Genomic DNA, 115,343 nt, shown 5'->3' on the forward strand with positions numbered 1-115,343 from the left:
TGTAAGTTTAACGCTATTAGGTGGCGTTAGTGAACCGTTGGTCGACTGCATACCGAGAACAAATGTTGCAGAGTCTGCAGATGTGATAAAGAAAGATGCGATTAAAAGAATTGCAAATAGAGAAATGATTAAAGAGAATGGCATTGTATTAAACATTTCAAAAATAGTCAATTCTGTCGGAAGACTTGCTAAATCTGCAAGGCCTTTCTTTTGTAAATCAATCGCTGTTGTACCAAAAGATGAGAACCAAATGGCGCTCAAAAGAGTGGGTACGACTAGTACTCCGAGCATAAATTCACGAATGGTTCTTCCTTTAGAAACGCGGGCAATGAACATACTAACAAATGGTGCCCACGAAATCCACCAAGCCCAGTAGAATATTGTCCACATATCTAACCATTCTCGGTTGGAAGAATCTAGTGGAGCAGTACTGAAGCTCATTTGAACAATATTTGATAAGTAACCACCAAATGAATCCGTGAACATGTTCAAGATTAGTAAGGTTGGTCCTAAAACAATTACAAAAACTAAAAGAGCAATAGCTAGGACTAAGTTAAGATTGGAAAGATATTTAATGCCCTTACTTAGGCCAGACCATGCAGATCCTATGAATAAGACAGTAACAACCGCAATAATGACAAATTGTGAGAAGATGCCCATTTCAACACCAAATAAATAGTTAAGACCTCCGTTAATTTGAACAGCGCCGAAGCCAAGGGAAGTTGCTACTCCAAATGCTGTAGCAAAAACAGCTAGCACATCGACAAGGACGCCCCAAGGACCTTCCATTTTTTTGCCGAAGATTGGCTTCAGCGTTGATGAAATTAATCCCGGTTCCCCTTTGCGGAACTGGAAGTAAGCAAGAGATAAGGCAACTACTCCATACATAGCCCATACATGGAATCCCCAATGGAAAAAGGATTGTCGTAAGGCTTCTTTAAATGCAGCATTCGTATTAGGGTCTTCAGTGGCAGGACTAGTTGCGAAGTGAGATAGAGGTTCAGCGGCTCCGTAGAAGACAAGTCCGATTCCCATACCTGCTGAAAATAGCATGGCAAGCCAAGATATTAAACTGAAATCTGGTCGATCGGTATCCTTCCCTAATCGTATTTTCCCGTAGGGACTGAAGATAAAAAAGATGCTAATTAATACCATAACGGACATGAGTAGCATGTAATACCAACCAAATGTTGTGGAAACAAATGTTTTAGCACGAGTAGTAATAGCCTCAAAACTCTCGGGAGCTAGGGCTCCATACCCGACGGCCAAAATGATAAGGCCTATTGTAATATAAAATACTTTTGAAATATTCTTCATGTTTCCTCCTTTTAAAATCAACTAAGTTAAGTGTAATACTATACTAAGATAAAGTTGTTTAATCAACCCATATACCCAAAATCATCGTATTGTTTATATTTATAGCCATTTTTTAATATAATTAAACATTTAAACTAGTTATTTTGTATGAAATATAAAAAGTTTAAATTATTTGAATAAAATAACTATTTTATTGACAGCTTAACTGATTAAATTTAATCTAATTTTAACCAATATATATTAATAGTTATAAAAAGCCTACATATTGCTAAATTCTAGGGGTCATAGGTCTTAAAGAAGAAGCGAGATTATAACATGGATGTGTAAACCTCTTCTTATTTAAATAGGGGTGTAGTTTTGTTTCAACAATCTTACATAAAGGAGAAATGAACAAATGTCATTAGAACTGCTGCAGGCTTTAAAAGTATTAAAAGAAAAACAATGGGTAGATCTTACACATACTTTCGGTCCCAACTCCCCACATTTTTCAGCATTTGATGCTGCAGAAATAAAAACATTGTTTAACCATGATGACGGTTTTTTTGCCCAAGCTTTTACATTTGCAGGTCAGTATGGAACACATATTGATGCTCCAATTCACTTTGTAAGAGACACTCGTTATTTAGAGGAACTAGAATTAAAAGAACTGGTCCTTCCTTTAGTGGTAATTGACAAGTCTAAGGAAGCGAAGGAGGACAATAATTATACTTTAACAAAAGAAGATATTATATCGTTTGAAGAAGAGCATGGGGAAATTGAAGAGGGTGCGTTTGTAGCGCTTAGAACAGATTGGAGCAAGCGCTGGCCAGATGTAGAAGCGTTTAATAATAAGGATATGGAGGGGAATAATCGAGCTCCAGGATGGGGAATAGAAGCATTAAAATTTTTGTTTGAGCAAAGAAAAATTAAAGCTATTGGTCATGAAACATTTGACACTGACTCGGCAATTGATTATCAAAGAAACGGAACATTACTAGGAGAATACTACGTGCTAGAAAGGGATACATATCAAATCGAACTGTTAACGAACTTGGATAAGATCCCTGCCAAAGGTTCAGTGATTTTTAATATAGTACCAAAACCTGAAAAAGCATCTGGATTTCCCGTAAGGTCCTTTGCCATTTTACCTTAAGCATAGTAAAAAAAGAATGTCTTTAAAAAAAGGCATTCTTTTTTTATTGGGCATTGAGGTGTTTGTCTAGGTTGTCTGCCACTTTCTTGCATCTATTAGTATAAGTGCAAGAGGAGGTGAAAATAATGAATAATCACCATATGTGTCATTCGTGCGGCCAAACAAAAGGTTGGGGTCAATCATGTGGTTGCCGACGACAATTACCAGCAGCGGAACCGATTGTTTGTCCACCACAATATCGTGTTAGTGACTCTTTCGTACCAAGAATGCAGCCAGTCATTCAACCAATTGTAAATGTCAATAGAGAGCACATCGTAAATGTTCCTCAATATTTCGTTACAGAGTCAAATGAAACCGTAGTAGTACCAGGAGTTCAACAAGCATACCCTGTTAACAACCCATCCCAAGGGGGATCCCATCGAGGATTTTTCTCTAGATTCCGTTAAAAGCTATAGAAGTGTAGCGTCGACTTAACCAGCTTAGTGTCTATATTTATCGAATATTGCAAATGCCCTTAATATGAGGTGCATTTGCTTTTTTATTTTATATAAATCCGCCAATTGATAGCAAAAACGAGATATTGTAATTTTCCGTATATTTTGATAAAGTGATGTTTACCAATAGAAAAATAGAGTTGAAGGTTGGGGGAAGAAGAGATGAAGTTATTTATATCAGTTGATATGGAGGGCATAACAGGCCTGCCGGATTACACATTTGTGGAATCGAACAAGCATAATTACGAAAGAGCGAGACGAATAATGACACAGGAAGCCAATGCAATTGTAGAAGGGGCTCTTTCTACAGGTGTTAAAGACGTACTGGTTAATGATAGTCATTCCAAAATGAATAATCTTTTAGTGGAGGAGTTACATCCAGAGGCATCTTTGATAACCGGAGATTTAAAGCCATATTCTATGGTTCAATCTTTAGATGAAAGCTACATAGGAGCAGTTTTTGCTGGATACCATTCTAGAGCTGGACAACCAGGAGTCATGAGTCATTCTATGATTTTTGGAGTTCGAAATATGTACATCAATGATGTAGTGATAGGAGAGCTTGGTCTTAATGCATACGTGGCTGGTTATTATGGAGTTCCTGTCATTATGGTTGCTGGAGATGACGGAGCTTGTAGAGAGGCGGAGGCTCTCATTCCAGGTATTATAACAGCTGCGGTAAAACAATCTATATCTAGGTCTGCTGTTAAAACCCTACACCCTCAAAAGTCGCAAGCTCTTCTTAAAGAAAAAGTGGCAGAGGCTATTAAGAAAAGAGATGAAATACTACCACTTATACCACCAGAACAACCTGTTTTAAAAATTGAATTTACTAATTATGGACAAGCGGAGTGGGCAGCACTAATGCCAGGATGTGAAATCATAGAAGGAACAACAATTGTAAAATTTGAAGCAAAAGACATTCTAGAAGCATATCGTGCAATGCTTGTCATGGTAGAGCTAGCAATGCAAACCAAATTCTGTTAGGAGGAAGCCTTCCGTGACAAAGTATATTATTAAGCGTTTTTTAATGATGATTGCAACAATCCTCATCATTGCAACTCTAACATTTGCATTAATGCACACGATACCGGGCTCTCCATTTGATGGAGAAAGAACTTCTAATCCTACTATTCAAGCAAACTTAGAAAAGTTTTATAAGCTAGATCAACCGATGTATGTGCAGTATTTAAACTATTTAAAATCGATTGTAACGTTTGATTTTGGACCATCCATTAAGAAACCAAATGAATCGGTAAACGAACTGTTGGCAAGGGGATTTCCAATTTCCTTTGAACTGGGTATGTCGACTATTTTAGTTGCATTATTGTCAGGTGTTCTTTTAGGTACATTGGCAGCCCTCCGGCATAACGGTATTATTGATTATTTAGCAATGACCTTTGCTGTTATTGGTATATCAGTTCCTAACTTTGTTTTGGCCACTTTGTTGATTCAACAGGTGGCGGTAAATTGGGAACTGTTGCCTCCAGCTACTTGGAGTAGTCCGTTGCATATGATTCTTCCAACTCTAGCCTTAGCCACAGGTCCTACAGCAATTATTGCTCGTTTAACGCGTTCCAGCATGCTAGAAGTGTTAACACAGGATTATATCAAAATGGCTAGAGCTAAAGGACTTTCACCAGCTAGAATTGTTTTTCGACATTCCTTAAGGAACGCCTTAATGCCTGTTGTAACAATTATGGGTACAATGCTGGCAGGTATTTTGACAGGTACCTTTGTAATCGAACGCATTTTTGCTATTCCGGGAATGGGAAAATATTTTGTGGAAAGCATTAACAATCGAGACTATCCCGTAATTATGGGAACTACAGTATTTTATAGCGCATTCTTAGTATTTATGCTCTTTTTAGTAGATATTGTTTACGGAGTACTAGATCCACGTATTAAATTACATCGTAAAGAGGGGGATGCATAATGACTAAAACGCAAGAGATAGTATCCCCGGTGGAAATAAAGGATGAATGGTTCCGTCCTAAAGAAAAGTCAGACGGAGAGGCGGAATTCGTTGTAAGGCCTTCCTTATCCTATTGGAAGGATGCTTGGAGAAGGTTAAAGAAAAATAAGCTGGCAATGGGTGGTCTTTTCTTTTTAATCCTTTTAACTCTGTTTGCTATTTTTGGACCAATTTTTTCCCCATATTCTATGGATGAGATGAATTATCCAATGCAAAATCAAGGACCATCGGCAGAGCACTGGTTTGGAACAGATGAAGCAGGACGAGATGTTTTTACAAGGACATGGTATGGTGCACGAGTTTCCTTATTTGTAGGGGTAATGGCTGCATTGATCGACTTCTTTATAGGTGTAATTTATGGTGGTTTTAGTGGTTATAAGGGTGGAAGAGCCGATGCGATAATGATGCGCATCATTGAAGTACTTTATGGTCTACCGCATTTATTGGTAGTTATTTTATTGATGGTAGTTATGGGGCCAAGCCTTACGACTATTATCGTTGCGTTAACTGTAACCGGCTGGGTAGGTATGGCCAGGATCGTACGGGGCCAAGTTTTACAGATTAAAAACTACGAATTTGTAACTGCATCCAAATCCTTTGGTGCAAAAAGCTCTAGAATCATTCGTAAAAATTTGTTACCAAACACAATGGGGCCGATTATAGTACAAATGACTCTTACGGTTCCGAGTGCTATATTCGCCGAAGCATTTCTTAGCTTTTTAGGGTTAGGCGTATCTGCACCAGCTGCCAGTTGGGGGGTAATGGCAAACGATGCACTACCTGTAATTTTATCTGGTCATTGGTGGAGACTGTTTTTCCCTGCATTCTTTATCTCTGTGACGATGTTTGCATTTAACGTATTAGGGGACGGCTTACAAGATGCCCTTGATCCAAAGCTTAGGAGGTAAGAATGGATGAATGAACATCAATTAGATCATGCAAAGGAACTTGCTCGAGGGAAAGTGGATGAGGTAGCAGTATCTTTACAATCTGATGACTCACTAGTGAGTCGGAATGGTAAAAAAGAAAGAAAAAAAATTACAGACGAGAAAATTTTACAGGTTAATAACCTACAAGTTTCCTTTAAAACATATGGTGGAGAAGTAGAAGCAGTAAGAGGGGTCAATTTTGATCTTTACAAGGGTGAGACGTTGGCAATCGTAGGCGAATCTGGCTGTGGGAAAAGTGTCACCTCTAATGCAATTATGGGATTGATACCTGAACCAGCCGGCAGGATTAAGAATGGTAGTATTTTGTTTAAAGGGAAGGCATTAACAAAGCTCAGCAAATCTGAACTAAGAAAAATCCAAGGTATTGACATATCTATGATTTTTCAAGACCCTATGACTGCGTTAAACCCAACGCTCACTATTGGTGAGCAGTTAACGGAAGGTTTGCGCACCCATAAAAAAATTGGGAAGCATGAAGCAAAATTAAAGGCAATTGAAATGCTTAACCTAGTAGGCATACCAAATCCAATAGAACGGTTAAAGCAATATCCTCATCAATTTTCAGGAGGGATGAGGCAGCGTATTGTTATTGCAATTGCTTTGATTTGTGATCCAGAACTCCTTATAGCAGATGAGCCAACGACCGCTTTAGACGTAACTATACAAGCACAAATATTGGAACTTTTTGAGGAAATTCAAAGGAAAACGGATATTTCCATTATTTTAATCACACATGATTTAGGTGTTGTGGCTAAAATTGCAGACCGCATTGCGGTAATGTACGCTGGTAAAATTGTGGAGATAGGTGATAAAAGAGAAATTTTTTACACTCCACAGCACCCCTATACACAAGGGCTTCTCAATTCTGTTCCACGGTTAGATTTAATGGAGGAGGAGCTACAACCAATAGATGGAACACCACCGGATCTTTTCGCTCCACCGACTGGCTGTCCGTTTACTGCTCGTTGCAAATTTGCAATGGAAGTGTGTGATCATGTTTATCCATACACTAGTAAGCTATCAGATGCTCATGCAGTAGATTGTTGGCTTCAGGATGAGAGAGCAAAAGTATTACAAGTACAAAAGTAAAACAGGATGAGGGCGCGCAAGTGCATTCACATATAGAAAACAAAGGGGGAAAATAGGATGAAGAAATGGCTTTCATTATTAATTATGGCTTTGTTTGTTCTTGTGTTAAGCGCGTGTACAGCCAATGAAGAGGCTGGGAAAACACCGACTGAGACAGAGCCGACTACAAAGACAGAAGGTGAAGGAAAAGAAGAACCTGTTGTGGAAACGGAAAAAGTGCTTAAGCTAAACAACGGAAACGAACCTACGTCATTTGATCCATCAGTAGGGTTTGATGCGGTATCTTGGAGCGCATTAAACAATTTGATGGAAGGCCTTGTAAGACTAAATAAGGACCATCAAGCAGAAGAAGCTACTGCTGAAAAGATTGACGTATCAGAGGATGGTTTAACATATACATTTACAATTCGTGAGAATGCAAAATGGTCAAATGGAGATCCTGTCGTAGCAGGTGATTTTGTTTATGGCTGGTTGCATATGTTAAATCCAGAAACTGCTTCTCCAGCAGCATTCTTAGCTTACTTCATTGAAGGGGCAGAAGCTTACAATAATGGAGAAGGAGCAGCTGACGCGGTTGCTATTAAAGCAGTTAGCGAGAAAGTATTTGAAGTTAAACTTGCTGCGCCAACAGAGGCATTCTTAAATATTATTACAAATCCAAGCTTCTTCCCTGTAAATGAGAAGGCAGCTACAGAAAACCCAGAATGGTTTACAGAAGCAGAATCATTTGTAGGAAATGGTCCATTTAAATTAGCTAGCTGGGATCACGATGTAAGCTTTACTTTTGAGAAAAACGAGAACTATTGGGATGCAGATACTGTTAAGCTAGACAAGGTTGAGTGGGCAATGATTGATGATTCTAATACGGAGTATCAAATGTATAAAACTGGTGATTTAGACGTTTCAGGTGTACCATCTGAACTTGCAGATCAATTGTTGAACGATCCGGAGTTAAAAAATGAAGACCAAGCAGGTCTGTATTTCTATCGTTTCAACGTTTCTATGGAGCCTTTTACAAACAAAAAAATTCGCCAGGCGTTCGGTATGGCTGTTGACCAACAAGAAATAGTAGAATTCGTAACAAAAAATGGTGAAAAAGCAGCAGAAGGATTTGTTCCTTACGGATTTATTGGTCCAGATGGCAAGGAATTTAGAGAGACTGCTGGAAAGCTCATTCAACATGATGCTGAAAAAGCAAAAGCACTTTTAGAAGAAGGTATGAAAGAGGAAGGATACAATGAACTTCCAACAGTAACCTTAACTTATTCAACTAGTGATACTCATAAGAAAATTGCAGAAGCACTTCAAAGTAAGTTCAAAGAAGTTCTTGGAGTTGAAATAGCCCTACAAAATGTAGAGGCAAGCGTGTTTGCTTCAGAACAAAAAGAGTTTAAATATATGTTATCACGCTCTTCGTTCTTATTTGACTATGCAGACCCTGTTAATGCATTAGAAAGCTTTATTACTGGTTCTTCTATGAACCGTACTACTTGGTCTAACCCAGAATTTGATAAATTAATAGCAGATATCAAAAATGAAACAGACCCGCAAAAACGTTGGGATATGCTGATTCAAGCTGATAAATTCCTTATAGAAGAAATGCCGGTTGTACCTATTCACTATTACAACCAAGTTACGCTTGAGAAGTCCAATGTCAAAGGAATTGTTAGACATCCAGTTGGATACATGGATTTAAAATGGGCAGATAAAGAATAAATAAAGATTTATTCCCTAAAAAAAGATGCGGCACTTTTACGAGTGCCGCCCCTTTTCTTTAAAAACAAAGGAGATTATACATATGAAAATAAGACCAAAACGATTAAAAAAAGGGGACACAATTGGGATTATTGCTCCAGCTAGTCCACCTAATATAGATCAACTGAACCGCTCCCTATCGTTTTTAGAGGAATTAGGATTATCTTATAGGATGGGAAAAAGTGTACAACAAGTTAATGGGTATCTAGCGGGCACAGACGAAGAGCGACTAGAAGATTTACATGAGATGTTCGCGGACCCAAATATAGACGGTATTATATGTGCTTGTGGAGGCTATGGTACGGCAAGGTATGCTGACCAAATAGATTATCAACTAATGAATGAAAATCCTAAAGTTTTCTGGGGTTACTCAGACATTACATATTTACATACTAGCATGAATTTATACTCTGATATCGTTACATTTCATGGCCCTATGTTAGCGTCAGACGTTGGAAAAAGTACATTTAGTGATTTATCTAAAAAAATGTTTCTTCAATTATTCCAGCCAATGGAGCTACATTATACAGAGGATATATCTCCTCTATCAGTAGTTTCGCCTGGAGTCGCTAGAGGAGAACTTGTAGGCGGTAATTTATCACTTCTTGCAAGTGGGATAGGGACTAAATATGAAGTTGATACTCAAGGGAAGCTGTTATTAATAGAGGATATTGGAGAAGAGCCTTACAAGGTTGACGGTATGCTCAATCAATTAAGGTTAGCGGGTAAGCTAAACGCGGCAGCTGGGTTTGTCATTGGAGATTTCTGTGATGCGGAGCCTAAGAGAGGAAAAAAATCATTAACGATGGATGAAGTTTTTAATCATTATTTAGGGGATTTAGGGAAGCCAGCATTAAAAGGTTTTCTGATTGGTCATTGTCAGCCGCACTTTGCAATTCCTTTAGGAGTGGAAGCGGTACTGAATACGGAGAATTTGACGCTAGCAATATTACCTGGAGTTGAGTAAGGGGGAGTCACGAGTGAAAATACAATCTATTGAGACATTTTATGTGGCAGTGCCACTGACAAAACCTTTTAAAACCGCACTTCGTACGGTCACTACTGCTTATTCCATAGTCGTGAAGGTAACTACCGAGGAAGGAATAGTGGGCTTTGGGGAGGCTCCTCCAACACATGTAATTACTGGTGATTCCTTGGAAAGTATTCGTTACGCTATAAACGAAGTAATATCCCCACAAGTAATTGGGCTTTCTTTATTAGAGAAAGAGTTAATCTTTCAAAGAATTCATAAAGCTATTGTCAGAAATTCGAGTGCTAAAGCTGCTGTTGATATGGCTATCTTTGATCTCTTAGGTCAATATGCGAAACTACCACTATACCAGTACTTAGGAGGATATCGAAACAAGCTGATTACTGATTTTACAGTAAGCGTTAATGATCCTATTGAGATGGCAGAGGATGCCTATCGTTATGTTGGTCAAGGTTTTCAAACGTTAAAGGTGAAAGTTGGAATAGGTACAATTCAAGAAGACATTAATCGTATTCAGGCTATTAGGAAGCGGGTAGGGAAAGAAATTAAAATTAGATTAGATGCCAATCAGGGCTGGAATGCAAAAGAAGCAGTCCGTGCTATCGGAACAATGGAAGACGCAGGGCTAAATATTGAATTTGTTGAGCAACCAGTATCTTCAGATGATATAGAGGGCTTAAAATACGTAACTGAAAGAACAATCACTCCTATTATGGCGGATGAAAGTGTTTTCTCTGTATATGATGCCAAACGTGTGTTAGACATGCGTGCTGCTGACATGATTAATATTAAATTAATGAAATCTGGCGGTATTCATCAAGCTATAAAGATTAACGCATTAGCAGAGGCAAGTGGAGTTATATGTATGGTGGGCAGCATGATCGAAACTAAATTAGGCATAACAGCAGCTGCTCATTTCGCAGCAAGCCAACCAAATGTTCAATTCTATGATTTCGATGCTCCTTTAATGCTTGCAGAGGACATAGTCACTGGTGGTGTAATCTATGAAGCTAGCAGCATGACATTTTCAGAAGGCTATGGGTTAGGGATTGAGAGCATAAAAACGGAGGGGGAGAAGCAATGACGTTAGTGAGTAATCATTGGATTTGTGCAGTAAAGGTCGCAACTGTTTGGACAGAGCCTGCTTCTGCTAGAGAAGTAGACAGTCCAGGAATTTCAAATCCTGTTCAGTTAGGAGAGTGGCTAGAAGCTCTTCCATACAAGGAACGTCTTGCTTTATGTGATGAAAATCGTGTTCAAACCCAACTCCTCTATGGTGAGCCGGTTATGGTGGATGAGATAAGTGATGGTTGGGCTAAAATTATCGCAGTGTGGCAACCATCTAAAAAAGATGTAAGAGGATATCCTGGTTGGGTGCCGTTAGTCCAATTAAAAGAAGTGACTGAGGTCGAAAATAAAGGCATTGTCCGAGTGAAGGATAGTAAAACTCAGCTATGGGATATGGAAGAGAAACCCCTACTTGTTCTACCATTTAATGCAATCCTTCCTGTTATATCGGAAACAAGTAGCTATTATAAGGTTCAAGCTCCAAATGGAGAGACATTGATCCGAAAAGAAAATGTACAATTTGCAGAGTCTATTGAGCAACTACCAAAACTTCCACCAGAGGAAGCGGTGAAGCTGGGAGAATTATATTTAGATTTACCTTATTTATGGGGAGGAATGTCCCCATACGGCTATGATTGCTCTGGTTTTTCATACAATATGTTAAAGGCGTGTGGCTATTTGATCCCTCGTGACGCAAGTGATCAGGCCATAAAAGGAAAAGAAGTGTCGAAGGATGACCCCTCTTTATGGAAAAGAGGAGATTTGTTGTTTTTTGCAAATGATGAAGGAACTGGACCCGTGCGACATGTTGGGTTTTACTATGGGAACGGCCAATTATTACATTCGCCTTCGACAGGTAAGTCGGTGGAGATTTTAGTGTTAGAAGGCTCAAAATTAGAAAAAGAGATATGTGCAGTAAGAAGATATGACGGTTAGGGGGGAAACATATGACGGAGAATGTTCTATTATCTGTAAAGGATTTAAAACGTCATTTTGAGGTAGGTCAGGGCAGTACATTAAGAGCAGTTGACGGTATTAGCTTTGAAATTTTCAAGGGAGAAACATTTGGTCTAGTTGGGGAATCAGGCTGTGGAAAATCTACTGCTGGTCGCACTATTTTAGGTTTGTATAACCGAACAGAGGGAGATGTGCTGTTCGAAGAGAAAAATGTTCATGAAATGAACGATAAAGAACGCAAAAATTATTTAAAGAAAATGCAAATGATATTCCAAGATCCCTATGCATCCTTAAATCCAAGATCTACTGTTTTAGAAATTATCGCTGAGCCTATGGAAATTCATAAACTATATAATTCTAAAAAAGAGGTAAAAGAAAGGGTTTATGAATTGTTAGAGGATGTTGGTCTTAATCGTGATCATGCCAATCGATATCCCCATGAATTCTCTGGAGGGCAGAGACAACGTATTGGAATTGCTCGAGCCCTTGCTCTAGATCCGGAATTTATCATAGCAGATGAACCAATATCAGCATTGGATGTTTCGGTACAAGCCCAGGTAGTAAAATTATTACAGCGCCTTCAAAAAGAAAAAGGCTTGACCTACTTATTTATAGCGCATGACTTGTCTATGGTTAAATATATTTCTGATCGTATCGGTGTAATGTATTTAGGGCATATGGTTGAGCTGACAACAAGTAGCCAATTATACGATAGCCCATTACATCCTTACACTCAGGCATTGTTGTCCGCTATCCCAATTCCAGATCCGGATATCGAAGAATCTCGTCAACGAATTATCCTTCAAGGTGAGTTGCCAAGTCCGATCAATCCACCGTCAGGCTGTGTATTCCGCACTCGCTGCCCGCATGCTATGGCAATATGTTCAGAGAAAAAGCCGATTTGGCAAGAGCAAGAGCCGGGTCACTTTGTAGCATGTCATCTTTATAATTGATATTTTAAAAACCACCAGTCTAATTAACATTGGATTGGTGTTTTTTTATTTACAGAGAAGTATATAAATTATGTCCCAAAAGCTAAAGACCTTTAAATTTAGCGAAGTTGAGCAGATCAAATAGATCTTTTAAAGAAAAATTTAATTTTATATATAGGAGTTTGTTCTTCCTCCAACATTTATTATGTTGTGGATTGAAGCGACAGGCGGCGACTCCAGCGGGGTAAGGGAGACAGATAAGACATCACAAACGACGCGCTAGCGACGGTGATGGCTTATCGCTTCCGCCGTATAAAGCGGAAATCCACCATACTTGTTCCAAGTTTTACTTTTTTAGAAGTATAAAAAGGTGCTGGAGCTTTTCTGTTTTTTTCAAAGTGGTGATCTAGCTTTACAAACATTATCCCTTGATATCAAATAGAAAGGGTTATGGTGGACGGAATCTGCCTTTCTCATTTTTTCAACCTTTCATCCGTTATTCCCATGAAAGGAATTAAATTGAAAATTTGTTTGACTCTATGTTAAATCCTAGTGTATTATGTAACTAATACACTAGGATGGTGAGGATGAAATATGAGTCAATGGAAAGGCTTGATTTGGAAAGAATGGATGGCGTATAAATCCTTACTTTTAATTGGATTACTTATTAACGTACTGGTAGTACTAATGGGCCCATATTTGTTAAAGGTAATCTTCGGAATAGATTTTAGTTTAGGGAATGTACTGCTTGTTTTATCATCGATTTGGGTTTTGGGGCACATTATAGGAATGCCTATTTTGTTCTTTGCAAGCTTAGAAAAGGATATGAAACGTTCGGACATGTGGTTTCATACAAATGCATCTATGTATAAGCTGCTTGGGGCAAAGCTATTTGCATTTTTTGTATTCACCTTTATATCACTTTTAGTTGTCATAATAACTACAATGATTGGTTATTGGCTTTTCCAACCCTTAGAGGATACTAGTATGCTTTGGATTATGAAATTAGAGGTATATTTTTTATTTACTTCAGCTTTTGCAGCACTTACTTTTACTATCGGAATCTTGGTTACTTGGGTGCTTGGCCGACTTTTAAGACCAATCAATAAAGCGTTATCTAATATAGTATCTATCGTCTTCTTTTTCTTTGCATTCCATAACTACGCAAAATTTACAGAAAGTAAGCTATATGAAACACTAACTAGCTACTGGAAAATAAACCTGCCTGAGATGAATGTAAGAGAAATTAGCTCCAAAGATTTTTATATGTTTTTAGAGGTTACGGATCACTTTTACGTAGGACAAATTATATTGGAATTTGTTGTTTTTACATGCTTATTTATAATCTCAACATTTGTTTTACAAAGGAAAGTGAGAGGATACACCTATGATTGATTTTCTTCCGGATAAGCCCATCTATCAACAAATCATGGAGAAAATTTTTGGGGATTTATTAAAGGGAAACGTGAAGCCTGGGGATCGTTTACCTTCGGTAAGAGAATATGCACTAGAATTCGGTGTTAATGCCAATACAATGCAACGTGTCTATAAAGAGTTGGAGTTGTTGCACCTAACAGAGACCAAACGAGGGCAGGGGACGTTCGTGACTGAGGATATGCAAAGATTAGAAGAGCTAAGAGAAGAGATGAAGCAGACGCTAGTGACTACATTTCTTCATCAAATGGAGTCATTTGGATTTACAGAAGAGGAGATTATTGTCCAGTTATCCTCCCGTAAAAGAGGTGAGTTGAATTGATTGATATAAATGGGTTAACTAAGAGGTATGGAGGCAAGATAGCGGTAAATGATGTAACAATTACTTTTGCTAAAGGTAAAATAATTGGTTTAGTCGGTGAAAATGGAAGTGGGAAATCTACACTTTTAAAGCTGATGGCAGGGGTATTGCTTACTAAAAGTGGGTCCATTCAAATTGATGGAGAGCCTGTGTCATATCTCGTAGCTAAAAAAGTAGCATATTTACCAGACGCGGATGACGTTTTTCCATATTTCACAGTGAAACAGCTATTTCGATTCTAGTTCTCAGTTCGATGATTTTAGTTATGATAAGGCTTGTATCGTAGCTGATTTTTTACAGCTAGATATACATGCCCCTTTAAAAAAATTATCAAAGGGAAATCGAGGGCGAGCAAAAATTGCCGCTACACTAGGTAGAGAGGTAGATTATTATTTGCTAGATGAGCCTCTTTCTGGCTTAGACCCAATGGTAAGACAGTCTATTATAAGAGGATTTATACAGTTTATAGATATAGAGACACAGTCTATAATTTTATCTACTCACGAGCTGAAGGATATGGAACCAATTTTAGATGAAATTGTCGTGATGCGTGAGGGCTCGGTTATTGCTCATGAGTTGGTCGAAGATATAAGAGAATCACAAAGAAAAGATATTACGACTTGGATGACTAACTTATTCCAAGAACAAAGAGAGAACGAGTTAGAAGCAGCAAAGTCATATTAAATTTCCAAGAAAAATAAAAATGGAATTTTATAGAACTTATTTAGTTTATAGACGTATACCTTAATAAGAACAAAATTATTGATAAGGAAGGTGAATTAAATGGAGAGAAAACCAATAGTAAGACTACAAAATCTTACTAAAGTAATCGGGAAAAAGAAAATTATTGATGATCTTACATTAGATTTATATCCTGGGCAAATAACAGGATTTTTAGGGCCGAATGGAGCTGGGAAAACAACCACTATTCGAATGATGACAGGTCTTATGGAACCGACATCAGGAGAGGTATTTATAGAGGGGAAGCCTATTTCAGAGAATTTTGAGGAGTCCATGAGCAAGGTCGGGGTGATTGTAGAAAACCCTGAAATGTATAAATATATGAGTGGGTATAAGAATTTAGTTCATTTTGCACGAATGAATAAGAATATAACCAAGGAACGCATTGACGAAGTGATTGCTCAGGTAGGACTTCAAAAGCGTATTAACGAAAAGGTATCTACTTATTCTCTAGGAATGAGACAGCGTCTAGGTTTAGCACAGGCTATCTTACATAAGCCTAAATTTCTCATTTTAGATGAGCCTACCAATGGACTAGATCCTGCAGGTATTCGTGAATTCCGTATGTATTTAAGAAAAATAGCAGTAGAGCAAGGTGTGTCTATCTTTGTTTCAAGTCATCTGCTCGCTGAGATAGAGTTAATGTGCGATAGAATTGCAGTTATTCAAAATGGGAAGCTCTTATCTATTAAAGAGGTAAATGAACAGCAAAAATCTCATTATTACATTGAAGCATCAAATCAAGAAAAGGTAGTAGATTTCTTTAATTATAAGGAAATCACCTTTGAGTCTTTAGGAACTGGCTATGTAATCCCTCTAAACAAAGAAGAAGTTCCTGCTTTTGTTGCAGAAATGATTACAAATGATTTACAAATCTATTCCGTAACACCACATAGAAAAACATTAGAAGATCAATTCTTAGAAATTACAGGAGGTGGGCAAATTGCTGAATCTCGTACGAAATGAGTGGTTAAAGCTTTGGACTAAAAAATCAACATGGGTAATGACTATATTGCTCGTGTTGTTAATGCTTGCTTCGGCTGGTCTTGTAAAATGGGTATATTCAATAGATATTTCACAGAGTAGTGAAGGAGAAACTATTACTGTAGAAGAGATGACTGCCATTTCTGAGGGTCCTGAACTAACTAAATATAGAACTGATAATAATTTGTCTCCTATCGTTGACGATAGTGCACAAGGGTTTATCAGCGGTCTTCCAAATATGATGTCCGTTGTCACATTATTTACGGTAGTAGTGGCTGGTGGAATAGTAGCTTCTGAATTTTCCCAAGGAACAATTAAAATGTTACTAACTAGACCAATAAAGCGATGGAAAATTCTAACGTCTAAACTAATCACAGTTGGTCTGTTTGCAATTATGATGTCAATAGTTCTTCTTGTTTCGGGGATAATCTTTGGATACATTTTCTTTGATAATGTTCCAGGTACGCAGTTAGAGCTAGTCGATGGCAAGGTAGTGGAGGTTTCATACTGGGGCAGATTATTGCTTTTAACTGCTCTGTCTTTAGTAAATGTATTTGTAATTGGATCCTTAGCTTTTATGATTGGCTCAGTGTTCCGCTCTAGCTCATTAGCAATTGGAATATCTATTTTCCTAATGTTTGCAGGAGTACAAGTAACTCAAATTCTTGCAATGCTGGACTTTGAATTTCCGAAATACATTATATTTGCCAATACAAATTTAAGTCAATTTATCGGAACAAATACACCGCTAATAGAAAGCATGACCTTAAGTTTTTCTATTATAATAATTGTCGTGTATCTGTTAATATTCCTAGTAACAAGCTACTGGTCATTTACAAAACGTGATGTAACGGCGTAATTGCCTATTGCATATTTCAAAAACTTGTAGTATTCTGAATTTAACTTAAGGAAAGGAGTGAGGCATTATGGCTATTGTATATAACACAAAACGAATCAGTAAGTTCATGATGTCCCACTCTGTAATTTTCTAAATGTAGGCTGAATAGGTATTGGTTTGATTGTAAACAGACAATCGAGCTTATTTCTCCATACTTTTTGAAATTTCTTTACTAATGATCGGGAAACCATGATTGCTGATTCGTGCAATCATGGTTTTTTTGTTGCCCAGTATTTCGCCGAATAAAAAATGGCGATTAAAATATTTTTAGGGAAAATTAGGAGGAAATTTAAATTGAATTTAATCGAAAAGTATGGATGGAATAGTAAATGGGAAGAAAAGATGACGAGCAAAGGATTAGTAGGCCGAGTTTTACTCGAGCATAAACATTTATATCGAGTAGTCACAAATGATGGAGAGTGGCTATGCTCCCTTTCAGGTAAGTTTAAATTTGACAACAATCGAGAAGCTTTTCCGGCAGTAGGAGATTGGGTTGTTTTAGAGCAAATGCCAGGAGAAGAGAAAGGGATTATTCAACAGGTTTTACCGAGACAATCGCAATTCTCAAGAAAAGTGGCTGGTACAACTATGGAAATCCAATTGGTTGCAGTGAATGTAGATTATGTGTTTTTAGTGATGTCACTCAACCAAGACTTCAATGTTAGAAGGTTAGAGCGTTACTTACTCGCAGCTTGGGATTCGGGGGCGACACCAGTAGTTGTTCTAACGAAAAAAGATGCTTGTGAGCAATTGGATTATTATATCAATGAAGTCGAATCTATTGCATTTGGCGTCGAAATCTTTGCTGTTTCTAGTGTTACAGGAGAAGGAATAGAAGACTTGGCCGCTCTTCTTGGCGAAGGGAAGACAGGTGCATTACTTGGCTCTTCAGGTGTAGGTAAATCCTCCTTGATAAATGCTCTATCAGGAGAAGAAGTGATGGCGGTTAGTGACATTCGAGAGGATGACAGTAAGGGGCGTCACACAACAACTCATAGAGAGCTTTCTTTGTTACCTGGAGGAGGGCTATTGATAGATACACCAGGGATGAGAGAATTTCAGCTATGGGATTCAAGCGAGGGGATTAGCAACAGCTTCCAAGATATAGAAGAGCTTGCAATGCAGTGTCGATTTAGAGACTGTCAGCATAAAAAAGAGCCTGGCTGTACGATTCAGGAGGCTATTCGTTCTGGTGTACTAAAAGAGGACCGTTATAGGAGCTATGTAAAATTATTACGTGAACTTGCCCATATGGAACGTAAAAACGACTTGGCTGCACAAAAAACAGAGCGAGATAAATGGAAGCAATTATCTAAAGCCCAAAAAAACAATAAAAAAAGAAAAGTTTAAAGAGGTACGCAATGATTTTATTACTTGATCATCACAATCAATCTGTAGCAGAAGAAATGCTTGAAGTACAGCTTCCGGCTTATCGAAAGGAAGTGGAGATTATCGGTTTTGATGGCATTCCGCAGCTTAAGGAAACTACAGAGGATATTAAAGCTTCTAAAGAAATTTATATAGGAAAGTATGAAAAGGAACAACTGCTTGGTTTTATTTCATATGAAATTAATGGAGATGAAATGGATATCTGTAGGTTAGTTGTCCACCCTAATCATTTCAGGAAGGGAATAGCTTCTGAGCTGTTAAAATACGTATTGGACCTCGCTCCTGATAGTGTAAGTGTTATAGTATCTACTGGTGCAAAAAATAAACCGGCGCTTACTTTGTACGAAAGACACAACTTTTCCAAAATAAAGGACATTGAAGTAGAGCCTAATTTTTTTATTACACAACTCAAATACAATTCACAAATATAAGAATATAAGTTTCCATTTTGATACAACCTAAAACTACTGACAATAAATGTTGGTAGTTTTTTTGTTGTTTTTATGTTAGGCATATCAATTGCACATACAAAAATTTCGCTATATAATATAGTCAAATATAGTCAAAGTCAGTTTTAATGAGAAGAGGTGAGAGAAGATGAGAAATATATCTGACATTATTGAAGGTTATTTGAAGTCAATTATCGAAGAAGAAAGTAGAGGGCAGATTGAAATAAAGAGAAGTGAAATCGCTGAAAAATTTCACTGTGTCCCCTCGCAAATAAATTATGTTATAAACACTCGATTTACACAGGACCGTGGTTATTTGGTGGAAAGTAAGCGAGGTGGTGGTGGGTATATTCGAATCCTCCGCGTTCGGGCCCATACAAAAGCTGAATTGATTGAGCATATAATACAAAGTCTGGAAGCCGGGGCGTCTGAGTCCGCGACAGAAGATATTGTATTTAGATTATTGGATGAAGAAGTGATAACTAAGCGAGAAGCAAAAATTATTTTAGCAGCCTTAGCCAGAACGACTTTAGCCATCCCACTGCCTGCAAGAGACGATCTAAGAGCACGAATACTTTGTGCGATGCTATTAACGTTAAAATATGAAAAAAGTGAAAAATGAACGGGGTGTTGAAAAGTGATTTGTGAAAATTGTAAGCAAAGACCGGCCAAAGTGACGGTTACACAGGTGCATAACGGAGAACACTTTGAACGACATTATTGTGAGGTTTGTGCAAATAGCCTACACCCGTTTTATGTTGAATATAAACAAGACCCATTATCTCTCCATCAGCTTCTATCTAATTGGTTTAACCACGCGGATCAGCAGATGGTTCAACAAAAACAACAGAAAACACTTGAATGTAATGAATGTGGCTGGTCTATTGAGAGGTTCTTAGAGGAAGGTAAGTTTGGATGCGCTTCTTGTTATGAAAGCTTTCGTCCTCATTTACCCCAAGTTTTAAAACGTCTGCATAATGGCAATACGACACATATTGGAAAAGCACCAGGGGTACTTGGTGAAAAAATAGCTTTAAAGAAAAGAATTGAAGCGATACGTACACAAATGAAGGATGCTGTCGAGCATGAACAATTTGAGGATGCCGCTAAGCTGAGAGATGAAGTAAAAGAACTAGAAAAACAGCTTGCCGAAGGAGGTGGCGACCACTATGTCGGTTGATAACTTTTTAGATAATTCCAGATCTAGTTGGATGGAAGGGGAAGGAGAGCATTCTGACATTGTGATGAGCACAAGGATCCGATTGGCTAGAAATCTGAATGGATTTCGCTTCCCTCTTGCATTTACAGAGGACGAAGCGCATAAAATTGACCAATCTGTTTCAGCCACTTTGTTGGATGCTGCTGATGAAGCATTGCAAATGAAATTTTCCTCCATTCAGATAAAAGATGTATCTGAGCTCGGACGCCAAGTGTTAGTAGAAAAGCATTTGATCAGTCCCAAATTGGCAAATTCTCCGAATACAGGCTCCGTCCTTTTATCGGAGGATGAATCTGTTAGTCTCATGGTAAATGAAGAGGACCATATTAGGATCCAGTGCCTTTTTCCAGGCCTCCAAATTGAAGAGGCTTATAAACGGGCAGATAATATAGATAGCTTATTGGAAAAAGAATTACCTTACGCATTCGATGAACAGTTTGGATATTTAACAAGTTGCCCTACTAATACGGGCACTGGACTTAGGGCATCAGTTATGATGCATTTACCTGCATTAACGAAAACAAAACAAATGAATCGAATAGTAACCATTATTTCTCGACTTGGAATGGTAGTAAGAGGGATATATGGAGAGGGTAGTGAAGCGCTCGGCAATGTTTATCAGGTATCAAATCAAACGACACTTGGTAAGACTGAGGAGGATATACTTGCTGATCTTCAAAGCATTACGGAACAAATTATTCAAAAAGAAAGAGAAGCACGAGATGCACTATTAAAGCATTCTCCCAATACACTAGAGGATCGTCTTTATCGTTCGTTAGGAACCTTATCCTATGCTCGTCTTATGACAACGGAGGAGGCAGCAAGATGCCTATCCGATGTACGCTTAGGGATAGATATTGGACTTATTCAAGATGTGGATATGTCTATCTTAAATGAATGTATGGTTTTTATGCAGCCAGGATTTTTACAAAAGTATGCTGGTACAACTTTAAATGCTTCGGAGCGTGATATGTTTCGAGCTAAGCTGTTAAGGGAACGTTTGCAAAAAGGAGAAAAAGAGAAAACAAAAGGAGAGGAACCTGCATGATGTTTAATCGATTTACGCAAAGATCGCAAAAAGTTTTACAATTAGCTCAAGAAGAGGCTATTCGCTTAAAGCACGAATCTATAGGAACAGAACATATATTACTTGGACTTATTCGAGAGGGCAGTGGTATTGCGGCAAAAGCTTTAGAAGCAATTGAAGTAGATCCAAAAGTAATAGAAGCAGGTATTGAGGAGCTAGTTGGAACTGGGGCAGAGGAAGTCGGCCCTATTGTTCACTATACGCCTCGCGCTAAGAAAGTGATTGAACTTTCAGTGGATGAGTCTAGAAAGCTTGGTCATTCTTATATTGGAACAGAGCATTTACTTCTCGCGTTAATCCGTGAAGGAGAAGGTGTAGCTGCAAGAGTGTTAAACAATGCAGGTGTAAGCTTAAACAAAGCGCGCCAGCAGGTACTTCAATTATTAGGAAGCTCCGATCAATCTCATAGTAATAGCAATTCCAATGGGGTCGCTCCAGCTAGCACGCCTACGTTAGACGGGTTAGCAAGGGATTTAACTCAAATTGCAAGAGAAGGTACGCTAGATCCAGTCATCGGCCGTAGCAAGGAAATTACACGCGTTATAGAAATTTTGGCTCGTCGTACGAAAAACAATCCAGTTCTTATAGGAGAACCAGGTGTTGGTAAAACTGCAATTGCAGAAGGTCTTGCTCAACAAATTGTACAAAATGAGGTACCGGAAATATTAAGAGATAAACGTGTTATGACTTTAGACATGGGTACGGTTGTTGCTGGTACTAAATATCGGGGAGAATTCGAAGACCGCTTGAAAAAAGTAATGGATGAAATTCGCCAAGCAGGGAATGTCATTCTATTCATCGACGAACTTCATACATTAATTGGTGCTGGTGGAGCAGAAGGTGCGATCGATGCCTCTAATATTTTGAAGCCTGCTCTAGCTCGTGGAGAGATTCAATGTATCGGTGCAACTACTTTAGATGAGTATCGCAAATATATTGAAAAAGATGCTGCACTGGAACGTCGCTTCCAGCCGATTCAAGTTGACGAGCCTTCTGCTGAAGAAGCGATACAAATTATCTATGGATTACGTGACCGCTATGAAGCGCATCACCGAGTGAAAATTACAGATGAGGCAGTAGAAGCAGCTGTTAAAATGTCAGACCGTTACATTTCAGACCGTTTCTTGCCTGATAAAGCGATAGACTTAATCGATGAGGCTGGTTCTAAGGTACGACTTCGTTCCTATACAACTCCTCCTAATTTAAAAGAATTAGAAGCTAAGTTAGAAGCTGTTCGTTCTGAGAAAAATGCAGCTGTTCAAAGCCAGGAATTTGAAAAAGCAGCATCTTTCCGTGATAAAGAACAGAAGATAAAAGATAAATTAGAAACAATGAAAAACACTTGGAAAGAAAAACAAGGCAAAGAAGAATCAGAAGTTACTGTAGAGGATATTGCCTCTGTTGTCTCTATGTGGACGGGAATCCCTGTTTCCAAGCTTGCTCAAACAGAATCTGAGAAATTATTAAAACTAGAAGACAAATTACATGAACGAGTTATAGGTCAAAAAGAAGCTGTAGATGCTATTTCTCGTGCTATCCGTCGTGCTCGCGCAGGGCTAAAAGATCCTAAGCGTCCAATCGGTTCGTTTATCTTCTTAGGTCCTACAGGAGTAGGTAAAACAGAACTAGCTCGCGCGTTGGCAGAGGTAATGTTCGGGGACGAGGATGCAATGATTCGAGTAGACATGTCTGAGTACATGGAAAAACACTCTACTTCTCGTTTAGTAGGTTCACCTCCTGGATATGTAGGTTTCGATGATGGTGGTCAATTAACTGAAAAAGTTCGTCGCAAGCCGTATTCGGTTATTCTTTTAGATGAAATCGAAAAAGCACATCCAGATGTCTTCAACATCCTTCTACAAGTATTAGAAGATGGTCGTTTAACAGATTCTAAAGGACGTACGGTGGACTTCCGTAATACAGTAGTAATTATGACGTCAAATGTTGGAGCTGACGCACTTAAATACAATAAGCATGTAGGATTTAATCTACAAGAGGCTGGGAAAACGGATTACAAAGATATGAAAGGTAAAATGCTTGAAGAATTGAAAAAAGCATTCCGCCCAGAATTCTTAAACCGTTTGGATGAAATGATTGTGTTCCACTCATTAGAAAAAGAACACTTAAAACAAATAGTGACATTAATGACTGAACAGCTAGCGAAGCGTCTAAAAGAACAAGGAATAGAGCTAGTGCTTACGGAAGCTGCCCAAGACAAAATTACTACCGAAGGTTACGATCCAACATACGGAGCACGTCCGTTGCGCCGTGCATTACAAAAACATGTGGAGGATCGCCTTTCAGAGGAATTGTTGAAAGGGGAAGTTTTAACGGGTCAGCGTGTAGTATTTGATGTAGAAAATGACGAATTTGTTGTTCGTACAACAGAACCTGTCACAGAAAGTTAATAATATAGGCATTCCGAGATTACCGGAATGCCTTTTTTACAGGTTAAGAAAGTTTATGATTTTTGTGTAAAGTATTTGTCTAGCTCCAGCACCTAGCCACTCGAGGTCAAATGGAAAAAAGCTGCTCATCCGCTTTTCTCCATTTTGTTGTCGTGGCAGACATAGGCGCTTGTGCTTTTCTTAATAGGAGGTTCATATGGCTAAAAAGAAAACAAAATTTATGTGTAACTCTTGCGGCTACGAGGCTGCCAAATGGATGGGTAGATGTCCGGGGTGTGGAGAATGGAACACTATGGTGGAAGAGGTAGAGGTAGTCTCTAAGGGACCTAGACATTCTTTTCAGCATTCGTCTGGAGTCACTCAAAAAGCAACCCCAATCATATCCATTGAAACAGTCGAGGAACCACGTGTACAAACTGATTTAGTAGAATTGAATCGTGTATTAGGCGGAGGAATTGTGCCAGGCTCCCTAGTTTTAATTGGGGGAGATCCAGGTATAGGTAAATCAACGCTTCTTTTACAAGTTTCTGCTCTTCTTGCGAATAAAGGGGAAAGAGTACTCTATATATCAGGAGAAGAATCAATCCGCCAGACAAAACTCCGAGCGGAACGTCTAGGAGTCACTTCAAATGAACTTTATATTTATTCGGAAACCAATTTAGAATTGATCAATGAAACGATTGATCAAGTAAGCCCACGGTTTGTAATAGTGGATTCTATCCAAACGGTTCATCATCCAGAGGTAACAAGTGCCCCAGGAAGTGTATCCCAAGTGCGTGAAAGTACAGCTGAGCTAATGCGGATTGCGAAAACTAAAAATATTGCCATTTTCTTGGTGGGACATGTAACTAAGGAAGGCCAAATTGCTGGTCCAAGAATACTCGAGCATATGGTAGATACTGTTTTATACTTTGAGGGAGAACGTCATCATAATCATCGCATATTGCGCTCACAAAAAAATAGATTTGGTTCTACCAATGAGATTGCTATTTTTGAGATGGTGCAACAGGGTTTAAGGGAAGTACTTAACCCATCTGAATTATTTTTACAGGAGCGTTCCCAGGGAGCGGCTGGATCTGCCATTGTTGCCTCAATGGAAGGGACAAGACCGATTTTAGTAGAGATTCAAGCGCTTGTGACACAATCGAGCTTTAATTATCCAAAAAGGATGGCCACAGGGATTGATCAAAATCGAATTTCTTTATTAATGGCCGTGCTAGAAAAACGCATGGGACTGCTACTTCAAACGCAGGATGCCTACATAAAAGTTGCCGGTGGAGTAAAATTAGACGAACCTGCCATCGATTTAGCCGTCCTAGTAAGTATCGTATCTAGTTTTAGAGATACGGGTGCTGCTCCAACCGACTGTTTTATAGGTGAGGTAGGATTAACAGGAGAAGTAAGAAGAGTATCTAGGATTGAACAAAGAGTGCAAGAGGCAGCTAAGCTAGGCTTTAAACGAGCAATTATCCCTGCATCTAATATGGGGGGCTGGGATTATCCGAAGGGTCTGCAGGTTATTGGAGTAGAGTCTGTAAACCAGGTGATGAAAGAAGCCTTTTCATAAAAAGAAATAAGATGTTGCGGGGGAATAAAGTATTCAAGTTTAACTCTTGTTTTAACTGGGTGTACTCATAGATTTAAAAGTAACAGATAGGTAATCCTTTGCTTTGGTTGTACACGTTAGAGTGTCAATCTGACATTTTCATGTTAGTTTAGCGGGCAAGGGATAACCTTCTTCCTTGCGACTTATTAGACGTATAGGGAAAACAGGAAGTATAATAAAATTTAAATGGAGGTGGAAAATTTGTTAAAGTGGATTATCCAAATTGCTTTTGTATTGATAGGTGGAACATTAGGGTTGCTATTCTTACCGCACTTATATGAACTAATCAATTTATCCGACAACCCTTTGATTAATAATTTATATGTTTCCGTAATAATCGGAGCAATCATGCTGTATGTGGCTGCCCTATTTTTAACAGATTACTTAATACATTTTATCAAATGGATGGAAGAAAGGCTTTTAAAGGCCCCAATCGGAGATTTGTTATTTGGGACACTAGGGATGGTAATCGGGTTAGTGGTAGCTTTCTTCCTTGGCTCGGCTGTATCAACTATTGAGCTACCAGTCATTCGTTCGGTTGCCCCTGTTCTCTTAACCATTATTTTAGGATATCTAGGTTTCCAGGTAGGATACAAAAAGAGAGACGAATTGCTACATGTGTTCACCCCGTCCTCTAAACTACCTTCTTTGAAGAAAAAAACAGCTGAGGAGGAAGCCAAGGAACTTCCGTTGGGTACCTATAAGCTGCTAGACACGAGTGTCATTATTGATGGAAGAATAGCAGATATATCGGAAACGGGCTTTATGGAAGGTGTGCTAGTAGTTCCTCAATTTGTTTTAACGGAGCTTCAGCATATCGCAGATTCTTCTGATACGTTAAAAAGAACAAGAGGACGAAGAGGTCTAGATGTTTTAAACAAATTGAAGGATGAAAGAAGCACTGCGGTTTTAATAGTGGAGGAAGACTTTGATGATGTTCAAGAGGTCGACTTAAAGCTAATGCGTCTAGCCAAAAAAATGGGTGGCGTAGTAGTAACCAATGATTTTAATCTAAACAAAGTATGTGAATTGCATCAAGTGCGGGTATTGAATATTAATGACTTAGCTAATGCTGTCAAACCCGTAGTTATTCCCGGGGAAATAATGCATGTTGTTGTGATTAAAGATGGAAAAGAGCATAATCAAGGTGTAGCTTATTTAGATGATGGCACGATGATTGTAGTTGAAGGTGGTAAAGCGTTCATCGGACAAGCGATTAATGTGGAAGTGACAAGTGTCCTTCAAACATCGGCAGGACGAATGATCTTTGCGAAACCACAGGAAACGAAATAAGTAGTAAGGGGTGTTTCCTTTTAGGAGCATACCCTTTTTCTTTGTAACGGAGGAGGAAAACGAAATGGCTTACACAGTAATCTTACCAGCTGCGGGAAGTGGCAAAAGAATGGGAGCAGAGCATAACAAGCTTTTTATAGAATTAAAAAATATACCTGTACTAATACATACCCTCCGCGTATTTGAACGAGATCCCCAATGTGCTCATATTGTTTTAGCGGTAAAAAAAGATGAACAATCATATATAGAGCAGCTTCTTCTGCAGTATTCTATTCAAAAGGTTGCGGCAATAACTGAAGGAGGAGCAGAAAGGCAGCACAGTGTGTATGCAGGCTTGAAGGCAAGCCCCTCTAAAGAAGTTGTGTTAGTACATGACGCTGCTAGACCTTTCATCCATCAAGACGTTATCCATCGTCTAGTACAGGCCGCTGAAAAATTTGGAGCCGCTGTAGCAGCAGTTCGTGCCAAAGATACGATGAAAAAAGTTCAAAATGGTATAATACAGGAAACGGTTGAACGAGAGAGCCTATGGATCATCCAGACTCCACAGGCTTTTCAATATAACATATTGGAAAAAGCCGAAAGAATGGCAGAGCTAGAGTCCTTTTTAGGAACAGACGAGGCCATGTTGGTAGAAAGACAAGGTGAAAAGGTTCACATCGTGGAGAGCACCTATGATAACGTAAAGGTTACCACTCAAGAGGATCTACTTTTTGGAGAAGTAATTTTAAATAAACGAAAGCAGGAGGAACAATAAATTGTTAAGAATTGGACAAGGCTTTGACGTACATGAATTTGCAGACAATCGCCCATTAATAATAGGAGGAATCAAGATACCCTATGAAAGAGGGCTAATTGGTCACTCGGATGCGGATGTATTGCTTCATACAATTACAGATGCAGCGCTAGGAGCTATTGGAGAAGGAGATATTGGCAGACATTTCCCTGACACGGATCCCGATTTTAAAGATGCAGATTCCGCTAAATTACTCGAGCATATATGGAAGCTAGTAGATGCGCGAGGCTACAAGCTTGGAAATGTAGATTGCACTATTATTGCTCAGAAGCCTAAAATGGCTCCTTACATTGAGGAAATCCGTGCCAAAGTTGCAGAGCTTTTGCAAGCTGATGTGTCTCAAGTCAACGTGAAGGCAACGACTACTGAAAAGTTAGGATTTACTGGACGAGAGGAAGGAATTGCATCTTTAGCTACCATCCTTTTATTGAAAAAAGACTAACTTTAAAAAAACTACTGGCAGTGGTAGAATAGATAAAGTTTACTACTTTAGCAGACAGGCAAAAGTGAAGATATGCCTTGCCTTAAAAACTGATTGATTCCACTTTCCAGACGAAGGTTTAATTTAAACGCAAGATAACTAGGAGGATTTATAATGACACAAGAAGTTCGCGTACGCTATGCACCAAGTCCTACAGGAAATCTCCATATTGGAGGGGCACGTACAGCATTATTCAATTATTTATTTGCTCGCCACCATAATGGGAAATTTATCGTTCGTATAGAAGACACAGATATTGAGCGTAATATTGAAGGCGGAGAATTATCGCAGCTGGATAACTTAAAGTGGTTAGGAATGGAATACGACGAATCTGTAGATATCGGTGGACCTTATGCGCCTTATCGACAAATGGAGCGTTTAGATATTTACACAAAATATGCGGAAGAAATGCTAGAAAAAGGACATGCTTATAAATGCTTCTGTACTTCAGAGGAATTAGAAGCTGACCGTGAGCAACAAAAAGAAAATGGCGTGGCTGCACCGATGTATAACGGAAAATGCAGACATTTATCTAAAGAAGAAGTGCAAGAGAAGGAAGCGGCTGGAATGCCTTATACTATCCGTATGCGTGTGCCTGAAAATGTAACGTATACGTTTGAAGATTTAGTTCGTGGTTCTGTTTCCTTTGAATCGAAAGACGTTGGAGACTGGGTACTTGTAAAAGCTAACGGCATCCCAACGTATAACTACGCAGTAGTATTAGATGATCACTTAATGGAAATTTCACATGTATTCCGAGGAGAAGAGCATTTATCAAATACTCCAAAACAATTAATGGTGTTTGATGTATTTGGCTGGGAGTATCCACAATATGGTCATATGACTTTAATCATTAATGAGAGTCGTAAAAAATTATCAAAACGTGATGAATCAATTATTCAATTTGTTGCACAATATAAAGACCTGGGTTATCTTCCAGAAGCTATGTTTAACTTCTTTGCTCTATTAGGATGGTCTCCTGAAGGAGAGGAAGAGATTTTCTCTAAGGAAGAATTCATCAAGCTATTTGACGTTACTCGTCTTTCAAAATCACCATCTATGTTTGATAAGCAAAAATTAACATGGATGAATAATCAATATATTAAACAGCTACCACTTGAAAAAGTAGTAGAGCTTGCCTTGCCACATCTGCAAAAAGAGGGTCTTCTTCCTGCAGAATTGTCAGAGGAGCAACAACTATGGGCAACTAATTTAATAGCCCTCTATCACGATCAAATGAGTTTTGGAGCAGAAATTATTGAATTGTCATCATTGTTCTTCAACGACGACGTTGCATATAATGAAGAAGCTCTAGAAGTTTTGACTGGCGAACAAGTTCCGGAAGTCATGACGGCATTTAAAGCACAATTAGAGAGCTTAGATACATTTGAGGCAGCTGAGATTAAAGCGTCTATTAAAGCGGTCCAAAAAGAAACTGGACATAAAGGGAAAAACCTATTTATGCCTATCCGTGTCGTAACAACTGGTCAGACGCATGGTCCAGAATTAGCAGATGCGATCAGCTTAATAGGGAAAGAAAAAGTAATCGCTAGAGTTTCTAAATACGCAAAACAATAAAATTGACTTTTCCACTGCAAGGTGTGAAAATGAGTGTACAATTCATGAACGAAAAAAAGAAAGCTAAGAAGAGGAGAAGTACGTAACGCAAGTTCTTTAGAGAGGACCATCACCGGCTGAAAGTGGTCTGAACCAATGAGTTATGGAAATGCACCTCAGAGCGCCATGCCGAACTATGAGTAGGCTGGACGTATCATCTGCGTTAAAGATGTGAAGCGGGAAAGAGTATGTGTATCTTTCCAATCAGAGTGGAACCGCGCGAATGAGCGTCTCTGTCTATATTTATAGACAGAGACTTTTTTTGTGGAAAAAAGGAGTGATTTTAATGTTTGAGCGTATGAAAGAAGATATAGAAGTGGTATTTGAGCAGGACCCAGCCGCAACCAGCAAGCTAGAGGTTGTTTTAACATATGCCGGTTTACATGCAATCTGGAGTCATCGGATAGCCCATGCCTTTTATAAAAAGAAATGGTACTTTCTTGCAAGGCTAATATCCCAAATAAGCAGATTCTTTACAGGTGTAGAAATCCATCCTGGAGCAGTAATTGGCAGACGTTTCTTTATTGATCATGGTTCAGGTGTTGTTATTGGAGAAACATGTGAAATAGGTGACGATTGTACCATATATCAAGGAGTAACTTTAGGTGGGACGGGAAAAGAAAAAGGAAAAAGACACCCTACACTTAAAAATAATGTCTTAGTAGCTACTGGAGCTAAAGTATTGGGTTCCATTACAATTGGCAACAACAGTAAGGTTGGAGCAGGCTCTGTAGTCTTAAAGGATGTTCCAGAGAACTCGACGGTAGTTGGAATACCAGGGGTAGTCGTTATTCAGGATGGCAAAAAGGTAAAGAGAAACTTAGACCATCAAGATTTACCGGATCCGTTCGCTGATCGCTGTAAGGAGATGGAAGGTAAGATTGTGTTGCTGCAGCAAGAAATTGATCGACTGACAGAGGAAAAGGAGAGAGCTAATCGTCATGACAATTCAAATATTTAATTCATTAAAACGTGAAAAAGAGCCTTTTGTGCCAATAGAAGAAGGAAAGGTAAAAATGTATGTATGTGGTCCAACGGTATATAACTATATTCACATTGGAAATGCTCGACCAGTTATTGTATATGATACTGTACGCAAATATTTACAGTATCGTGGATATGACGTAACATTCGTATCAAACTTTACAGATGTAGATGACAAAATTATTAAAGCTGCAAATGAACTTGGAGAAGATGTATCCGAATTGACAAGTCGCTTTATCGATGCTTATTTTGCAGATGTAGAAGCTTTAGGATGCTCAAAAGCAGATTCCCATCCTCGTGTAACGGATCACATGGTGGAAATCATTGATTTTATAAAGGTATTAGTAGAAAAAGGCTATGCTTATGAATCACAAGGTGATGTCTATTATCGTACAAGAAAGTTCGAGGGCTACGGAAAGCTCTCCCATCAATCGGTGGATGACTTAAAAGTAGGGGCTCGTATTCAGAGAGGTGAAAAGAAAGAGGATGCATTAGATTTTGCCCTTTGGAAAGCTGCAAAGCCGGGTGAGATATTCTGGGAAAGCCCATGGGGTCAAGGTCGTCCGGGATGGCATATCGAATGTTCTGTTATGGCTCGTGAAATTTTAGGAGACACGATTGATATTCACGCAGGAGGCCAGGATCTAACTTTCCCTCACCATGAAAATGAGATTGCTCAATCAGAGGCAAGGACCGGTAAGACATTTGCAAGATATTGGATGCATAACGGTTATATCAATATAGACAACGAAAAAATGTCTAAATCGCTCGGCAACTTCGTATTGGTGAATGATATCCGCAAGCAAATTGACCCACAAATATTGCGTTTCTTTATGCTTAGTGTTCATTATCGTAATCCTATTAATTACTCACAGGAACTTGTGGAGCAAGCGGAGGCAGGTTTGGAACGTATCCGTACCTCGTATGAAAATGTTCTTCATCGCTTAAAAACAACAGCGGATTTAGGTGATCAGCATGACATGTGGATGCACAAAATAGAGGAAGTAAAACAGCAATTTGAAATAGCGATGGATGACGATTTTAATACGGCAAATGGAATAGCTGCATTATTTGAGCTATCTAAATTAGCGAACACATATCTGTTAGAGAAGCAAACATCTGAAGCAGTGCTAAAGCAATTTATTTCGATTTTAGATTCCTTAACAGCAGTTCTTGGAATTACCCTTTCTAAGGAGACAGAAGTCCTGGATGAGGAAATCGATGCTCTTATCGAAGAACGAAATCAAGCGAGAAAAGATCGCAATTTTGTTCGTGCAGATGAAATTAGAGATCAACTAAAAGAAATGAATATTATTTTGGAAGATACTGCCCAAGGTATCCGATGGAAGAGAGGGTGACCTTTTGTTAAACTTTAAAGTATCTGACGTAAAGCAACTTAATTCCTTGGCCTTAGCTTATATGGGAGATGCGGTGTTCGAGCAAGTTGTGCGCGAACACCTCATCCGCTCGGGGCGTGTAAGACCGAATATCCTGCATAAGGAAGGAACAAAGTATGTATCTGCCAAGGCGCAAGCGATGATAGTGAAAGAAATGTTAAACACTAAATTTTTGACAGAGGAAGAGGAGGCTGTTTTAAGAAGAGGCAGAAATGCCAAATCTGGAACTGTCCCTAAAAATACAGACGTTTTAACGTATCATTATAGTACCGCGTTTGAAGCAGTTATTGGAAGCTTATACTTAAGTGAGCAAGCAGAACGCCTGCAAGAGGTCCTGAATTTTTCCATTGACTTTATTGATGGACAGAAAGGAGAGAAAAAATAATGGCTGATCAAACAGAACAAACAGGAGAAATTATTGCTGGTAAAAACCCTGTAGTAGAGGCATTACGTTCAGGAAGAGATATGAACAAAGTGTGGATAGCGGAAGGCATCCAAAAAAGTGGAGTGACGGAAATTATTCAACTGGCAAAGGAGGCTGGCATTATTGTTCAGTTCGTACCAAAGAAAAAACTGGATAATTTAACCGATGCAAATCATCAAGGAATTGTTGCATCTGTTGCTGCCTATAAATATGCGGAATTAGACGATTTGTTTAATCTAGCTGCGAGTAAAAAAGAGGATCCTCTCTTTATTATTTTGGATGAAATTGAAGATCCGCATAACCTAGGGTCCATTATGCGAACTGCAGATGCGGTAGGAGCGCATGGTATTATCATTCCGAAGCGAAGAGCGGTTGGTTTAACTGCAGTCGTAGCAAAAGCATCTACAGGTGCTATTGAGCATATACCGGTTTATCGTGCAGGAAATTTGGCGCAAACAGTGGACGAGCTCAAGGAGCGTGGGGTATGGATTGCAGGTACAGATGCTGCCAAATCTACAGACTATAGAAATATGGATGCCACACTTCCACTAGCTCTAATAATCGGCAGTGAAGGAAAAGGGATGAGCCGATTGTTAAAAGATAAATGCGACTTTCTTTACCATTTGCCGATGGTTGGTCATGTAACTAGCTTGAATGCGTCAGTTGCTGCGTCGATACTTCTTTATGAAGTATTGCGCGTAAGAAACCCGCTCAAAGGATAGGATTATGCAAATTCTACTTGTCGATGGTTATAACATCATCGGCGCATGGAGCGAGTTAAGAAAACTAAAAAAAGATAAATTACTAGATGCTAGAGATAGACTAATCGAGCAAATGGCGGAGTATAAAGCATTTACCGGTATTCGAGTAATAGTTGTGTTTGATGCTCACTTAGTACCGGGTATAGAAAACAAAAAGAAGCAGTATGATGTTGAAATTATCTATACGAGAGAAAATGAAACAGCAGACGAACGGATTGAAAAGCTAACCCGAGAGCTAAGTGGAAGGCGAGTGCAAATCTATGTAGCCACCTCTGATATGACAGAACAAAGGGTCATATTTGGACAAGGTGCGCTAAGAAAATCTGCTAGAGAACTAGAAATTGAAATGCTTTCTATTTCCTCGAATATTACGAAAAAAGTGAAGAATATCCAAGAGAATAAGCCAACTTCGACAATTATTTTATCGGAGGAAGTAGCGGAAATTTTCGAAAAATGGCGAAGAGGAATGAAATGACTCATTGACGCTATAAATTTGCTTCCTGTATACTGATGGTAAATATGTCTAATTTAGCTGAGGTGACTTCATTGGAAAAAACAGAGCTGGATCTACAACAATTGGATAGTTTACTAGATGAAGAGCTTGTAGAGATGGTTCATCAAGGAAACACTGAAGCGCTAGATTATTTGATAACGAAATACCGCTCATTTGTAAGAATGAAAGGTAGATCCTATTTTTTAATAGGTGCTGATAGAGAAGATATTCTTCAAGAAGGAATGATTGGTTTATATAAGGCGATTCGAGATTTTAGAGAAGAGAAACTTTCATCTTTTAGAGCTTTTGCTGAACTCTGTATAACTAGACAGATTATTACTGCTATTAAAACAGCTACTAGGCAAAAACATATCCCGCTTAATTCTTATATTTCCTTGGACAAGCCTATCTATGATGAAGAATCAGATCGAACTCTAATGGATATGATTGCTGGCTCAGTTGTAGACGATCCTGAAGAATTAATCATAAATAGAGAGAATTATGATTACATTGAAGGTAAAATGGGAGAGATATTAAGTGAACTAGAGCAGCAAGTGCTCGCCTTGTATTTAGATGGACAGTCCTACCAAGAAATTTCTGAAGAATTGAATCGTCATGTTAAATCTATAGACAACGCGTTACAGCGAGTAAAACGTAAACTGGAGCGTTATATGGAAATTGGAAGTAATTATGCATAATTTGGGATTTTGTTGACATGGTATGGCGAAGGTGATAATCTTGAAAAAGACTTATACGCCGAAAAGGTGAGAAAATGACTAAGAAAATTGTCTTGAGTTGCGTAGAATGTGGTAACCGCAATTATACAGTCCCTGCATCTAAAGATACCGGTTCTGTTCGCATAGAAAGAAAAAAGTATTGCACGCATTGTAATGCTCATACAGTACACAAACAAACGATATGAGTATAGAAGTAAGATAGATTTTCCATGTGGAGGTTTAGCTAAAATGGCTAATATTGGTGGTTTTTTTAAAAACGTAGTATCAGAAATGAGAAAAGTAAGCTGGCCAAAACGTAAAGAGTTAACACGCTATACAATCATTGTGCTTGCAACAGTAGTGGTTATGGCTGTATTCTTTGCAGTAGTAGACTTAGGAATTTCTGAATTGTTCCGTTGGTACTTGGAGTTATAGGTTTGTAGCATGTAAATATTTGAAAATAGCCCGTCTTAGTCAACGAACGGGTTTTTTCATTTGTCTTAGAAAAGGAGGGAAGGACGCTTAAGTCCCGACACTATGGAAAAAAATTGGTATGTTGTTCATACGTACTCTGGGTATGAAAATAAAGTAAAAGCAAATTTAGAAAAACGCGTAGAAACAATGGGGATGTCTGATAAGATATTCCGAGTGTTCATCCCTGAACAAGAAGAAACAGATTTCAAAGATGGGAAAAAACGTGTAGTAACTAGAAAAACATTCCCAGGATATGTTTTTGTTGAGTTAATCATGACAGACGATGCTTGGTATGTAGTGAGAAACACACCTGGTGTTACTGGCTTCCTTGGTTCATCAGGCGGCGGTACAAAACCAACTCCTCTTGCTCCAGAAGAAGTTCAATCCATGTTAAAACAAATGGGTATGAATGATCGCAAAGTTGAAGTAGACTTCTCCATCGGAGAATTGGTAGAAGTATTAGAAGGACCATTTGCACATTTCCAAGGTAAAGTAGAAGCTATTGAAGCCGAAAAAGGCAAAGTGACTGTTTCTATCGATATGTTTGGTCGCGAAACAAATATGGAACTAGATTTCGAACAAGTAATCAAAGTATAATTTATTACTTGCTAAAAAAATGGATAAGTGGTATCATTTCAAAGGTCAGACTGAAAAAAAGTCTGCATGAATTTTCTAAATGTTATCAGCGCAGAGCTGAGAGACAGATATTTGAGTGGGAGGGGCAACCCAATTACCACATCACGGACTTAAGGAGGTGTGTCTCGTGGCTAAAAAAGTGATTAAAGTTGTAAAATTACAAATTCCTGCTGGTAAAGCAAATCCAGCGCCACCGGTTGGTCCTGCATTAGGACAAGCGGGTGTTAACATCATGGGATTCTGTAAGGAGTTCAACGCACGTACTGCTGATCAAGCAGGTCTAATCATTCCGGTTGAAATTTCTGTATTTGAAGACCGTTCATTTACTTTCATTACAAAAACTCCGCCGGCAGCAGTGTTACTTAAAGTAGCAGCAGGAATTCAATCTGGATCAGGTGAACCAAACCGCGTTAAAGTGGCGACAGTTAAACGTGATAAAGTTCGCGAAATCGCTGAACAAAAAATGCCAGATCTAAACGCTGCATCTGTTGAAACAGCTATGTTGATGGTTGAAGGTACAGCACGTAGCATGGGTATTACGATCGAAGACTAATACTTAATGTGATTTTGATATGACGCAATTGTTTTTTTGGAAGGTTGTAGTTGTTCCCAAGAATAACTGCAACCTTTACACGTGGGAGGTTTATTCCGCTAAAACCACTATCAAGGAGGACATTTTAAATGGCTAACAAAGGTAAAAAGTTACAAGAAGCTGCTAAATTAGTTGACAAAAATACATTGTATTCAGCTAAAGAAGCAATCGAGCTTGCTAAAAAAACTAGCACAGTTAATTTCGACGCAACAGTTGAAGTTGCTTTCCGTCTAGGAATCGATACTCGTAAAAACGACCAACAAATCCGTGGGGCAGTAGTTCTTCCAAACGGAACTGGTAAAACTCAACGCGTATTAGTTTTCGCTAAAGGTGAAAAACTTAAAGAAGCTGAAGCTGCTGGTGCAGACTATGCAGGTGATGTGGAATACATCAACAAAATCCAACAAGGATGGTTTGACTTCGATGTAATCGTAGCTACTCCTGACATGATGGGTGAAGTTGGTAAAATTGGTCGCGTACTTGGACCAAAAGGTTTAATGCCAAACCCTAAAACTGGTACTGTTACATTTGATGTAACTAAAGCTATCGAAGAAATCAAAGCTGGTAAAGTAGAATACCGTGCTGACAAAGCAGGGATCATTCACGCTCCAATCGGAAAAGTTTCTTTCGAAGACGACAAATTAGTAGAAAACTTTATGTCTGTATTTGAAGTAGTTCAAAAAGCTAAGCCTGCTGCTTCAAAAGGTATTTACATGAAGTCTGTAAATGTTACAACTACTATGGGTCCAGCTATTAAAGTTGATGCTTCATCAGTAAAATAATAATTGACAACCTAATAGTCTATCTGTTAAGATGACTTTTGTTGTGAAATATACATTTGTACCGAAGACAGTAGGAGCGACTTGTCGCTTAATATCCTACCGAGGACACGTAAATTCAGATTCTAATTAGATGATGACTTTCTGCCTCTGTGTCTATCCGTAGATCAGAGGCTTTTCTTTTGTCGGTATAAATGGCCCAATTCTTATAGGAGGTGCCAAGATGAGCAAAGCAATTGAAACGAAAAAAGTGATTGTAGACGACATTGCAGAGAAATTTAAAGCTGCTGCTTCAGTAGTTGTAGTAGACTACCGTGGTTTAAATGTTGCTCAAGTTACAGAATTACGTAAACAACTTCGTGAAGCTGGCGTTGAGTTCAAAGTTTATAAAAACTCACTTACACGTCGTGCGACTGAAATCGCTGGAGTTGATGCAATTAACGAATTCTTAGTTGGACCAAATGCTGTTGCATTCTCTAACGAAGACGTAGTTGCTCCTGCAAAAATCATTAATGATTTTGCTAAAAAGAACGAACAATTAGAAATTAAAGCAGGGATCATCGAAGGAAACGTATCTTCAGCAGAAGATGTAAAAGCTTTAGCAGAACTTCCATCACGCGAAGGACTACTATCTATGCTTTTATCTGTACTTCAAGCTCCAGTGCGCAATTTCGCACTTGCAACAAAAGCTGTTGCAGAACAAAAAGAAGAGCAAGGCGCATAATTCCTTATGGAACTTTGCACAAAAATCGGCTAATAGCCTAAAACATATCCAATAATAGGAGGAAAATAAAATGAACAACGAGCAAATCTTAGAAGCTATCAAATCAATGACAGTTCTTGAATTAAACGACTTAGTAAAAGCAATTGAAGAAGAATTTGGTGTTACTGCTGCTGCACCTGTAGCTGTAGCTGCTGGTGGCGGTGCTGCTGCTGCTGAAGAAAAAACTGAATTTGACGTTATCCTTGCATCTGCAGGAGACCAAAAAATTAAAGTAATCAAAGTAGTTCGCGAAATCACTGGTCTTGGCTTGAAAGAAGCTAAAGAAGTAGTTGACAACGCTCCAAAAGCACTTAAAGAAGGCGTATCTAAAGAAGATGCAGAAGCTATGAAAGCACAACTTGAAGAAGTTGGAGCAAACGTAGAAGTTAAGTAATTTTTGGTACAACCCGGGGAAAAAGCTCGTCTTTAAACGACGAGCTTTTCTTCGTATGTATGATGGAGGGTTAAACGGTGTCTGAACATTATTATTCTAGAAAACCTCAAACGGAAAGTAAGCCACAACATTGGAACTTTAAATTGCTAGGCCATAATTTTCGATTTGAAACAGATGCTGGTGTTTTTAGTAAGAGCGAAGTAGATTTTGGCTCCCGTGTATTAATCGATGCTTTCAAAGCGCCAGATCAAGAGGGAGACTTCTTGGATGTTGGTTGTGGCTATGGTCCGATTGGGCTTGCCATTGCAAAAGCAAATGAAGAAAGAACAGTTCATTTAGTAGATGTTAACACGCGTGCAATCCAACTTGCAGTAAAAAATGCGGCTGCTAACGGGGTACAAAATGTGCGAATCTATGAAAGTGATGGGTTGTCCGCAGTGGAAACTGCAAACTTTGCGGCTATTATAACTAATCCACCCATTCGCGCTGGAAAAGAGACTATATTTCGTTTCTATAAAGATTCCTTTGAAAAATTAGTTTCAGGGGGAGAATTGTGGGTTGTCATTCAAAAGAAACAAGGGGCACCATCTACTTTTAGTTTTTTAGAAGAGATTTTTGGTCAAGTGGAAGTTGTGAACAAAGAAAAAGGTTATTGGATTATAAAGGGTACAAAAGATTGACTTGACAAAATCGCTATGATATTATAATAAAATGCAAAAATATTATTTTGAGGACTTATGCCCTTTTGTATAAAGGCTATACTTTATGGGTATACTGGCCGAGAAAAAGTTTGGTGAATCAAAAATGAGCTCTTATTAAGAACTCGTTTTCTTTTTGTCTTTCGATATCATACACCAAAATGTCTATATCGAAAAGACCTATTATCGCTTTATTGAGGGGTGAATGAGTTGACAGGTCAACTAGTTCAGTACGGACAACACCGCCAGCGTAGAAGTTTTGCGCGTATTAGTGAGGTGCTAGAATTACCGAATCTTATTGAGATTCAAACAGCATCTTATGAATGGTTCCTTGAAGAAGGTTTGCGTGAAATGTTTAAGGATATTTCACCTATCGAGGATTTTACAGGCAATCTATCATTGGAGTTTGTCGACTATAGTTTGAATGATCCAAAATATTCAGTCGATGAATCTAAAGAACGTGACGCAACATACGCAGCACCACTTCGCGTAAAAGTACGTCTCCACAACAAAGAAACGGATGAAGTGAAAGAACAAGATGTCTTTATGGGTGATTTCCCACTCATGACAGAAACTGGTACTTTCGTTATTAATGGTGCTGAGCGAGTAATCGTATCTCAGTTAGTCCGTTCACCAAGTGTTTACTTCCATGACAAAACAGACAAAAATGGTAAAAAAGGTTTTGGTGCTACTGTTATTCCAAACCGTGGTGCATGGCTTGAATACGAGATTGATGCAAAGGACGTAGTGTACGTTCGAATTGACAGAACTCGTAAATTACCAGTAACTGTTTTACTTCGCGCTTTAGGATTCGGTTCAGATCAAGAAATCATTGATTTACTCGGTGACAATGAGTATTTACGTAACACGCTAGAAAAGGACAACACAGAAACTACTGAAAAAGCGTTATTAGAAATCTATGAACGCTTACGTCCAGGCGAGCCACCAACTGTGGAAAGTGCAAAGAGCCTGCTATACTCTCGCTTCTTTGACCCAAAACGCTATGATTTAGCAAATGTTGGTCGTTACAAAATGAACAAAAAATTACACATAAAAAATCGTTTGTTTAACCAAACAGTAGCGGAAACGTTAGTGGATCCAGAAACAGGTGAAATTTTAGTTGAAGCTGGTACACTGATCGATCGTCGTGTATTAGACAGACTGATCCCTCATTTGGAAAATGGAATTGGATTTAAAACATTCTCTCAAGTTGGAGGAGTTTTAGAAGACGATATTACGGTTCAATCGATTAAAATTTATGCACCAAATGATGACGAGCAAAAAGAGATAAATGTAATTAGTAATGCGTATGTGGAAACCGAAGTTAAAAACATTACGCCTGCAGATATCGTGTCATCTATTGGTTATTTCTTTAACCTATTATTCAACGTTGGAAACACGGATGATATTGACCATCTAGGAAACCGTCGTTTACGTTCAGTTGGAGAGTTATTACAAAACCAATTCCGTATTGGTCTTTCTCGTATGGAGCGTGTAGTTCGTGAGCGTATGTCAATAAACGATACACAAGCAATTGTTCCACAACAGCTGATAAATATTCGTCCAGTAATTGCATCTATCAAGGAATTCTTTGGTAGTTCTCAATTATCTCAGTTCATGGACCAAACAAATCCACTTGCAGAGTTAACTCATAAACGTCGTCTTTCTGCTTTAGGACCCGGTGGTTTAACGCGTGAGCGTGCAGGCTTCGAGGTTCGTGACGTTCACTACTCTCACTATGGTCGTATGTGTCCAATTGAAACTCCTGAGGGACCTAACATTGGTTTAATTAACTCACTTTCCAGTTTTGCGAAAGTAAATAAATTTGGATTTATCGAAACTCCTTACCGTCGAGTTGACCCTGAAACTGGTCTTGTAACTTCACGTATTGATTACCTAACAGCAGATGAAGAGGACAACTATGTTGTTGCGCAAGCTAACTCTCCACTTTCTGACGACGGTGCATTCGTAAACGAAGAAGTAGTTGGCCGTTTCCGTGGTGACAACACGGTATTTAGAAGAGATCAAATTGACTACATGGACGTATCACCGAAACAAGTAGTTTCTGCTGCTACAGCATGTATTCCATTCTTAGAAAACGATGACTCTAACCGTGCCCTAATGGGAGCGAACATGCAACGTCAAGCTGTTCCTCTTTTAAACCCAGAAGCTCCGTTTGTAGGAACTGGTATGGAGCATGTCAATGCACGTGATTCAGGTGCCGCTGTTATTGCTAAGTATCACGGGATCGTAGAACATGTAGAAGCGAAAGAGATTCGCGTTCGTCGCATTGAAGAAGTGGATGGAAAAGAAGTTAAAGGTGATTTAACAACTTATAAAGTTCACAAATTCGAACGTTCTAACCATGGTACATCTATTAACCAACGTCCAATCGTTAAGGTTGGAGACCGTGTTAAACCTTTAGATATCCTTGCAGACGGTCCATCTATGGAACAAGGAGAGCTTGCGCTAGGACGTAACGTACTAGTTGCCTTCATGACATGGGATGGATATAACTACGAGGATGCTGTAATCATGAGTGAGCGTCTTGTGAAAGATGATGTCTATACTTCTGTGCATATTGAAGAATACGAGTCAGAATCACGTGATACGAAACTTGGGCCAGAGGAAATTACGAGAGACATTCCTAACGTCGGAGAAGATGCTTTACGTAACTTAGATGACCGTGGAATTATCCGTGTCGGTGCTGAAGTTAGAGACGGAGATATTTTAGTAGGTAAAGTAACGCCTAAAGGAGTTACAGAACTTACTGCTGAAGAACGTCTACTTCACGCTATTTTCGGAGAAAAAGCTCGTGAAGTTCGCGATACATCTCTACGTGTACCTCATGGTGCAGGCGGAATTGTATTAGATGTAAAAGTCTTCAATCGTGAAGATGGGGATGAACTATCACCTGGTGTTAACCAACTAGTACGTGCTTATATCGTTCAAAAACGTAAAATCTCTGTAGGGGATAAAATGGCCGGACGACATGGTAACAAAGGGGTAATCTCTCGTATTCTTCCGGAAGAAGATATGCCTTTCCTTCCAGACGGAACACCGGTGGACATTATGTTAAATCCACTAGGGGTACCTTCTCGTATGAATATTGGGCAAGTACTAGAGCTTCACTTAGGTATGGCTTCTAGACTTCTTGGTGTTCACATGGCTTCACCTGTATTTGATGGTGCCAACGAGGAAGATGTATGGAACACGATGGAAGAAGCAGGCTTGAACCGTGATGGTAAAACGACTCTTTATGATGGTCGTTCAGGTGAACCATTTGATAACCGCGTTTCAGTAGGGGTTATGTATATGATCAAACTTGCCCACATGGTTGATGACAAGCTTCATGCTCGTTCAACAGGACCTTATTCTCTTGTTACGCAACAGCCTCTTGGTGGTAAAGCGCAATTCGGTGGACAACGTTTTGGTGAGATGGAAGTATGGGCACTAGAAGCATATGGTGCTGCTTATACATTACAAGAAATCTTAACGGTTAAATCTGATGACGTGGTTGGACGTGTGAAAACATATGAAGCCATCGTTAAAGGTGAAAGTGTTCCTGAGCCAGGCGTTCCTGAATCATTCAAAGTATTGATTAAAGAACTACAAAGTTTAGGTATGGACGTTAAGATGTTAACAATTGACGAAGAAGAAATTGAACTTCGTGATTTAGATGAAGATGACGATATTCCGGCAGCTGATGCACTTGGTTTATTACCACTAGCTAATGAAGAAGAGCCAGTTGGAAACTTAGAGTAAGGTCAAGCAGGAATAATTGATTAGATAAAAAATCGGACAGGTGATGCCTGTCCGTATTTCCGTATTAAATTGCATTATGCAGAGCTACTTGGAAGGTCTTTCTAAAGACTCAAGACTAAAGGGAGGTAGGCTCCTTGATAGACGTTAATAATTTTGAGTATATGAAAATTGGTTTAGCTTCACCAGATAAAATCCGTTCATGGTCTTATGGAGAAGTAAAAAAACCTGAAACAATTAACTATCGTACACTAAAACCTGAAAAAGATGGGTTATTCTGTGAGCGTATTTTCGGTCCTACAAAAGACTGGGAATGTCATTGTGGTAAATACAAACGTGTTCGCTATAAAGGCGTAGTTTGTGATCGATGTGGAGTAGAGGTTACGCGTTCGAAAGTACGTCGTGAGCGTATGGGTCACATTGAATTGGCAGCTCCTGTATCACATATTTGGTATTTCAAAGGTATTCCAAGCCGTATGGGGCTGATTTTGGATATGTCTCCAAGATCACTAGAGGAAGTAATTTATTTTGCTTCTTACGTTGTAATTGAACCAGCGGATACACCTCTTGAAAAGAAACAATTACTTTCTGAAAAAGAATACCGTGCATACCGAGATAAGTTTGGTAGTAAGTTCCAAGCTGCTATGGGTGCAGAGGCTATTAAGCGTCTATTACAAGAGATAGATCTAGAAAGTGAAACTGAGAACTTAAAAGAAGAGTTAAAAACAGCACAAGGTCAACGCCGTACACGCGCTATTAAACGTTTAGAAGTAGTAGAATCTTTCCGTAACTCTGGCAACAAGCCTGATTGGATGATCTTAGATGTACTTCCGGTTATTCCACCAGAATTACGTCCAATGGTTCAATTAGACGGCGGACGCTTTGCTACATCTGATTTAAATGATTTATACCGTCGTGTAATCAACCGTAATAACCGTTTAAAACGTCTATTGGACTTAGGTGCTCCTAGCATCATTGTTCAAAACGAAAAACGTATGCTTCAAGAAGCAGTTGATGCATTGATTGATAATGGTCGTCGTGGCCGTCCAGTAACAGGACCAGGTAACCGTCCATTAAAGTCACTCTCACATATGCTTAAAGGGAAGCAAGGTCGTTTCCGTCAAAACTTACTTGGTAAACGTGTAGACTATTCTGGTCGTTCCGTTATCGTAGTAGGACCAAACCTAAAAATGTACCAATGTGGTCTTCCAAAAGAAATGGCAATTGAATTATTCAAACCATTTGTTATGAAAGAACTAGTTGAACGTGGTTTGGCGCATAACATTAAGAGTGCAAAACGCAAAATTGAACGTATGCATCCAGAAGTTTGGGATGTATTAGAAGATGTAATCAAGGAGCATCCGGTTTTACTAAACCGCGCACCTACTCTTCACCGTTTAGGTATCCAAGCGTTTGAACCAACATTAGTAGAAGGTCGTGCAATTCGTCTTCACCCCCTTGTATGTACAGCATATAACGCTGACTTTGATGGTGACCAAATGGCTGTTCACGTACCTTTATCAGCAGAAGCTCAAGCGGAAGCACGTCTACTAATGCTTGCTGCACAAAACATTTTGAACCCGAAAGATGGAAAACCAGTTGTTACGCCATCTCAAGATATGGTACTAGGTAACTATTACTTAACACTTGAGCGTAAAGGCGCAACGGGAGAAGGTTCTACATTCTACGGTCCAGAAGAAGTGCTAATTGCATATAATACAGGTCATGTACATTTGCATACTCGTATTGCCATAGCTGCATCTTCCTTGAAAAATCCAACATTTACGGAAGAACAAAACAAGATGTTGTTGTTGACTACTGTAGGTAAAGTAATCTTCAACGAAATACTTCCTGAAACGTTCCCGTATATTAACGAACCAACGGATTACAATTTACAAATAGAAACACCTGAAAAATATTTCATCTCTACTACGACAGACGTGAAAAAACATATTGAATCTACGGATCTTGTTCAACCATTCAAGAAGAAAATCCTTGGAAATATCATCGCAGAAGTATTTAAACGTTTCCATATTACAGAAACATCTAAAATGCTTGACCGTATGAAATCACTTGGATTTAAATATTCAACTAAAGCTGGTATTACAATCGGTATCTCTGATATCGTCGTACTTCCAGATAAAGGTGAAATTCTTGAAGAAGCACAAGGTAAAGTAGATAAAGTAATGAAACAATTCCGTCGTGGTCTAATAACAGAGGAAGAACGTTATGCAAGCGTTATTGGACACTGGAGTAGAGCGAAAGAAGTTATTCAAGAAAAACTGATGAGATCACTTGATAACATGAACCCAATCTTCATGATGAGTGACTCTGGGGCCCGTGGTAACGCGTCCAACTTCACTCAGCTTGCAGGTATGCGTGGGCTGATGGCCAATCCGGCTGGTCGAATTATCGAACTTCCGATTAAATCATCGTTCCGTGAAGGGTTAACAGTACTTGAATATTTCATCTCAACGCATGGTGCTCGTAAAGGTCTTGCCGATACAGCTCTTAAAACAGCCGATTCAGGTTACCTGACTCGTCGACTTGTTGACGTAGCTCAAGATGTAATCGTACGTGAGGATGACTGTGGAACAGACCGTGGCTTACTAATAGGCTCTCTTATGGAAGGTACGGAAGTAATTGAAGAGTTTGGCGAACGTATTGTTGGACGTCACACGAAGAAAACAATCTTCCATCCGGAAACAGGAAAAGTAATGTTAGAAAGAGATGGCTTGATTACTCAAGATATCGCACGTCTTATCGAAGAAGCTGGAATTACTCAATTAACTATCCGCTCAGCATTTACTTGTAATACAAAACATGGTGTATGTAAAAAATGTTACGGCTTGAACTTAGCAACTGGAGATACGGTAGAAGTAGGGGAAGCGGTAGGTATTATCGCAGCTCAGTCTATCGGAGAACCTGGTACACAGTTAACGATGCGTACATTCCATACAGGTGGGGTTGCCGGTGATGATATTACACAAGGTCTTCCACGTATTCAAGAGATTTTTGAAGCTCGTAATCCAAAAGGGCAAGCGGTTATTTCTGAGATTTCTGGTACCGTTACTGAAATTGACGAAATTAGAGAAGGACAAAAAGAAATTACAATTCAAGGTAATGTAGAAACACGTAAATATCTAGCTCCATACAATGCACGTCTAAAAGTAATAGTAAATGACGTTATTCAACGTGGTCAGGTATTAACGGAAGGTTCTGTAGACCCTAAAGAATTGTTAAAAGTAAAAGATGTTTCTACTGTTCAAGAGTACTTATTAAAAGAAGTACAAAAAGTTTATCGTATGCAAGGGGTAGAAATTGGGGATAAACATATCGAAGTAATGGTTCGCCAAATGCTTCGCAAAGTGCGCGTAATTGAAGCAGGAGAAACTGACTTGCTACCTGGTTCACTTTTAGATATCCACCAATTTGCTGAAGCGAATAAAGAAGCAGTTTTACAAGGTAAAATCCCTGCAACTTGTCGCCCAGTTATCCTTGGTATCACAAAAGCTTCTCTTGAAACAGAATCATTCTTATCAGCGGCATCTTTCCAAGAAACGACTCGTGTCTTAACTGATGCAGCGATTAAAGGAAAACGTGATGAGCTACTTGGATTGAAAGAAAACGTAATTATTGGTAAACTAGTTCCTGCTGGTACTGGTATGCAACGTTACCGTCAAATTCAAATAACTACAAACGAAGCCGATGCTGAAAAAGAAACAGTAAACGCAGAATAACTTATATTAGGGAGATCTATTTATATTTCTCCCTAATATTTTATTGTTAAGCCTTGACACCTTTTTCAAGGAATGATAATATATTTAAGGTTGATAGTTATCGGACTTGTAGCTTTGGAGGATATGTAAATGTCTTATGAAAAAGTAAAACAAGCAGACAAAACGATCATTGGTACAAAGCAAGCAGTAAAAGCAATGAAAAAAGGGCTTGTCAAAGAATTATATATTGCACTGGATGTAGAATTGAGAATCATTGAATTAGCACGTCAGATAGCACAAGAAAATGATGTTCCAATAACCTATGTCGAGTCTAAATTAGAGCTTGGTAGAGCCTGTGGTTTGCGTTTAAGCGCTGCCGTTGTGGCGATTACTGTGTAACAGTTTTTGTGTAATACACAAAAACTTTGTTTTTACCCAAAAAATGAACCACCTGGATGTGTGGTATTAAAAGAACAAATGAAGGGAGGAATAATCGATGCCTACAATTAACCAATTGGTCCGTAAGCCTCGTAAATCCAACATCACTAAATCTAAGTCTCCAGCATTAGGAAAAGGCTATAACAGCTTTAAAAAATCAGCTACAAATCTTAACTCGCCTCAAAAGCGTGGGGTTTGTACTCGTGTTGGTACTATGACGCCGAAAAAACCAAACTCAGCACTTCGTAAATATGCGCGTGTACGTTTAACAAATACGTTAGAGGTTACTGCTTATATTCCAGGAGAAGGTCACAACCTACAAGAACATAGTGTTGTACTTATCCGCGGAGGACGTGTAAAAGATTTACCAGGGGTACGTTACCATATCGTACGTGGTGCTCTTGATACAGCTGGAGTTAATGGTCGTATGCAAAGCCGTTCATTATACGGTGCAAAACGCCCTAAAGTTAAAAAATAATTTATATTTAATAATTTGACATTCGTCGAAAGGAGGAAAACACATGCCTCGTAAAGGTCCTGTTTCCAAACGTGACGTGTTACCAGATCCAATTTATAATTCGAAACTAGTAACTCGTTTAATCAATAAAATGATGATTGATGGTAAAAGAGGTACTTCTCAAAAAATTCTATACGGAGCGTTTGATCTTGTAAAAGAACGTTCTGGTAAAGATGCATTAGAAGTATTTGAAGCTGCATTAAGCAACATTATGCCAGTTCTTGAAGTTCGTGCTCGTCGTGTTGGTGGTGCTAACTACCAAGTACCGGTTGAAGTACGTCCTGACCGTCGTTATACTTTAGGTCTTCGCTACCTAGTAAACTATTCACGTCTTCGTGGAGAAAAAACTATGGAAGAGCGTTTAGCTAATGAAATTCTTGATGCATCTAACAACACTGGTGCTTCTGTTAAGAAACGTGAAGATATGCATAAAATGGCGGAAGCTAACAAAGCATTTGCTCACTATCGTTGGTAAGATTTTAATACAATCATACTCTAATCCGAAATTGGAAGGAGAAATACAATATGGCTAGAGAGTTCTCCTTAGAAAAAACACGTAATATCGGTATCATGGCTCACATCGATGCTGGTAAAACGACTACTACGGAGCGTATTCTATACTACACTGGTAAAATCCACAAAATTGGGGAAACTCATGAGGGTGCTTCACAAATGGACTGGATGGAGCAAGAGCAAGAACGTGGTATCACTATCACTTCTGCTGCGACAACAGCTGCTTGGGATAATCACCGTGTAAACATTATCGATACACCTGGACACGTAGACTTCACAGTTGAAGTTGAACGTTCACTTCGTGTACTTGATGGTGCGGTTACAGTACTAGATGCTCAATCTGGTGTTGAACCACAAACTGAAACAGTATGGCGTCAAGCTACAACTTATGGCGTACCACGTATTGTTTTTGTAAACAAAATGGATAAAACAGGTGCGGACTTCTTATATTCTGTAGGAACTCTTCGTGACCGTCTACAAGCTAACGCTCATCCAATTCAGTTACCAATTGGTGCTGAAGATGAATTCAGCGGTATCATTGACCTAGTGACAATGAAAGCTACTTTATACGGAAACGACTTAGGTACTGATATCCAAGAAGTTGAAATTCCAGAAGAATATAAAGCACAAGCTGAAGAATACCGTGAAAAATTAGTTGAAGCGGTAGCTGAGCTTGATGAAGATTTAATGGAAAAATATCTTGGTGGAGAAGAAATTACAACTGAAGAATTAGTTGCTGGTATCCGTAAAGGTACCCTTAACGTAGAATTCTATCCAGTAGTATGTGGTACTGCTTTCAAAAACAAAGGTGTTCAAAAAGTTCTTGATGCAGTAGTTGCTTACCTTCCATCACCACTTGATATTCCAGCTATGAAAGGTATCGATCCTGATAGCGAAGAAGAAGTAGAACGTCACTCTGACGATTCTGAACCATTCTCTGCATTAGCGTTTAAAGTTATGACTGACCCTTACGTTGGTAAATTAACTTTCTTCCGCGTGTATTCTGGTACTCTTCAATCTGGTTCATACGTTCAAAACTCTACTAAAGGTAAGCGTGAACGTGTAGGTCGTATCCTACAAATGCATGCTAACTCTCGTGAAGAGATCTCACAAGTTTACGCTGGAGATATCGCTGCAGCAGTAGGCTTAAAAGATACAACAACTGGTGATACATTATGTGATGAAAAATCTCTAGTAATTCTAGAATCTATGGAATTCCCAGAGCCAGTTATCTCACTATCTGTTGAACCAAAAACTAAAGCTGACCAAGATAAAATGGGTCAAGCTCTACAAAAATTAGCTGAAGAAGATCCAACATTCCGCGTACATACTGACCAAGAAACTGGTCAAGTAATCATCGCTGGTATGGGCGAACTTCACCTTGATATTCTAGTAGACCGTATGCGTCGTGAATTCAAAGTAGAAGCTAACGTAGGTGCTCCACAAGTATCTTACCGTGAAACTTTCCGTTCATCGGCACAAGTTGAAGGTAAATTCGTTCGCCAATCTGGTGGACGTGGTCAATTCGGACACGTTTGGATCGAGTTCTCTCCAAACGAAGAAGGAAAAGGCTTTGAGTTTGAAAATGCTATCGTTGGTGGGGTTGTACCACGTGAATATATCCCAGCTGTTGAAGCAGGTCTTCGTGACTCACTTGACAACGGTGTAATCGCTGGATTCCCATTAATCGATATTAAAGCTAAATTATTCGACGGATCATACCATGATGTTGACTCGAATGAGATGGCATTTAAAATCGCAGCATCTATGGCATTGAAAAATGCTGTTTCTAAAGTAAACCCAGCACTTCTTGAACCAATCATGAAGGTAGAAGTTGTTATTCCTGAAGAATATTTAGGAGACATCATGGGTGATATCACATCTCGTCGTGGACGCGTTGAAGGTATGGACGCTCGTGGTAACGCACAGGTAGTACGTGCAATGGTTCCACTTGCTGAAATGTTTGGATATGCAACATCATTACGTTCAAATACACAAGGTCGTGGAGTATTCTCGATGGTATTTGATCACTATGAAGATGTTCCAAAATCAATTGCTGAAGAAATTATCAAAAAACACAAAGGTGAATAATTGAATTTTCATCTTGATTCAAGTATAACTTTCTTGTAGTGTATGAAATATAGGGACTACTTGTCCCTATCTTTTATCATAAAAAAAACAAACAATTACTGAGGAGGATTTCTCTAATGGCTAAAGAAAAATTTGACCGTTCCAAAACACATGCTAACGTTGGTACAATCGGACACGTTGACCATGGTAAAACAACTTTAACTGCTGCAATCGCTACAGTTCTTTCTAAAAAAATGGGTGGAGTAGCTAAATCATACGCTGACATCGATAACGCTCCTGAAGAAAAAGAGCGCGGAATCACAATCAACACTTCTCACGTTGAATATGAAACAGAAACTCGTCACTACGCTCACGTAGACTGCCCAGGACATGCTGACTATGTTAAAAACATGATCACAGGTGCAGCTCAAATGGACGGCGGGATCCTAGTAGTATCTGCTGCTGATGGCCCAATGCCACAAACTCGTGAACACATTCTTTTATCTAAACAAGTAGGTGTTCCATACCTAGTTGTATTCATGAACAAATGTGATATGGTAGACGACGAAGAATTACTTGAATTAGTTGAAATGGAAGTTCGTGACCTTCTTTCTGAATACGATTTCCCAGGCGACGACATTCCAGTAATCAAAGGTTCTGCTCTTAAAGCTCTTGAAGGAGAGCCAGAATGGGAAGAAAAAATCGTTGAATTAATGGACGCTGTAGATAGCTATATCCCAACACCAGAACGTCAAACTGACAAACCATTCATGATGCCAGTTGAGGATGTATTCTCAATCACTGGTCGTGGTACAGTTGCTACAGGACGTGTTGAGCGTGGACAAGTTAAAATCGGTGACGTTGTAGACATCATCGGTATTACTGAAGAAGCAAAATCAACTACTGTAACTGGAGTTGAAATGTTCCGTAAACTTCTTGACTATGCAGAAGCTGGAGACAACATCGGTGCTCTTCTTCGTGGGGTTTCTCGTGAAGAGATCCAACGTGGTCAAGTTTTAGCTAAACCAGGTTCAATCACTCCACACACAGACTTCAAAGCTGAAGTTTATGTTCTTTCTAAAGAAGAGGGTGGACGTCATACTCCATTCTTCTCAAACTACCGTCCTCAGTTCTACTTCCGTACAACTGACGTAACTGGTGTTTGTAACTTACCAGAAGGCGTAGAAATGGTTATGCCTGGAGATAACATCGAAATGACTGTATCTCTAATCTCTCCAATCGCTATCGAAGAAGGTACTAAATTCTCTATCCGTGAGGGTGGACGTACTGTAGGCGCTGGTGTAGTTGCTACTATCACTAAGTAATCTATAATTAAATTATAAAATCCATCTCGTGACGACGAGGTGGATTTTTTTGTGCTTAAAAATGGTAAACTAATTTTAAAGGGGTGGTTCCATTGAGCGTAAAAGTATTTTTAATTGAAGATGACATGTCAATATTCGAGATGATACAGGATCGTTTTAAACAATGGGCATTAGAAGTTATAGGCCCATCAACTTTTCAGCATGTAATGGATGATTTCATACAAGAAGCTCCACAGTTAGTTATAGTAGATATTCAGCTTCCGGCTTATGATGGATTTCATTGGTGTAGGCAAATAAGGGCAGTTTCTAAAGTACCGATTATATTTCTATCTTCTCGGGATCATCCAATGGATATGATCATGGCAATGCAAATTGGTGCAGATGATTTCGTACAAAAACCCTTTCATATGGATGTTTTACTTGCGAAGGTTCAGGCAATACTTCGAAGAACCTATGATTATGGGGAAGAGCAAAATGAAATGACAAGGTGGAACGGAGCGACGGTAGATTTTTCGAAAGGTGTTCTCTTAAGGAACGACCTCTCTGTAGAATTAACTAAAAACGAATTATTTATTTTGCGGGTTTTATTGCAATCTGTAGACAAGATTGTATCGCGCGATGAATTAATGAGAAAACTATGGGATGACGAGAGATTTGTTAATGATAATACTTTATCCGTTAACGTGAATCGTCTGCGTTTAAAATTAGAAGAGATTGGTTTGACTGATGTCATCCAAACCAAAAAAGGATTAGGTTATATGGCCATTTCAAAGGAGGGATAAACATGTTGCTGACATTTCTCAAAGAAAGAATATCGTGGATAATATTCTTTCTTACCCTCCAGGTTTGGTTGAACATTATATTAACCCTTGATGTTGCCTTTAAGGATGTCTCCTTACTTTATATAAATATGATAAATGCAATTGCTTTTTTATTGTTTCTAGTATGGCGATTTAGAAAAGAAACACAGTATATAAAAAGTCTACAAGAGAACCTGGGAGTGGAATCAAGTTTTGATCGACTCCAAGAAGTGTTTCCAGAAGGCAGTTCTAGCTTTGAAAAGAAAGTAACTGAGGTATTAGAGGATTGCTTTAGGATAGGAATAGACGAACTAAACGATTTAAAGGTTAAACACCTAGAGGAAGATGACCAAATTGTTTCATGGATTCATGAAGTGAAAACTCCATTAACAAGTATGAAGCTAATGATTGACTCCTTAGAGGATTCTAAAATGCAAAGAAAGCTAGAATTAGAATGGCTTAGAATTCATCTATTGCTAGATCAGCAGCTGCATCACACGAGACTATCCTCATTGGAAAAGGATTATATTATTGAGCAGGTAAACTTAAAAAAGGTAGTTTATCAGGAGATAAAAGAACTGCAGGGATGGTGTATTCAAAAGAATATTGGTTTTGACATAGATGATCTTCAAAAAACTGTCCTAACTGATCAAAAGTGGTTGGCATTTATACTAAGACAAATAATATCAAATGGTGTTAAGTACAGTAAAGAAAACAGCATTATTCAATTGTTTTTACGTAAAGATTCAGTCGGTCATCAACTTCTAACAATTCAAGATTTTGGTAGTGGTATTAGACAAGCGGATTTACCACGAATATTTAACAGGGCCTTCACAGGTACAACGGGACGTGAAACGAATGCCTCAACAGGAATGGGGCTATACCTAGCCAAAAATGCTGCAGACAAACTAGGTATAAAAATTAGTGTTCAATCTAAGGTTAATGAAGGAACTTCCTTTATACTTCAATTTCCCTTGAAAAATGAAATGTCCAACATCTTAGGTAGGTGACAAAATTGTCATCTACTTTATTTATTCGTCATGTTAATCGAACGATTAAAGGAAGAAAACATTTTAAAATAAGGTTAATAAGGTATAGGAGGAAAATCCATGATCATATTAAGCGGTCGTAAAATAAAAAAAGTATATGGAAAAAAATCTACAGCGCAGGAAGTTTTAAAGGGAATTGATTTAGAGGTTCAAGAAGGTGAGTTTGTAGGAATAATGGGACCATCCGGTTCTGGAAAAACTACGCTTCTTAATGTACTAGCTTCTATAGATCAAGCGACAGAAGGGGTTATTGAAATAGCAGGAAATAACTTGCGTAGAATGAAGGAAAAACAGTTATCTAATTTTAGAAGAGAACAATTAGGTTTCATTTTTCAAGATTATAATTTATTGGATACGCTAACTGTAAAAGAAAATATTCTGCTCCCTTTATCGATTAGTAAGGTAACGAAAAAAGAGGCTGAAGATCGTTTTCAAGAAATTATAAGGACTCTAGGAATAGAAGATATTATTCATAAGTATCCAAATGAGATTTCAGGGGGGCAAAAACAAAGAACTTCTGCGGGAAGAGCTTTAATTGGGAATCCAACCATTGTATTTGCGGATGAACCTACAGGGGCACTAGATTCTAAAGCAGCAAGCGCATTACTTACTAACATGGAAAAAATTAATAAGGATAAGAAAGTTACTATTATGATGGTAACACATGATCCGGTGGCAGCAAGTTTTTGCTCGCGTGTATTGTTTTTAAAGGATGGCCAGCTATATACAGAACTATACAAAGGGGAAAATAATCGCGGACAGTTCTTTCAGGAGATTATGAATACGCAAGGTGTGCTTGGTGGTGATGGTTATGACGCTTAGTCAGCTAGTTTTCCGTAGTATGAAAAAGAATATTAAGCATTACTACTTATACTTCTTTGCTTTAATCTTTAGTGTCACACTTTATTTTTCTTTCGTCACGCTTCAATATAATCCAAGCATAGTGGAAATATCGGTAGGCGTTAAAGTTACTGCAGGTTTAAAGGCCGCTTCTTACTTGTTGTTATTTGTAGTTGTTTTCTTTGTTTTATATGCTAATCGCTTATTTATGAAGAGAAGAAGTAAGGAAATAGGTTTATATCAGCTTATTGGTATGTCGAAAAGTTTAGTAACAAGATTGTTAGCATTGGAAAACACAATACTTTGGATTGGTGCTCTTAGTTTAGGGGTAATCATTGGATTCCTAACGTCTCGGATATTTGCAATGATTTTATTGAAGGTGCTGGAAAAGGATGTTTTAGTAGACCTTACCTTTTCAGTAGAGGCTTTACAAATGACAGTTTTAGTATTTTTAGTGTTGCTCATAGTAGTCCTGATACAAACGACGTTTACTATTAGAAGAGTTTCTTTAATAACGCTTTTCCATTCTACTGCTATTGCAGAGGAGAAAATAAAGAAATTTAGTGGTTTCCAAATGTTCCTTGGACTTTTAGGATTATTAATGATTGGATATGGTTACTACTTATCTACCTCCTTGTTTGAGGTATATTCGGAGAACGCAAATATGCTACTAATTAAAATGCTATCGATCTTAGGTTCGACCATTTTTGGTACATTCTTAGTCTTCCGTTTTTCAGTTGCATTTCTTATGAACTTAGCAAGAAAGCGAAAAAAAGGACATTTATCAATTGAAGATGTTCTTTCATTAACACCAATCATGCACAGAATGAAAGCAAATGCGATGTCCTTAACGACAATTACTGTTATATCGGCAACTGCTTTAGCAATACTTTGTTTATCTTATATCTCCTACTATTCTGCAGGTTCTATGGCAGAACGGAATGTTCCTTTTGATTTTATATTGTTAAATGAACATGGTGAAGCATTTTTAGAGGAACTAGATAACAAGGGAATTAGTTATAATAAAACCGAAATCGATCTACTGAATGCAGAAGTGGAGACTGCTGAGCTCTACGAAGCAGGCATTCCAGCTGGTATGGAGATGAATACCAAAGGATTCTATCAACTGCTGAAACTTAGTGATGCACAAAAAATGTGGCCACAGCTTTCTTTGGAGGAGGGTGAGGGCTATGTGAGTGGCTATAGTAGTATGATGTCTGAAATTGTAAAGATAGAGAGTGATAAACCGGTAAGCATAACGACTTCTGAAGGTGATATCTCTTTACATATAAAAGAAGTCAAGGAAGAGTCACCTCTTGTTTATAAACTTACGGGTGCAGGAGTATCTTTTATAGTAACGGATCAGCAGTTTGAACAGCTCGCTAAGGATAGTATAATTGGTCAAAATACTATTTGGGAAAAACAAGTAGGCATTAATATAAAAGATTCCTCCAATCAAAAAGAAGCACAGTATATTTACGAGTCTACTACGAATGACGGTTATAATGAAGCAGCAAATAGTGATGGTTACAGTGAACACTTTCAGGTTGACTCGCAGGAAATGTATCGCTCTTCTACGCTAGATATGTTTGGTCTAGTTATATTTATTACAGGTTTTCTTGGATTAGCCTTCCTAGTGACTACAGGTAGTATTTTATACTTCAAACAAATGTCGGAGGCCGATGAAGAAAGAGAATCTTATACCATTCTTCGTAAAATCGGATTTACAACAAATGAACTAATGAGAGGAATCTATCGAAAGCAATTATTCAACTTTGGATTTCCATTAATCATTGGTTTAGCGCATAGCTATTTTGCTGTTAAATCGGGCTGGATGTTATTTGGTACAGAACTAGTAGCTCCTTTACTCATAACGATGGGAGTCTATATTATTCTTTACTCTGTATTTGCTGTCCTTACGGTCGGATACTATAAAAAAGTAGTCAATGAATCACTATAGTCTGTATACAGAAAACTCTTTGTTTTACAACAAAGAGTTTTTCTTATTGACTTTTAAATGGATTAACTATAAACTTCTATCATATTAGCAATCTAGTGTGTGAAAGTGAGTGTTTTAAATGAATGCAGTATTGATAGCAGTTGCTGTTATGTTAATTCTGAGTTTACTTCGTATAAATGTAGTGTTCTCATTAATCATAGGTGCATTGGTAGGTGGGCTTACAGCTGGCTTATCGGTCACAGAAACGATAGAAGCGTTTACTGGAGGATTAGGTGCAGGAGCAACAATAGCGCTTAGCTACGGGCTCTTAGGAGGCTTTGCGGTTGCCATATCGAAGACAGGCATACCAGAGTTATTAGTGGCGGCAATTCTCAAGGTTGTCAGAAGGGAAGGGGATTCCCAAAAGACAGGTTTAGCTAAGGTATTAGTATTCTTATTGCTATTGATGATGGCTATTTTCTCGCAGAACTTAATACCGATTCATATCGCATTTATTCCATTATTAGTTCCACCTATTTTAAAAGTATTAAATATGCTCCAAATAGATCGTAGATTGATTGCATGTATTTTGGCATTTGGGTTAATTACCCCTTATATGTTCTTACCATATGGGTTCGGAGCGATTTATCAACAAATTGTGGCAACACAGATGGAGCTATCTGGTCTTACAGTTGCTTTAGAGGATATTCCTCGCGCGATGGCAGTACCAGCCTTAGGAATGGTTGTAGGGCTTGTTATGGCGTTTGTTTTATATAGAAAGCCAAGACAATACCGTCAAGAAGAAGTTAAAGTAGAAGGATTACAACTAAACGTTAAAAAAAGCAGCGTGTTCTTCACAATTATTTCGTTGATTGCGGCTTTGTATGCACAAATCGCAACCGACTCAATGATAGCAGGGGCTCTAGCTGGAATCACAATACTTTATGTAACAGGTGCTTTAAAATGGAAGGAAGCTGACCAGCTATTAACAGAAGGTATGCGTATGATGGCATTCGTAGGGTTTGTTATGATTACAGCAAACGGATTTGCTGCTGTCATCAGTTCAACTGGTCATGTAGAAAGTTTAGTAGAGGCATCTGCAGAATTATTAAAGGGTAATGTCAGCTTGGCTGTGTTAATTATGTTAGTAATTGGTTTAATCGTAACTTTGGGAATTGGCTCTTCCTTTGCCACCATTCCAATAATCGCAGCGATCTTTGTTCCTTTAGCATTAGAGTTAGGATTAAGCCCCTTAGCTACTATAGCTTTAATAGGGACTGCAGGTGCATTGGGGGATGCGGGTTCGCCGGCATCTGATTCCACACTTGGACCAACAGCTGGTTTAAGCGTTGACGGACAACATAATCATATTTGGGATACAGTAGTACCGACATTCATTTGCTACAATATACCGTTAATCATTTTTGGCTGGCTTGCAGTAGTATATGTACTATAAGAGAAAGAGCTCCTCTGGGGCTCTTTTTATATAGGGCAAGATAATAGATGACATTTCCCAATAATTATCGAGGGATACAATAGAGCAATCACTTTTCTTATCCGAGGAATTGCTACCATTCATTTCATTTGTAATTTAAATAAGAATTTTATATACTAGAAAACGGCTAAAAAAACGCATAGTTTAAATGAATATATAAATAGTTGAAGCATATAAAAAGAATTCAAGAAAAAGACTTGCATATTCTTTTTTTATTGTATATAATGTTGAATGTTGGTCTTTGACTGCGATGAAACGAGAGGTTACCGACACACCCGGCCGCTTTGCCATGGCGAGTGTACGGAAAATTTTCGTGGAGAATGTCTAGAAAATAGGCGAAAAGGAGGGAAAATAATGGCAAAACAAAAAATTCGTATTCGTTTAAAAGCGTATGATCACAGAATCCTGGATCAATCTGCTGAGAAAATTGTAGAAACTGCTAAACGTTCAGGTGCAAGTGTATCGGGTCCGATTCCACTTCCGACTGAAAGATCTGTGTATACGATTCTTCGTGCTGTTCATAAGTATAAAGATTCTCGTGAGCAATTCGAAATGCGTACGCATAAACGTCTTATCGATATCGTTAACCCAACACCACAAACTGTTGATGCGTTAATGAAGCTTGATTTACCATCTGGCGTTGATATTGAAATCAAACTTTAATGGTAAAAGATAAAAAACAACTAATTATTATAGGAGGTGTGACGGATGACCAAAGGAATCTTAGGTAGAAAAATCGGTATGACGCAAGTATTTGCTGAGAACGGTGACTTAATCCCTGTAACAGTTATTGAAGCTACTCCAAACGTAGTGCTTCAAAAGAAAACTGCAGAAACAGACGGTTACGAAGCGATTCAGTTAGGTTTTGAAGATAAGCGCGAAAAGCTTTCTAACAAACCTGCTAAAGGACACGTAGCTAAAGCTAGCACCGCTCCTAAGCGCTTCATCCGCGAATTCCGCGGCTTGGATACAGCTAATTACGAGGTTGGTCAAGAAGTCAACGTAGAAAGTTTTGCAGAAGGCGATGTAATTGATGTAACAGGTATTACTAAAGGTAAAGGTTTCCAAGGTGTTATTAAACGCCACGGACAATCTCGTGGACCAATGGCCCATGGATCTCGTTATCACCGTCGTCCAGGTTCAATGGGGCCAGTTGCTCCGAACCGTGTATTCAAACAAAAGAAATTACCTGGTCAAATGGGTGGACACACAGTAACAATCCAAAACTTACAAATCGTAAGAGTGGATGCTGAACGTAACCTATTATTAGTAAAAGGTAATGTTCCTGGTTCTCGTAAATCATTAGTAGTTGTTAAGGCTGCTATTAAATCGAAATAATTCTCTGAAGAAAGGAGGAAACAGGAATGACAAAAGTATCTTTATTCAATCAAGCAGGATCTTCTGTTGGGGAAATCGAGTTAAACGACAAAGTTTTCGGAATTGAACCAAACGAATCTGTGCTATTTGAAGCTATCATTTCTCAACGTGCTTCACTTCGTCAAGGTAATCACAAAGTGAAAAATCGTTCTGAAGTAGCTGGTGGTGGTCGTAAACCATGGAAGCAAAAAGGAACAGGTCGTGCTCGTCAAGGTTCGATCCGCTCTCCACAATGGCGTGGCGGTGGTACTGTATTTGGTCCAGTTCCACGTAGCTATAGCTATAAATTACCTAAGAAAGTACGTCGTTTAGCTCTTCTTTCAGCTCTTTCATCTAAAGTGCGTGAAGAAAGCATCGTAGTACTTGAAGGGTTAGCATTTGATGCTCCAAAAACAAAAGAATTTGTGAAAGTGTTATCTAACCTTTCAATCAATAAAAAAGCGTTAGTAGTAACTGCTGATTTAGATGAAAACGTAGCATTAGCTGCTCGTAACATCCCTGGAATCACAGTTGTGTCTGCAACAGGCATTAACGTATTAGATTTAGTTGGTCACGATAAATTAGTGATGACTAAAGCTGCAGTAGAAAAAGTAGAGGAGGTGCTTGGTTAATGGAAGCACGTGATATTATTAAACGTCCGGTCATTACCGAGCGTTCTTCTGAAGTAATGGCAGATAAAAAGTACACTTTCGAAGTGGACACTCGCGCTAACAAAACACAAGTTAAATATGCAGTTGAAGAAATCTTTGGAGTAGATGTTGAAAAAGTTAACATCATGAACTACAAAGGTAAATTCAAACGCGTAGGTAAATTTGGCGGTTATACTAACAAACGTCGTAAAGCGATTGTTACATTAACTACAGACAGCAAAGAAATCGAGTTATTCGAAATTTAATCCTTTAACAAGGAATTAATAATCAAGAAGGAGGGAATAAAATGGCGATTAGAAAGTATAAACCAACGACAAACGGACGTCGTAACATGACTTCACTTGACTACGCTGAAATCACAACGAACAAGCCTGAGAAATCACTTCTTGCTCCTGTTAAGCGTAAAGGCGGCCGTAACAATCAAGGTAAAATTACTGTTCGTCATCATGGTGGTGGACACAAACGCCAATACCGCGTAATTGATTTCAAACGAAACAAAGACGGTATTCCAGCACGTGTTGCTACTATTGAATATGATCCAAACCGTTCTGCAAACATCGCATTACTAAATTATGCTGATGGGGAAAAACGTTATATCCTAGCTCCTAAAGGCTTAGAAGTTGGAATGACAATCGTGTCAGGTCCAGAAGCTGATATTAAAGTAGGTAACGCACTTCCATTGCAAAACATTCCAATGGGTACTACTATCCATAACATCGAAATGAAACCTGGTAAAGGTGGTCAGTTAGTTCGTTCTGCTGGTACATCTGCTCAATTATTAGGTAAAGAAGGTAAGTACGTTATCGTACGTTTACAATCTGGTGAAGTTCGTTTAATCCTAGGTGTTTGCCGCGCTACTGTTGGTGAAGTAGGAAATGAACAACATGAACTTGTAAACATCGGTAAAGCAGGTCGTAATCGTTGGTTAGGTAAACGCCCAACTGTACGTGGATCTGTAATGAACCCTAACGACCATCCACACGGTGGTGGTGAAGGACGTACTCCAATCGGACGTAAGTCTCCAATGTCTCCATGGGGTAAACCAACTCTTGGATACAAAACTCGTAGCAAGAAAAACAAATCCGACAAACTTATTATTCGTCGTCGTAAAAAATAAAGTGGTTTTACTACGGTTCAAAGAACGAGCCGTGGTGCAATCACAGAGGGAGGTTTCAGCATGGGTCGTAGCTTGAAAAAAGGACCTTTCGCAGACGATCATTTATTGAAAAAGGTCGATGCACAAAAGGACTCTGAGAAAAAACAAGTGATTAAGACTTGGTCTCGCCGTTCAACAATTTTCCCTACTTTTATCGGATTAACAATCGCAGTATATGACGGACGTAAACATGTACCGGTATACGTGACTGAAGATATGGTAGGTCATAAACTAGGCGAGTTTGCACCAACACGCGCTTATAAAAGTCATGGTGCAGATGATAAGAAAACAAGACGCTAATTTGAGAGGAGGTCATTCAAATGTCACAAGCAAAAGCTATTGCTAAAACAGTGCGCATTGCTCCTCGTAAGGTAAGATTAGTCGTTGATTTAATCAGAGGTAAGCAAGTCGGTGAAGCAGTTGCAATTTTACAACTTACTCCTAAAGCAGCATCTCCTGTTGTTGAGAAAGTATTAAAATCTGCTATTGCAAACGCTGAGCACAATTATGATTTAGATATTAACAACCTAGTTGTTTCTGAAGTATTTGTTGATGAAGGTCCAACATTAAAACGTTTCCGTCCACGTGCGATGGGTCGTGCAAGTGCTATCAACAAACGTACAAGCCACATTACTGTAGTGGTATCTGAGAAGAAGGAGGGATAATTCGTGGGTCAAAAAGTTCATCCAATAGGAATGCGAGTTGGGATCATTCGTGACTGGGAGTCAAAATGGTACGCTGGTAAAGACTATGCAAACTTACTTCATGAAGATTTAAAAATTCGTAAGTATATTGAAACTCGTTTAAAAGATGCTTCAGTTTCTACTGTAGAAATCGAACGTGCTGCTAAACGTGTTAACATCACTATTCACACTGCGAAACCAGGAATGGTAATCGGTAAAGGTGGTACTGAAGTCGAAGCACTTCGTAAACACCTGAACGATATCACTGGCAAGCGTGTACACATCAACATCGTAGAAATTAAAAGAGCTGACCTTGATGCTAAATTAGTAGCTGAAAGTATTGCACGCCAATTAGAAGGCCGCGTATCTTTCCGTCGTGCTCAAAAACAAGCAATTCAACGTACAATGCGTGCTGGCGCTAAAGGTATTAAAACTCAAGTATCTGGACGCTTAGGCGGCGCTGACATTGCGCGTGCTGAACATTACAGCGAAGGAACTGTACCACTTCATACATTACGTGCAGATATCGATTATGCACATGCTGAAGCTGACACTACTTACGGTAAGTTAGGCGTTAAAGTATGGATCTATCGTGGTGAAGTCCTTCCAGTTAAGAAGAACTCTGAGGAAGGAGGCAAATAATATGTTAATGCCTAAACGCGTTAAATATCGTCGCGAACACCGTGGGAAAATGCGTGGTGAAGCAAAAGGCGGTAAAGAAATAGCATTCGGTGAGTTTGGTTTACAAGCAACTGAAGCTAGCTGGATTACAAGTCGTCAAATTGAATCAGCTCGTATTGCAATGACACGTTACATGAAACGTGGCGGTAAAGTATGGATTAAAATCTTCCCACATAAACCTTATACGAAAAAGCCTCTAGAGGTTCGTATGGGATCCGGTAAAGGTGCTCCTGAAGGTTGGGTAGCTGTAGTTAAACCAGGGAAAATTATGTTTGAAATTGCTGGCGTATCTGAAGAGGTAGCTCGCGAAGCTTTACGCTTAGCTTCTCATAAGCTTCCTATTAAATGTAAGATAGTTAAACGTCAAGAAATTGGTGGTGAATCTAATGAAAGCTAATGACATCCGTGAACTTACTACTGCAGAAATTGAACAAAAGGTAAAATCACTGAAAGAAGAGCTTTTCAACCTTCGCTTCCAATTGGCGACTGGTCAATTAGAAAACACAGCTCGCATTCGTGAAGTTCGTAAGGCGATTGCACGTATGAAAACTGTGATTCGCGAAAGAGAAATCAGTGCAAACAACTGATAAAGGAGGTTTTCAGGCATGACTGAGCGTAATCAACGCAAAGTATACACTGGCCGTGTAGTTTCTGACAAAATGGAAAAAACTATTACTGTTTTAGTTGAGACTCATAAAAAACACAAATTATACGGTAAGCGTGTAAAATATTCTAAGAAATTTAAGGCTCATGATGAGCAAAACGAAGCCCAAATCGGCGATATCGTCCGTATCATGGAAACTCGTCCGCTATCAGCTACAAAACGTTTCCGTTTACTGGAAGTTGTAGAAAAAGCGGTTATTATCTAATAATAAATTTCGGAAATAATTAATTCCGGAGGGAGGTAACCTAAGTGATCCAACAAGAAACTCGTATGAAAGTTGCAGACAACTCAGGTGCACGTGAAGTTTTAACAATAAAAGTACTTGGTGGTACTGGACGTAAGACTGCTAATATCGGCGATATCGTCGTATGTACAGTTAAGAAAGCAACACCAGGTGGCGTTGTCAAGAAGGGTGACGTAGTTAAAGCAGTTATCGTTCGCACTAAAAGCGGCGTACGCCGTAAAGACGGAACTTATATCAAATTTGATGAGAATGCATGCGTTATTATCAAAGACGATAAAGGACCGCGTGGAACTCGTATTTTCGGACCTGTTGCGCGTGAACTACGTGACAGCAACTTCATGAAAATCGTATCTTTAGCTCCAGAAGTTCTTTAATTATCATGAAAGTGCCAATCAAGGAGGTGCGACAAGAATGCATGTTAAAAAAGGCGACAAAGTAATGGTGATCTCGGGTAAAGACAAAGGGAAAACAGGCGTTATCCTTACAGCTTATCCGAAGAAAGACCGTGTTTTAGTTGAAGGTGTCAACATCATCAAAAAACACATGAAGCCAAACCAAGCTAATCCGCAAGGAGGAATTGAGAGCCGTGAGGCTGCAATTCACGTATCGAATGTTATGTTAATCGACCCAAAAACTGGCGAGCCGACTCGCGTAGGTTATAAAGTAGAAGATGGCAAAAAAGTTCGTGTTGCGAAAAAATCTGGTGAAATTATTAAATAAGTAAAGAGAAAGGAGGTACACACATGAACCGCCTAAAAGAAAAGTATCTTAAGGAAGTTTCTCCTGCTCTAATGAGCAAGTTTGAATATAGTTCAGTAATGCAAGTTCCTAAAGTTGATAAAATTGTTATCAACATGGGTGTGGGTGATGCTGTATCTAATACAAAAGCACTTGATGCTGCTGTTGAAGAATTACAAATTATTTCAGGTCAAAAACCTGTAGTTACGAAAGCTAAAAAATCGATCGCTGGATTCCGTCTACGTGAAGGTATGCCAATCGGTGCAAAAGTTACATTACGCGGAGAGCGTATGTATGACTTTTTGGATAAATTAATCTCTATCTCTCTTCCACGTGTACGTGACTTCCGTGGTGTTTCTAAAAAAGCATTTGACGGTCGCGGTAACTACACTTTAGGAGTAAAAGAGCAATTAATCTTCCCTGAAATCGATTATGATAAAGTTTCGAAAGTACGCGGTATGGACATCGTAATTGTAACAACTGCGAACTCTGACGAAGAAGCTCGTGAGTTATTAACACAGTTCGGTATGCCATTCCAAAAGTAAAATAAGGGAGGCGAAAACGTGGCTAAAAAATCAATGATCGTTAAACAACAACGTACGCCAAAGTTCAAAGTGCAAGAATACACACGCTGTGAGCGTTGTGGACGTCCGCACTCTGTATATCGTAAATTTAAGCTTTGCCGTATTTGTTTCCGTGAACTTGCATACAAGGGACAAATTCCTGGCGTTAAAAAAGCAAGCTGGTAATCCCCTATAACTGGGAAGGAGGTAAATGTAATGACAATGTCAGATCCAATTGCAGATATGCTAACACGCATTCGTAATGCTAACATGGTTCGTCACGAGAAATTAGAAATTCCTGCTTCAAACTTGAAAAAGGAAATCGCTGAAATTTTAAAACGCGAAGGTTTCATCCGTGACGTTGAATATGTAGAAGATAGCAAACAAGGAATCATCCGTATCTTCTTAAAATATGGTCAAAACGACGAGCGCGTTATCACTGGTTTGAAACGTATTTCAAAACCTGGTCTACGCGTTTACGCTAAAACAAACGAAGTGCCTAAAGTATTGAACGGTTTAGGAATTGCTTTAGTTTCTACTTCAAATGGTTTATTAACAGATAAAGAAGCTCGCGCTAAACAAGTTGGCGGAGAAATCGTAGCTTACGTTTGGTAATAATCAACAAACGAATGGAGGTGCAACAAAATGTCTCGAGTAGGTAAAAAACCAATAGAGGTTCCTGCTAACGTTACTGTTACAGTTAGCGCTGATAACTCAGTAGTCGTTAAAGGACCAAAAGGTGAATTAACAAATTCTTTTAACCAAGATATCAAGATTGAACAAGAAGGTAATGTTATTACTTTAGTTCGTCCTTCAGATTCTAAAGAACACCGTACAATCCATGGCACAACTCGTGCTTTATTAGCAAACATGATTACTGGTGTTTCTGAAGGATTTGCACGTGGACTTGAATTAGTTGGGGTTGGTTACCGTGCACAATTACAAGGTAAGAAACTTGTACTTAACGTAGGGTACTCTCATCCAGTTGAATTCACTCCTGAAGATGGACTTGAAGTTGAAGTTCCTTCTAATACAAAAGTTATCGTTCGCGGTATTAACAAAGAACGCGTTGGTGCATTAGCATCTAACATCCGTCAAGTTCGCCCACCTGAGCCTTATAAAGGTAAAGGTATTCGCTATGAAGGTGAAGTTGTACGCCGCAAAGAAGGTAAAACAGGTAAATAATGCATTGCGCATTAGAAAGGAGTGACTACTGTGATTACGAAACAAGACAAAAATCAAGTTCGTAAGAAACGTCATGCACGTGTTCGTACAAAAATCACGGGTACTACTGAACGTCCTCGTTTAAATGTATTCCGTTCTAATAAACACTTATACGCTCAACTTATTGATGATGCACAAGGTGTAACAATCGTAAGTGCATCAACTATGGACAAAGATTTCAATGGCACAGCTGGAAACGTTGAAGCTGCTAAATTGATCGGAGAAACAATCGCTAAACGCGCTACTGAAAAGAACATTAAATCTGTTGTATTCGACCGTGGCGGTTACTTATATCATGGACGTGTTAAAGCGTTAGCTGAAGCTGCACGTGAAAACGGCTTAGAATTTTAAGAAGAAGGAGGGACATATTTCATGCGTGGTATTGACCCAAACAAACTTGAACTTGAAGAACGCGTAGTAACAATTAATCGTGTTGCTAAAGTTGTAAAAGGTGGACGTCGTTTCCGTTTTACTGCATTAGTAGTAGTTGGAGACAAAAACGGACATGTAGGATTTGGTACTGGGAAAGCTCAAGAGGTTCCAGATGCTATCCGTAAAGCAGTTGAAGATGCGAAGAAAAACCTAATTGAAGTACCAAGAGTTGGCGGAACTACTCCTCACCAAGTAATTGGTCGCTTTGGAGCTGGATCTATTCTAGTTAAACCAGCAGCACCAGGTACTGGAGTTATCGCTGGAGGACCGGTTCGTGCGGTTCTTGAATTAGCTGGTATTACTGATATTCTTTCGAAATCACTTGGATCTAACACACCAATTAACATGGTTCGTGCTACAGTACAAGGTTTAAATCAACTAAAACGTGCTGAGGACGTTGCTAAATTACGTGGTAAATCAGTAGAAGAACTGTTAGGATAAGGGGGGAAATTACAATGGCAACTAAATTAGAAATCACCCTTACTAAAAGCTTGATTGGTGCAAAACCAAATCAACGCAAAACAGCAGAAGCTCTTGGATTACGTAAACTTCATCAAACAGTTGAGCACCAAGACAACGCCGCTATCCGCGGAATGGTTGGCAAAGTAGCTCACTTAGTAACTTTGAAAGAAATTTAAGGTTTATTTTAAGAATAAGGAGGTGCCACCATATGAAACTTCATGAGTTAAAACCAGCAGAAGGATCTCGCTCTACACGTAACCGCGTAGGTCGTGGTATCGGTTCTGGTAACGGTAAAACTGCAGGTAGAGGTCATAAAGGTCAGAATTCTCGTTCAGGCGGAGGAGTACGTCCAGGATTTGAAGGGGGTCAAAACCCTTTATTCCGTCGTTTACCAAAACGTGGATTTACTAACATCAACCGTAAAGAATATGCAATTGTGAACCTTGACACATTAAATCGTTTCGAAGAAGGCACAGAAGTTACACCTGCTCTATTAATTGAAACAGGTGTTGTGAGTAGTGAAAAATCTGGTATTAAGATCTTAGGTAATGGAACTCTTGAGAAGAAACTATCAGTAAAAGCTCACAAATTCTCTGCGACAGCAAAAGAAGCAATCGAGAATGCTGGCGGACAAACTGAGGTGGTTTAATGTTTCAGACAATCTCCAACTTTATGCGTGTGAGAGATATTCGAAATAAAATCATTTTTACCTTATTGATGCTAATCGTGTTTCGTATTGGGACATTTGTTCCAGTACCTCACGTTAATGCAGATGCGTTAAAGCAAACCGATGAATTAGGTTTAATTGGTTTCTTAAATACATTTGGTGGTGGAGCACTTGCTAACTTCTCTATTTTAGCAATGGGTATCATGCCATATATTACAGCATCAATCATCGTTCAGTTGTTACAAATGGACGTTGTTCCGAAGTTTACAGAGTGGGCAAAACAAGGTGAAGTCGGAAGACGGAAGCTTGCTCAATTTACTCGTTACTTCACAATTGTTTTAGCTTTTATACAAGCGATTGCTATGTCATATGGTTTTAACCAAATGTATAGCGGTTCTTTGATAAAAGATGAAGGAATCATGACCTACTTAACCATCGCAATCGTATTAACTGCAGGTACTGCATTCTTAATGTGGTTAGGTGAGCAAATCACCTCTAAAGGCGTTGGTAATGGTATTTCTGTGATTATCTTCGCAGGGATTGTTGCAGCTATTCCAAACGGTATAAACCAATTGTATGCTCAACAAATTCAAGATGCTGGTGATGCTTTATTCATCAACATCGTGATTATTATCTTGCTTTTATTGGCAATCATTGCTGTTACAGTAGGAGTTATTTACGTTCAACAAGCGTTGCGTAAAATTCCTATTCAATATGCAAAACGTGTTGCTGGCTCTTCTCAAACTGGAGGTCAACAAACACATTTACCTTTAAAAGTTAATGCTGCGGGAGTTATCCCAGTAATCTTTGCATCTGCGTTCCTTATGGCTCCGCAGTCTATCATTTTGTTCTTTGGTGAGAACAAAACGACAGAATTTATTAGAAATATGTTAGATTACACTCAGCCAGTAGGTATGATCATTTATGTTGCTTTGATAGCTGCCTTTACATATTTCTATGCGTTCATTCAGGTGAACCCGGAAAATGTAGCAGACAACTTGAAAAAGCAAGGTGCGTATATTCCAGGTATCCGTCCGGGGATAAACACACAAAATTACTTAACAAGCGTCTTATACCGTTTAACATTTGTAGGTGCTATTTTCTTAGCAGTAATCTCTATTATGCCATTATTATTTGTAAAGTTTGCTGGTTTACCACAATCTATACAAATTGGCGGAACAAGTCTGCTAATCATTGTTGGGGTAGCCCTTGAAACAATGAAACAATTAGAATCGCAATTAGTTAAACGTCACTATAAAGGCTTTATGAAATAATGTCGGTTTTTAGGAACGGTTAGAGTTCCTAAAAATCAACAAATAGTCCTGGGGGGCATTTCCGTATGAATATCGTTTTAATGGGTCTGCCTGGTGCCGGTAAAGGTACACAAGCAGATAAAATTGTTGAGAAGTACGCAATCCCTCATATTTCTACAGGCGACATGTTTCGTGCAGCTATTAAAGAAGGCACGGAGCTTGGTTTAAAAGCAAAATCGTTTATGGATCATGGTGCATTAGTACCCGATGAAGTTACGATTGGTATTGTTCGTGAAAGATTAAGTAAACCAGATTGCGATCAAGGATTCCTATTAGATGGTTTCCCACGTACAGTTCCTCAAGCTGAAGCTTTAGATGCTTTACTTTCGGATCTAGGGAAATCTATTGAGCATGTGCTTAATATTCAAGTAGAACAAGAAGAATTGATTAAACGTCTAACAGGTCGTCGTATTTGTAAAGAGTGCGGCACTGCTTATCATCTTGTTTTCAACCCACCTGCTAAAGATGGTGTTTGTGACAAAGATGGAGGAGAGCTTTATCAGCGTGCGGACGATAATCCCGAAACGGTGACAAACCGTCTGGAAGTAAATATGAAGCAAACACAACCTTTGCTTGATTTTTATCAGAACAAAGGTGTTTTAAGTAATTTAGATGGCCAGCAAGATATTAAAGTAGTCTTCGCTGACATCGATGCTCTGTTACAGGGCAACCGCATCTAAGAGCCCGGTGCCCGTCGCAGACGACTGAATATCCGGGTAGTATGCAAAGAACGTAAACGTTTTTTTCGAGAGCTGCAAAAGCATATTGCGCCCGGTATACGAACTGGATGAACTTGAAATGTGTTAACAGCGAGGACCCCCTAGTCCACGTGCATTTTGATTTCTGAAAGGGTATAATGGGTTTCGTGGAAAGCATTAATCGAACGGGTACTATGGAACTCATCCAACACATTCGTACGAACATGTTGACATGAGGGAGACAGGTTTCTACCAGTCAGTCTACTCGGTGGATTGCGTTAAAACGAAACCTTACGAGTGTCTTTCGAACATCTCTCATGATTTCCAAACATATGCTTAAAACGAATAGTTTCGTTCATTTTGAGGCTATACTACAGCAAATTACGTTTGAATATTGATGAGAACCTGATTTGTATATAGAAGGGAGACAGGGTTGATGGCGAAAGATGATGTAATTGAAGTCGAAGGAACAGTTGTTGAGACTTTGCCAAACGCGATGTTTAAGGTAGAATTAGAAAACGGTCATACGATACTTGCGCATGTATCGGGTAAAATTCGTATGCACTTTATCCGCATTTTACCTGGAGATAAAGTCACAATTGAACTTTCTCCTTACGATTTAACTCGCGGTCGTATCACGTACCGTTTTAAATAATCTTTTGCACTCCGGACTACTAAGGAGGTTGGGTTAGATGAAAGTGAGACCATCTGTGAAGCCGATCTGCGAAAAATGTAAAGTAATTCGCCGACGCGGTAAAGTAATGGTAATCTGTGAAAATCCTAAACACAAACAAAGACAAGGATAATAAGAAGGAGGTGCACGACACATATGGCACGTATTGCTGGTGTTGACATTCCACGCGATAAACGCGTTGTTATTGCATTAACATACATTTTCGGAATTGGTAAAACTACGTCACAAAAAGTATTAGCGGAAGCTGGTATCTCTGAAGAGACTCGCGTTCGTGATCTTACTGAAGACGAGCTAAACAAAATCCGTGAACAAATCGGTGTATACAAAGTAGAAGGTGACCTTCGTCGTGAAGTATCACTAAACATTAAACGTCTGATGGAAATCGGTTCATTCCGAGGAATCCGTCATCGTCGCGGCTTACCAGTACGCGGACAAAATACGAAGAACAATGCACGTACTCGTAAAGGTCCACGTAAAACAGTAGCTAACAAGAAAAAATAATCGGTAAAGGAGGTTTCTTCTTAACATGGCACGTAAACAACAAACACGTAAGCGTCGTGTGAAAAAGAATATCGAATCCGGTATTGCTCACATTCGCTCAACATTTAACAACACTATTGTGACTATAACAGACATGCAAGGTAACGCACTTTCTTGGTCAAGTGCTGGAGCTCTTGGATTCAGAGGTTCTCGTAAATCTACTCCATTCGCTGCACAAATGGCTGCTGAAACTGCTGCTAAAACTTCAATGGAACATGGTTTAAAAACTTTAGAAGTAACTGTTAAAGGTCCTGGTGCTGGTCGTGAAGCGGCAATCCGCGCACTTCAAGCTGCAGGTCTAGAAGTTACAGCAATTAAAGACGTAACACCAGTACCACATAATGGTTGCCGTCCACCAAAACGTCGTCGCGTTTAATAGGTGATCCTCAATATGTTTGAGAACATCATTTATTGTACAGACTGAGGTTGTGCAACACAGCAATCAGTTAAACGATCGAATTCATGATGGAAAGAACCTATACATTCGATGTTTTGAGGGAGGGTAAATTGGAATGATCGAAATTGAAAAACCAAAGATTGAAAGTGTAGAAATCAGCGAAAATGCCAAGTTTGGTAAATTTGTTGTAGAACCGCTTGAACGTGGCTATGGAAATACTTTGGGCAATTCTTTACGTCGTATCCTTCTGTCTTCTTTACCAGGAGCCGCAGTTACTTCTATTCAAATTGATGGCGTTTTACACGAGTTTTCAACTATTGAAGGCGTAGTGGAAGATGTAGCATCTATTATTATGAATGTGAAAAAACTAGCTCTTAAAATCTACTCTGATGAAGAAAAAGTCATAGAGATAGATGTAAAAGGAGAAGGAACTATTACAGCAGCTGACATTACTCATGACAGTGACGTGGAGATTTTAAATCCGGAGCTTTATATTGCTACAATCGGCAAAAATGGTCATTTCCGTATGCGTATGTACGCAGGGCGAGGCCGTGGCTACACTCCTGCTGATCAAAACAAACGTGAGGATCTTCCTATCGGCGTAATCCCGATCGACTCTATTTATACTCCAGTTTCACGCGTTAATTTTCAAGTGGAAAACACTCGTGTTGGACAAATGTCTAACTACGATAAATTAACTCTTGATGTGTGGACAGATGGCAGCACCGGTCCAAAAGAGGCGATTTCGCTTGGAGCAAAAATACTAACAGAGCACTTGAACATTTTTGTAGGGATGACAGATGAGGCACAAACTGCGGAAATCATGGTCGAAAAAGAAGAAGATCAAAAAGAAAAAGTTTTAGAGATGACTATTGAAGAACTTGATCTTTCTGTTCGTTCTTATAACTGCTTGAAGCGTGCAGGTATTAATACAGTACTTGAACTTGCTAGCAAGTCAGAAGACGATATGATGAAAGTAAGAAACCTTGGACGTAAATCTTTAGAAGAAGTAAGAGCTAAGTTAGATGAGCTTGGCTTAGGATTACGTAAAGAAGACTAAGCGATTTTTGATATAGCTAGATATGAACTATTCACCAAAGGAGGGAAACATCCATGGGTTACAGAAAACTTGGACGTACAAGTTCTCAACGTAAGGCGATGTTACGTGACTTAACAACTGACCTAATTATTCATGAGCGTCTTCAAACAACTGAAGCACGTGCAAAAGAATTACGTTCTGTTGTTGAAAAAATGATCACTTTAGGTAAACGCGGAGACTTGCACGCTCGTCGTCAAGCAGCTGCATACATTCGTCGTGAAGTAGTTACTACTACTGATGAAGAAGGCGAAGAATCAACAACTTTTGCTTTGCAAAAATTGTTTGATGATGTAGCACCACGTTATGCAGATCGTCAAGGCGGTTATACTCGTATTATGAAAGTTGGACCTCGTCGCGGAGACGGAGCACCAGTTGTAGTAATTGAGTTAGTTTAATTTAATGGATCAGTCGTTTATTCGATTGCTAAGTTAAAATTCAAAGCTGAAGAGGGATGTTGGTGTTGCTACCACCCTCTTCTTTTTTCAAACAGATTTATACGACATTATAAAAGCTGAGTGTTATGATGAGCGGACTTTCATTAGTAGCGTCTCGTCTAGCTCTACGCACCTCATTTTCTGACTGGTCTTGAGCAACCAGTCTAGAAATAAGTTATAGAAGAGCGCATTTCTCCAAATGAGGTGCGCGCTTTTTTAATTTGTCTATAAATTTGTTAATATGGAGTTAAGCTGAGCAGAGTTTAGTTAAGGGAGGTTAAGGGCATGAAAGCAGAAATTATTTCCTTACAGGATGTAACATATACCTATTCCGAAGAAAATACTAATATCAAACCCGCAATACATAATGTGTCATTTTCTATAGGTGAAAGCGAATGGGTTGCTATTGTAGGTCACAATGGATCTGGTAAATCCACGTTAGCCCGATTAATGAATGGTCTTCTATTTCCTCAGAAGGGAAAGGTGCGTATTTTTGGTGAGACGTTAACGATGGAAAATCTTTGGGAAACTAGATCGAAAATGGGCATGGTATTTCAAAACCCCGATAACCAATTCGTTGGGGCTACTGTCCAGGACGATGTAGCATTTGCCCTAGAGAATAATGGGATCCCCTTTGAGGAAATGGTAGAACGAGTACGACGATCATTAGCAAAGGTCAATATGCAGGATTTTATGAATAGCGAGCCACATCATCTGTCAGGTGGCCAAAAGCAAAGGGTGGCTATAGCGGGTGCTATTGCGATGCAGCCACGCATTTTATTGTTAGATGAAGCAACCTCCATGCTAGATCCGCAAGGGAAGGAAGAGGTGCTGTCAACGGTTCGTCAGCTAAGAGAAGAAACGGATCTGACGGTTATCTCCATAACGCACGATTTAGAGGAAACCTTGCTTGCAGATAGAGTTATTATGATGAATCAGGGTGAGAAATATGTAGAGGATACTCCAAAAGGAATTTTCGAGCGTGGGCAAGAATTAGTGGACTTAGGTTTAGATTTGCCATTTGCGATGAAAATGTCCAAGCTTATAAAAGCTCAAGGGATATCCCTAATCGCTGAACATATGTCAGAAGAAGAGTTGGTGAACGATTTATGGACATCACACTTCAACAAGTAAGCTATGCTTATGCAAAAGATACCCCTTTTGAAAAAAAGGCCTTGTTTGATGTGGATTTGAATATACCTTCTGGCTCTTATCAAGCTATTATAGGGCACACTGGCTCAGGAAAGTCTACTGTGTTGCAGCATTTGAATGCCTTATTAAAGCCTACGGAAGGTACCGTTAGGATAGGAGACATAGAGGTCCAAGGTAAAAAGAAAAATAAACAATTGCGTGCAGTGCGCCAAAAAGTAGGCATAGTGTTTCAATTTCCAGAGCATCAGTTGTTTGACGAAACAGTACTCAAGGACATTATGTTTGGTCCTATGAACTATGGTGTACCAGAGGCTGAAGCTAAGGCACGTGCAGAAGAATTGGTTAAGCTACTAGGATTACCTGAAGAGGTCATGGACAAATCTCCGTTTGACTTATCTGGTGGCCAAATGAGACGCGTCGCTATAGCAGGAGTTCTAGCTATGAACCCAGAAGTCCTAGTACTGGATGAGCCGACCGCTGGTTTAGATCCAAGGGGTCGCAAGGAAATCATGGACCTCTTTTATCGCATTCATCAAGAGAAGGGAATAACGACTATCCTCGTGACGCACAGCATGGAAGATGCAGCTAGATACGCAGACCGAATAGCAATCATGTATAGAGGGAAATGTGTGTTGCAAGGCACTCCGGAAGAGGTTTTTGAAAATGAAACTCGTTTAAAAGATTATCAGTTGGAGCTGCCACAAACAGTAAAGTTTCAAAGGAAATTAGAACAAATGATGGGCAGAAGGCTACCGATTCTCTGTTTAACAGAGGAAGTATTGGCGAAAGAAATGGCGCACCTGTTAAAAAAGGGGTGTGAGGACGAATGCTAGAAAAGATGATTTTTGGTCGTTACATACCTGGGGATTCATTAATTCACCGCTTAGATGCCAGAGCTAAATTAATCTTTGTTTTCTTATTTATCGCCGTGGTTTTCATCGCGAATAATTGGATCACATATGGAATATTGGTGTTATTTACTTTCTTAATAATCCGTATGTCGAAAATAAGATTATATTTTCTGATCAATGGTTTAAAACCTGTCGTTTTTTTGATAATCTTTACATTCTTATTGCATATGATTTTCACTCGAGAGGGCGCTCTTATTTTTGAATGGAAGTTTATAAAAATTTATGAGGAGGGTTTGAAGCAGGGGATATTCATATCTATCCGTTTCTTCGTACTCGTTATACTAACATCCATTTTAACGCTCACTACAACGCCTATATCGATTACTGATGCTTTAGAGATACTTCTGAACCCCTTGAAGAAATGGAAGCTCCCAGTGCATGAATTAGCGCTTATGATGTCAATCTCCTTAAGGTTCATCCCAACACTTATGGACGAAACTGATAAGATTATGAAAGCGCAGATGGCCAGAGGGTCGGATATGACTTCAGGAAGTATGAAAGAGCGAATGAATGCTATTGTGCCGTTGCTGATTCCGCTATTTGTGAGTGCTTTTAAACGAGCAGAGGATTTGGCGACAGCTATGGAGGTTCGCGGCTATAAAGGTGGCGAAGGTAGAACAAGATATCGCAAGCTAGAGTGGAGGAAAAAGGATACGGCAATTCTAGTTGTACTTGTCCTCTTAGCAGTTATACTTGTTTATTTTAGACAGTAATGGGAGGTAACGGTATGCGTTTAAGAGCTATCATCAGCTATGATGGAAGTCAATTTTCTGGTTATCAGGTTCAACCGGGAAAAAGAACAGTACAGCTAGAGCTTGAACGAGTTCTACAAACAATCCATAAAGGTGAACTAGTGAAGGTAGTAGCAAGTGGTCGTACGGATGCAGGGGTGCATGCGACAGGTCAGGTAATTCATTTTGATAGTCACTTCAACTTACCTATGGATCGCTGGAGAACTGCTTTAAATGTTCAACTTCCAAAGGATATCCGAATACACTCCGTAGAAGAAGTTGCTGCAGACTTTCATGCAAGATATCATGCGGAGGGCAAAACTTATCGATACAAATGGACGCTAAATGAGATTCAGAGCCCGTTTGAGCGTAATTATACTGTCCATGTGGATAGATATAAGCCTAACGTAAATTTGATGAAGGAAGCTTCCGTACATCTTTTAGGGACGCATGATTTCTCCAGCTTCTGTGCATCTAAAACTAGTGTAAAAGACTTTGTCAGAACAGTAAGGTCAATAGATTTTGAATGGAAAGAAGACTCTAACCAGCTGCATATGGTTATCAGCGGTAATGGTTTTTTATATAACATGGTTCGAATTATTGCAGGTACTTTATGGGAAGTTGCAATAGGAAAAAAAAATGTGGACGAGCTACCAGGAATTCTTCAATCTTGCGATAGAAAAAATGCTGGTAAAACCGCGCCAGCACACGGTTTATACCTAGAAAAAGTAGAGTATTCATGATGTAGCAACTTTTCCAGGTGTTTATGGAAAAATACTTGACTATTAACAGTGTGTGGGTTATGATGATGTATGGTATTTTCATTAACCCCACAATATAAGCCCCGAAACTTATTGGTATGAGGATATAGAAAATTATAGATCGATTATGATTGAATTAGGAGGACAAAATACATGCGTACAACATTCATGGCTAAAGGTCACGAAGTAGAACGTAAATGGTTAGTTATCGACGCTGAAGGCCAAACTCTTGGTCGTCTTGCTTCTGAAGTAGCAGCTATTTTACGTGGAAAAAACAAACCAACTTTCACACCGAACGTTGACACTGGTGATCACGTGATCATCATCAATGCAGAAAAAATTCATTTAACTGGGAACAAGTTAAATGACAAAATTTACTACCGTCACACTCAATTTGCTGGTGGACTTAAACAACGTACTGCTTTAGAAATGCGTACTAAGTACCCAACAAAAATGATCGAATTAGCGATCAAAGGAATGCTTCCTAAAAACACTTTAGGTCGTCAAATGTTCGGGAAACTTCACGTTTACGCTGGAGCAGAACATCCACATGCAGCACAACAACCAGAAGCTTTTGAGCTTCGCGGATAATAATTAAGAGGAGGACATACACTTGGCACAAGTTCAATATATCGGCACTGGTCGCCGTAAAAGCTCAGTAGCACGCGTACGTTTAGTACCAGGCGAAGGAAAAATCGTTATCAACAAACGTGACGTAGAAGATTACGTACCATACGAAACTTTACGTGAAATCATTAAACAACCATTAGTAACTACTCAAACTCTAGGTAGCTATGATGTTCATGTAAACGTTAATGGTGGTGGATTCACAGGTCAAGCAGGAGCAATCCGTCACGGTATTGCACGTGCTCTACTTACAGTAGATCCTGATTTCCGTCCAGCTTTAAAATCTGCAGGATTCTTAACACGTGACCCACGTATGAAAGAACGTAAAAAACCAGGACTTAAAGGCGCTCGTCGTGCACCTCAGTTCTCAAAACGTTAATCTTACAAAATTACAAAAACTCTCAACCTATATGGTTGGGAGTTTTTTTATTGTCATTCAAATCATTCACATGGGTTATTACAAGCAAATCTTTTCTAGGTGTCAAAGAAGGGATTCTTTTATTTTAAAAAACTAATTGAAATGCCGTATTTACTAGCGTAACTAACTTAAAAATAGCAGATGGTATTAAAAGGTATTTAAGTTATAATAGTAAAGGAAAAAATAGGGATAGGAGAGTGTCGAGCTTGAAAATAACACAGCAATGGAATCAGGAGGATACTGATTATATTCGCCAAAGGGTTATTGAATATAATATGTCCAAGATACCTGAAGAGGTGAAGCACCCTAAAAAGCAGATCAGCTATGTGCTTCGAGATGGAGAACAAAAAATACTTGGAGGTATTACCGGTGAGATTTTTTGGTATCATCTTCATATTGATTTCCTATGGGTGGATGAGTCTTTGAGAGGTCAAGGTTACGGAAAAGAATTGCTAACTAAAATAGAAGAGTTTGCGATAGAGCATAACTGTAGGCTTATACAATTAGATACCTTTAGCTTTCAAGCACCTGATTTTTATCAAAAGTTTTGTTATGAAGTAATTGGTATCGTCGATGATTTTCCTACGAAGGATAGTAAACAGTATTACTTAGTAAAAAGAATGGGTTAGCTAAAGGTAGATTGGGTCTTAGACTCTAATCTACCTTATTATTTTTTGAAAAAAATAATTACCTAGGACATCTTATTTAATGACAAATTATTAAGAATTATTTATCTTCTGCCGAAAAAGGGATTGTAGCATAAATTGCGTAAGTGTATATTAAGTAAGCAATTATACATAAAGTGGGGTGGGAGAATGTTTTCTTCAGAAAGATTAGATTTTCGTTCCTATACAGAGGCTGACTTAGACTTTTTATATTCCATGCTTTCAGACGAAAGAATGACAGAATTTATAGGGAACGGGAAGACAAGGAATCGTGAGGAAACCTTCAATTTTTTACAGTGGATTTTTCAACATTATGAGCAAAACAATGAGTATGGGTTAAAGTTATTGATACGTAAGGAAGATGGAGTGACAATTGGCCATGCAGGTATTGTTCCACAATTAATTGAGGGGCAAGTGGAATTAGAAATTGGCTATTGGGTTGCTAGAGAGTATTGGGGAAATCGCTATGCGAGTGAGGCTGCGGAGACTTTGTTACAAAGAGGTCTAAACCAGCTAGGAGTGGGAAGGTTTATATCGCTTATTCAAAAGCCAAATTTAGCGTCTAGAAAGGTAGCAAAAAAAATAGGTATGCAGCTAGAAAGAGAAATAATATTAAGCGATAAGCAAGTTTGCTTATATGTATATGAAAAATAGAGAGAAGTAGGGTTGAGATGAGAAAGAAATTTAATGTAGTTACTTCTACCATTTTGGTAAGCATTTTTTTAGCGAGGTTTGGGACGTTTTTGGTAATTCCCTATCTTACTTTGTTTTTGTTAAATGAGTTTGACTATTCGGGTGTGCAGATAGGAGCTATATTATCCACCTTGGCTTTTTCTGGTCTTCTCATGAGTTTTTTTGTAGGTCCCTATATTGATAAATTTCCAAAAAACAAAGTTATCTTAACTGGTTTAAGCGGATATCTAGCCTGCTATATTTACTTTCCATTTATCGATCAATATGCAGGGTTTATTGTTTTTGCGGTTTTACTAGGGATGAGTCAATCAATAGTTGAGCCAACCTATCGTGTACTATTAAGTCTTTACACAGAACCAGAGAATAGAAGATTAATCTTTAATATACGATATTTTTTGATTAATATCTCTGCTGCTGTAGCACCGCTCACTTCCGTCTATTTTCAGCGGTTCGGGCTTGAGAATATATTTTTCGGTGTCGGTTTTATCTTTCTAGTAAATATTATTACGTTTATGGTGTTATTTAAGAAGTATCCGATGGAGAAACCTGCAGCTAGTTCTTCAAAATCATCTATTTTTCAGTCTTTCCATGTATTTAAAAAAGATTATGCTTTCAGTATTTTTGTGCTTGCCTTGATTTTTATAACCTTTGGATATAGTCAGTTTGATTCGACTTTTAGTCAGTACTTAGGTAAGACATTTGACGCGGAGCTTGCAGTTCAATATTTTTCATGGTTGATTACGACAAATGCAATAACGGTTTTAATCATACAATACTTTGTTTATAAGCTAGGAGAGCGGATAAGTACCACTTATTCACTAATGATTGGAAGTGGAATGTTATCTATAGGATTACTAATTTTCGGGCAAAGTCCAAATATTATTGTGTTAATTGTAGCGATGATTATCTTTACAGCAGGAGAAGTACTGGTTTTTACAATGGTAGATATACATATTGATAGTATGTGTGAGGATCATGAAAAAGGGACTTATTTTGCTCTTACAGGTGTAAAATCTGTTGGAAGAATTATAGGTCCTAGTTTGGGAGGAATATTATTAGATAATGTAGGAAGTGGAGCAGCAGTATTCTTTATCATATCTTTCATTACTATTTTATCTGTCCCATCATTTTTTATAAGTTCTAAAATGAAGCCGAGAATCTAATCATACTCTTTGTCCCTCTTACGTATAATGAGTGAAAAAGGAGCGATTAACCTGAAAAAATGGCTAATAATCGGTGTTTTGTTTTTTGTCACTCTACTAGCGGTAACTTACAGCACAAGAGCAAGTGATATTGGTTTTTTCCTGCCAGAACCATTAAGTGGGGTAAAGGTTGTCATCGACCCAGGGCATGGAGGGATAGATGGCGGGGCGAGTTATGGGGAAGTAGTGGAAAGAGATATAACTCTATCTATGTCTCTTAAACTAGAAAAAATTTTAAAGTCTCAAGGGGCAACGGTTGTTATGACACGCACAAAAGAGGGGGATGCTGTGGCAGAGCATTTACCTGATGAGGATTACCCGACAACTCGTGCGAGAAAACGTGCAGATTTATTGCTAAGAGAAGAGATTATGAATAACTCTGAGCCGGATATGGTCATTAGTATGCATGTCAACGCTGTTCCTGAGGAAAGATGGAGAGGCGCTCAAGTTTTTTATCACGCAGAGGGACATGAGGGCGGACAGCTACTAGCTAAATCCATCCAATCATCCATTAAAAGCAATATTGGCAATACTGAAAGAGAGGCACTCGCTATCAAGCAAGTCTATATCTTAAAGAAAGCAAAAGCACCAGCAGTTTTAGTGGAAACTGGTTTCATAAGCAATACAGATGAAAGAGAATTGCTTACATCGGACAAATATCAAAATGATATGGTAAATGCTATCGCAGATGGAATTAGATTATTCGTAGAAGAAAGCGTTTATTGAGCCGATGAAGGGATGGTAGACACTCGTATATGGTATACTATATTGCGAATAGTTAACTAAAGGGGAGTGTCTGCACAATGATTAATGAGAAACAAGTTCGTACATTACTTGGGGAATTAAACGATCCGTTTTTACATAGAACTCTTGAAGAAACGAATGGTATCTCTCAAGTTTCGATAAAGGAAGAGAAAAATCATGTTAGTGTCAAATTGGCAATTGCAAAGATTAACTCAGCGGAGCAAATGCAGTTACAAACTAAAGTAGTGGAAATATTGAAAAATGCTGGTGCCAACACGGTTGGTATTCGTTTTGAAGAGCTTCCTAAGGAAGTATTAGAGCAGTTCCGCGGAAAAGGAAAAGAGAGCGATAGCGAGGATATTCTTTCTCCAAACAGTAAAGTGAAGATTATCTCTATCGCATCTGGTAAGGGAGGCGTAGGTAAATCTACGGTATCCGTGAACTTGGCTGTGGCTCTTGCTCGATTAGGGAAAAAGGTTGCTTTAGTAGACGCAGATATTTACGGCTTTAGCGTACCGGATATGATGGGAGTAAAAGACGTTCCTCAAATCAAAGAAGATCGTATTATTCCAGTAGAGCGCAAAGGCGTCAAAGTAATATCAATGGGATTCTTTGTTGAAAACAACACTCCTGTTGTTTGGCGCGGACCAATGTTAGGGAAAGTTTTGGACCAATTCTTTAAAGATGTAGAGTGGGGAGAGTTAGACTTCTTGCTATTAGATTTACCACCAGGTACAGGAGACGTGGCATTAGACATTCATCAAATGCTGCCTGCCTCTAAAGAAATCGTTGTCACTACACCACATCCAACAGCAGCTTTCGTAGCAGCTCGTGCGGGTGCTATGGCTTTACAAACGGATCACGAGATTTTAGGAGTTATTGAAAATATGTCATGGTACGAATCTAAGTCTACTGGTGAGAAGGAGTTCGTTTTTGGTAAAGGCGGAGGCCCTAAACTTGCGGAAGAACTTCGCACAGAGCTTCTAGGTCAGATTCCTCTTGGTCAGCCTGACTGGAATGATATCGATTTTGCTCCTTCCGTATATTCTGAAACCCATGAGACGGGCAAAATATATTTGGATATCGCTGAAAAAATTATAGAAAAAGCATAAAAAAAGGGCCGTTTCCTAATAGGAGCGGCCTTATTTTTCTTCCTCTTTCTTGCTTTCCTCTTCCTTAGAGCCACCGCCACTTTCCTCTTTTGAGGCGCCCGCTTCTTCTACTAGCTTCTGCCATTTTGTTTGTAGCGTTGGACTTTGAATAGTTTCTTCTACAACCTTTTGGATCTCTTTACGCATATCACTTGATTTTAATGTTTTTTCTAACTCCTTTTTCATCTCAGCAGAACTAAAGAAACTCTCTAAGTCCTTAAGGTATTCTGAATCCTTCATCATTTTTTTCATCAAATCTTCTTGTTGTTTCAGCATACTCTTTGCCATAGTCTCAGAAAATTTAGGGTCCTGATAAAGTTCCTTCCAAAAATCCTCCGCTTGCTTAGAAAGTATAGTCTCTTCGACCGATTTTTTTACTTGTTCACTGTCTATTACAAGCATTTCTTGAAATTGAGGATCCTCTAAAAGAGTGCGTATAGCTTTCTTCCCGTCCTCAGTCTGCAATGCATCGATTAACATTTTTTTGTTTTCTTCATATGAAGGAGTGCTAGAAGATTCACTACAACCAGCTAGGAGCCCAATACTCAATAAAAATAGGGCAAAATATTTCATTTAAGCCTCACCGTCCTTTCAATTATTGTTCACATTTAAAATAGAAATATGTATTGCATTTATGAAGAAATAGATTTTTTCCCAAATCGTTGATACAATCGTAAGAGGAAATAGAGTAGATGGAGGAAATCTTGCTGTGACAATTCGAAATTGGTTTAAATTCTTTCTTAATTCAATGATTATCGGCGGCCTCATTACAGGAGTTTTAGGTTTGTTCATCCGTTGGGATGATGCCTTTGCAAAATATTTTGAAGCAGGACAATGGAGTGAATTTATTGCTGCATTTGTTTTTATGGTAGTAATGGGTTTCACTATTAGTGTAATTGCCCAAATGGGATTCTTCGCTTATTTAACCATTCATCAAATGGGCGTAAATATATTTAGAACCCTAACACTATGGAATTGGGTACAATTATTAATTATTGCGTTTGTGATATTCGATTTGATAATGTTCCGCTTTCGTCCAAATGCTGAAACGACGGGACAAGTTTGGTTATACGGAATCTTGTTGGCAATTTTAATAATAACGGCTGTAGTTGTGGGTATAATAAAAGCAAATAAAACAAAAAAGCATGCGCTAATTTCGGCTGTATTCTTTATGATAGTAGTTTCCACGTTAGAGTGGCTTCCAGTCTTAATGGTTAATGCTGACAAAGTAGATAGCTGGGTTACTTTATTATTGTTTCCTATACTTGCAGTTAATGCATACCAATTGTTGGCTTTACCGAAGTACAACGCTAAATCTGATGAAGACCGTTTAAAACTTGAAGCTCGCAGAAAAGCGAGAAGAGAAGCAGCAACAGCTGTGAAGGGTAAATAAGAAAACTGCTCTGACTAATTAGTCGGAGCAGTTTTCTTTAATCAGGAATGCTTTTTGTTTTCATTTTTAAATTAAATATATTTTGTTCAATAGTAACAAAAGGTTGAGATTTTAAATATTTTGCAAGTTGGACCGTGTCGATTCGTTCCTCTTGATGTAAGGGAACGGTAAGTATATCTCCTTTACCAAGCTTAGGAATACTATCTCCTAAAACTAAAGAAGAACCCAGCAGATTTATTTCCTCCTTCCAAGCATCCTTTTGAAGCTCCGTTGGAAACTCATAATCAGAAGTTCTAAACCAATTAGGCTTCTCACCAATCGCTTTTTCAAATCTATCCACTTCTTTTTTAAAGAGACTGCGGTCCTCGGTATACTGTAAACCCTCTTTCCCTAACAGGCTAATAGGAATTTTTTTGTCTTGCATCAATTTAACAATCGGCTCAGAGCGCTCAATCCATTCAATGCTAATAAAAAAGTGAGGATAAGGTGCTTTTAAATCTTTTACTAATGCTTCTACATCCTCTCTGCCAAATGTCAGATCTATAGTGACAGTGTTTCCATAGGTCCCCTTGGAGATAACGCTTGGTTTTTCTGTCACTTGAAAGACGGGAAGAAGTGTAGAATAAGTATTGGGCATAAAGAGTAAAAGCATGAATAACAGTACAGAGGAGATAGTTATTAAAAGCTTTGTTTTCAAAGAAACACACACCTTTTCAATTTGTTTTAATAAATTTTATGATTAAGTGTTGACATTCATGTTTAAACGATGGTAAGATACAAAGGTCGCCAAAACAAAACGACAAAATACATTATATGAACATTGAAAACTGAACATGCAAAACGTTAAGACATAAAGCATCAAATAACTTCGGTTATGTTGATGCAAAACAATTTTGACATCATTTAATGATGATGCCAGCAAAACAAAATGAGCTTTTTAAGTTCTCTATTATGGAGAGTTTGATCCTGGCTCAGGACGAACGCTGGCGGCGTGCCTAATACATGCAAGTCGAGCGAATGATGAAGAAGCTTGCTTCTTCTGATTTAGCGGCGGACGGGTGAGTAACACGTGGGCAACCTGCCCTGTAGATTGGGATAACTCCGGGAAACCGGGGCTAATACCGAATAATCCATTTCCTCACATGAGGAGATGTTAAAAGACGGTTTCGGCTGTCACTACAGGATGGGCCCGCGGCGCATTAGCTAGTTGGTGAGGTAACGGCTCACCAAGGCGACGATGCGTAGCCGACCTGAGAGGGTGATCGGCCACACTGGGACTGAGACACGGCCCAGACTCCTACGGGAGGCAGCAGTAGGGAATCTTCCACAATGGACGAAAGTCTGATGGAGCAACGCCGCGTGAGTGAAGAAGGTTTTCGGATCGTAAAACTCTGTTGTGAGGGAAGAACAAGTATGAGAGTAACTGCTCGTACCTTGACGGTACCTCATTAGAAAGCCACGGCTAACTACGTGCCAGCAGCCGCGGTAATACGTAGGTGGCAAGCGTTGTCCGGAATTATTGGGCGTAAAGCGCGCGCAGGCGGTCCTTTAAGTCTGATGTGAAAGCCCACGGCTCAACCGTGGAGGGTCATTGGAAACTGGGGGACTTGAGTGCAGAAGAGGAAAGCGGAATTCCAAGTGTAGCGGTGAAATGCGTAGAGATTTGGAGGAACACCAGTGGCGAAGGCGGCTTTCTGGTCTGTAACTGACGCTGAGGCGCGAAAGCGTGGGGAGCAAACAGGATTAGATACCCTGGTAGTCCACGCCGTAAACGATGAGTGCTAAGTGTTAGGGGGTTTCCGCCCCTTAGTGCTGCAGCTAACGCATTAAGCACTCCGCCTGGGGAGTACGGTCGCAAGACTGAAACTCAAAGGAATTGACGGGGGCCCGCACAAGCGGTGGAGCATGTGGTTTAATTCGAAGCAACGCGAAGAACCTTACCAGGTCTTGACATCCCGCTGACCGGCCTAGAGATAGGCTTTTCCCTTCGGGGACAGCGGTGACAGGTGGTGCATGGTTGTCGTCAGCTCGTGTCGTGAGATGTTGGGTTAAGTCCCGCAACGAGCGCAACCCTTGATCTTAGTTGCCAGCATTCAGTTGGGCACTCTAAGGTGACTGCCGGTGATAAACCGGAGGAAGGTGGGGATGACGTCAAATCATCATGCCCCTTATGACCTGGGCTACACACGTGCTACAATGGACGGTACAGAGGGTCGCAACCCCGCGAGGGTGAGCTAATCCCATAAAACCGTTCTCAGTTCGGATTGTAGGCTGCAACTCGCCTACATGAAGCCGGAATCGCTAGTAATCGTGGATCAGCATGCCACGGTGAATACGTTCCCGGGCCTTGTACACACCGCCCGTCACACCACGAGAGTTTGTAACACCCGAAGTCGGTGGGGTAACCCTTTTGGGAGCCAGCCGCCGAAGGTGGGACAGATGATTGGGGTGAAGTCGTAACAAGGTAGCCGTATCGGAAGGTGCGGCTGGATCACCTCCTTTCTAAGGATATATTCGGAATACAGATCTTTATCTGTATCTTAACGTTTTGCAGTTCAGTTTTGAGTGTTCATTTTTATGATGAGCATTTATACTTGCTCCTGCGATTACTCGTCGCAAAGGAACAAGCCCTTTGTTCTTTGAAAACTGGATAAAACGACATCAAAAAAGAAACAAACGCAAGATATTCAAATTGTGATCACTTACGTGATTGCAAGTGTAGTACTTTTAACTTTTAGGTTAAGTTAATAAGGGCGCACGGTGGATGCCTTGGCACTAGGAGTCGACGAAGGACGGCACTAACACCGATATGCTTCGGGGAGCTGTAAGTGAGCTTCGATCCGGAGATTTCCGAATGGGGAAACCCACTGCCCGTAATGGGGCAGTACATTTGCGTGAATACATAGCGCATCTGAGACACACCCAGGGAACTGAAACATCTAAGTACCTGGAGGAAGAGAAAGAAAATTCGATTCCCTGAGTAGCGGCGAGCGAAACGGGAAGAGCCCAAACCAAGAGGCTTGCCTCTTGGGGTTGTAGGACACTCTATACGGAGTTACAAAAGAATGAGTTAGATGAAGCGACCTGGAAAGGTCCGCAGGATAGGGTAAAAGCCCCGTAGTCCAAAATTCATTCCCTCCAGAGTGTATCCTGAGTACGGCGGAACACGTGAAATTCCGTCGGAATCCGGGAGGACCATCTCCCAAGGCTAAATACTACCTAGTGACCGATAGTGAACCAGTACCGTGAGGGAAAGGTGAAAAGCACCCCGGAAGGGGAGTGAAATAGACCCTGAAACCGTGTGCCTACAAATAGTCAAAGCCCGTTAACGGGTGATGGCGTGCCTTTTGTAGAATGAACCGGCGAGTTACGATTACATGCGAGGTTAAGTTGAGAAGACGGAGCCGCAGCGAAAGCGAGTCTGAATAGGGCGAATGAGTATGTGGTCGTAGACCCGAAACCAGGTGATCTACCCATGTCCAGGATGAAGGTAAGGTAACACTTACTGGAGGTCCGAACCCACGCACGTTGAAAAGTGCGGGGATGAGGTGTGGGTAGCGGAGAAATTCCAATCGAACCTGGAGATAGCTGGTTCTCTCCGAAATAGCTTTAGGGCTAGCCTCAAACGTTAGAATCTTGGAGGTAGAGCACTGTTTGGACTAGGGGCCCATCCCGGGTTACCGAATTCAGACAAACTCCGAATGCCAATGATTTATGTTTGGGAGTCAGACTGCGAGTGATAAGATCCGTAGTCAAGAGGGAAACAGCCCAGACCACCAGCTAAGGTCCCAAAGTATTTGTTAAGTGGAAAAGGATGTGGCGTTGCTTAGACAACCAGGATGTTGGCTTAGAAGCAGCCATCATTTAAAGAGTGCGTAATAGCTCACTGGTCGAGTGACGCTGCGCCGAAAATGTATCGGGGCTAAACAAATCACCGAAGCTGTGGATTGATACCTTTGGTATCAGTGGTAGGAGAGCGTTCTAAGGGCGTTGAAGTCAGACCGGAAGGACTGGTGGAGCGCTTAGAAGTGAGAATGCCGGTATGAGTAGCGAAAGATGGGTGAGAATCCCATCCACCGTATGACTAAGGTTTCCTGAGGAAGGCTCGTCCGCTCAGGGTTAGTCGGGACCTAAGTCGAGGCCGATAGGCGTAGACGATGGACAACAGGTTGATATTCCTGTACCACCACCCCACCGTTTGAGTGATGGGGGGACGCAGTAGGATAGGGTAAGCGTGCTGTTGGTTATGCACGTCCAAGCAGTGAGGTGTGAGTGTAGGCAAATCCGCACTCTGTAACATTGAGCTGTGATGGCGAGGACTTAGTCCGAAGTTCCTGATTTCACACTGCCAAGAAAAGCCTCTAACGAGGTGGGAGGTGCCCGTACCGCAAACCGACACAGGTAGTCGAGGAGAGAATCCTAAGGTGAGCGAGAGAACTCTCGTTAAGGAACTCGGCAAAATGACCCCGTAACTTCGGGAGAAGGGGTGCTCTTTTGGGTGTATAGCCTAGAAGAGCCGCAGTGAATAGGCCCAGGCGACTGTTTAGCAAAAACACAGGTCTCTGCAAAACCGTAAGGTGAAGTATAGGGGCTGACGCCTGCCCGGTGCTGGAAGGTTAAGAGGAGTGCTTAGCGCAAGCGAAGGTGCGAATTGAAGCCCCAGTAAACGGCGGCCGTAACTATAACGGTCCTAAGGTAGCGAAATTCCTTGTCGGGTAAGTTCCGACCCGCACGAAAGGCGTAACGATCTGGGCACTGTCTCAACGAGAGACTCGGTGAAATTATAGTACCTGTGAAGATGCAGGTTACCCGCGACAGGACGGAAAGACCCCGTGGAGCTTTACTGTAGCTTGATATTGAATTTTGGTGCAACTTGTACAGGATAGGTAGGAGCCTTAGAGCCCGGAGCGCCAGCTTCGGAGGAGGCGTCGGTGGGATACTACCCTGGTTGTATTGAAATTCTAACCCATACCCGTAACCCGGGTAGGAGACAGTGTCAGGCGGGCAGTTTGACTGGGGCGGTCGCCTCCTAAAGTGTAACGGAGGCGCCCAAAGGTTCCCTCAGAATGGTTGGAAATCATTCGAAGAGTGTAAAGGCAGAAGGGAGCTTGACTGCGAGACCTACAAGTCGAGCAGGGTCGAAAGACGGGCTTAGTGATCCGGTGGTTCCGCATGGAAGGGCCATCGCTCAACGGATAAAAGCTACCCCGGGGATAACAGGCTTATCTCCCCCAAGAGTCCACATCGACGGGGAGGTTTGGCACCTCGATGTCGGCTCATCGCATCCTGGGGCTGTAGTCGGTCCCAAGGGTTGGGCTGTTCGCCCATTAAAGCGGTACGCGAGCTGGGTTCAGAACGTCGTGAGACAGTTCGGTCCCTATCCGTCGTGGGCGTAGGAAATTTGAGAGGAGCTGTCCTTAGTACGAGAGGACCGGGATGGACACACCGCTGGTGTACCAGTTGTTCTGCCAAGGGCATCGCTGGGTAGCTATGTGTGGACGGGATAAGTGCTGAAAGCATCTAAGCACGAAGCCCCCCTCAAGATGAGATTTCCCATTACGCAAGTAAGTAAGATCCCTCAAAGACGATGAGGTAGATAGGTTCGGGGTGGAAGCGTGGCGACACGTGCAGCTGACGAATACTAATCGATCGAGGACTTAACCAAATTGTTTGTTTCTAATGATGTCTTTTATCCAGTTTTGAGTGAACAACTCAAGAGGATTTCAAAACACAAGCAGTGCTAGGAAACGAGTGAGCGAAGGAAGGAGCGTACTTACGTACGTGACTGACTGAACGAGCGAAGTTGACAACGCAATGCGCAGTGGATTGAAAGCCGAAAAGTCTAGTGATGATGGCGAAGAGGTCACACCCGTTCCCATACCGAACACGGAAGTTAAGCTCTTCAGCGCCGATGGTAGTTGGGGGTCTCCCCCTGCAAGAGTAGGACGTCGCTGGGCACTATAGGAAGTCGTTACCGAGTAATCGGTGGCGGCTTTTTTGTATTAAGAGAAAAAGGCCGAAGGCAATCATCATTATCTAAGCAAGTGTGCGAGAAAGCAGAGGGGTAAAGAGTTCGAGGAAGCAAGGAAGAGAGGCTCGGAGCGTATAGCATACGCGAGAACCGATCGACTGCGGCTGACGAAGAAATCTTCCGCCCATCTGGTTTCGCAGCCGCGCCGATGGTAGTTGGGGGTTCCCCTGCAAGAGTAGGACGTCGCTGGGCACTATAGGAAGTCGTTACCGAGTAATCGGTGGCGGCTTTTTGTTTGTTCTATAAAGAAATTAGAAGTGCCGAAGGCACTAACCATTTCTATCTGAGCAAGTGTGCGAGAAAGCAGAGGGGCAAAGAGTTCAAGGAAGCAAGGAAGAGAGGCTCGGAGCGTATAGCATACGCGAGAACTGATCGACTACGGCTGACGAAGAAATTGCCGTCCATCTGGTTTCGCAGCCCAAAAGCATCTAAATCTAAAGAAGCTATTCGTTAATAATGTTAAGTGTTTCTTATATATGCAAATGTTCTATTATTGTTAATGGCTCTGATAAAGAAAAAAGTTAATTTATCGAAAAATGGTATGGTGAAGGTTGCCCAACATATATTAAAATTAATTTAATCAATACTGAATATTATTGTTAAAATAGAAAAAAATTATGAAGGTGTTCACGTTACACTAACGCGGCAGTTTCGTTACCGAAGGTGTAAATTAAGGGATTCGGAGATGTTGGATGGCAAAGAAAAAAAGAAAAGCAGGATGGGTTTTTTAAAGAAGTTTTAGGTGAGATTGGTGGAAGTGGTCTGGAACATCATAATGTTTATACCAAGAGTAATAATTCGCTTGATTTCAACCATTTGGTGAAGTCATTATTTCCTATTTTAACTTATAATCACTTTAGTAAAATGGACAGTAAATGCATGAGCTTGAAGATACACTTTCCAGCTCACTTTTTGTGAATTTTAAATCAACCTTTCACTTTAACATAGCCTTGTTAATAAAAAGATAAGAAGTCCTCCACTTATAAAGAAATAGGATAGCTCCCGAAATTGTATCTTCGGGAGCCGCTCTACTCGTAGGAAGGATAACAATTCCCTCTCAAAAAAATCCTCGGTTATCTTATAGCAAAAGACCAGTCCAAAGCCATCAGGAAACACACTATCCATTTCAAAAGGATCAATTAAACTAACTTTCCATGTATAATTAAATATTTAAAGGCCAATATAATATGGTGAAGCAATTCCAATGAAATAATTCCAAATATAGAAAAAGAGTACATATTTAAACAAAATATTTTACTTCAACTCCTTAAATTCTATAATATTACATTTTAAATATTTCATTGGGAAAATATCTAAATTAAGCTTGAAATTTAAAGTATACTTGTTATAATTATATTTGTACTTTAAATGATAAGAACGTTCCGAAGTAGCTCAGTGGTAGAGCAATCGGCTGTTAACCGATCGGTCGTAGGTTCGAGTCCTACCTTCGGAGCCATTTTTATGCTTCCATAGCTCAGTAGGTAGAGTGCTTCCATGGTAAGGAAGAGGTCACCGGTTCAAATCCGGTTGGAAGCTTTTCTCATTACTAAGAGCAGGTAAAACATACATAAAAAAGTGCTTGTTTTGAAGAAGGCTTTATGCTAAAATATTTATTGTCCGGTTTTTAATTAGGACACAGCAACGGAGGATTAGCTCAGCTGGGAGAGCATCTGCCTTACAAGCAGAGGGTCGGCGGTTCGAGCCCGTCATCCTCCACCATTTATGTTTTATGATTAGCCTGGAGGGGTAGCGAAGTGGCTAAACGCGGCGGACTGTAAATCCGCTCCTTAGGGTTCGGCGGTTCGAATCCGTCCCCCTCCACCAGTTATTGGGGTATAGCCAAGCGGTAAGGCAACGGATTTTGATTCCGTCATGCCCTGGTTCGAATCCAGGTACCCCAGCCATTACAACTCAGCATAAATTGTGGGGCCTTAGCTCAGCTGGGAGAGCGCCTGCCTTGCACGCAGGAGGTCAGCGGTTCGATCCCGCTAGGCTCCATCTATAAAACTCTTTCCATTTAATATGGGAAGAGTTTTTTTGATTCAAAAAATATATTCATCATACTCTAAAAGCGTTATGATTAGAAAAAAGAACAAAGGGTGTGTAATCGGTGGAAAAATTAACTCATAAAGACGTTACGTTAAGGTTATTAACCGAATCGGATATATCTATGCTATGGGAGCTATACGAGCCTAGCGTATTTAAATATATGCTAAATAAGATAGAGGATGAGCAGCAGTTAAGGCAATGGCTACAAGCTGGTATTGAGCAGATGAATGACCAAAAAAATGCTATTGCTTATGTAGTAGAACACACTACTACCAAAAAAATAATGGGTACTACTCGCATTTATAACATAGATCGAGTTAATCATGCTTGTGAAATCGGTTCTACTTTCTATGGAAAACAATATCAACGTACACATGTGAACACGACATGTAAACTTTTGCTGCTCAATTATTGCTTTGAAGATCTTGGTATGATCCGCGTACAGTTTAAAACTGATGAGCTAAATTTGCCATCTCAACAAGCAATTGAAAGGATTGGGGGTATCAGAGAAGGTGTGTTAAGAAATGAACGCATCAGGTCTGATGGAACAGTTAGAAATACAGTGGTATACTCCATTGTGGATTATGAGTGGGCAGAGGTTAAAAAACAACTAAAGTTTTTATTGAATAAATATACATAAAATTGCTCGGTTGAGCCAACTGACCCTTAGGATTTACAATGGATGTATGAACTGAAGGGGGTATAAAATAATGAATAAATTAAATGTATCAATTATCGGTGTTCCTATGGATCTTGGGCAAAATAGAAGAGGAGTCGACATGGGACCTAGTGCCATACGATATGCTGGTGTCGTTGAGCGTTTAAAAGCTCTTGGGCATACGGTGAAAGATGAAGGAGACATTTTAATCAGTCAAACTAGAGAAGAAAAGTCACCTAATACAACTCTTCGAAATTTAGAACAAGTGATAGAAGCAAATACAGCTTTAGCTAACAAAGTCCATTCCGTTGTGACAGAAGGAGAATTTCCACTTGTCCTTGGAGGAGACCATAGCATTGCAATTGGTACATTAGCAGGGCTCTCGGATCAATATGAAAATCTAGGTGTTATTTGGTATGATGCTCATGCTGACTTAAACACAGCTGAAACATCTCCATCAGGTAATATTCACGGAATGCCGCTAGCAGTAAGTATTGGCCTAGGTCATGATGATTTAGTGAATATCCGTGACTTTGCGCCAAAGATTAAACCGGAGAACATTGTAATCATCGGAGCACGTTCAGTTGATCCAGGGGAAAGAGAACTGATTAAAGAAAAAGGTATTAAAGTTTTCTCCATGCATGAAATAGATAAACTCGGGATGACAGAGGTTATGAATCAAACAATGGATTATTTCCTAGAACGTAAAGTAGACGGAGTTCATTTATCATTAGATTTAGATGGACTAGATCCACTTTATACTCCTGGAGTAGGGACACCAGTACCAGGTGGAATAAGCTATCGTGAAAGTCACTTAGCTATGGAAATGCTGTATTCTTCCCATTTAATTACTTCAGCAGAGTTTGTGGAAGTAAACCCTATCCTGGATGAAAAAAATAGAACAGCTGATGCGGCAGTCGCACTTATGGGCTCATTATTTGGAGAAAGTTTAATATAATTGTTTTAAGTATTTTTTTGAAAAGCAGGCAAATGGTCTGCTTTTTCTTTTTTTAAAATCAACACAAAGCTGGAAATGTTTGATAAAATTAAAAATAACATAAAAAAATGAAACCTGTTGAATCCTTAAACGTATAGGTAGAGACAGCCGCATAGAGCGGAGGGGAAAATCACACGATGGATGCGTTAGTTAACAAGAGAATAAAACAAGTGTTAAAAGGAGATAAAGACGCATTCGCGGAGATTGTCGACCTTTACCAAAATAGGCTTTTCCAAGTTTGCTATCGAATGCTTGGCAATCGTCACGAGGCTGAGGACATTGCACAGGAAGCATTTGTGCGAGCCTATATTAATATTCACACGTTTGATCAAAAAAGAAAATTCTCAACATGGCTTTACCGTATAGCAACAAACTTATGTATCGACCGTATACGTAAAAAAAAGCCTGATTATTATTTAGATGCAGAAGTAAAGGGTACGGAAGGTCTAGATATGTATTCCCAAATTGCAGCGTCTGAGGAACTTCCTGAGGAAGAACTGATGAAGCTGGAGCTACAAGAAAGAATTCAATATGAGATTAGCAGGCTTCCTGATAAGTATCGATCCGCAATTGTACTTAAATATATGGAGGAACTATCTTTACAGGAAATTAGTGAAATTTTAGACCTCCCATTGGGTACAGTGAAAACAAGAATTCATAGAGGTCGGGAAGCACTTCGAAAACAATTAAGTAAACAACCTAATCTATAATAGGAGGAATCATGATGAGTGCGTGTCCAGAACGAATTGTTCACTATATGCATGAATATCTAGATGGTGAAATTAGTCGTGAACACGAGCTGGAGCTCAAATCACACTTGCAATCATGCCCGGAATGTCGTAATCATATGCACGAGCTGAGCGATGTGGTGGCTTTTGTGAAGGGTGCTGCTCATGTAGAGGCACCAAATGATTTTACTCTGTCCGTTATGTCTAGACTTCCAAAAGAGAAATCACATACTGGAGTAAGCAGATGGTTCAGACAACATCCGGTTATGACTGCAGCTGCAATGTTTCTTTTGTTAATGAGTAGTGCACTTTTCTCAAATTATAATAACGATCAGCAATTTTCGTTTACTAAGCAAGAGCATGTAATCGTCGAGGGAGAAACGGTTATAATCCCTGAAGGACAAGTCGTTAAAGGCGACTTGGTAGTTAAAAATGGGGATGTTAGAGTAGATGGTGAACTGGATGGTAATCTAACAGTTATTAATGGTTCCATTATTGACGGCTCTAAATATATGGCTTCTACCGCAAATGTTACAGGTAAAACGGAGGAAATAAATCAAGTATTCGATTGGCTATGGTATACCATAAAAGATAGTGCTAAAGATATAGCTTCCTTCTTTAAAAATGAAAAGACAAACGAATAAAAAGTCTATCCAGGAAACTTTGGATGGACTTTTTTCGTTAGAGTTAGAAAGAGAAATCTATACTACATGTATGTTATACTTTCTTTATATGGATTCGCGAGGAAAAGTGGGGGATGCCCAATGTCGTTTATGGAACAATTTACGGACTTGATGCCAGTGAATGTAATCGTCAATATTTTAGACGTTTTATTCGTATGGTTTGTTATATATAAATTAATAACTCTTATTAAAGGAACAAAAGCAGTTCAATTGTTAAAAGGTATTTTTGTAATAGTCATTGCAAAGGTAGTAACAGATTTTCTAGGCCTGGATACTCTAGGCTGGATGTTAAACCAAGTAATTGAATTTGGTTTCTTAGCTATCATTATAATATTCCAACCTGAAATTAGAAGAGCGTTAGAACAAATAGGTAGAGGTAAATTGTTCTCTAGAAGCTCACTGCATGAAGAAGAAGAGCAAACTCGTTTAATAGAAGCAATGACCAAATCGGTTAGCTATATGGCAAAAAGACGTATAGGAGCCTTGATTTCTATAGAAAGAGAGACTGGATTAACGGAATATATAGAGACAGGAATAACTCTAAATTCCCACTTAACTTCTGAGTTGATGATTAACATCTTTATTCCAAATACACCACTACATGATGGCGCTGTTATTGTTCAAAAGAATAAGATAGCCTCTGCTGGTTGTTATTTGCCGCTTTCTGAAAGTCCTTTTATCTCTAAAGAACTTGGAACAAGGCACCGAGCTGCAATAGGACTCAGTGAAGTCACAGATGCGATAACAATTGTGGTATCGGAGGAAACAGGTGCAGTTAGTCTTACATCTAATGGAGACCTACATCGAAATCTTTCTATAGATGAATTTAAAAATCATTTAACAAGACTTTGGTTTGGTCCTTCAGAGGAGCAAGCAACACCTTCTAAGTGGCTATGGAGGGGGAAACAAAATGGATAGAATGATGAATAATCCATGGCTTTTGCGAATTATCACACTTACCTTTGCCATACTGCTGTTTGTATCCGTGAAATCTGACATTGAATCTGACAATCAGAACTCAAGCAGCAAAACGATAGATATGATAAGAGAAGTACCGGTAGAGATTTATTATGATGATGAAAATTTAGTTGTGACTGGAGTACCTGATACGGTAGACGTCAATATAGAAGGCCCTACTCAGCTCGTAACATCAGCAAAAATCATGAAGGATTATAAACTATTTGTAGATTTAAGAGAACTTCCAATTGGAGAACATAGAGTTGCCATTTCGAATGAGAATTTCTCCGAAAAGTTAAAGGTTCGTACTGATCCTGTTTATGTAAATGTTGTAATAGAGGAGCGTATCACACAAGAGTTTAAAGTCGACCTAGATATGAATGAAAACTTATTAGCAGAGAACTATGTATTAAAATCTTCTAGTGTGGAACCAAAAACAGTTACGATTACAGGTGCAAAAAGTATCATTCAAAGCATAGGTTATGTAAAAGCAACTATCTCAAGTGAAAAAGGCATCAATAAGTCCTTTGAACAGCAAGCAAGTGTCAGAGTCCTGGACTTAGACCTGAACAAATTAGATGTATCTGTTGAACCAAGGACCGTGCAAGTTAAATTGACTGTGGAAGAATACAGTAAAGAAGTACCAATTTCGATTGTGAGAAAAGGAACACCTAAGGCTGGGTTAACAATCAATAATATATCTAAAGACACAGAAACCGTTCGGATATATGGCCCACGAGCAACGGTGGATAAAATTGAGAGGTTGAATGTCGATGTAGATGTGAGTAAAATTGAGAAAGCCGGTACATTTGATGTGAAGCTGACTCAACCTGAAGGAATCACAAGGATATCTCAAGAAAAAATTGAAGTAAAGGTTGATGTCACCGAAGCCCCTTCTACAACAGAGGCAGAAGAAACGGTGAAAGAAGAGGATACATCTGCATCCAGTGAAATAATAGAAAAATCCTTTCCAGGTATGAAAATCGCTATAAAGGGTTTACCTGAGGAATTAGAGAGTAAGTTTAATGTTCCTGCAGATGGGGTTGTCGTTTTAGTGGGAAAGGGAACAGCTGAAGCATTAGAGAAAGTGCAATCAGGGGATATATCCATATATGTTGATGCACAAAATTCAGAAGTTGGAGAAGCGATTCTCCCTATTCAAATTGATGGCCCTTCGAATATAGAATGGCAAACATCTGAATCCGAAGCAAAACTAACGATAATAGAAGCATAAAAGCAGGATAACAGGTAATTAAGGAGAGTAGATCAAAATGGGAAAATATTTTGGGACAGATGGCGTAAGAGGTGTAGCAAACTCTGAACTAACACCAGAACTTGCATTTAAATTAGGTCGTTTTGGCGGTTATATATTAACAAAAGAGTCAAAGGAACGAGCAAAGGTATTGATCGGAAGAGACACACGTATTTCTGGTCATATGCTAGAAGGCGCCCTTGTTGCAGGTCTTTTATCGGTTGGGGTAGAAGTAATGCGCTTAGGTGTAATTAGTACACCAGGTGTAGCTTATTTGACTAGAGTAATGAGTGCAGATGCAGGTGTCATGATTTCTGCTTCCCACAACCCTGTGGAAGATAACGGCATCAAATTCTTTGGTTCAGACGGCTTTAAACTTTCCGATGAACAAGAAGAAGAGATTGAGCAACTGCTTGATGCAGAGAAGGACGAACTTCCTAGACCTACTGGTGGGGGAGTTGGATCGGTTTCCGATTACTTCGAAGGCGGACAAAAATACATTCAATACTTGAAGCAAACGATCGATGAAGATTTCGTCGGTATCCATGTTGCTTTAGATTGTGCGAATGGGGCTACATCCTCTTTAGGGACTCATGTATTTGCTGATTTAGATGCTGACCTATCAACGATGGGCGTTTCTCCTAATGGCTTAAATATTAATGATGGAGTAGGCTCTACTCATCCAGACGGCCTAGCGAAATTTGTTTTGGAAAAGGGAGCAGCTGTTGGTTTAGCATTTGATGGTGATGGAGACAGACTTATTGCAGTGGACGAAAAAGGTAACATAGTTGATGGCGACCAAATTATGTACATCTGTGCCAAGTATTTAAATTCCCAAGGACGTTTAAATAACCAGACGGTAGTTTCTACTGTTATGAGTAATATGGGCTTCTACAAGGCGCTAGAGGCAAATGAAATGACTAGCGTTAAAACTGCTGTAGGAGATCGCTATGTTGTGGAAGAAATGAAGAAAAATGGATATAACTTGGGTGGAGAACAATCAGGACATATTATTTTCCTAGATTACAATACAACAGGCGATGGATTGCTGACTGGTTTGCAGTTAGTGAACATCATGAAGGTAACTGGTAAAAAACTTTCAGAGCTTGCAGCTGAGATGAAGATATACCCACAAAAACTAGTTAATGTTCGTGTAACAGATAAGCATGCTGTAACAGAAAATGAAAAAGTAGCAGCAATTATTAACGAAGTAGAGACTGAAATGGCTGGAAACGGCCGTGTATTAGTGCGTCCATCTGGAACAGAGCCATTAGTGCGTGTAATGGTAGAAGCTTCCTCCGAGGAAGACTGTGAAAACTATGTGAGCCGTATCGTAGAAGTTGTAAAAGCTGAAATGGGCCTAGTAGAATAAATAGAAATCATTCAATATAAATATTTTGCATCCTCGACTGTTAGTTCCTAATGGTCGAGGATTTTTTTGTATGTAAAGAGTCATAGTACATAGCAGTTGTTTTCTGATGTTCTCAATTCCTTTCAGATAGGTTACCCAACAAAGGGAGGGAGAATTCTAAAAGGAATTAGACGATTAGTCTATCCTCAACTATTATTTTTATCAAAAATGTTTAATGCACCTTAAAGTGTGGAATTATAAGAGAGAACAAACAATTGAGGAGTGAGGAAATGGCTAAAGTAGCAACATTAATCACAAATATGTTTGAGGACTCAGAATACGCCAAACCAGCACAAGCACTAAACGAAGCTGGGCACGAGGTGTTTGCAATTGAAGAAGAGGCTGGAAAACAAGTAACAGGTAAAAACGGAGAAGTAAATGTAACGATTGACTATGGGATTGATGATGTAAAACCAGAGGAATTCGATGCATTGTTCATTCCTGGCGGTTTTTCTCCAGATATTTTACGTGCGGATGATCGCTTCGTACAATTTGCAAAATACTTTATGGATGCTAAGAAACCAGTATTTGCAATCTGTCACGGACCACAACTTTTAATTACTGCGAAAACATTAAATGGTCGCGATGCAACTGGTTATAAATCCATTCAAGTGGATCTAGAGAATGCTGGCGTTAAGTTCCATGACGAAGAAGTATTCGTTTGTCAAAACCAGCTAGTAACAAGTCGTACGCCTGACGATATTCCGGCATTTAACCGTGAAATCGTGAAGCTGTTAGCTTAATGTAAATAGGAAGGCTCTTCAATTAGTCTTTCTAAAAACAAAACTATAGAACTAGAAAAGGCAAGAATGCTGTTAAATCAACACATTCTTGCCTTTAATTATGTGTTCTAAAATTTTCTATTTGGTTCAACCACGCATTATGTATATGCAAAAGATATATAGATTTTTTCAATGTAAAGAGTAAACTGTATTTTTCTTTACATTATGTCGTTATAATGATATTTTTGCTTTCTAAAGTAAAGTTAATCATCTATTATATTAGATGGGAGGGAGATATACAATGGGAATTGATGCGGTAGACAAGCGAATTCTAGAACTGTTAACAGCTAATGGTCGATTATCATATGTAGACATTGGGAAGGAATTAAATCTTTCTAGAGTTGCTGTAAGGGAGAGGGTTCATCAACTACAGAAGGAAGGAATTATTGAAAGATTCACTGTAGTGATCAATTCTGAAAAAGTAGGTAAAGGGGTATCCGGCTTTTTTGAAGTGGATTGTGAGCCTTCATCATTAGTGGAAGTTGCAGAGAAATTAGCAAACAACCCAAGTGTAGCGAGTTGCTACCAAATGACAGGACCTTCCACCTTACATATGCATGTGTTAGTTGATGACTTCATTAGTCTAGAAAAATTTATCAATGAAGAGTTGTATGCATTAGAAGGTATTACGAGAGTTGAAAGCCATATTTTATTGAGAAGATTTAAAAGTCGTAGTGGCTTAAAATTATAAAAGGCATCCTTTAGAGGATGCCTTTTTGCATGGACAAAAAGAATGGAAGCGTTTACTTTTGTACAAAACAATAATAATACATAAAGTAATAAAATAGGAGATATTCTATTCGAAAAGTAATAGATAAATTATTTATTAAGTCTAAAAGTAAAGAATAAATGAAATAAATAAATTTATTTGAAAATTCATATAGATTTTTGCTAATTGTTGTATTATAATCAAAACTATTAAAAATCAGTCATTTGTTAACCAAAAACAAAGAAATGATTAACAAGTGTAGAAAAGGTTGGTGGGATTGTGATTTCTTTAATAGTAAGGCGTGGTATACAGCTTCTTTTCTTGCTTTTCGGTATATCATTTCTAGTATTTTCATCTATGTACATAGCGCCTGGGGATCCTGCCACTATGGTAGGTGGGCCGACAGCAACCGAATCGGATTTGGAGTCCATAAGAGAAAACTTGGGACTAAATGATCCTTTCCTAGTTCAGTACGGTCGATATGTAAAAAATGCGGTTCAAGGAGATTTTGGTTACTCCTATCAATCTAAACAATCAGTTTCTGAGGCAATAGCTATCAGGCTACCAAATACTTTTAAGTTAGCCATTGCGAGTATGATTGTCGCCATCATAATAGGGGTGGTTGCCGGATTGATATCAGCCTTAAAGCAAAACTCATGGCTCGATATGACATCTACTACTCTAGCACTTGCAGGAATATCCATACCGAACTTTTGGTTGGGAGCATTGTTGATATTAGTATTTGCTGTAAATTTACAATGGCTTCCAGTAGGTGGTTTATCAGCACCTTTTTACACGTTAGAAGGCTTTAAGCAGATGATCCTTCCTGCAATCACACTTGGCACTAGTGCAGCAGCAATGATTTCGAGGATGACAAGATCCTCCGTGCTAGAGGTAGCTAAAGCCGATTATGTAAGAACGGCCAGAGCAAAAGGTGTAAAAGAAAGGTCAGTCATTTGGGTACATACTCTAAAAAACGCAATGATTCCAGTAGTGACGGTCATTGGTGTTAACTTTGGTGGCTTACTCGGAGGAACAATTATTACGGAAAAAGTGTTTGCAATCAACGGAGTTGGAAGGTTGATGGTGGATGCTATTGCACAAAGGGATTTCCCAATGGTACAGGCTTCCGTTTTATTAGTTGCAACATTATTCGTGGTCGTGAATCTCCTTGTTGATATTGTCTACACATTCATAGACCCAAGGATAAGCTATGACTAAGAAGGAGGGATCATATGTCTAACACCATTTCAGTTAATAATAAACTTCCAACTGCAACAAGAAAGAAGGATAAGGTAATAGTTACGACGATGAAGCGCCTCTTTAAAAATAAATTGGCAGTCTTAGGTTTTGCTATTATCTTAGGGCTGATTATCATGTCTGTCTTTGCTCCATGGTTAGCAACATATGACCCATCAAAGCAAAACCTTGTAGCAAGTGAACTTCCAGTCTTTTCAGACGGACATTGGTTAGGGACAGATAATTATGGGCGAGATGTTTGGTCTCGTATTGTTTATGGATCAAGGATTTCTCTATTAGTGGGAATCGCAGCCGTTAGTCTTGGGTTGCTTGGAGGAATTACTCTTGGGTTGCTCGGTGGCTATTATAAAAAGCTAGATGGAATCATTATGAGAATAGTAGATTTGCTCTTCTCCTTCCCTGGAATTCTGCTTGCTATGTTAATCATAGCTATCTTAGGTACTAGCTTGGTCAATGTGGCGATAGCCATTAGTATTTGGTCAATACCAAGCTGCGCGCGCATAGTCAGAGGTTCGGTACTTTCTATTAAACAAAAAGAGTACATTATGGCTCTAAAATCATTAGGAGCGTCTGATTTAAGGATTATGATTCGTCATATTCTACCCAATGCCATGGCACCGATCATCGTGTTTGCCACAATGAGAATGGGAACAGCTATCCTCTCAACAGCTTCTCTCAGTTACTTAGGATTAGGGGCACAGCCTCCTACACCAGAATGGGGAGCAATGATTTCACAAGGGCAAAGTTATATGTGGACGTCACCTCATTTAACAATTATTCCTGGAATAGCAATTATGTTAACCGTGTTTGCCTTTAACGTACTAGGAGACGGATTAAGAGATGCATTAGATCCAAATATGGACATCCAATAAAAAGAAGTAGAGGAGAATATGAAAATGAAGAAAAAATGGTTATTTATTTTATTATTTGTTGTTTCAATCGTGCTAGCAGCTTGTTCTGGAGGAGAATCCTCATCAGCACCAAAAGAAAACGGTGGTTCCGGAAGCGATATTAGTGGTAAAACCTTTACTTATGCAACTACAACAGATGCTGTTGGCTTGTCACCAATCATGACCAACGATTCTCCTTCTGCAAATGTTATTGAACAGGTTTATGAAACACTTTTTCAACGTAACTCAGAAACATTGGAAATTGAACCAAAATTAGCAGAATCCTATGAAAATCCTGATGAAAATACATGGATCTTTAAACTAAAAGAAGGCGTACAATTCCATGATGGAACTCCATTTAACGCTGAAGCTGTTAAGTATACTTTTGATAAATTACGCGACCCAGCAACTGGCGCGCCACGTGCTTCTCTTTTAGAATCAGTGGAAGAAATCACAGTGGAAGATGAATACACAGTGAAAATTACAACGAAATATCCTTATGGAGCGTTCTTAGCAGCACTCTCTCATACAAACTCGGCAATCGTAAGCCCTAGCGCTGACCAAAAACAAGACTTAATGAAAGAGCCAGTAGGTACAGGACCATTTAAATTTGTTAGTTGGACATCTGGAGACCAGTTGGAGCTAGAAGCAAACGAGGAATATTGGAACGGAGCACCTGATTTAAAGAAAGTAGTGTTCAAGGTGGTTCCTGAGGTTTCTACAGCAATTTCTATGCTACAAACAGGTGAGGTTCAATTTATCGATAACCTTCCAACAGAACAAATCAATCGTTTAGAATCGATGGACAACATTGACATTCAAAAAATAGATGGCTCTCCAGTCTATTACTTTGCATTTAACCACTTAAAAGAAATGAATCAAGATCCGGAATTCCGAGAAGCAGTTGCTTCAGCAATAGATCGCGATGCGTTTGTCTCTAAATTGAATGGATTAGGTGTTAGAAGTGATAGCGTAGTTGGACCAAAGGTATTTGGATATGATAAGTCAGCAGAGAATGCTGGAACTCCTTACGATTTGGATCATGCAAAGGAATTAGTGGAGAAAAATGGATACGGTGATCAACCACTAAAATTATTAACAGCTAACCGTGCTAATACAACATTAATGGCTGAAATAGTACAAGCTCAACTAGTAGAGGCAGGATTTAAAGTTGAAATCGAGTCTATGGAATGGGCAACATACTTAGACTCAGCTCGTGCAGGCGAATATGACTTAACATTCTTAAGCTGGTCAAATGTAACGGGAGATGGTTCTGAATTATTTTACCCGAACTTCCATAGTGACAATGTAGGCTCATCTAACAGAGCACAATATAGCAATGCAGCATTTGACGACTTAGTAATGCAATCACGCACAACAGTTGATCAAGAAGAGCGCGCAAAATTATTAGACCAAGCAAACAAATTAATGCTAGAAGAAAATGCTGTAGTAGTTATGTATCACGGAGTTGTTACATCGGCTTTGGATAACACCTACACAGGATTGAACCTAGATTCCACTGGTAAATGGACATTAAAAAATGTAACTGGAAAGTAGGTATATCTGATGAGGGAGACATTATTAGAAGTGAACAATTTAGTAACTGAATTTCGCACGGCAGACGGTAATGTTCAAGCCGTGCGAGATGTCTCCTTTTCTGTTTCAAAAGGAGAAACACTGTGCATCGTTGGTGAGTCCGGCTGTGGTAAGAGTATTACATCCTTGTCAGTCATTGGTCTTTTGCCAAGCAATGGTAAAATCGCTGCAGGTCAAGTCAAGTATGAGGGAAAAGAAATTCAAAGCCTTCCATACGAAGAATTGAGAAAGATGCGGGGCAATAAGATCTCGATGATTTTCCAAGAGCCGATGACAGCACTCAATCCAGTATTGACAGTGGGATACCAATTGAGAGAGCCTTTAATGCTTCATCATGGATTATCTAAATCGGAGGCACACAAACAAGGTATTGATCTGCTAAACCAAGTAGGAATCCCTTATCCTGAAAAACGGATGAGTCAGTATCCCCATGAGCTGAGCGGAGGAATGAGACAGCGGGTTATGATTGCAATTGCTCTCTCATGCCATCCTGGTTTACTTATTGCGGACGAACCTACAACAGCATTAGACGTGACAATACAAGCCCAAATATTAGACCTCATCAATGAGTTAAAGGAAAAGCTAAATATGGGCATCATGCTCATTACACATGACATGGGAGTAGTAGCTGAGGTAGCGGATAAGGTTATGGTGATGTATGCAGGCAAGAAGGTTGAGGAAGGCATGGTAGAAGATATCTTCAAAAATCCAAAACACCCGTATACTCAAGGACTTTTAAACTCTGTGCCAAATGTAGACGATCCTGATTTTGAATTAGAGCCTATTCCTGGCTCTCTTCCAAGTCTGCAGGAGAAAATTCAAGGTTGCAGATTTCACCCACGTTGTAAGTTTGCCACCGCAAAGTGTAAAGAGCTGGCACCACCAGAGATAAATGACGAGCAGGGCCACATGGTAAGTTGCTGGTTATACGAAGAGGAGGAAGTAAAAAATGGTCAACTTGTCACCCAAAACTGATCAGAAGGTCCTCCTTGAATTAAATGGAGTTAAAAAGTATTTCCCTATTAAAGGCGGGATATTAAAGAGAGTTCAAGGTCATGTGCAGGCAGTTCAAGAGGTAAACCTTAAGTTATACGAAGGAGAAAGCCTTGGGGTAGTTGGAGAATCAGGTTGTGGCAAATCTACCTTAGGTAGAGCCATCTTAGGACTAGAGGAACTGACAGCTGGAAAAGTAATATTTAAGGAACAAGAAATTCAAAACCTTAAGAGAAAAGAGAAGTTAAAGTTTGTTAAGGAAATGCAGATGATTTTTCAGGACCCTTTTGCATCCCTAAATCCTAGACAGAGAATTGGGCATGCATTAGAAGAGGTCTTTGTTATGCATACAAACTTAACCAAAATAGAAAGGCGTAATGCTGTAATAGACCTCCTAAATGAAGTAGGGCTTAGAGAGGAGCATTACGAACGTTATCCTCACGAATTTAGTGGTGGGCAGCGTCAAAGGATTGGGATAGCTAGAGCTATCGCCTTAAATCCTTCCTTCGTTATATGTGATGAAGCTGTTTCTGCTTTAGATGTATCTGTTCAAGCTCAAGTTTTAAAGCTATTAAAAACTCTTCAACAAAAATACCAGCTGTCTTACTTATTCATCTCTCATGATCTAGGAGTAGTTCGCTATTTTTGCGACCGAGTGCTAGTTATGTATTTAGGTAATACGGTAGAGCTTGGCACAGTAGAGGACTTATTTAAAAATCCAACGCATCCTTACACTCAGGCGTTGCTGTCCGCTATTCCACGTCCTTCGGTAAATCGAAGTTCGAAACGTATTCGACTTCAAGGGGACCTTCCTAATCCAGCCAATCCTCCATCGGGCTGTCCGTTTCATACACGTTGCCCGATAGCCCAAGATATTTGTAAAAAAGATATGCCTGCATGGGAGCAGGTAAAGGAAGGTCACTTTGCTGCCTGTCACTTTGCAGGGACTAAAATTTAAAGCTTATAAAGGGGAATCACATCATGGATTACTTATATCACCCATTTCCAGGTAAGAGAAGTACCGTATTTGCTAAAAAAGGAATGGTAGCAACATCACAGCCTTTAGCAGCGCAGGCCGGCTTAGATATATTAAAAAAAGGTGGAAATGCAATTGATGCAGCTATTGCAACAGCCGCTGCATTAACAGTTTTGGAACCTACCTCTAATGGAATCGGAGGAGACGCTTTTGCTTTAATATGGACAAAGGACAAGCTTCATGGTTTGAATGCATCTGGCCCCGCGCCACAATCCATTTCAGCAGAGAAGCTAAGAGCACAAGGTTTAGAAAAAGTTCCTGTGTATGGAGTAGTTCCAGTAACTGTACCCGGAGTTCCAGCAGCATGGGCAGCCTTATCTGAAAGGTTTGGCAAGCTACCGTTAAAGGAGGTACTAGAGCCTGCTATACAGTACGCGGAGGAAGGCTATCCTCTGACACCAATACTAGGGAAATATTGGAAGGTGGCATACAAAAAGTTTAAAGCAAGCTTTACGACCGAGGAGTATAACGCATGGTTTGAAACGTTTGCTCCAGATGGACGTCCTCCTGAAATTGGAGAAGTGTGGAAATCCCCAGGTCATGCGAGCACTCTCCGAGCAATCGGAGAAACTAAAGCTAGAGCTTTTTATGAAGGAGAAATTGCTGATCAAATTGATGGTTTCATGAAAAAGCATGGAGGATATCTTTCTAAAAGTGATTTGGAATCCTATCAGCCTGAGTGGGTAGATCCCATTTCTGTGGATTATCGGGGCTATGATGTTTGGGAAATTCCACCAAACGGCCAAGGAATGGTTGCTTTAATGGCATTAAATGTATTTAAAAAGATGGATAAACCTCAGTGGCAAAGTGCACACACCATTCATCAGCAAATTGAATCGATGAAATTAGCTTTCACAGATGGACAGGCATTTATAACAGATCCCGAAGCAATGCCAGTAAAATTCGAGCATTTATTGTCAGAGGAGTATGCCGAGAAACGCAAAGAGGTAATTCAAGATGAAGCAGCAGATCCAGAGCCGTATGAATTACCAAAGGGCGGGACGGTTTATCTGGCAACTGCCGATGAAGAAGGAAATATGGTTTCTTATATTCAAAGTAATTACATGGGCTTTGGGTCAGGTGTTGTCATTCCAGGGACAGGAATTGCTCTCCAAAACAGAGGACATGACTTCTCTTTAGATGAATCACATCCTAACGTATTGAAGCCAGGTAAAAAAACTTACCACACCATTATCCCTGGATTCTTAACGAAAGAGGGAGAAGCAGTAGGGCCATTTGGCATAATGGGAGGCTATATGCAGCCACAGGGGCATTTTCAAGTAGTGACTAGTACCATAGATTATATGTTAAATCCACAAGCGACGCTTGATATTCCTCGTTGGCAGTGGATGAAGGGTAAAACTGTACATGTTGAGCCAGAGTTCCCTAACTATTTGGTACAAAGTTTGGTGAGAAAAGGGCATGATATCCAAGTGGCAACTGATGGAGGAAGCTTTGGACGTGGGCAGATTATTTGGAGAAATGCAGATACGGGCGTTCTACAAGGGGGAACAGAATCTCGAACGGATGGAGCTATCGCAGCGTGGTAGAACGTCAGCCTTTGGAGAAAAGCTCTGTGCGTCCTAAGCCGGTACTTCAAAGAGATATAAGTTGGGCATTCTTCCGAGTTGGTATGCTTGGATTCGGAGGTGGACCTTCCTCGATACCCCTAGTTCATCAGGAAGTTGTTAAGAAGTATAATTGGATGGATGATGAGGAATTCGGTGATACATTAGCACTGGCAAATACAATGCCAGGTCCAATAGCAACCAAGATGGCAGGCTACATCGGATATCGCATTGCTGGCTTTTGGGGTTGTGTCAATGCACTCATCGCTTCGGTCATCCCTACAGTAATACTGATGATTCTTCTGCTAGGATTTCTGCAATCATTTAAGGACTCACCAAGAGTTCAAAATATGACAGCTGCAGTTATTCCAGTTGTCGCAGTTATGTTAGCATTAATGACCTGGGACTTTATCAAAAAAACTGGAGAATCCTTTGGATGGTGGCAGGCATGTTTAATAATAGCTGTTGCTGCATTGCTTATGGAGCTTATACATATACATCCAGCAATTATCATAGTAGTTTGTATGGCAATCGCCTTTTTCCCTCTATTAAAAAGGAGGGGAAGCAAGTGATTTACTGGCAATTGTTTTTAGCATTTTTTCTTCCAGGTATATTGGGCTATGGTGGTGGCCCTGCCTCTATTCCATTGATAGAGCATGAGGTAGTTGAAAACTATCAGTGGATGACAACTCAGGAATTTAGTGAGGTTGTAGCCCTTGGAAACTCATTACCTGGACCAATAGCTACAAAAATGGCAGGCTATATTGGTTATGCAGAGGGCGGAATATTAGGGGCAACTATTGCTCTCTTTGCGACCGTTGCACCCTCCTTAATACTCATGATTAGTATGATGGCTGTTCTATTAAAATATAAAGAAGCGCCAGAAGTCAAAAACCTTACAAAGCTGATAAGACCAGTAATAGCTGTATTACTAGGTGTAATGACTATCCAGTTTGCACAAGAATCATTAGATGGTATTGGCATAATATCAACTCTTATCTTAATAGTAGGAAGCTATTTGCTTTTAGAGAAGGTAAAACTACATCCTGCATTTGTTATCATAATAGCGCTTGTTTACGGAGCAGTTATTGTATGAGTAAAAGAGACCATTAGCGATAGGTCTCTTTCTTCATTTATACATTTCTCGGTACTTTTGGCCTTGTGGTTTCGATTGACTCACATATAATGAGAAGATATAATGATGGAGTTACATTATATTAGAATACTGGTAACCGCGTAGAAAGGAAGGATAGGTAACGCGTTAAAAGCAGGAAAACAATTATAGCGCCTGAGCTGAAGAAATTGGACGAAACGAATCTTCAGCAGACGAGGTGGAGGTTATCGATATTTCGGCGGATGCCTCCCGACCGTATTTGCCCGGTTGTAATTCTTTTTCATAAACCATTCAAGTGATTGAATGACAAAAGGGAAAAGAAGGCATTCTTAGCTTAATAGGTATGTGTATGTGAAAGATGTTTAGGATAAGCGCAATAGTGGTATCGCATAGATTATGTGTGTTTCCACAGGCGTTTTATCGCTAAGGCAAGCTTTTCAACATGCTTATTTTGACATGAATGATAACGGAGGAATATAAATTATGTGTGGAATTGTAGGATATATCGGTGAAAACGATGCGAAAGAAATTTTATTAAAAGGCTTAGAAAAATTAGAGTACCGTGGATATGATTCTGCGGGAATTGCAGTTTTAAATGAAGACGGAGTAATGGTATTTAAGGAAAAAGGACGTATCGCAGATTTACGTGAAGCGGTAGATGGAGATGTAAGTGCAAATCTAGGAATTGGTCATACTCGCTGGGCAACTCACGGTGTTCCAAACCAAGAAAATGCTCACCCTCATCAAAGTACAACAAAACGTTTTACACTAGTGCATAATGGTGTAATCGAAAACTATCATTTACTGAAAAAAGCTTATTTAGCAGACGTTGAAATGGCTTCTGACACAGATACTGAGGTTATCGTTCAGTTAATCGAACGTTTCTCCAAAGATGGTCTATCTACGGTAGATGCTCTTAGAAAAACATTGCACTTAATCCATGGTTCTTATGCAATCGCATTGATAGACAATAAAGATGAAAACACGATCTATGTAGCTAAAAACAAATCTCCACTTCTTGTAGGTGTAGGAGAAGGATTTAACGTAGTTGCTTCTGACGCAATGGCTATGCTACAAGTTACAGAGCAATACGTAGAGCTTCATGACCAAGAAATCGTAATCGTGCGCAAGGAATCAGTGGAAATCCAAACGCTTGATGGTACAAAGGTAGAGCGTGCTCCTTACAAAGCAGAGCTAGACATGAGTGATATTGAAAAAGGGACTTACCCTCACTATATGTTAAAAGAGATTGATGAGCAGCCAGCTGTTCTTCGTAAAATTATACAAGCATATCAAAATGAACAAGGTGAGCTTACTATTGACTCTGCAATTTTAGATGCACTAAAAGAAGCAGACCGCTTGTACATTATTGCAGCAGGAACTAGCTATCACGCTGGTTTAATCGGTAAAGAATACTTCGAGAAAATTGCTGGTATTCCAGTAGAGGTGCATATCTCAAGTGAGTTTGGATACAATATGCCTCTACTTTCAAAAAAACCTTTATTCATCTTCATCACGCAATCTGGCGAAACAGCAGATAGCCGCCAAGTATTAGTGAAAATCAAAGAAAAAGGTTATCCAACATTAACCGTAACTAACGTACCAGGATCTACGCTTTCTCGTGAAGCAGACCACACGTTATTACTTCATGCTGGTCCGGAAATCGCTGTAGCCTCTACAAAAGCTTATGTGGCACAAGTAGCAGTACTTATGGTAACTGCATCTGTATTTGCTAAGTCACAAGGCCAAGAGTTAGACTTTGATGTTGTGAAGGAGCTTGGAATTGTAGCAAATGCGGTTCAAGCGATTGTAGACACTAAAGAAGAGCTAGAAGAGATTGCAGCAGAATACCTTTCTACTACAAGAAACGCTTTCTTCATCGGAAGAAATGTGGACTTCTATGTAAGCTTAGAAGGTGCTTTAAAGCTTAAGGAAATCTCTTATATACAAGCAGAAGGCTTCGCTGGCGGAGAATTAAAGCATGGTACAATCGCCCTTATCGAAGACGGCACACCAGTAATCGCTTTAGCAACACAGAAGGCTGTAAGCTTAAATGTTCGTGGTAACGTAAAAGAAGTAGTGGCACGTGGCGCTAACCCATGTATTATCGCAATGGAGGGCCATGAGGAAGAAGGCGACCGCTTCGTACTTCCTAAAGTACACGAATTCTTAGCTCCACTAGTAGCCGTAATCCCATTACAGCTAATCAGCTACTACGCTGCTCTACACAGAGACTGTGACGTGGATAAACCAAGAAACTTGGCAAAATCTGTTACGGTTGAGTAATAGGGTTAAATAAATTTTTAGGTTATGTTGTTATAGCAAAATCGAGTTTTTCCCAAGTCAAATTAATTGTTCCCTTGGTCAAATAAGTTGTTCCCTAAAACGAGAGAAAATCGGAGGATTCCCTCCAGTTTTCCTCGTTTTTTTGTGTCCAAAGGCAGAGGGAAAGCCAGAAAAAAGCATGAGAAAGGCAAGAACAAGAGCAAGAGGGAAAGCACGACAATGCCCGATAAATCAACTTTCACGAAAGAAAGCCAGAGAAAAAGAAAGAAAAAAGGCAGGAGAAAAAGCAGGAGAAATCCTTATCCCTGACCCATTCTTATCCCTGTTCCTACGGAACAACTTATTTTCCTAAAAAATCAGGATTCTGACAAAAAATAGGAGAAAAAAGGAGCGAACGGGGGAACAACTCATTTGCCTACAGAAAATGGGAAAATCGGAGAAAGGCAGGAATGACAAGGGTTTGAGAGAAGGGGGGAGAATACACTTCTTTTTTGCAACTACATAGAAGCAGGGCTTAATTTGAAATGAAGTCTAAGGTGGATTTGAAGTTAGGGGGGAAAGGGTTTAGGGAAGTAAATGATTGTACAAACAAATTCATGTCAAATAGTTGATGGAAGGTTGGTATAATGTTTTAAAAGGCGGTGGGAATATGTTAGTTGATAAAAAGGTGATTGAAGAAATGATGAAATTTGACGATGCGTTCCCAAGCGGAGTTTATGCAATAGGCCGAAGACCAGGAGACCCAAAAGTAAAAGTTAGAGCCTTGTGGAATTACTGTAAGAATGAAAAAGGTGGAGTAGAGCCGAAAGATTTATCAGTATAAGAGATAAGGAAATTCCTTCAATACTAAAAAAGAGTGGGATAAGCCTGACCCACTCTCATAACATAGAAGTAGTCCGTTTATAAAAAACATCTAAGGTTAAATTGAACTAAAATCCAATTTGAACAAAATCGTGTTCATCCTCTCTTCATGATAATATTTTTTAGGTACATCTTCTATCGGGATATGCGTGATAGTTAAGGTCGTTTGAATTTCTAAATTTACATAATAAAGTTGAGTTAATTCTTTGAGTAATTTATCAAGTTTTTCAGACTCTATGCGTTTTTTCTTATGAATTATTTCTTATAGATAAGATGTATATATACTAATATTTAGACAGTTTTCTTGTTCTTGGGTTATTGAACAAACGGGACAGGTAAGTCGAAAGAAGTTCCCCCCTTTTAGCCCGTTGCTAAAACCTGGAGACTTAAGTTCTATTTTTAAATCGGGGGTAAAATAAATTTAAAAAAGTTTAGGAAGGAAAATTATGAACAGTAAACAAGTTGCAGAAATGTTTGACCTATCGGTCGACACTCTTCGTTACTATGAAAGAATTGGTGTGATACCACCAGTTACACGTGATAAAAATGGTTATCGTAATTATCAAACCAGTGATTTGAATTGGATTTTTCTTGTAAAAAGTCTTCGTTCGGCAGGATTATCCATTGAGTCATTGATTGAATTCGCTTCACTTGCAAGGCTTAGAGAAACCCAAAATGTGGAGGAAGCTCAAAAACAAATATTGGTTGACCAGTTAGAGGAAATTGAAAAAAATATAGAGAAAATGAAAGAAGTACGCTCCCTATTACAATATAAGATTGATACCTATGATGTTCATATGAGGAAGTTCAAAAGTGGTGAATTGACGGAAGATAAAGTGGAGAAGTTATGGGAGATGAAACATTTCAAAAAGGGCGAATAAATTTCTTGCTATGGAGCTAACTCCATAGTTTATAGTAGCTTATGTAATTAAGTAAGCAATTAGGAGGTAGAAAGAATGAAAACTGTACAACTCAATAATGGAGTTGAAATTCCAATTTTAGGTTTTGGAGTATTCCAAATCCCTGCAGAAAAAACAGAACAAGCGGTGATTGATGCTATCAAAGCTGGATATCGTCATATTGATACCGCACAATCATATATGAATGAAACGGAAGTCGGATTAGGAATTAAAAATTCAGGTATTGCTCGTGAAGAGCTTTTCATTACAACGAAAATATGGATTGAAAATGTGTCGTATAATGGCGTAATGAATTCTTTTCAAGGTTCACTTAATCGTCTTGGCTTAGACTATATTGACTTATTACTTATACACCAGCCTTATAATGATGTTTATGGTGCGTGGAGAGCAATGGAAGAACTTCAAAAGGAAGGGAAAATACGTGCCATTGGTATTTCAAATTTTGCGGTTGACCGAGCAGTAGATTTATCATTATTCAACGAAGTAACTCCAGCTATTAACCAAATTGAGATTAACCCATTCAACCAACAAACAGAAGCTATTGAAGCGTTAAAAGCAGAAGGAATTTGTCTTGAAGCATGGGCCCCTTTTGCAGAAGGGAAAAATGAGATTTTTCAAAATGAAATTCTTAGTGAAATAGGTAAGAAATATAACAAGTCAATTGCACAAGTTATTTTACGTTGGCTCGTGGAGCAAGAAATTGTAGTCTTAGCAAAAACGACAAATCCAGAACGTATGGCAGAAAACATTGATGTCTTTGACTTCAGCTTGACTGATGAAGACAAAACAGCCATTGCGACCTTAAATATTGGAGAAAGCCAGTTCTTCTCACATGCTGACCCAAATATGATTAAGTGGTTAGCTGAAAGAAAATTAGGTTTATAAGAGAGAGTCTTTTCCAAAACTATAGAATAGTAATCGCATGAAATTCGTTCATTTAGAGAGTTGATTTCATGCGATTATTTTTTTGCCTCTTAAAGAAAAGCTATCCTTTAATAAATTTACAAATTTTCTTTGCATTAAATTAGTAAGTACAATTCTTCGGATTTTCCTTTTGATAATTTCCCATATTTACTCTCCACCTAAACCTATCTCTTGAAGGTGTAATCCAAAGTAAGTAATCAGTATTATTTATCTTAAAATCTGCTGGTCGTGCCATACTCACTTGTATTTGACCATGTTCCCAATTCGTACTTTCAACCAGTTGGATTATATCGCTTATTTCTTCTTTGTCAGTTACGGTTTTAATTACTTCATAGGTGTCATTTTCAACGTTGATTCTCTCAATCACAACTTTATCGGGCATACCTACTGTCTGTTGCGAACAACCTACGATTACAACCAGAGCCATTAAAAGCATGAACAAACTAATAATCCTCATAGATTTATAATCCCCTTTTTACCAGTATTGTACTATAAGGCAATTTCATAACAGCATTATTTAAGAGAGTAAAGAGTAGCCTGTTTTATTGTTTAATCTTGTTTTATCCTTCTCAATCATTGAATAATCTGAAAGGGTTGAATCTATAATATAGCAAGTTTCTAATAAACTACAAAAGGATTCTATTTAGAAACTATTAAAACAGGATGTTCTAATCTATCAATTCGGATTAGACAGATGAATCAGGAGGAATGAATTTTATGAGTAGTAGAGAAGTACGAGAGATGCCAAGAACATTTGCCCAACAATTAAAATATTATAGAGGTCTCAGAGGTTATACCTGTAAGGAATTGGGGATGATGGCGAAAATTGACCCAGGCTATGTAAATTCTTTAGAACGTGGGAAGAAAAAAGCTCCTACCTATCCCATAATCAAAAATTTGGCAAAGGCACTTAAGGTAGATATTACTGATTTGATTGATATTGAGCCAAGCGAGGGTGAGCTTCCTTTAAAAAGTATTCAAGAAGTTATGGTTAATCAAGAATATCTTATAAAAGGGAAACTTCCGACTATGGAAACAAGGGAGGATTTATTAGGATTAATAGAGGCATTACTTGATTGTGAATGGGAAGAACATAGCAAACATTTGGATTCTGTGGAGATTTTAAACAGAGTTGATACATTTTTAAGGTCTTTAAAATAATCATCAAACAGGCGAGGAAAGAGAACTATGTATTTTTTTACTGGTTCTCTTTTTCTATATTTTTTGGAGGTTAGAGGTAAATGTCTAAAAATTCCAGTGAGCGAGAATTCATATTTACACTTTCGCAATTTGAAAATCCTCAAATTTTAGAAAAGGAATTGAACTTGAAATTAGCAGGATTAGAATTAGAAACAAAATTTGCAGGATTGAAAATTGATATGTATGGAATAGAACAGGATTCAGGAGTAGAGGTCTTTGTAGAGAATGTGTTGTTAAAATCGGATTATTCTCACCAATACCGACTTCTTAAACTTATAGAGGCAATAGATAAGGGGATTATTATTTATCAAGCGGTAGCGTTTAAAGATAAGTATGTAAAACAGTTAAGGAATAAAATATTAAATTCAGGTAAAAAAATCAACCTTTACTTTGTAACGATTAATCCTGAATTATTTAAGGGAATTGACTTATTGAATAGTGGAACACATAAGTTGAAAGTCTATGAAAACCTTCATATCCTCAATGAAGTCTCTAACCCTATCCAATTACAAAAGGAAATGAGCATTATTCGCTCAATTAAGGGGAACAAAAAATACAAGGAAAAGATTGATTGGGATTTTACTAATAGAGCGGATGTAAACAATTATCTCTTACTGCAATTAAGAAAAAAGATTCCATATTTTTTATCATTTCAAAGGCAGAAATCCAATCTTGATAGTTTGAGGATTATCCCATGTGGATTCGGAAAATCTGGTGTGTCTCTTATGCTATCAGTAGAGGATATGCGTTATCGTGCGTTCGTAGAGTTAAGATTTAGAGAGTTTAGTCCGCCAATCTATTACAAAATAAAAGAGAGAGAAGATAAGGCGAGAGAATTAATTGGGAAGGAGCTAAAATTTTTGGATGATAAGCACACTATAAATTACTCCTTTAAATCAAGAGGAAAAAGTGTGAGAGAAGCAGTTGATAGGTTAGTAGATGTTGCTGAAAAATTTATCTTGGCATTCAGCAATGATGTTCTTTATGGTGAGGAGGAGAGACTTGATATGCGGGAAGAATTTGAATACAGTCTGTAAATGAGCAGGAACAAGGCATTGGATTATCCAGTGCCTTAATTATTGCCTATTTAATCTTCTTTGATATTAACGTATTTAATTGGATTTTGAACACTTCTGGGCAGGTAATGCTCAACTGATTTCCCAATATATTTAGACCTTATAGATTCCTCGGCTGTTTGACCGACAAACTCCCAGCGAGTCGGTTCATCTTCTAATGGACCCCTTGTATTGAAGGTACTTCCAGCTTTAAACCATGCTATTACCTTGTAAATCTCATGAACAATTCCATCAAATATTGCAAAGGCATATTCAACCTTTTCTCTGTCTTCTCCAATTCGCCATACCCCTCTTGTTGCATCGTATAGTTCAATGTCATTCATGTCATAGCGGAACAAACGATTCAAACGAATTAAAATTGCTGGTTCATCTATGTTGACTTGTTCTCTTTCATAATGTGAAATCAACTGATTCACTTCTACCCTTCCAAAAACCCCACTTTGCCATCCTCGTACTCTATTAGTTAATTTATCTCTCCCGATTAAATCAATAATAGCGGCCTCAACTTTTAATGCAGTATGTTCATCTTCCAAGCCATGAATGAGAATTTCAATTTTAGGCTGTTGCCATCTGTCCCTTATGCGTTTTATAAAGCGGGTCATCAGAGTCGATTAAGTGGGAAAATACCCGATTACCGATACCTTTCCCTACATAAAATATCTCTTCAGTTTCGGGGTCAGAATAAATATAAACATAATATTTTAACTTGTTTATGACTTCTTTAGAAAATTGTCTGTTCATATAGACACCTCTTTTTCAATGTACATTTTTTTGCTGTTCGGATTCTATTATTCTTCTTATGTAAGTGAGAAGGTTGCATTTAGTGGTTTGTTCCTTAAATATATCGTAACAATTGAGAAAGAATTCCGAAATAGATTCATAATAATTCTTGCTATCTTCGCAATTGTTCGGAGCAATTACATAGAAAGTATGAAAATATTCATGTCTTTTTCATATAGAAACTGCGGTAATGCAAGTCATTATGTAAGGATTTCTTGTTTAGAAATTGAAAAAAGGCACAGTAGCTTTTATCTGTGCCTAAAATAAATACATTCTATTCATTTGTCTGAAACTCATTTGTAAATGATAACAAGGCTTGTGCAATTAAGTCTTGAACCTTTAGGTGAGGGAACTGGTTCTCACACAACTTGGAGAACTTTTCATAAATGGCTTCATTCAGTTTCAAATTTTTGTTCA

General features: G+C 39.2%; 125 protein-coding genes, 6 tRNA genes, 3 rRNA genes and 2 other annotated features (2 of these 136 running past the window's edge). Of the genes, 127 read left to right on the forward strand and 7 right to left on the reverse strand.

Annotated elements, in window-relative coordinates; genetic code table 11:
- Nucleotides 1-1,317, reverse strand: partial view of a glycine betaine uptake BCCT transporter gene (locus tag D0S48_RS12890; RefSeq protein ID WP_151112010.1) — the 5' portion only. It extends 174 nt beyond the left edge of the window; the window shows 1,317 of its 1,491 coding nt (coding positions 1-1,317); it begins with the start codon at nt 1,315-1,317; its stop codon lies beyond the left edge, outside the window.
- A gap of 394 nt (nt 1,318-1,711) precedes the next feature.
- Here D0S48_RS12890 and D0S48_RS12895 point away from each other — a divergent pair, with 394 nt between their 5' ends.
- From D0S48_RS12895 to D0S48_RS13355, 94 genes are all read left to right on the forward strand, one after another.
- Nucleotides 1,712-2,449, forward strand: a complete 738-nt coding sequence (locus tag D0S48_RS12895; RefSeq protein ID WP_151112012.1) for a cyclase family protein — start codon at nt 1,712-1,714, stop codon at nt 2,447-2,449.
- 125 nt (nt 2,450-2,574) lie between these two features.
- A complete protein-coding gene (locus tag D0S48_RS12900; RefSeq protein WP_151112014.1) occupies nt 2,575-2,895 on the forward strand; it encodes a hypothetical protein in 321 nt (106 codons plus the stop codon).
- Nucleotides 2,896-3,105: 210 nt separating this feature from the next.
- A complete protein-coding gene (locus D0S48_RS12905) occupies nt 3,106-3,930 on the forward strand; it encodes a M55 family metallopeptidase (RefSeq protein ID WP_151112016.1) in 825 nt (274 codons plus the stop codon).
- Between the two features lie 13 nt (nt 3,931-3,943).
- Nucleotides 3,944-4,879 (forward strand): ABC transporter permease, encoded by a 936-nt coding sequence (locus D0S48_RS12910; protein ID WP_144540885.1) that lies wholly within the window; start codon nt 3,944-3,946, stop codon nt 4,877-4,879.
- Nucleotides 4,879-5,826, forward strand: coding sequence for an ABC transporter permease (locus D0S48_RS12915; RefSeq protein ID WP_144540887.1), 948 nt, complete (start codon nt 4,879-4,881; stop codon nt 5,824-5,826). Before D0S48_RS12910 ends, D0S48_RS12915 begins: the two co-directional genes overlap by 1 nt.
- Before the next feature lie 6 nt (nt 5,827-5,832).
- Entirely contained in the window at nt 5,833-6,957 is a 1,125-nt protein-coding gene (locus tag D0S48_RS12920; RefSeq protein WP_144540889.1) for an ABC transporter ATP-binding protein, read from the forward strand.
- A gap of 57 nt (nt 6,958-7,014) precedes the next feature.
- Nucleotides 7,015-8,673: a peptide ABC transporter substrate-binding protein gene (locus tag D0S48_RS12925; RefSeq protein ID WP_144540891.1), complete on the forward strand. Its 1,659-nt coding sequence runs from the start codon at nt 7,015-7,017 to the stop codon at nt 8,671-8,673.
- 82 nt (nt 8,674-8,755) lie between these two features.
- Entirely contained in the window at nt 8,756-9,679 is a 924-nt protein-coding gene (locus tag D0S48_RS12930; protein WP_144540893.1) for a S66 peptidase family protein, read from the forward strand.
- Nucleotides 9,680-9,692: 13 nt separating this feature from the next.
- Nucleotides 9,693-10,787: a mandelate racemase/muconate lactonizing enzyme family protein gene (locus tag D0S48_RS12935; RefSeq protein ID WP_151112018.1), complete on the forward strand. Its 1,095-nt coding sequence runs from the start codon at nt 9,693-9,695 to the stop codon at nt 10,785-10,787.
- On the forward strand, nt 10,784-11,707 hold the full coding sequence (locus tag D0S48_RS12940) for a C40 family peptidase (RefSeq protein ID WP_144540897.1): 924 nt from the start codon (nt 10,784-10,786) through the stop codon (nt 11,705-11,707). Before D0S48_RS12935 ends, D0S48_RS12940 begins: the two co-directional genes overlap by 4 nt.
- An 11-nt stretch (nt 11,708-11,718) precedes the next feature.
- Nucleotides 11,719-12,681: an ABC transporter ATP-binding protein gene (locus tag D0S48_RS12945; RefSeq protein WP_151112020.1), complete on the forward strand. Its 963-nt coding sequence runs from the start codon at nt 11,719-11,721 to the stop codon at nt 12,679-12,681.
- A gap of 573 nt (nt 12,682-13,254) precedes the next feature.
- Complete coding sequence (locus tag D0S48_RS12950; RefSeq protein ID WP_151112022.1) at nt 13,255-14,055, forward strand: hypothetical protein; 801 nt, start codon at nt 13,255-13,257, stop codon at nt 14,053-14,055.
- A complete protein-coding gene (locus D0S48_RS12955) occupies nt 14,048-14,416 on the forward strand; it encodes a GntR family transcriptional regulator (RefSeq protein ID WP_144540902.1) in 369 nt (122 codons plus the stop codon). Before D0S48_RS12950 ends, D0S48_RS12955 begins: the two co-directional genes overlap by 8 nt.
- Complete coding sequence (locus D0S48_RS20965; protein ID WP_225321618.1) at nt 14,413-14,697, forward strand: ATP-binding cassette domain-containing protein; 285 nt, start codon at nt 14,413-14,415, stop codon at nt 14,695-14,697. Before D0S48_RS12955 ends, D0S48_RS20965 begins: the two co-directional genes overlap by 4 nt.
- A 151-nt stretch (nt 14,698-14,848) precedes the next feature.
- A complete protein-coding gene (locus D0S48_RS20970) occupies nt 14,849-15,139 on the forward strand; it encodes an ATP-binding cassette domain-containing protein (RefSeq protein ID WP_225321619.1) in 291 nt (96 codons plus the stop codon).
- A gap of 99 nt (nt 15,140-15,238) precedes the next feature.
- The gene (locus D0S48_RS12965; RefSeq protein WP_144540906.1) at nt 15,239-16,162 is read left to right on the forward strand and encodes an ABC transporter ATP-binding protein; all 924 of its coding nucleotides are present in this window, start codon (nt 15,239-15,241) and stop codon (nt 16,160-16,162) included.
- Nucleotides 16,131-17,039: an ABC transporter permease gene (locus D0S48_RS12970; RefSeq protein ID WP_225321620.1), complete on the forward strand. Its 909-nt coding sequence runs from the start codon at nt 16,131-16,133 to the stop codon at nt 17,037-17,039. Before D0S48_RS12965 ends, D0S48_RS12970 begins: the two co-directional genes overlap by 32 nt.
- A gap of 381 nt (nt 17,040-17,420) precedes the next feature.
- The gene (gene rsgA / locus D0S48_RS12975; protein ID WP_144541042.1) at nt 17,421-18,428 is read left to right on the forward strand and encodes a ribosome small subunit-dependent GTPase A; all 1,008 of its coding nucleotides are present in this window, start codon (nt 17,421-17,423) and stop codon (nt 18,426-18,428) included.
- Between the two features lie 11 nt (nt 18,429-18,439).
- Nucleotides 18,440-18,898 carry a GNAT family N-acetyltransferase gene (locus tag D0S48_RS12980; protein ID WP_151112026.1) on the forward strand — a complete coding sequence of 153 codons (459 nt, stop codon included), beginning with the start codon at nt 18,440-18,442 and terminating at the stop codon, nt 18,896-18,898.
- Between the two features lie 166 nt (nt 18,899-19,064).
- Entirely contained in the window at nt 19,065-19,538 is a 474-nt protein-coding gene (locus D0S48_RS12985; RefSeq protein WP_144540913.1) for a CtsR family transcriptional regulator, read from the forward strand.
- Nucleotides 19,539-19,553: 15 nt separating this feature from the next.
- A complete protein-coding gene (locus D0S48_RS12990; RefSeq protein ID WP_151112028.1) occupies nt 19,554-20,096 on the forward strand; it encodes a UvrB/UvrC motif-containing protein in 543 nt (180 codons plus the stop codon).
- Nucleotides 20,086-21,183, forward strand: coding sequence for a protein-arginine kinase McsB (locus D0S48_RS12995; RefSeq protein WP_144540916.1), 1,098 nt, complete (start codon nt 20,086-20,088; stop codon nt 21,181-21,183). Before D0S48_RS12990 ends, D0S48_RS12995 begins: the two co-directional genes overlap by 11 nt.
- Complete coding sequence (locus D0S48_RS13000; RefSeq protein ID WP_151112030.1) at nt 21,180-23,630, forward strand: ATP-dependent Clp protease ATP-binding subunit; 2,451 nt, start codon at nt 21,180-21,182, stop codon at nt 23,628-23,630. The genes D0S48_RS12995 and D0S48_RS13000 overlap by 4 nt, the downstream gene beginning before the upstream one ends.
- A 196-nt stretch (nt 23,631-23,826) precedes the next feature.
- Nucleotides 23,827-25,197, forward strand: coding sequence for a DNA repair protein RadA (radA, locus tag D0S48_RS13005; protein WP_151112032.1), 1,371 nt, complete (start codon nt 23,827-23,829; stop codon nt 25,195-25,197).
- 240 nt (nt 25,198-25,437) lie between these two features.
- Nucleotides 25,438-26,529, forward strand: coding sequence for a PIN/TRAM domain-containing protein (locus tag D0S48_RS13010; protein WP_144540921.1), 1,092 nt, complete (start codon nt 25,438-25,440; stop codon nt 26,527-26,529).
- Nucleotides 26,530-26,593: 64 nt separating this feature from the next.
- Entirely contained in the window at nt 26,594-27,286 is a 693-nt protein-coding gene (gene ispD / locus D0S48_RS13015) for a 2-C-methyl-D-erythritol 4-phosphate cytidylyltransferase (protein ID WP_151112034.1), read from the forward strand.
- A 1-nt stretch (nt 27,287) separates the two neighbouring features.
- Nucleotides 27,288-27,767: a 2-C-methyl-D-erythritol 2,4-cyclodiphosphate synthase gene (ispF, locus tag D0S48_RS13020; RefSeq protein ID WP_151112036.1), complete on the forward strand. Its 480-nt coding sequence runs from the start codon at nt 27,288-27,290 to the stop codon at nt 27,765-27,767.
- A 153-nt stretch (nt 27,768-27,920) separates the two neighbouring features.
- Nucleotides 27,921-29,384, forward strand: a complete 1,464-nt coding sequence (gene gltX / locus D0S48_RS13025; RefSeq protein ID WP_144540927.1) for a glutamate--tRNA ligase — start codon at nt 27,921-27,923, stop codon at nt 29,382-29,384.
- Nucleotides 29,385-29,440: 56 nt separating this feature from the next.
- Nucleotides 29,441-29,661: a binding site (T-box leader), on the forward strand.
- 48 nt (nt 29,662-29,709) lie between these two features.
- Entirely contained in the window at nt 29,710-30,384 is a 675-nt protein-coding gene (cysE, locus tag D0S48_RS13030) for a serine O-acetyltransferase (protein WP_151112038.1), read from the forward strand.
- Entirely contained in the window at nt 30,365-31,765 is a 1,401-nt protein-coding gene (gene cysS, locus D0S48_RS13035) for a cysteine--tRNA ligase (protein WP_151112040.1), read from the forward strand. Before cysE ends, cysS begins: the two co-directional genes overlap by 20 nt.
- A 61-nt stretch (nt 31,766-31,826) precedes the next feature.
- Nucleotides 31,827-32,189 carry a Mini-ribonuclease 3 gene (locus D0S48_RS13040; protein ID WP_151113819.1) on the forward strand — a complete coding sequence of 121 codons (363 nt, stop codon included), beginning with the start codon at nt 31,827-31,829 and terminating at the stop codon, nt 32,187-32,189.
- The gene (gene rlmB, locus D0S48_RS13045) at nt 32,189-32,950 is read left to right on the forward strand and encodes a 23S rRNA (guanosine(2251)-2'-O)-methyltransferase RlmB (RefSeq protein ID WP_151112042.1); all 762 of its coding nucleotides are present in this window, start codon (nt 32,189-32,191) and stop codon (nt 32,948-32,950) included. The genes D0S48_RS13040 and rlmB overlap by 1 nt, the downstream gene beginning before the upstream one ends.
- A 4-nt stretch (nt 32,951-32,954) precedes the next feature.
- The gene (locus D0S48_RS13050) at nt 32,955-33,464 is read left to right on the forward strand and encodes an NYN domain-containing protein (RefSeq protein ID WP_151112044.1); all 510 of its coding nucleotides are present in this window, start codon (nt 32,955-32,957) and stop codon (nt 33,462-33,464) included.
- 44 nt (nt 33,465-33,508) lie between these two features.
- Nucleotides 33,509-34,180: an RNA polymerase sporulation sigma factor SigH gene (gene sigH / locus D0S48_RS13055; protein WP_144541046.1), complete on the forward strand. Its 672-nt coding sequence runs from the start codon at nt 33,509-33,511 to the stop codon at nt 34,178-34,180.
- 74 nt (nt 34,181-34,254) lie between these two features.
- Nucleotides 34,255-34,404, forward strand: a complete 150-nt coding sequence (rpmG, locus tag D0S48_RS13060) for a 50S ribosomal protein L33 (RefSeq protein WP_144540937.1) — start codon at nt 34,255-34,257, stop codon at nt 34,402-34,404.
- A 43-nt stretch (nt 34,405-34,447) separates the two neighbouring features.
- Nucleotides 34,448-34,633 (forward strand): preprotein translocase subunit SecE, encoded by a 186-nt coding sequence (secE, locus tag D0S48_RS13065; RefSeq protein ID WP_144540939.1) that lies wholly within the window; start codon nt 34,448-34,450, stop codon nt 34,631-34,633.
- 102 nt (nt 34,634-34,735) lie between these two features.
- A complete protein-coding gene (gene nusG, locus D0S48_RS13070; protein ID WP_144540941.1) occupies nt 34,736-35,269 on the forward strand; it encodes a transcription termination/antitermination protein NusG in 534 nt (177 codons plus the stop codon).
- Between the two features lie 166 nt (nt 35,270-35,435).
- Complete coding sequence (gene rplK / locus D0S48_RS13075; protein WP_144541048.1) at nt 35,436-35,861, forward strand: 50S ribosomal protein L11; 426 nt, start codon at nt 35,436-35,438, stop codon at nt 35,859-35,861.
- Between the two features lie 128 nt (nt 35,862-35,989).
- The gene (gene rplA / locus D0S48_RS13080; protein WP_144540943.1) at nt 35,990-36,682 is read left to right on the forward strand and encodes a 50S ribosomal protein L1; all 693 of its coding nucleotides are present in this window, start codon (nt 35,990-35,992) and stop codon (nt 36,680-36,682) included.
- A gap of 43 nt (nt 36,683-36,725) precedes the next feature.
- Nucleotides 36,726-36,869 (forward strand) — a sequence feature (ribosomal protein L10 leader region).
- A gap of 33 nt (nt 36,870-36,902) precedes the next feature.
- Nucleotides 36,903-37,403, forward strand: a complete 501-nt coding sequence (gene rplJ / locus D0S48_RS13085) for a 50S ribosomal protein L10 (RefSeq protein ID WP_144540945.1) — start codon at nt 36,903-36,905, stop codon at nt 37,401-37,403.
- A 70-nt stretch (nt 37,404-37,473) separates the two neighbouring features.
- Nucleotides 37,474-37,836 (forward strand): 50S ribosomal protein L7/L12, encoded by a 363-nt coding sequence (gene rplL, locus D0S48_RS13090; protein WP_144540947.1) that lies wholly within the window; start codon nt 37,474-37,476, stop codon nt 37,834-37,836.
- 77 nt (nt 37,837-37,913) lie between these two features.
- The gene (locus D0S48_RS13095; protein WP_151112046.1) at nt 37,914-38,516 is read left to right on the forward strand and encodes a class I SAM-dependent methyltransferase; all 603 of its coding nucleotides are present in this window, start codon (nt 37,914-37,916) and stop codon (nt 38,514-38,516) included.
- 228 nt (nt 38,517-38,744) lie between these two features.
- Nucleotides 38,745-42,299 carry a DNA-directed RNA polymerase subunit beta gene (gene rpoB, locus D0S48_RS13100; protein WP_144540951.1) on the forward strand — a complete coding sequence of 1,185 codons (3,555 nt, stop codon included), beginning with the start codon at nt 38,745-38,747 and terminating at the stop codon, nt 42,297-42,299.
- A gap of 134 nt (nt 42,300-42,433) precedes the next feature.
- Nucleotides 42,434-46,036: a DNA-directed RNA polymerase subunit beta' gene (rpoC, locus tag D0S48_RS13105; protein WP_144540953.1), complete on the forward strand. Its 3,603-nt coding sequence runs from the start codon at nt 42,434-42,436 to the stop codon at nt 46,034-46,036.
- Nucleotides 46,037-46,165: 129 nt separating this feature from the next.
- Nucleotides 46,166-46,414, forward strand: coding sequence for a ribosomal L7Ae/L30e/S12e/Gadd45 family protein (locus D0S48_RS13110; protein ID WP_151112048.1), 249 nt, complete (start codon nt 46,166-46,168; stop codon nt 46,412-46,414).
- Nucleotides 46,415-46,511: 97 nt separating this feature from the next.
- A complete protein-coding gene (rpsL, locus tag D0S48_RS13115) occupies nt 46,512-46,931 on the forward strand; it encodes a 30S ribosomal protein S12 (protein WP_144540957.1) in 420 nt (139 codons plus the stop codon).
- Between the two features lie 43 nt (nt 46,932-46,974).
- Nucleotides 46,975-47,445 (forward strand): 30S ribosomal protein S7, encoded by a 471-nt coding sequence (rpsG, locus tag D0S48_RS13120; RefSeq protein ID WP_144540960.1) that lies wholly within the window; start codon nt 46,975-46,977, stop codon nt 47,443-47,445.
- A 50-nt stretch (nt 47,446-47,495) separates the two neighbouring features.
- Nucleotides 47,496-49,574: an elongation factor G gene (fusA, locus tag D0S48_RS13125; RefSeq protein ID WP_144540962.1), complete on the forward strand. Its 2,079-nt coding sequence runs from the start codon at nt 47,496-47,498 to the stop codon at nt 49,572-49,574.
- Nucleotides 49,575-49,690: 116 nt separating this feature from the next.
- Complete coding sequence (gene tuf / locus D0S48_RS13130) at nt 49,691-50,878, forward strand: elongation factor Tu (RefSeq protein WP_144540964.1); 1,188 nt, start codon at nt 49,691-49,693, stop codon at nt 50,876-50,878.
- Between the two features lie 92 nt (nt 50,879-50,970).
- Complete coding sequence (locus tag D0S48_RS13135; RefSeq protein ID WP_144540966.1) at nt 50,971-51,660, forward strand: response regulator transcription factor; 690 nt, start codon at nt 50,971-50,973, stop codon at nt 51,658-51,660.
- 2 nt (nt 51,661-51,662) lie between these two features.
- Complete coding sequence (locus D0S48_RS13140; protein WP_144540968.1) at nt 51,663-52,688, forward strand: sensor histidine kinase; 1,026 nt, start codon at nt 51,663-51,665, stop codon at nt 52,686-52,688.
- 99 nt (nt 52,689-52,787) lie between these two features.
- Nucleotides 52,788-53,549 carry an ABC transporter ATP-binding protein gene (locus D0S48_RS13145; RefSeq protein ID WP_144540970.1) on the forward strand — a complete coding sequence of 254 codons (762 nt, stop codon included), beginning with the start codon at nt 52,788-52,790 and terminating at the stop codon, nt 53,547-53,549.
- A complete protein-coding gene (locus tag D0S48_RS13150; protein WP_144540972.1) occupies nt 53,539-55,527 on the forward strand; it encodes an FtsX-like permease family protein in 1,989 nt (662 codons plus the stop codon). Before D0S48_RS13145 ends, D0S48_RS13150 begins: the two co-directional genes overlap by 11 nt.
- Nucleotides 55,528-55,645: 118 nt before the next feature.
- The gene (locus tag D0S48_RS13155) at nt 55,646-56,962 is read left to right on the forward strand and encodes a Na+/H+ antiporter family protein (protein WP_151112050.1); all 1,317 of its coding nucleotides are present in this window, start codon (nt 55,646-55,648) and stop codon (nt 56,960-56,962) included.
- A gap of 393 nt (nt 56,963-57,355) precedes the next feature.
- Nucleotides 57,356-57,664 carry a 30S ribosomal protein S10 gene (gene rpsJ, locus D0S48_RS13160; protein WP_042478628.1) on the forward strand — a complete coding sequence of 103 codons (309 nt, stop codon included), beginning with the start codon at nt 57,356-57,358 and terminating at the stop codon, nt 57,662-57,664.
- Between the two features lie 45 nt (nt 57,665-57,709).
- On the forward strand, nt 57,710-58,339 hold the full coding sequence (rplC, locus tag D0S48_RS13165; RefSeq protein WP_144540976.1) for a 50S ribosomal protein L3: 630 nt from the start codon (nt 57,710-57,712) through the stop codon (nt 58,337-58,339).
- A gap of 26 nt (nt 58,340-58,365) precedes the next feature.
- Entirely contained in the window at nt 58,366-58,989 is a 624-nt protein-coding gene (rplD, locus tag D0S48_RS13170; RefSeq protein ID WP_144540978.1) for a 50S ribosomal protein L4, read from the forward strand.
- Nucleotides 58,989-59,273: a 50S ribosomal protein L23 gene (gene rplW, locus D0S48_RS13175; RefSeq protein WP_144540980.1), complete on the forward strand. Its 285-nt coding sequence runs from the start codon at nt 58,989-58,991 to the stop codon at nt 59,271-59,273. Before rplD ends, rplW begins: the two co-directional genes overlap by 1 nt.
- Before the next feature lie 41 nt (nt 59,274-59,314).
- The gene (rplB, locus tag D0S48_RS13180; RefSeq protein WP_144540982.1) at nt 59,315-60,145 is read left to right on the forward strand and encodes a 50S ribosomal protein L2; all 831 of its coding nucleotides are present in this window, start codon (nt 59,315-59,317) and stop codon (nt 60,143-60,145) included.
- A 60-nt stretch (nt 60,146-60,205) separates the two neighbouring features.
- Nucleotides 60,206-60,484 (forward strand): 30S ribosomal protein S19, encoded by a 279-nt coding sequence (gene rpsS, locus D0S48_RS13185; protein WP_090567829.1) that lies wholly within the window; start codon nt 60,206-60,208, stop codon nt 60,482-60,484.
- A 20-nt stretch (nt 60,485-60,504) separates the two neighbouring features.
- Entirely contained in the window at nt 60,505-60,849 is a 345-nt protein-coding gene (rplV, locus tag D0S48_RS13190) for a 50S ribosomal protein L22 (protein ID WP_144540983.1), read from the forward strand.
- 3 nt (nt 60,850-60,852) lie between these two features.
- On the forward strand, nt 60,853-61,509 hold the full coding sequence (gene rpsC / locus D0S48_RS13195; RefSeq protein ID WP_144540985.1) for a 30S ribosomal protein S3: 657 nt from the start codon (nt 60,853-60,855) through the stop codon (nt 61,507-61,509).
- A gap of 1 nt (nt 61,510) precedes the next feature.
- The gene (gene rplP, locus D0S48_RS13200; protein WP_144540987.1) at nt 61,511-61,945 is read left to right on the forward strand and encodes a 50S ribosomal protein L16; all 435 of its coding nucleotides are present in this window, start codon (nt 61,511-61,513) and stop codon (nt 61,943-61,945) included.
- Nucleotides 61,935-62,135 carry a 50S ribosomal protein L29 gene (gene rpmC, locus D0S48_RS13205; protein WP_053591325.1) on the forward strand — a complete coding sequence of 67 codons (201 nt, stop codon included), beginning with the start codon at nt 61,935-61,937 and terminating at the stop codon, nt 62,133-62,135. The genes rplP and rpmC overlap by 11 nt, the downstream gene beginning before the upstream one ends.
- Nucleotides 62,136-62,153: 18 nt before the next feature.
- Nucleotides 62,154-62,417 (forward strand): 30S ribosomal protein S17, encoded by a 264-nt coding sequence (gene rpsQ, locus D0S48_RS13210; RefSeq protein ID WP_144540989.1) that lies wholly within the window; start codon nt 62,154-62,156, stop codon nt 62,415-62,417.
- 44 nt (nt 62,418-62,461) lie between these two features.
- Entirely contained in the window at nt 62,462-62,830 is a 369-nt protein-coding gene (rplN, locus tag D0S48_RS13215) for a 50S ribosomal protein L14 (RefSeq protein WP_053591327.1), read from the forward strand.
- 37 nt (nt 62,831-62,867) lie between these two features.
- Nucleotides 62,868-63,176, forward strand: a complete 309-nt coding sequence (rplX, locus tag D0S48_RS13220; protein WP_144540991.1) for a 50S ribosomal protein L24 — start codon at nt 62,868-62,870, stop codon at nt 63,174-63,176.
- Between the two features lie 23 nt (nt 63,177-63,199).
- The gene (gene rplE / locus D0S48_RS13225; protein WP_144540993.1) at nt 63,200-63,739 is read left to right on the forward strand and encodes a 50S ribosomal protein L5; all 540 of its coding nucleotides are present in this window, start codon (nt 63,200-63,202) and stop codon (nt 63,737-63,739) included.
- Nucleotides 63,740-63,757: 18 nt separating this feature from the next.
- Nucleotides 63,758-63,943 carry a 30S ribosomal protein S14 gene (gene rpsN, locus D0S48_RS13230; RefSeq protein ID WP_053591330.1) on the forward strand — a complete coding sequence of 62 codons (186 nt, stop codon included), beginning with the start codon at nt 63,758-63,760 and terminating at the stop codon, nt 63,941-63,943.
- Between the two features lie 30 nt (nt 63,944-63,973).
- Nucleotides 63,974-64,372, forward strand: a complete 399-nt coding sequence (gene rpsH, locus D0S48_RS13235; protein ID WP_144540995.1) for a 30S ribosomal protein S8 — start codon at nt 63,974-63,976, stop codon at nt 64,370-64,372.
- A 30-nt stretch (nt 64,373-64,402) separates the two neighbouring features.
- The gene (gene rplF, locus D0S48_RS13240) at nt 64,403-64,942 is read left to right on the forward strand and encodes a 50S ribosomal protein L6 (RefSeq protein WP_144540997.1); all 540 of its coding nucleotides are present in this window, start codon (nt 64,403-64,405) and stop codon (nt 64,940-64,942) included.
- A gap of 30 nt (nt 64,943-64,972) precedes the next feature.
- Nucleotides 64,973-65,332 (forward strand): 50S ribosomal protein L18, encoded by a 360-nt coding sequence (gene rplR / locus D0S48_RS13245; RefSeq protein ID WP_144540999.1) that lies wholly within the window; start codon nt 64,973-64,975, stop codon nt 65,330-65,332.
- A 21-nt stretch (nt 65,333-65,353) separates the two neighbouring features.
- Entirely contained in the window at nt 65,354-65,854 is a 501-nt protein-coding gene (gene rpsE, locus D0S48_RS13250; RefSeq protein WP_144541001.1) for a 30S ribosomal protein S5, read from the forward strand.
- A 14-nt stretch (nt 65,855-65,868) separates the two neighbouring features.
- Entirely contained in the window at nt 65,869-66,051 is a 183-nt protein-coding gene (gene rpmD / locus D0S48_RS13255) for a 50S ribosomal protein L30 (RefSeq protein ID WP_144541003.1), read from the forward strand.
- Nucleotides 66,052-66,083: 32 nt separating this feature from the next.
- Entirely contained in the window at nt 66,084-66,524 is a 441-nt protein-coding gene (rplO, locus tag D0S48_RS13260) for a 50S ribosomal protein L15 (protein ID WP_144541006.1), read from the forward strand.
- Nucleotides 66,524-67,816, forward strand: coding sequence for a preprotein translocase subunit SecY (gene secY, locus D0S48_RS13265; RefSeq protein ID WP_144541008.1), 1,293 nt, complete (start codon nt 66,524-66,526; stop codon nt 67,814-67,816). Before rplO ends, secY begins: the two co-directional genes overlap by 1 nt.
- A 65-nt stretch (nt 67,817-67,881) precedes the next feature.
- Nucleotides 67,882-68,535 carry an adenylate kinase gene (locus D0S48_RS13270; RefSeq protein ID WP_151112052.1) on the forward strand — a complete coding sequence of 218 codons (654 nt, stop codon included), beginning with the start codon at nt 67,882-67,884 and terminating at the stop codon, nt 68,533-68,535.
- A 454-nt stretch (nt 68,536-68,989) separates the two neighbouring features.
- Nucleotides 68,990-69,208, forward strand: a complete 219-nt coding sequence (infA, locus tag D0S48_RS13275; RefSeq protein ID WP_016429904.1) for a translation initiation factor IF-1 — start codon at nt 68,990-68,992, stop codon at nt 69,206-69,208.
- Nucleotides 69,209-69,245: 37 nt separating this feature from the next.
- On the forward strand, nt 69,246-69,359 hold the full coding sequence (gene rpmJ, locus D0S48_RS13280) for a 50S ribosomal protein L36 (RefSeq protein WP_003247619.1): 114 nt from the start codon (nt 69,246-69,248) through the stop codon (nt 69,357-69,359).
- A gap of 23 nt (nt 69,360-69,382) precedes the next feature.
- A complete protein-coding gene (gene rpsM, locus D0S48_RS13285; protein ID WP_090567879.1) occupies nt 69,383-69,748 on the forward strand; it encodes a 30S ribosomal protein S13 in 366 nt (121 codons plus the stop codon).
- 25 nt (nt 69,749-69,773) lie between these two features.
- Nucleotides 69,774-70,163 carry a 30S ribosomal protein S11 gene (rpsK, locus tag D0S48_RS13290; RefSeq protein ID WP_053591340.1) on the forward strand — a complete coding sequence of 130 codons (390 nt, stop codon included), beginning with the start codon at nt 69,774-69,776 and terminating at the stop codon, nt 70,161-70,163.
- Between the two features lie 136 nt (nt 70,164-70,299).
- Nucleotides 70,300-71,244 (forward strand): DNA-directed RNA polymerase subunit alpha, encoded by a 945-nt coding sequence (locus D0S48_RS13295; protein WP_144541012.1) that lies wholly within the window; start codon nt 70,300-70,302, stop codon nt 71,242-71,244.
- 53 nt (nt 71,245-71,297) lie between these two features.
- Nucleotides 71,298-71,678 carry a 50S ribosomal protein L17 gene (gene rplQ / locus D0S48_RS13300; RefSeq protein ID WP_144541014.1) on the forward strand — a complete coding sequence of 127 codons (381 nt, stop codon included), beginning with the start codon at nt 71,298-71,300 and terminating at the stop codon, nt 71,676-71,678.
- 324 nt (nt 71,679-72,002) lie between these two features.
- A complete protein-coding gene (locus D0S48_RS13305; RefSeq protein ID WP_151112054.1) occupies nt 72,003-72,851 on the forward strand; it encodes an energy-coupling factor ABC transporter ATP-binding protein in 849 nt (282 codons plus the stop codon).
- Nucleotides 72,827-73,702: an energy-coupling factor ABC transporter ATP-binding protein gene (locus tag D0S48_RS13310; protein WP_151112056.1), complete on the forward strand. Its 876-nt coding sequence runs from the start codon at nt 72,827-72,829 to the stop codon at nt 73,700-73,702. Before D0S48_RS13305 ends, D0S48_RS13310 begins: the two co-directional genes overlap by 25 nt.
- A complete protein-coding gene (locus D0S48_RS13315) occupies nt 73,696-74,493 on the forward strand; it encodes an energy-coupling factor transporter transmembrane component T family protein (RefSeq protein WP_151112058.1) in 798 nt (265 codons plus the stop codon). Before D0S48_RS13310 ends, D0S48_RS13315 begins: the two co-directional genes overlap by 7 nt.
- Before the next feature lie 14 nt (nt 74,494-74,507).
- Complete coding sequence (truA, locus tag D0S48_RS13320; protein WP_151112060.1) at nt 74,508-75,254, forward strand: tRNA pseudouridine(38-40) synthase TruA; 747 nt, start codon at nt 74,508-74,510, stop codon at nt 75,252-75,254.
- A 171-nt stretch (nt 75,255-75,425) separates the two neighbouring features.
- Nucleotides 75,426-75,863 carry a 50S ribosomal protein L13 gene (gene rplM, locus D0S48_RS13325; protein WP_151112062.1) on the forward strand — a complete coding sequence of 146 codons (438 nt, stop codon included), beginning with the start codon at nt 75,426-75,428 and terminating at the stop codon, nt 75,861-75,863.
- A gap of 22 nt (nt 75,864-75,885) precedes the next feature.
- Nucleotides 75,886-76,278 (forward strand): 30S ribosomal protein S9, encoded by a 393-nt coding sequence (rpsI, locus tag D0S48_RS13330; RefSeq protein WP_144512714.1) that lies wholly within the window; start codon nt 75,886-75,888, stop codon nt 76,276-76,278.
- Nucleotides 76,279-76,523: 245 nt separating this feature from the next.
- Nucleotides 76,524-76,946 (forward strand): GNAT family N-acetyltransferase, encoded by a 423-nt coding sequence (locus D0S48_RS13335; protein WP_151112064.1) that lies wholly within the window; start codon nt 76,524-76,526, stop codon nt 76,944-76,946.
- Nucleotides 76,947-77,132: 186 nt separating this feature from the next.
- Nucleotides 77,133-77,636, forward strand: coding sequence for a GNAT family N-acetyltransferase (locus D0S48_RS13340; RefSeq protein WP_151112066.1), 504 nt, complete (start codon nt 77,133-77,135; stop codon nt 77,634-77,636).
- Nucleotides 77,637-77,653: 17 nt separating this feature from the next.
- Nucleotides 77,654-78,838 (forward strand): MFS transporter, encoded by a 1,185-nt coding sequence (locus D0S48_RS13345; RefSeq protein WP_151112068.1) that lies wholly within the window; start codon nt 77,654-77,656, stop codon nt 78,836-78,838.
- A gap of 51 nt (nt 78,839-78,889) precedes the next feature.
- Entirely contained in the window at nt 78,890-79,603 is a 714-nt protein-coding gene (locus D0S48_RS13350) for an N-acetylmuramoyl-L-alanine amidase (protein ID WP_144541050.1), read from the forward strand.
- Between the two features lie 77 nt (nt 79,604-79,680).
- On the forward strand, nt 79,681-80,733 hold the full coding sequence (locus D0S48_RS13355) for an Mrp/NBP35 family ATP-binding protein (RefSeq protein WP_144541032.1): 1,053 nt from the start codon (nt 79,681-79,683) through the stop codon (nt 80,731-80,733).
- Between the two features lie 30 nt (nt 80,734-80,763).
- Here D0S48_RS13355 and gerD read toward each other — a convergent pair whose 3' ends face one another.
- Complete coding sequence (gerD, locus tag D0S48_RS13360) at nt 80,764-81,345, reverse strand: spore germination lipoprotein GerD (RefSeq protein ID WP_151112070.1); 582 nt, start codon at nt 81,343-81,345, stop codon at nt 80,764-80,766.
- Between the two features lie 136 nt (nt 81,346-81,481).
- Here gerD and D0S48_RS13365 point away from each other — a divergent pair, with 136 nt between their 5' ends.
- Nucleotides 81,482-82,165, forward strand: a complete 684-nt coding sequence (locus tag D0S48_RS13365; protein ID WP_144541036.1) for a KinB-signaling pathway activation protein — start codon at nt 81,482-81,484, stop codon at nt 82,163-82,165.
- Between the two features lie 37 nt (nt 82,166-82,202).
- Here the strand turns inward: D0S48_RS13365 and D0S48_RS13370 are convergent, their stop codons facing one another.
- Nucleotides 82,203-82,862: a polysaccharide deacetylase family protein gene (locus D0S48_RS13370; protein WP_151112072.1), complete on the reverse strand. Its 660-nt coding sequence runs from the start codon at nt 82,860-82,862 to the stop codon at nt 82,203-82,205.
- Between the two features lie 251 nt (nt 82,863-83,113).
- Here D0S48_RS13370 and D0S48_RS13375 point away from each other — a divergent pair.
- The 30 genes from D0S48_RS13375 (at nt 83,114) to D0S48_RS13515 (ending at nt 111,831) form a co-directional block, all read left to right on the forward strand.
- Nucleotides 83,114-84,667: ribosomal RNA gene (locus tag D0S48_RS13375) — 16S ribosomal RNA — on the forward strand.
- Nucleotides 84,668-84,902: 235 nt separating this feature from the next.
- A 23S ribosomal RNA gene (locus D0S48_RS13380) occupies nt 84,903-87,830 on the forward strand.
- Between the two features lie 176 nt (nt 87,831-88,006).
- Nucleotides 88,007-88,122 (forward strand): 5S ribosomal RNA (rrf, locus tag D0S48_RS13385).
- Together the 16S, 23S and 5S rRNA genes form the textbook arrangement of a ribosomal RNA operon.
- A 1,455-nt stretch (nt 88,123-89,577) precedes the next feature.
- A tRNA-Asn gene (locus D0S48_RS13390) sits at nt 89,578-89,652 on the forward strand.
- A 7-nt stretch (nt 89,653-89,659) separates the two neighbouring features.
- Nucleotides 89,660-89,732: transfer RNA gene (locus D0S48_RS13395), tRNA-Thr, on the forward strand.
- A 107-nt stretch (nt 89,733-89,839) separates the two neighbouring features.
- A tRNA-Val gene (locus D0S48_RS13400) sits at nt 89,840-89,915 on the forward strand.
- Between the two features lie 21 nt (nt 89,916-89,936).
- Nucleotides 89,937-90,020 (forward strand) — tRNA-Tyr (locus D0S48_RS13405).
- 5 nt (nt 90,021-90,025) lie between these two features.
- A tRNA-Gln gene (locus D0S48_RS13410) sits at nt 90,026-90,100 on the forward strand.
- 21 nt (nt 90,101-90,121) lie between these two features.
- A tRNA-Ala gene (locus D0S48_RS13415) sits at nt 90,122-90,194 on the forward strand.
- 112 nt (nt 90,195-90,306) lie between these two features.
- Complete coding sequence (locus D0S48_RS13420; protein WP_225321622.1) at nt 90,307-90,885, forward strand: GNAT family N-acetyltransferase; 579 nt, start codon at nt 90,307-90,309, stop codon at nt 90,883-90,885.
- A 70-nt stretch (nt 90,886-90,955) separates the two neighbouring features.
- On the forward strand, nt 90,956-91,861 hold the full coding sequence (gene rocF, locus D0S48_RS13425; protein WP_151112074.1) for an arginase: 906 nt from the start codon (nt 90,956-90,958) through the stop codon (nt 91,859-91,861).
- A 176-nt stretch (nt 91,862-92,037) separates the two neighbouring features.
- Nucleotides 92,038-92,610 (forward strand): RNA polymerase sigma factor SigW, encoded by a 573-nt coding sequence (sigW, locus tag D0S48_RS13430; RefSeq protein WP_144541056.1) that lies wholly within the window; start codon nt 92,038-92,040, stop codon nt 92,608-92,610.
- Nucleotides 92,611-92,624: 14 nt separating this feature from the next.
- Nucleotides 92,625-93,272, forward strand: a complete 648-nt coding sequence (locus D0S48_RS13435) for an anti-sigma factor family protein (protein ID WP_144541058.1) — start codon at nt 92,625-92,627, stop codon at nt 93,270-93,272.
- A 120-nt stretch (nt 93,273-93,392) separates the two neighbouring features.
- Nucleotides 93,393-94,229: a diadenylate cyclase CdaA gene (gene cdaA / locus D0S48_RS13440; protein ID WP_144541060.1), complete on the forward strand. Its 837-nt coding sequence runs from the start codon at nt 93,393-93,395 to the stop codon at nt 94,227-94,229.
- Nucleotides 94,222-95,502 carry a CdaR family protein gene (locus D0S48_RS13445; protein ID WP_151112076.1) on the forward strand — a complete coding sequence of 427 codons (1,281 nt, stop codon included), beginning with the start codon at nt 94,222-94,224 and terminating at the stop codon, nt 95,500-95,502. The genes cdaA and D0S48_RS13445 overlap by 8 nt, the downstream gene beginning before the upstream one ends.
- A 37-nt stretch (nt 95,503-95,539) precedes the next feature.
- Nucleotides 95,540-96,892, forward strand: a complete 1,353-nt coding sequence (gene glmM / locus D0S48_RS13450; RefSeq protein ID WP_151112078.1) for a phosphoglucosamine mutase — start codon at nt 95,540-95,542, stop codon at nt 96,890-96,892.
- 269 nt (nt 96,893-97,161) lie between these two features.
- Nucleotides 97,162-97,674: a type 1 glutamine amidotransferase domain-containing protein gene (locus D0S48_RS13455; protein WP_144541066.1), complete on the forward strand. Its 513-nt coding sequence runs from the start codon at nt 97,162-97,164 to the stop codon at nt 97,672-97,674.
- A gap of 280 nt (nt 97,675-97,954) precedes the next feature.
- Nucleotides 97,955-98,404, forward strand: a complete 450-nt coding sequence (locus D0S48_RS13460) for an Lrp/AsnC family transcriptional regulator (protein ID WP_144541068.1) — start codon at nt 97,955-97,957, stop codon at nt 98,402-98,404.
- Between the two features lie 297 nt (nt 98,405-98,701).
- Nucleotides 98,702-99,643 carry a nickel ABC transporter permease gene (gene nikB / locus D0S48_RS13465; RefSeq protein WP_144541070.1) on the forward strand — a complete coding sequence of 314 codons (942 nt, stop codon included), beginning with the start codon at nt 98,702-98,704 and terminating at the stop codon, nt 99,641-99,643.
- A 14-nt stretch (nt 99,644-99,657) separates the two neighbouring features.
- A complete protein-coding gene (locus D0S48_RS13470) occupies nt 99,658-100,554 on the forward strand; it encodes an ABC transporter permease (protein WP_144541072.1) in 897 nt (298 codons plus the stop codon).
- A gap of 24 nt (nt 100,555-100,578) precedes the next feature.
- Nucleotides 100,579-102,129 carry a glutathione ABC transporter substrate-binding protein gene (locus D0S48_RS13475; RefSeq protein ID WP_144541074.1) on the forward strand — a complete coding sequence of 517 codons (1,551 nt, stop codon included), beginning with the start codon at nt 100,579-100,581 and terminating at the stop codon, nt 102,127-102,129.
- 9 nt (nt 102,130-102,138) lie between these two features.
- Nucleotides 102,139-103,143: an ABC transporter ATP-binding protein gene (locus tag D0S48_RS13480; RefSeq protein ID WP_144541076.1), complete on the forward strand. Its 1,005-nt coding sequence runs from the start codon at nt 102,139-102,141 to the stop codon at nt 103,141-103,143.
- A complete protein-coding gene (locus tag D0S48_RS13485; protein WP_144541078.1) occupies nt 103,118-104,119 on the forward strand; it encodes an ABC transporter ATP-binding protein in 1,002 nt (333 codons plus the stop codon). Before D0S48_RS13480 ends, D0S48_RS13485 begins: the two co-directional genes overlap by 26 nt.
- 23 nt (nt 104,120-104,142) lie before the next feature.
- Nucleotides 104,143-105,747 carry a gamma-glutamyltransferase family protein gene (locus D0S48_RS13490; RefSeq protein ID WP_144541080.1) on the forward strand — a complete coding sequence of 535 codons (1,605 nt, stop codon included), beginning with the start codon at nt 104,143-104,145 and terminating at the stop codon, nt 105,745-105,747.
- Between the two features lie 83 nt (nt 105,748-105,830).
- Entirely contained in the window at nt 105,831-106,337 is a 507-nt protein-coding gene (locus tag D0S48_RS13495) for a chromate transporter (protein WP_229654139.1), read from the forward strand.
- Nucleotides 106,334-106,861: a chromate transporter gene (locus tag D0S48_RS13500; RefSeq protein WP_144541084.1), complete on the forward strand. Its 528-nt coding sequence runs from the start codon at nt 106,334-106,336 to the stop codon at nt 106,859-106,861. The genes D0S48_RS13495 and D0S48_RS13500 overlap by 4 nt, the downstream gene beginning before the upstream one ends.
- A gap of 501 nt (nt 106,862-107,362) precedes the next feature.
- A complete protein-coding gene (gene glmS, locus D0S48_RS13505; RefSeq protein WP_144541086.1) occupies nt 107,363-109,165 on the forward strand; it encodes a glutamine--fructose-6-phosphate transaminase (isomerizing) in 1,803 nt (600 codons plus the stop codon).
- 649 nt (nt 109,166-109,814) lie between these two features.
- The gene (locus tag D0S48_RS20665; RefSeq protein WP_155918617.1) at nt 109,815-109,988 is read left to right on the forward strand and encodes a hypothetical protein; all 174 of its coding nucleotides are present in this window, start codon (nt 109,815-109,817) and stop codon (nt 109,986-109,988) included.
- A 484-nt stretch (nt 109,989-110,472) separates the two neighbouring features.
- On the forward strand, nt 110,473-110,907 hold the full coding sequence (locus D0S48_RS13510) for a MerR family transcriptional regulator (RefSeq protein ID WP_151112080.1): 435 nt from the start codon (nt 110,473-110,475) through the stop codon (nt 110,905-110,907).
- A 75-nt stretch (nt 110,908-110,982) separates the two neighbouring features.
- Nucleotides 110,983-111,831: an aldo/keto reductase gene (locus tag D0S48_RS13515; RefSeq protein ID WP_151112082.1), complete on the forward strand. Its 849-nt coding sequence runs from the start codon at nt 110,983-110,985 to the stop codon at nt 111,829-111,831.
- 139 nt (nt 111,832-111,970) lie between these two features.
- On the opposite strand, the gene D0S48_RS13520 is transcribed toward D0S48_RS13515, so the two are convergent.
- Nucleotides 111,971-112,327 (reverse strand): hypothetical protein, encoded by a 357-nt coding sequence (locus D0S48_RS13520; protein WP_191963802.1) that lies wholly within the window; start codon nt 112,325-112,327, stop codon nt 111,971-111,973.
- 251 nt (nt 112,328-112,578) lie between these two features.
- Between D0S48_RS13520 and D0S48_RS13525 the strand changes: the two genes are divergently transcribed.
- Nucleotides 112,579-113,031 carry a helix-turn-helix domain-containing protein gene (locus D0S48_RS13525; protein ID WP_151112086.1) on the forward strand — a complete coding sequence of 151 codons (453 nt, stop codon included), beginning with the start codon at nt 112,579-112,581 and terminating at the stop codon, nt 113,029-113,031.
- 80 nt (nt 113,032-113,111) lie between these two features.
- Nucleotides 113,112-114,107, forward strand: coding sequence for a hypothetical protein (locus D0S48_RS13530; RefSeq protein ID WP_151112088.1), 996 nt, complete (start codon nt 113,112-113,114; stop codon nt 114,105-114,107).
- 50 nt (nt 114,108-114,157) lie between these two features.
- On the opposite strand, the gene D0S48_RS20975 is transcribed toward D0S48_RS13530, so the two are convergent.
- From D0S48_RS20975 to D0S48_RS13545, 3 genes are all read right to left on the reverse strand, one after another.
- Entirely contained in the window at nt 114,158-114,679 is a 522-nt protein-coding gene (locus D0S48_RS20975) for a hypothetical protein (RefSeq protein WP_225321623.1), read from the reverse strand.
- 22 nt (nt 114,680-114,701) lie between these two features.
- Nucleotides 114,702-114,887: a hypothetical protein gene (locus D0S48_RS13540; RefSeq protein ID WP_151112090.1), complete on the reverse strand. Its 186-nt coding sequence runs from the start codon at nt 114,885-114,887 to the stop codon at nt 114,702-114,704.
- A 313-nt stretch (nt 114,888-115,200) separates the two neighbouring features.
- Nucleotides 115,201-115,343, reverse strand: partial view of a hypothetical protein gene (locus D0S48_RS13545; RefSeq protein WP_151112092.1) — the 3' end only. Its footprint extends 367 nt past the window's final position; 143 of the gene's 510 nt are visible here — the last part of the coding sequence; its start codon lies off the right edge, out of view — the gene reads right to left on this strand; it ends in the stop codon at nt 115,201-115,203.

The sequence above is a fragment of the Psychrobacillus sp. AK 1817 genome (assembly GCF_008807035.1).
GTDB lineage: Bacteria > Bacillota > Bacilli > Bacillales_A > Planococcaceae > Psychrobacillus > Psychrobacillus faecigallinarum.

What these genes read in the sequence shown, in the direction of transcription:
- D0S48_RS12895 (WP_151112012.1), top strand. Translation starts at nt 1,712, where the DNA reads ATGTCATTAGAACTGCTGCAGGCTTTAAAAGTATTAAAAGAAAAACAA.
- D0S48_RS12900 (WP_151112014.1), top strand. Translation starts at nt 2,575, where the DNA reads ATGAATAATCACCATATGTGTCATTCGTGCGGCCAAACAAAAGGTTGG.
- D0S48_RS12905 (WP_151112016.1), top strand. Translation starts at nt 3,106, where the DNA reads ATGAAGTTATTTATATCAGTTGATATGGAGGGCATAACAGGCCTGCCG.
- D0S48_RS12915 (WP_144540887.1), top strand. Translation starts at nt 4,879, where the DNA reads ATGACTAAAACGCAAGAGATAGTATCCCCGGTGGAAATAAAGGATGAA.
- D0S48_RS12920 (WP_144540889.1), top strand. Translation starts at nt 5,833, where the DNA reads ATGAATGAACATCAATTAGATCATGCAAAGGAACTTGCTCGAGGGAAA.
- D0S48_RS12925 (WP_144540891.1), top strand. Translation starts at nt 7,015, where the DNA reads ATGAAGAAATGGCTTTCATTATTAATTATGGCTTTGTTTGTTCTTGTG.
- D0S48_RS12930 (WP_144540893.1), top strand. Translation starts at nt 8,756, where the DNA reads ATGAAAATAAGACCAAAACGATTAAAAAAAGGGGACACAATTGGGATT.
- D0S48_RS12940 (WP_144540897.1), top strand. Translation starts at nt 10,784, where the DNA reads ATGACGTTAGTGAGTAATCATTGGATTTGTGCAGTAAAGGTCGCAACT.
- D0S48_RS12945 (WP_151112020.1), top strand. Translation starts at nt 11,719, where the DNA reads ATGACGGAGAATGTTCTATTATCTGTAAAGGATTTAAAACGTCATTTT.
- D0S48_RS12950 (WP_151112022.1), top strand. Translation starts at nt 13,255, where the DNA reads ATGAGTCAATGGAAAGGCTTGATTTGGAAAGAATGGATGGCGTATAAA.
- D0S48_RS12955 (WP_144540902.1), top strand. Translation starts at nt 14,048, where the DNA reads ATGATTGATTTTCTTCCGGATAAGCCCATCTATCAACAAATCATGGAG.
- D0S48_RS12965 (WP_144540906.1), top strand. Translation starts at nt 15,239, where the DNA reads ATGGAGAGAAAACCAATAGTAAGACTACAAAATCTTACTAAAGTAATC.
- rsgA (WP_144541042.1), top strand. Translation starts at nt 17,421, where the DNA reads ATGACGAGCAAAGGATTAGTAGGCCGAGTTTTACTCGAGCATAAACAT.
- D0S48_RS12980 (WP_151112026.1), top strand. Translation starts at nt 18,440, where the DNA reads ATGATTTTATTACTTGATCATCACAATCAATCTGTAGCAGAAGAAATG.
- D0S48_RS12985 (WP_144540913.1), top strand. Translation starts at nt 19,065, where the DNA reads ATGAGAAATATATCTGACATTATTGAAGGTTATTTGAAGTCAATTATC.
- D0S48_RS12995 (WP_144540916.1), top strand. Translation starts at nt 20,086, where the DNA reads ATGTCGGTTGATAACTTTTTAGATAATTCCAGATCTAGTTGGATGGAA.
- D0S48_RS13000 (WP_151112030.1), top strand. Translation starts at nt 21,180, where the DNA reads ATGATGTTTAATCGATTTACGCAAAGATCGCAAAAAGTTTTACAATTA.
- radA (WP_151112032.1), top strand. Translation starts at nt 23,827, where the DNA reads ATGGCTAAAAAGAAAACAAAATTTATGTGTAACTCTTGCGGCTACGAG.
- ispD (WP_151112034.1), top strand. Translation starts at nt 26,594, where the DNA reads ATGGCTTACACAGTAATCTTACCAGCTGCGGGAAGTGGCAAAAGAATG.
- gltX (WP_144540927.1), top strand. Translation starts at nt 27,921, where the DNA reads ATGACACAAGAAGTTCGCGTACGCTATGCACCAAGTCCTACAGGAAAT.
- cysE (WP_151112038.1), top strand. Translation starts at nt 29,710, where the DNA reads ATGTTTGAGCGTATGAAAGAAGATATAGAAGTGGTATTTGAGCAGGAC.
- cysS (WP_151112040.1), top strand. Translation starts at nt 30,365, where the DNA reads ATGACAATTCAAATATTTAATTCATTAAAACGTGAAAAAGAGCCTTTT.
- D0S48_RS13040 (WP_151113819.1), top strand. Translation starts at nt 31,827, where the DNA reads ATGGGAGATGCGGTGTTCGAGCAAGTTGTGCGCGAACACCTCATCCGC.
- rlmB (WP_151112042.1), top strand. Translation starts at nt 32,189, where the DNA reads ATGGCTGATCAAACAGAACAAACAGGAGAAATTATTGCTGGTAAAAAC.
- D0S48_RS13050 (WP_151112044.1), top strand. Translation starts at nt 32,955, where the DNA reads ATGCAAATTCTACTTGTCGATGGTTATAACATCATCGGCGCATGGAGC.
- sigH (WP_144541046.1), top strand. Translation starts at nt 33,509, where the DNA reads ATGTCTAATTTAGCTGAGGTGACTTCATTGGAAAAAACAGAGCTGGAT.
- rpmG (WP_144540937.1), top strand. Translation starts at nt 34,255, where the DNA reads ATGACTAAGAAAATTGTCTTGAGTTGCGTAGAATGTGGTAACCGCAAT.
- secE (WP_144540939.1), top strand. Translation starts at nt 34,448, where the DNA reads ATGGCTAATATTGGTGGTTTTTTTAAAAACGTAGTATCAGAAATGAGA.
- nusG (WP_144540941.1), top strand. Translation starts at nt 34,736, where the DNA reads ATGGAAAAAAATTGGTATGTTGTTCATACGTACTCTGGGTATGAAAAT.
- rplA (WP_144540943.1), top strand. Translation starts at nt 35,990, where the DNA reads ATGGCTAACAAAGGTAAAAAGTTACAAGAAGCTGCTAAATTAGTTGAC.
- rplJ (WP_144540945.1), top strand. Translation starts at nt 36,903, where the DNA reads ATGAGCAAAGCAATTGAAACGAAAAAAGTGATTGTAGACGACATTGCA.
- rplL (WP_144540947.1), top strand. Translation starts at nt 37,474, where the DNA reads ATGAACAACGAGCAAATCTTAGAAGCTATCAAATCAATGACAGTTCTT.
- D0S48_RS13110 (WP_151112048.1), top strand. Translation starts at nt 46,166, where the DNA reads ATGTCTTATGAAAAAGTAAAACAAGCAGACAAAACGATCATTGGTACA.
- rpsL (WP_144540957.1), top strand. Translation starts at nt 46,512, where the DNA reads ATGCCTACAATTAACCAATTGGTCCGTAAGCCTCGTAAATCCAACATC.
- rpsG (WP_144540960.1), top strand. Translation starts at nt 46,975, where the DNA reads ATGCCTCGTAAAGGTCCTGTTTCCAAACGTGACGTGTTACCAGATCCA.
- fusA (WP_144540962.1), top strand. Translation starts at nt 47,496, where the DNA reads ATGGCTAGAGAGTTCTCCTTAGAAAAAACACGTAATATCGGTATCATG.
- tuf (WP_144540964.1), top strand. Translation starts at nt 49,691, where the DNA reads ATGGCTAAAGAAAAATTTGACCGTTCCAAAACACATGCTAACGTTGGT.
- D0S48_RS13140 (WP_144540968.1), top strand. Translation starts at nt 51,663, where the DNA reads ATGTTGCTGACATTTCTCAAAGAAAGAATATCGTGGATAATATTCTTT.
- D0S48_RS13145 (WP_144540970.1), top strand. Translation starts at nt 52,788, where the DNA reads ATGATCATATTAAGCGGTCGTAAAATAAAAAAAGTATATGGAAAAAAA.
- D0S48_RS13150 (WP_144540972.1), top strand. Translation starts at nt 53,539, where the DNA reads ATGACGCTTAGTCAGCTAGTTTTCCGTAGTATGAAAAAGAATATTAAG.
- D0S48_RS13155 (WP_151112050.1), top strand. Translation starts at nt 55,646, where the DNA reads ATGAATGCAGTATTGATAGCAGTTGCTGTTATGTTAATTCTGAGTTTA.
- rpsJ (WP_042478628.1), top strand. Translation starts at nt 57,356, where the DNA reads ATGGCAAAACAAAAAATTCGTATTCGTTTAAAAGCGTATGATCACAGA.
- rplC (WP_144540976.1), top strand. Translation starts at nt 57,710, where the DNA reads ATGACCAAAGGAATCTTAGGTAGAAAAATCGGTATGACGCAAGTATTT.
- rplD (WP_144540978.1), top strand. Translation starts at nt 58,366, where the DNA reads ATGACAAAAGTATCTTTATTCAATCAAGCAGGATCTTCTGTTGGGGAA.
- rplW (WP_144540980.1), top strand. Translation starts at nt 58,989, where the DNA reads ATGGAAGCACGTGATATTATTAAACGTCCGGTCATTACCGAGCGTTCT.
- rplB (WP_144540982.1), top strand. Translation starts at nt 59,315, where the DNA reads ATGGCGATTAGAAAGTATAAACCAACGACAAACGGACGTCGTAACATG.
- rpsS (WP_090567829.1), top strand. Translation starts at nt 60,206, where the DNA reads ATGGGTCGTAGCTTGAAAAAAGGACCTTTCGCAGACGATCATTTATTG.
- rplV (WP_144540983.1), top strand. Translation starts at nt 60,505, where the DNA reads ATGTCACAAGCAAAAGCTATTGCTAAAACAGTGCGCATTGCTCCTCGT.
- rplP (WP_144540987.1), top strand. Translation starts at nt 61,511, where the DNA reads ATGTTAATGCCTAAACGCGTTAAATATCGTCGCGAACACCGTGGGAAA.
- rpmC (WP_053591325.1), top strand. Translation starts at nt 61,935, where the DNA reads ATGAAAGCTAATGACATCCGTGAACTTACTACTGCAGAAATTGAACAA.
- rpsQ (WP_144540989.1), top strand. Translation starts at nt 62,154, where the DNA reads ATGACTGAGCGTAATCAACGCAAAGTATACACTGGCCGTGTAGTTTCT.
- rplX (WP_144540991.1), top strand. Translation starts at nt 62,868, where the DNA reads ATGCATGTTAAAAAAGGCGACAAAGTAATGGTGATCTCGGGTAAAGAC.
- rplE (WP_144540993.1), top strand. Translation starts at nt 63,200, where the DNA reads ATGAACCGCCTAAAAGAAAAGTATCTTAAGGAAGTTTCTCCTGCTCTA.
- rpsH (WP_144540995.1), top strand. Translation starts at nt 63,974, where the DNA reads ATGACAATGTCAGATCCAATTGCAGATATGCTAACACGCATTCGTAAT.
- rplF (WP_144540997.1), top strand. Translation starts at nt 64,403, where the DNA reads ATGTCTCGAGTAGGTAAAAAACCAATAGAGGTTCCTGCTAACGTTACT.
- rpsE (WP_144541001.1), top strand. Translation starts at nt 65,354, where the DNA reads ATGCGTGGTATTGACCCAAACAAACTTGAACTTGAAGAACGCGTAGTA.
- rpmD (WP_144541003.1), top strand. Translation starts at nt 65,869, where the DNA reads ATGGCAACTAAATTAGAAATCACCCTTACTAAAAGCTTGATTGGTGCA.
- rplO (WP_144541006.1), top strand. Translation starts at nt 66,084, where the DNA reads ATGAAACTTCATGAGTTAAAACCAGCAGAAGGATCTCGCTCTACACGT.
- secY (WP_144541008.1), top strand. Translation starts at nt 66,524, where the DNA reads ATGTTTCAGACAATCTCCAACTTTATGCGTGTGAGAGATATTCGAAAT.
- D0S48_RS13270 (WP_151112052.1), top strand. Translation starts at nt 67,882, where the DNA reads ATGAATATCGTTTTAATGGGTCTGCCTGGTGCCGGTAAAGGTACACAA.
- infA (WP_016429904.1), top strand. Translation starts at nt 68,990, where the DNA reads ATGGCGAAAGATGATGTAATTGAAGTCGAAGGAACAGTTGTTGAGACT.
- rpmJ (WP_003247619.1), top strand. Translation starts at nt 69,246, where the DNA reads ATGAAAGTGAGACCATCTGTGAAGCCGATCTGCGAAAAATGTAAAGTA.
- rpsM (WP_090567879.1), top strand. Translation starts at nt 69,383, where the DNA reads ATGGCACGTATTGCTGGTGTTGACATTCCACGCGATAAACGCGTTGTT.
- rpsK (WP_053591340.1), top strand. Translation starts at nt 69,774, where the DNA reads ATGGCACGTAAACAACAAACACGTAAGCGTCGTGTGAAAAAGAATATC.
- D0S48_RS13295 (WP_144541012.1), top strand. Translation starts at nt 70,300, where the DNA reads ATGATCGAAATTGAAAAACCAAAGATTGAAAGTGTAGAAATCAGCGAA.
- rplQ (WP_144541014.1), top strand. Translation starts at nt 71,298, where the DNA reads ATGGGTTACAGAAAACTTGGACGTACAAGTTCTCAACGTAAGGCGATG.
- D0S48_RS13305 (WP_151112054.1), top strand. Translation starts at nt 72,003, where the DNA reads ATGAAAGCAGAAATTATTTCCTTACAGGATGTAACATATACCTATTCC.
- D0S48_RS13310 (WP_151112056.1), top strand. Translation starts at nt 72,827, where the DNA reads ATGGACATCACACTTCAACAAGTAAGCTATGCTTATGCAAAAGATACC.
- D0S48_RS13315 (WP_151112058.1), top strand. Translation starts at nt 73,696, where the DNA reads ATGCTAGAAAAGATGATTTTTGGTCGTTACATACCTGGGGATTCATTA.
- truA (WP_151112060.1), top strand. Translation starts at nt 74,508, where the DNA reads ATGCGTTTAAGAGCTATCATCAGCTATGATGGAAGTCAATTTTCTGGT.
- rplM (WP_151112062.1), top strand. Translation starts at nt 75,426, where the DNA reads ATGCGTACAACATTCATGGCTAAAGGTCACGAAGTAGAACGTAAATGG.
- D0S48_RS13340 (WP_151112066.1), top strand. Translation starts at nt 77,133, where the DNA reads ATGTTTTCTTCAGAAAGATTAGATTTTCGTTCCTATACAGAGGCTGAC.
- D0S48_RS13345 (WP_151112068.1), top strand. Translation starts at nt 77,654, where the DNA reads ATGAGAAAGAAATTTAATGTAGTTACTTCTACCATTTTGGTAAGCATT.
- D0S48_RS13355 (WP_144541032.1), top strand. Translation starts at nt 79,681, where the DNA reads ATGATTAATGAGAAACAAGTTCGTACATTACTTGGGGAATTAAACGAT.
- gerD (WP_151112070.1), bottom strand. Translation starts at nt 81,345, where the DNA reads ATGAAATATTTTGCCCTATTTTTATTGAGTATTGGGCTCCTAGCTGGT.
- rocF (WP_151112074.1), top strand. Translation starts at nt 90,956, where the DNA reads ATGAATAAATTAAATGTATCAATTATCGGTGTTCCTATGGATCTTGGG.
- sigW (WP_144541056.1), top strand. Translation starts at nt 92,038, where the DNA reads ATGGATGCGTTAGTTAACAAGAGAATAAAACAAGTGTTAAAAGGAGAT.
- D0S48_RS13435 (WP_144541058.1), top strand. Translation starts at nt 92,625, where the DNA reads ATGAGTGCGTGTCCAGAACGAATTGTTCACTATATGCATGAATATCTA.
- cdaA (WP_144541060.1), top strand. Translation starts at nt 93,393, where the DNA reads ATGTCGTTTATGGAACAATTTACGGACTTGATGCCAGTGAATGTAATC.
- D0S48_RS13445 (WP_151112076.1), top strand. Translation starts at nt 94,222, where the DNA reads ATGGATAGAATGATGAATAATCCATGGCTTTTGCGAATTATCACACTT.
- glmM (WP_151112078.1), top strand. Translation starts at nt 95,540, where the DNA reads ATGGGAAAATATTTTGGGACAGATGGCGTAAGAGGTGTAGCAAACTCT.
- D0S48_RS13455 (WP_144541066.1), top strand. Translation starts at nt 97,162, where the DNA reads ATGGCTAAAGTAGCAACATTAATCACAAATATGTTTGAGGACTCAGAA.
- D0S48_RS13460 (WP_144541068.1), top strand. Translation starts at nt 97,955, where the DNA reads ATGGGAATTGATGCGGTAGACAAGCGAATTCTAGAACTGTTAACAGCT.
- D0S48_RS13470 (WP_144541072.1), top strand. Translation starts at nt 99,658, where the DNA reads ATGTCTAACACCATTTCAGTTAATAATAAACTTCCAACTGCAACAAGA.
- D0S48_RS13475 (WP_144541074.1), top strand. Translation starts at nt 100,579, where the DNA reads ATGAAGAAAAAATGGTTATTTATTTTATTATTTGTTGTTTCAATCGTG.
- D0S48_RS13480 (WP_144541076.1), top strand. Translation starts at nt 102,139, where the DNA reads ATGAGGGAGACATTATTAGAAGTGAACAATTTAGTAACTGAATTTCGC.
- D0S48_RS13485 (WP_144541078.1), top strand. Translation starts at nt 103,118, where the DNA reads ATGGTCAACTTGTCACCCAAAACTGATCAGAAGGTCCTCCTTGAATTA.
- D0S48_RS13490 (WP_144541080.1), top strand. Translation starts at nt 104,143, where the DNA reads ATGGATTACTTATATCACCCATTTCCAGGTAAGAGAAGTACCGTATTT.
- D0S48_RS13495 (WP_229654139.1), top strand. Translation starts at nt 105,831, where the DNA reads ATGCTTGGATTCGGAGGTGGACCTTCCTCGATACCCCTAGTTCATCAG.
- glmS (WP_144541086.1), top strand. Translation starts at nt 107,363, where the DNA reads ATGTGTGGAATTGTAGGATATATCGGTGAAAACGATGCGAAAGAAATT.
- D0S48_RS20665 (WP_155918617.1), top strand. Translation starts at nt 109,815, where the DNA reads ATGTTAGTTGATAAAAAGGTGATTGAAGAAATGATGAAATTTGACGAT.
- D0S48_RS13510 (WP_151112080.1), top strand. Translation starts at nt 110,473, where the DNA reads ATGAACAGTAAACAAGTTGCAGAAATGTTTGACCTATCGGTCGACACT.
- D0S48_RS13515 (WP_151112082.1), top strand. Translation starts at nt 110,983, where the DNA reads ATGAAAACTGTACAACTCAATAATGGAGTTGAAATTCCAATTTTAGGT.
- D0S48_RS13520 (WP_191963802.1), bottom strand. Translation starts at nt 112,327, where the DNA reads ATGAGGATTATTAGTTTGTTCATGCTTTTAATGGCTCTGGTTGTAATC.
- D0S48_RS13525 (WP_151112086.1), top strand. Translation starts at nt 112,579, where the DNA reads ATGAATTTTATGAGTAGTAGAGAAGTACGAGAGATGCCAAGAACATTT.
- D0S48_RS13530 (WP_151112088.1), top strand. Translation starts at nt 113,112, where the DNA reads ATGTCTAAAAATTCCAGTGAGCGAGAATTCATATTTACACTTTCGCAA.
- D0S48_RS13540 (WP_151112090.1), bottom strand. Translation starts at nt 114,887, where the DNA reads ATGAACAGACAATTTTCTAAAGAAGTCATAAACAAGTTAAAATATTAT.